The 105,475-nt window shown below is 76.0% G+C and carries 94 protein-coding genes and 1 pseudogene; 41 read left to right on the top strand and 54 right to left on the bottom strand.

Translation table 11 applies throughout. The features are described 5' to 3' along the window. Nucleotides 1-70: 70 nt before the first annotated feature. Both PH190_RS24010 and PH190_RS24015 read right to left on the bottom strand, forming a co-directional pair. A complete protein-coding gene (locus PH190_RS24010) occupies nucleotides 71-694 on the bottom strand; it encodes an alpha/beta hydrolase family protein (RefSeq protein ID WP_274234059.1) in 624 nt (207 codons plus the stop codon). Nucleotides 695-701: 7 nt separating this feature from the next. Continuing rightward, nucleotides 702-1,499, bottom strand: a complete 798-nt coding sequence (locus PH190_RS24015) for an SOS response-associated peptidase (protein WP_274234060.1) — start codon at nucleotides 1,497-1,499, stop codon at nucleotides 702-704. A gap of 60 nt (nucleotides 1,500-1,559) precedes the next feature. On the opposite strand from PH190_RS24015, the gene aroA reads away from it, so the two are divergent. Continuing rightward, nucleotides 1,560-2,876, top strand: a complete 1,317-nt coding sequence (aroA, locus tag PH190_RS24020; RefSeq protein WP_274234061.1) for a 3-phosphoshikimate 1-carboxyvinyltransferase — start codon at nucleotides 1,560-1,562, stop codon at nucleotides 2,874-2,876. A gap of 4 nt (nucleotides 2,877-2,880) precedes the next feature. After that, on the top strand, nucleotides 2,881-3,903 hold the full coding sequence (gene rsgA / locus PH190_RS24025; protein ID WP_274234062.1) for a ribosome small subunit-dependent GTPase A: 1,023 nt from the start codon (nucleotides 2,881-2,883) through the stop codon (nucleotides 3,901-3,903). Nucleotides 3,904-3,973: 70 nt separating this feature from the next. Here the strand turns inward: rsgA and PH190_RS24030 are convergent, their stop codons facing one another. Continuing rightward, nucleotides 3,974-4,585, bottom strand: a complete 612-nt coding sequence (locus tag PH190_RS24030; protein ID WP_274234063.1) for a nucleoside/nucleotide kinase family protein — start codon at nucleotides 4,583-4,585, stop codon at nucleotides 3,974-3,976. Nucleotides 4,586-4,623: 38 nt separating this feature from the next. On the opposite strand from PH190_RS24030, the gene PH190_RS24035 reads away from it, so the two are divergent. The 3 genes from PH190_RS24035 (at nucleotide 4,624) to PH190_RS24045 (ending at nucleotide 7,213) form a co-directional block, all read left to right on the top strand. Beyond that, complete coding sequence (locus PH190_RS24035) at nucleotides 4,624-5,883, top strand: FAD-binding domain-containing protein (RefSeq protein WP_274234064.1); 1,260 nt, start codon at nucleotides 4,624-4,626, stop codon at nucleotides 5,881-5,883. 79 nt (nucleotides 5,884-5,962) lie between these two features. Next, complete coding sequence (locus tag PH190_RS24040; protein WP_274234065.1) at nucleotides 5,963-6,325, top strand: hypothetical protein; 363 nt, start codon at nucleotides 5,963-5,965, stop codon at nucleotides 6,323-6,325. Between the two features lie 69 nt (nucleotides 6,326-6,394). Further along, on the top strand, nucleotides 6,395-7,213 hold the full coding sequence (locus tag PH190_RS24045) for a DUF5710 domain-containing protein (RefSeq protein WP_274234066.1): 819 nt from the start codon (nucleotides 6,395-6,397) through the stop codon (nucleotides 7,211-7,213). Nucleotides 7,214-7,256: 43 nt separating this feature from the next. On the opposite strand, the gene PH190_RS24050 is transcribed toward PH190_RS24045, so the two are convergent. The 8 genes from PH190_RS24050 to PH190_RS24085 all read right to left on the bottom strand — a co-directional run bounded on the left by PH190_RS24050 (nucleotide 7,257) and on the right by PH190_RS24085 (nucleotide 15,496). After that, nucleotides 7,257-8,420, bottom strand: coding sequence for an RNA polymerase sigma factor (locus PH190_RS24050; RefSeq protein ID WP_274234067.1), 1,164 nt, complete (start codon nucleotides 8,418-8,420; stop codon nucleotides 7,257-7,259). A 37-nt stretch (nucleotides 8,421-8,457) separates the two neighbouring features. Beyond that, nucleotides 8,458-8,865, bottom strand: a complete 408-nt coding sequence (locus PH190_RS24055; protein ID WP_274234068.1) for a YciI family protein — start codon at nucleotides 8,863-8,865, stop codon at nucleotides 8,458-8,460. A gap of 115 nt (nucleotides 8,866-8,980) precedes the next feature. After that, nucleotides 8,981-9,418, bottom strand: coding sequence for a VOC family protein (locus tag PH190_RS24060; RefSeq protein WP_274234069.1), 438 nt, complete (start codon nucleotides 9,416-9,418; stop codon nucleotides 8,981-8,983). Nucleotides 9,419-9,549: 131 nt separating this feature from the next. Then, the gene (locus PH190_RS24065; RefSeq protein ID WP_274234070.1) at nucleotides 9,550-11,697 is read right to left on the bottom strand and encodes an HNH endonuclease signature motif containing protein; all 2,148 of its coding nucleotides are present in this window, start codon (nucleotides 11,695-11,697) and stop codon (nucleotides 9,550-9,552) included. Nucleotides 11,698-11,742: 45 nt separating this feature from the next. Then, on the bottom strand, nucleotides 11,743-12,405 hold the full coding sequence (locus PH190_RS24070) for a hypothetical protein (RefSeq protein ID WP_274234071.1): 663 nt from the start codon (nucleotides 12,403-12,405) through the stop codon (nucleotides 11,743-11,745). Between the two features lie 205 nt (nucleotides 12,406-12,610). After that, complete coding sequence (locus PH190_RS24075) at nucleotides 12,611-13,114, bottom strand: DUF6912 family protein (RefSeq protein WP_274234072.1); 504 nt, start codon at nucleotides 13,112-13,114, stop codon at nucleotides 12,611-12,613. Continuing rightward, nucleotides 13,111-14,070 (bottom strand): patatin-like phospholipase family protein, encoded by a 960-nt coding sequence (locus PH190_RS24080; protein ID WP_274234073.1) that lies wholly within the window; start codon nucleotides 14,068-14,070, stop codon nucleotides 13,111-13,113. Before PH190_RS24080 ends, PH190_RS24075 begins: the two co-directional genes overlap by 4 nt. Before the next feature lie 10 nt (nucleotides 14,071-14,080). Then, nucleotides 14,081-15,496: a WS/DGAT/MGAT family O-acyltransferase gene (locus tag PH190_RS24085; RefSeq protein WP_274234074.1), complete on the bottom strand. Its 1,416-nt coding sequence runs from the start codon at nucleotides 15,494-15,496 to the stop codon at nucleotides 14,081-14,083. A gap of 66 nt (nucleotides 15,497-15,562) precedes the next feature. Between PH190_RS24085 and PH190_RS24090 the strand changes: the two genes are divergently transcribed. Then, nucleotides 15,563-16,369, top strand: coding sequence for a TrmH family RNA methyltransferase (locus tag PH190_RS24090; protein ID WP_274234075.1), 807 nt, complete (start codon nucleotides 15,563-15,565; stop codon nucleotides 16,367-16,369). Between the two features lie 124 nt (nucleotides 16,370-16,493). Beyond that, entirely contained in the window at nucleotides 16,494-17,072 is a 579-nt protein-coding gene (locus tag PH190_RS24095; RefSeq protein ID WP_274234141.1) for an Rv3235 family protein, read from the top strand. Between the two features lie 9 nt (nucleotides 17,073-17,081). Here the strand turns inward: PH190_RS24095 and secA are convergent, their stop codons facing one another. The 8 genes from secA to ahcY form a co-directional block, all read right to left on the bottom strand. After that, complete coding sequence (secA, locus tag PH190_RS24100) at nucleotides 17,082-20,261, bottom strand: preprotein translocase subunit SecA (RefSeq protein ID WP_274234076.1); 3,180 nt, start codon at nucleotides 20,259-20,261, stop codon at nucleotides 17,082-17,084. A 145-nt stretch (nucleotides 20,262-20,406) separates the two neighbouring features. Next, on the bottom strand, nucleotides 20,407-21,114 hold the full coding sequence (gene hpf, locus PH190_RS24105) for a ribosome hibernation-promoting factor, HPF/YfiA family (protein WP_274234077.1): 708 nt from the start codon (nucleotides 21,112-21,114) through the stop codon (nucleotides 20,407-20,409). Between the two features lie 216 nt (nucleotides 21,115-21,330). Beyond that, nucleotides 21,331-22,083: a ComF family protein gene (locus tag PH190_RS24110; RefSeq protein ID WP_274234078.1), complete on the bottom strand. Its 753-nt coding sequence runs from the start codon at nucleotides 22,081-22,083 to the stop codon at nucleotides 21,331-21,333. A gap of 168 nt (nucleotides 22,084-22,251) precedes the next feature. After that, nucleotides 22,252-24,081: an LpqB family beta-propeller domain-containing protein gene (locus tag PH190_RS24115; protein ID WP_274234079.1), complete on the bottom strand. Its 1,830-nt coding sequence runs from the start codon at nucleotides 24,079-24,081 to the stop codon at nucleotides 22,252-22,254. Next, nucleotides 24,078-25,889, bottom strand: a complete 1,812-nt coding sequence (gene mtrB / locus PH190_RS24120) for an MtrAB system histidine kinase MtrB (RefSeq protein WP_274234142.1) — start codon at nucleotides 25,887-25,889, stop codon at nucleotides 24,078-24,080. The genes PH190_RS24115 and mtrB overlap by 4 nt, the downstream gene beginning before the upstream one ends. 19 nt (nucleotides 25,890-25,908) lie before the next feature. Next, nucleotides 25,909-26,586, bottom strand: coding sequence for an MtrAB system response regulator MtrA (gene mtrA, locus PH190_RS24125; RefSeq protein WP_274198333.1), 678 nt, complete (start codon nucleotides 26,584-26,586; stop codon nucleotides 25,909-25,911). Continuing rightward, on the bottom strand, nucleotides 26,583-27,299 hold the full coding sequence (locus PH190_RS24130; protein WP_274234080.1) for a dTMP kinase: 717 nt from the start codon (nucleotides 27,297-27,299) through the stop codon (nucleotides 26,583-26,585). Before PH190_RS24130 ends, mtrA begins: the two co-directional genes overlap by 4 nt. Nucleotides 27,300-27,529: 230 nt before the next feature. Continuing rightward, nucleotides 27,530-29,014, bottom strand: a complete 1,485-nt coding sequence (gene ahcY / locus PH190_RS24135; protein ID WP_274234081.1) for an adenosylhomocysteinase — start codon at nucleotides 29,012-29,014, stop codon at nucleotides 27,530-27,532. Nucleotides 29,015-29,591: 577 nt separating this feature from the next. On the opposite strand from ahcY, the gene PH190_RS24140 reads away from it, so the two are divergent. Continuing rightward, nucleotides 29,592-31,202, top strand: a complete 1,611-nt coding sequence (locus PH190_RS24140; protein WP_274234082.1) for a long-chain fatty acid--CoA ligase — start codon at nucleotides 29,592-29,594, stop codon at nucleotides 31,200-31,202. Nucleotides 31,203-31,263: 61 nt separating this feature from the next. Here PH190_RS24140 and PH190_RS24145 read toward each other — a convergent pair whose 3' ends face one another. The 7 genes from PH190_RS24145 to PH190_RS24175 all read right to left on the bottom strand — a co-directional run bounded on the left by PH190_RS24145 (nucleotide 31,264) and on the right by PH190_RS24175 (nucleotide 38,674). Then, entirely contained in the window at nucleotides 31,264-32,820 is a 1,557-nt protein-coding gene (locus PH190_RS24145; RefSeq protein WP_274234083.1) for an amino acid permease, read from the bottom strand. Nucleotides 32,821-32,970: 150 nt separating this feature from the next. Next, nucleotides 32,971-33,927: a cation diffusion facilitator family transporter gene (locus tag PH190_RS24150; RefSeq protein ID WP_274234084.1), complete on the bottom strand. Its 957-nt coding sequence runs from the start codon at nucleotides 33,925-33,927 to the stop codon at nucleotides 32,971-32,973. 76 nt (nucleotides 33,928-34,003) lie between these two features. Then, on the bottom strand, nucleotides 34,004-35,254 hold the full coding sequence (gene manA / locus PH190_RS24155; RefSeq protein WP_274234085.1) for a mannose-6-phosphate isomerase, class I: 1,251 nt from the start codon (nucleotides 35,252-35,254) through the stop codon (nucleotides 34,004-34,006). Nucleotides 35,255-35,274: 20 nt separating this feature from the next. Continuing rightward, the gene (locus tag PH190_RS24160) at nucleotides 35,275-36,402 is read right to left on the bottom strand and encodes an SIS domain-containing protein (protein WP_337993852.1); all 1,128 of its coding nucleotides are present in this window, start codon (nucleotides 36,400-36,402) and stop codon (nucleotides 35,275-35,277) included. 3 nt (nucleotides 36,403-36,405) lie between these two features. Next, on the bottom strand, nucleotides 36,406-36,615 hold the full coding sequence (locus tag PH190_RS24165; RefSeq protein ID WP_274234086.1) for a Trm112 family protein: 210 nt from the start codon (nucleotides 36,613-36,615) through the stop codon (nucleotides 36,406-36,408). 23 nt (nucleotides 36,616-36,638) lie between these two features. After that, entirely contained in the window at nucleotides 36,639-38,078 is a 1,440-nt protein-coding gene (locus PH190_RS24170) for a phosphomannomutase/phosphoglucomutase (protein ID WP_274234087.1), read from the bottom strand. Between the two features lie 137 nt (nucleotides 38,079-38,215). Continuing rightward, on the bottom strand, nucleotides 38,216-38,674 hold the full coding sequence (locus PH190_RS24175) for a DUF3499 domain-containing protein (protein WP_274234088.1): 459 nt from the start codon (nucleotides 38,672-38,674) through the stop codon (nucleotides 38,216-38,218). 216 nt (nucleotides 38,675-38,890) lie between these two features. Here PH190_RS24175 and PH190_RS24180 point away from each other — a divergent pair, with 216 nt between their 5' ends. Next, nucleotides 38,891-39,298 carry a metallopeptidase family protein gene (locus PH190_RS24180; RefSeq protein ID WP_274234144.1) on the top strand — a complete coding sequence of 136 codons (408 nt, stop codon included), beginning with the start codon at nucleotides 38,891-38,893 and terminating at the stop codon, nucleotides 39,296-39,298. 17 nt (nucleotides 39,299-39,315) lie between these two features. On the opposite strand, the gene PH190_RS24185 is transcribed toward PH190_RS24180, so the two are convergent. The 3 genes from PH190_RS24185 to PH190_RS24195 all read right to left on the bottom strand — a co-directional run bounded on the left by PH190_RS24185 (nucleotide 39,316) and on the right by PH190_RS24195 (nucleotide 43,716). After that, complete coding sequence (locus PH190_RS24185) at nucleotides 39,316-39,699, bottom strand: VOC family protein (RefSeq protein WP_274234089.1); 384 nt, start codon at nucleotides 39,697-39,699, stop codon at nucleotides 39,316-39,318. A gap of 50 nt (nucleotides 39,700-39,749) precedes the next feature. Then, nucleotides 39,750-43,358, bottom strand: a complete 3,609-nt coding sequence (locus tag PH190_RS24190) for a glycosyltransferase family 2 protein (protein WP_274234090.1) — start codon at nucleotides 43,356-43,358, stop codon at nucleotides 39,750-39,752. Nucleotides 43,359-43,482: 124 nt separating this feature from the next. Further along, nucleotides 43,483-43,716 carry a WhiB family transcriptional regulator gene (locus PH190_RS24195; protein WP_274198973.1) on the bottom strand — a complete coding sequence of 78 codons (234 nt, stop codon included), beginning with the start codon at nucleotides 43,714-43,716 and terminating at the stop codon, nucleotides 43,483-43,485. Between the two features lie 361 nt (nucleotides 43,717-44,077). Between PH190_RS24195 and PH190_RS24200 the strand changes: the two genes are divergently transcribed. The 4 genes from PH190_RS24200 (at nucleotide 44,078) to PH190_RS24215 (ending at nucleotide 47,903) form a co-directional block, all read left to right on the top strand. Further along, nucleotides 44,078-44,839, top strand: a complete 762-nt coding sequence (locus PH190_RS24200; RefSeq protein WP_274234091.1) for a site-2 protease family protein — start codon at nucleotides 44,078-44,080, stop codon at nucleotides 44,837-44,839. Between the two features lie 82 nt (nucleotides 44,840-44,921). Continuing rightward, on the top strand, nucleotides 44,922-45,875 hold the full coding sequence (gene cofD, locus PH190_RS24205; protein ID WP_274234092.1) for a 2-phospho-L-lactate transferase: 954 nt from the start codon (nucleotides 44,922-44,924) through the stop codon (nucleotides 45,873-45,875). Nucleotide 45,876: 1 nt separating this feature from the next. Continuing rightward, nucleotides 45,877-47,304, top strand: a complete 1,428-nt coding sequence (locus PH190_RS24210; protein ID WP_337993853.1) for a coenzyme F420-0:L-glutamate ligase — start codon at nucleotides 45,877-45,879, stop codon at nucleotides 47,302-47,304. Between the two features lie 71 nt (nucleotides 47,305-47,375). Continuing rightward, entirely contained in the window at nucleotides 47,376-47,903 is a 528-nt protein-coding gene (locus tag PH190_RS24215) for an NUDIX hydrolase (protein WP_420791707.1), read from the top strand. Nucleotides 47,904-47,914: 11 nt separating this feature from the next. Here PH190_RS24215 and PH190_RS24220 read toward each other — a convergent pair whose 3' ends face one another. After that, a complete protein-coding gene (locus PH190_RS24220; RefSeq protein WP_274234094.1) occupies nucleotides 47,915-48,859 on the bottom strand; it encodes a DNA-3-methyladenine glycosylase family protein in 945 nt (314 codons plus the stop codon). Next, on the bottom strand, nucleotides 48,852-49,973 hold the full coding sequence (gene manB, locus PH190_RS24225) for a mannose-1-phosphate guanylyltransferase (RefSeq protein WP_476291069.1): 1,122 nt from the start codon (nucleotides 49,971-49,973) through the stop codon (nucleotides 48,852-48,854). Before manB ends, PH190_RS24220 begins: the two co-directional genes overlap by 8 nt. Nucleotides 49,974-50,098: 125 nt before the next feature. Here manB and PH190_RS24230 point away from each other — a divergent pair, with 125 nt between their 5' ends. Beyond that, nucleotides 50,099-50,569: a hypothetical protein gene (locus PH190_RS24230; protein ID WP_274234095.1), complete on the top strand. Its 471-nt coding sequence runs from the start codon at nucleotides 50,099-50,101 to the stop codon at nucleotides 50,567-50,569. A 3-nt stretch (nucleotides 50,570-50,572) separates the two neighbouring features. Here the strand turns inward: PH190_RS24230 and PH190_RS24235 are convergent, their stop codons facing one another. Continuing rightward, complete coding sequence (locus PH190_RS24235) at nucleotides 50,573-51,796, bottom strand: oxygenase MpaB family protein (RefSeq protein WP_274234096.1); 1,224 nt, start codon at nucleotides 51,794-51,796, stop codon at nucleotides 50,573-50,575. A gap of 114 nt (nucleotides 51,797-51,910) precedes the next feature. Here PH190_RS24235 and PH190_RS24240 point away from each other — a divergent pair, with 114 nt between their 5' ends. Further along, nucleotides 51,911-52,489, top strand: coding sequence for a TetR/AcrR family transcriptional regulator (locus tag PH190_RS24240; RefSeq protein ID WP_274234097.1), 579 nt, complete (start codon nucleotides 51,911-51,913; stop codon nucleotides 52,487-52,489). On the opposite strand, the gene PH190_RS24245 is transcribed toward PH190_RS24240, so the two are convergent. From PH190_RS24245 to rfbD, 4 genes are all read right to left on the bottom strand, one after another. Continuing rightward, nucleotides 52,486-53,370 (bottom strand): glycosyltransferase family 2 protein, encoded by an 885-nt coding sequence (locus PH190_RS24245; RefSeq protein WP_274234098.1) that lies wholly within the window; start codon nucleotides 53,368-53,370, stop codon nucleotides 52,486-52,488. The two genes, PH190_RS24240 and PH190_RS24245, sit on opposite strands and share 4 nt — an antisense overlap. A gap of 10 nt (nucleotides 53,371-53,380) precedes the next feature. Beyond that, the gene (locus PH190_RS24250; RefSeq protein WP_274234099.1) at nucleotides 53,381-54,301 is read right to left on the bottom strand and encodes a tetratricopeptide repeat protein; all 921 of its coding nucleotides are present in this window, start codon (nucleotides 54,299-54,301) and stop codon (nucleotides 53,381-53,383) included. Nucleotides 54,302-54,380: 79 nt separating this feature from the next. Continuing rightward, the gene (locus PH190_RS24255; RefSeq protein ID WP_274234100.1) at nucleotides 54,381-54,617 is read right to left on the bottom strand and encodes a hypothetical protein; all 237 of its coding nucleotides are present in this window, start codon (nucleotides 54,615-54,617) and stop codon (nucleotides 54,381-54,383) included. A 70-nt stretch (nucleotides 54,618-54,687) separates the two neighbouring features. Further along, on the bottom strand, nucleotides 54,688-55,605 hold the full coding sequence (rfbD, locus tag PH190_RS24260; protein ID WP_274234101.1) for a dTDP-4-dehydrorhamnose reductase: 918 nt from the start codon (nucleotides 55,603-55,605) through the stop codon (nucleotides 54,688-54,690). A 383-nt stretch (nucleotides 55,606-55,988) separates the two neighbouring features. On the opposite strand from rfbD, the gene PH190_RS24265 reads away from it, so the two are divergent. The 3 genes from PH190_RS24265 to PH190_RS24275 all read left to right on the top strand — a co-directional run bounded on the left by PH190_RS24265 (nucleotide 55,989) and on the right by PH190_RS24275 (nucleotide 60,005). After that, nucleotides 55,989-58,001, top strand: coding sequence for an LCP family protein (locus tag PH190_RS24265; RefSeq protein WP_274234102.1), 2,013 nt, complete (start codon nucleotides 55,989-55,991; stop codon nucleotides 57,999-58,001). Between the two features lie 121 nt (nucleotides 58,002-58,122). Beyond that, nucleotides 58,123-58,836 carry a TIGR03089 family protein gene (locus PH190_RS24270; protein WP_274234103.1) on the top strand — a complete coding sequence of 238 codons (714 nt, stop codon included), beginning with the start codon at nucleotides 58,123-58,125 and terminating at the stop codon, nucleotides 58,834-58,836. After that, nucleotides 58,833-60,005 (top strand): SGNH/GDSL hydrolase family protein, encoded by a 1,173-nt coding sequence (locus PH190_RS24275; RefSeq protein WP_274234104.1) that lies wholly within the window; start codon nucleotides 58,833-58,835, stop codon nucleotides 60,003-60,005. Before PH190_RS24270 ends, PH190_RS24275 begins: the two co-directional genes overlap by 4 nt. Nucleotides 60,006-60,116: 111 nt before the next feature. Here PH190_RS24275 and PH190_RS24280 read toward each other — a convergent pair whose 3' ends face one another. From PH190_RS24280 to PH190_RS24290, 3 genes are all read right to left on the bottom strand, one after another. After that, the gene (locus PH190_RS24280) at nucleotides 60,117-60,713 is read right to left on the bottom strand and encodes a DUF805 domain-containing protein (RefSeq protein WP_274234105.1); all 597 of its coding nucleotides are present in this window, start codon (nucleotides 60,711-60,713) and stop codon (nucleotides 60,117-60,119) included. Nucleotides 60,714-60,819: 106 nt separating this feature from the next. Next, nucleotides 60,820-61,974, bottom strand: a complete 1,155-nt coding sequence (locus PH190_RS24285; protein ID WP_274234106.1) for an acyl-CoA dehydrogenase — start codon at nucleotides 61,972-61,974, stop codon at nucleotides 60,820-60,822. A 111-nt stretch (nucleotides 61,975-62,085) separates the two neighbouring features. Next, nucleotides 62,086-63,366 carry an FAD-dependent oxidoreductase gene (locus PH190_RS24290; RefSeq protein WP_274234107.1) on the bottom strand — a complete coding sequence of 427 codons (1,281 nt, stop codon included), beginning with the start codon at nucleotides 63,364-63,366 and terminating at the stop codon, nucleotides 62,086-62,088. A 92-nt stretch (nucleotides 63,367-63,458) separates the two neighbouring features. Between PH190_RS24290 and PH190_RS24295 the strand changes: the two genes are divergently transcribed. Beyond that, nucleotides 63,459-64,073 carry a TetR/AcrR family transcriptional regulator gene (locus PH190_RS24295; protein WP_274234108.1) on the top strand — a complete coding sequence of 205 codons (615 nt, stop codon included), beginning with the start codon at nucleotides 63,459-63,461 and terminating at the stop codon, nucleotides 64,071-64,073. Here PH190_RS24295 and purE read toward each other — a convergent pair. Genes purE through PH190_RS24310 form a run of 3 tightly spaced genes read right to left on the bottom strand, consistent with a single transcriptional unit; the run spans nucleotide 64,046 to nucleotide 66,794 of the window. After that, a complete protein-coding gene (gene purE / locus PH190_RS24300; protein WP_274234109.1) occupies nucleotides 64,046-64,591 on the bottom strand; it encodes a 5-(carboxyamino)imidazole ribonucleotide mutase in 546 nt (181 codons plus the stop codon). The genes PH190_RS24295 and purE overlap by 28 nt on opposite strands. After that, nucleotides 64,588-65,775: a 5-(carboxyamino)imidazole ribonucleotide synthase gene (locus PH190_RS24305; protein ID WP_274234110.1), complete on the bottom strand. Its 1,188-nt coding sequence runs from the start codon at nucleotides 65,773-65,775 to the stop codon at nucleotides 64,588-64,590. Before PH190_RS24305 ends, purE begins: the two co-directional genes overlap by 4 nt. Nucleotides 65,776-65,798: 23 nt before the next feature. Then, on the bottom strand, nucleotides 65,799-66,794 hold the full coding sequence (locus PH190_RS24310) for a GGDEF domain-containing protein (RefSeq protein WP_274234111.1): 996 nt from the start codon (nucleotides 66,792-66,794) through the stop codon (nucleotides 65,799-65,801). 162 nt (nucleotides 66,795-66,956) lie between these two features. Here PH190_RS24310 and PH190_RS24315 point away from each other — a divergent pair, with 162 nt between their 5' ends. The 3 genes from PH190_RS24315 to PH190_RS24325 all read left to right on the top strand — a co-directional run bounded on the left by PH190_RS24315 (nucleotide 66,957) and on the right by PH190_RS24325 (nucleotide 69,513). Beyond that, nucleotides 66,957-68,540, top strand: coding sequence for a sigma-70 family RNA polymerase sigma factor (locus PH190_RS24315; RefSeq protein WP_274234112.1), 1,584 nt, complete (start codon nucleotides 66,957-66,959; stop codon nucleotides 68,538-68,540). After that, nucleotides 68,537-69,022, top strand: coding sequence for a GtrA family protein (locus tag PH190_RS24320; protein ID WP_274234113.1), 486 nt, complete (start codon nucleotides 68,537-68,539; stop codon nucleotides 69,020-69,022). The genes PH190_RS24315 and PH190_RS24320 overlap by 4 nt, the downstream gene beginning before the upstream one ends. Nucleotides 69,023-69,255: 233 nt before the next feature. After that, nucleotides 69,256-69,513: a hypothetical protein gene (locus tag PH190_RS24325; protein ID WP_274198367.1), complete on the top strand. Its 258-nt coding sequence runs from the start codon at nucleotides 69,256-69,258 to the stop codon at nucleotides 69,511-69,513. A 51-nt stretch (nucleotides 69,514-69,564) separates the two neighbouring features. On the opposite strand, the gene PH190_RS24330 is transcribed toward PH190_RS24325, so the two are convergent. After that, on the bottom strand, nucleotides 69,565-70,413 hold the full coding sequence (locus PH190_RS24330) for an SDR family NAD(P)-dependent oxidoreductase (protein WP_274234114.1): 849 nt from the start codon (nucleotides 70,411-70,413) through the stop codon (nucleotides 69,565-69,567). Between the two features lie 61 nt (nucleotides 70,414-70,474). On the opposite strand from PH190_RS24330, the gene PH190_RS24335 reads away from it, so the two are divergent. Further along, a complete protein-coding gene (locus PH190_RS24335; protein WP_274234115.1) occupies nucleotides 70,475-71,353 on the top strand; it encodes a LysR family transcriptional regulator in 879 nt (292 codons plus the stop codon). A 13-nt stretch (nucleotides 71,354-71,366) separates the two neighbouring features. Here the strand turns inward: PH190_RS24335 and PH190_RS24340 are convergent, their stop codons facing one another. After that, on the bottom strand, nucleotides 71,367-72,647 hold the full coding sequence (locus PH190_RS24340; protein ID WP_274234116.1) for an ATP-binding protein: 1,281 nt from the start codon (nucleotides 72,645-72,647) through the stop codon (nucleotides 71,367-71,369). A 9-nt stretch (nucleotides 72,648-72,656) separates the two neighbouring features. Continuing rightward, nucleotides 72,657-73,328, bottom strand: a complete 672-nt coding sequence (locus PH190_RS24345; RefSeq protein ID WP_274198369.1) for a response regulator transcription factor — start codon at nucleotides 73,326-73,328, stop codon at nucleotides 72,657-72,659. Between the two features lie 49 nt (nucleotides 73,329-73,377). Here PH190_RS24345 and hisN point away from each other — a divergent pair, with 49 nt between their 5' ends. Further along, nucleotides 73,378-74,235, top strand: coding sequence for a histidinol-phosphatase (gene hisN, locus PH190_RS24350; RefSeq protein ID WP_274234117.1), 858 nt, complete (start codon nucleotides 73,378-73,380; stop codon nucleotides 74,233-74,235). Here the strand turns inward: hisN and PH190_RS24355 are convergent. Next, nucleotides 74,232-74,492: a hypothetical protein gene (locus tag PH190_RS24355; RefSeq protein WP_274234118.1), complete on the bottom strand. Its 261-nt coding sequence runs from the start codon at nucleotides 74,490-74,492 to the stop codon at nucleotides 74,232-74,234. The genes hisN and PH190_RS24355 overlap by 4 nt on opposite strands. A 60-nt stretch (nucleotides 74,493-74,552) precedes the next feature. On the opposite strand from PH190_RS24355, the gene PH190_RS24360 reads away from it, so the two are divergent. After that, nucleotides 74,553-75,044, top strand: a complete 492-nt coding sequence (locus PH190_RS24360) for a MaoC/PaaZ C-terminal domain-containing protein (RefSeq protein WP_274234119.1) — start codon at nucleotides 74,553-74,555, stop codon at nucleotides 75,042-75,044. Here PH190_RS24360 and PH190_RS24365 read toward each other — a convergent pair. Next, on the bottom strand, nucleotides 74,977-75,693 hold the full coding sequence (locus tag PH190_RS24365) for a PH domain-containing protein (protein WP_274234120.1): 717 nt from the start codon (nucleotides 75,691-75,693) through the stop codon (nucleotides 74,977-74,979). The genes PH190_RS24360 and PH190_RS24365 overlap by 68 nt on opposite strands. A 34-nt stretch (nucleotides 75,694-75,727) precedes the next feature. Then, the gene (locus PH190_RS24370) at nucleotides 75,728-76,552 is read right to left on the bottom strand and encodes a biotin--[acetyl-CoA-carboxylase] ligase (protein ID WP_274234121.1); all 825 of its coding nucleotides are present in this window, start codon (nucleotides 76,550-76,552) and stop codon (nucleotides 75,728-75,730) included. Between the two features lie 82 nt (nucleotides 76,553-76,634). On the opposite strand from PH190_RS24370, the gene PH190_RS24375 reads away from it, so the two are divergent. From PH190_RS24375 to PH190_RS24395, 5 genes are all read left to right on the top strand, one after another. Further along, a complete protein-coding gene (locus PH190_RS24375; protein WP_274234122.1) occupies nucleotides 76,635-78,290 on the top strand; it encodes an acyl-CoA carboxylase subunit beta in 1,656 nt (551 codons plus the stop codon). A 54-nt stretch (nucleotides 78,291-78,344) separates the two neighbouring features. Then, nucleotides 78,345-78,584: an acyl-CoA carboxylase subunit epsilon gene (locus PH190_RS24380; protein WP_274234123.1), complete on the top strand. Its 240-nt coding sequence runs from the start codon at nucleotides 78,345-78,347 to the stop codon at nucleotides 78,582-78,584. Nucleotides 78,585-78,611: 27 nt separating this feature from the next. Then, nucleotides 78,612-79,502 (top strand): YceI family protein, encoded by an 891-nt coding sequence (locus tag PH190_RS24385; protein ID WP_274234124.1) that lies wholly within the window; start codon nucleotides 78,612-78,614, stop codon nucleotides 79,500-79,502. Nucleotides 79,503-79,580: 78 nt separating this feature from the next. After that, nucleotides 79,581-80,324 (top strand): DUF899 domain-containing protein, encoded by a 744-nt coding sequence (locus PH190_RS24390; RefSeq protein WP_274234125.1) that lies wholly within the window; start codon nucleotides 79,581-79,583, stop codon nucleotides 80,322-80,324. 181 nt (nucleotides 80,325-80,505) lie between these two features. Next, nucleotides 80,506-81,141 (top strand): Maf family protein, encoded by a 636-nt coding sequence (locus tag PH190_RS24395; protein ID WP_274234126.1) that lies wholly within the window; start codon nucleotides 80,506-80,508, stop codon nucleotides 81,139-81,141. Nucleotides 81,142-81,160: 19 nt separating this feature from the next. On the opposite strand, the gene PH190_RS24400 is transcribed toward PH190_RS24395, so the two are convergent. Next, nucleotides 81,161-81,937 (bottom strand): hypothetical protein, encoded by a 777-nt coding sequence (locus PH190_RS24400; protein WP_274234127.1) that lies wholly within the window; start codon nucleotides 81,935-81,937, stop codon nucleotides 81,161-81,163. A gap of 220 nt (nucleotides 81,938-82,157) precedes the next feature. Between PH190_RS24400 and PH190_RS24405 the strand changes: the two genes are divergently transcribed. The 3 genes from PH190_RS24405 (at nucleotide 82,158) to PH190_RS24415 (ending at nucleotide 86,091) form a co-directional block, all read left to right on the top strand. Next, nucleotides 82,158-83,966 (top strand): acetyl/propionyl/methylcrotonyl-CoA carboxylase subunit alpha, encoded by a 1,809-nt coding sequence (locus PH190_RS24405; protein ID WP_274234128.1) that lies wholly within the window; start codon nucleotides 82,158-82,160, stop codon nucleotides 83,964-83,966. 19 nt (nucleotides 83,967-83,985) lie between these two features. Further along, nucleotides 83,986-84,414, top strand: a complete 429-nt coding sequence (locus PH190_RS24410) for a DUF1707 SHOCT-like domain-containing protein (protein ID WP_274234129.1) — start codon at nucleotides 83,986-83,988, stop codon at nucleotides 84,412-84,414. 198 nt (nucleotides 84,415-84,612) lie between these two features. Beyond that, entirely contained in the window at nucleotides 84,613-86,091 is a 1,479-nt protein-coding gene (locus tag PH190_RS24415; protein WP_274234130.1) for an MDR family MFS transporter, read from the top strand. Nucleotides 86,092-86,094: 3 nt separating this feature from the next. Here the strand turns inward: PH190_RS24415 and PH190_RS24420 are convergent, their stop codons facing one another. Continuing rightward, nucleotides 86,095-86,574: an anthrone oxygenase family protein gene (locus PH190_RS24420; RefSeq protein WP_274234131.1), complete on the bottom strand. Its 480-nt coding sequence runs from the start codon at nucleotides 86,572-86,574 to the stop codon at nucleotides 86,095-86,097. Nucleotides 86,575-86,745: 171 nt separating this feature from the next. Next, complete coding sequence (locus PH190_RS24425) at nucleotides 86,746-88,473, bottom strand: glycerol-3-phosphate dehydrogenase/oxidase (RefSeq protein WP_274234147.1); 1,728 nt, start codon at nucleotides 88,471-88,473, stop codon at nucleotides 86,746-86,748. A 418-nt stretch (nucleotides 88,474-88,891) separates the two neighbouring features. Between PH190_RS24425 and PH190_RS24430 the strand changes: the two genes are divergently transcribed. The 4 genes from PH190_RS24430 (at nucleotide 88,892) to PH190_RS24445 (ending at nucleotide 94,284) form a co-directional block, all read left to right on the top strand. Further along, complete coding sequence (locus PH190_RS24430; protein ID WP_274234132.1) at nucleotides 88,892-89,614, top strand: MIP/aquaporin family protein; 723 nt, start codon at nucleotides 88,892-88,894, stop codon at nucleotides 89,612-89,614. A 90-nt stretch (nucleotides 89,615-89,704) separates the two neighbouring features. Continuing rightward, on the top strand, nucleotides 89,705-91,207 hold the full coding sequence (gene glpK, locus PH190_RS24435; protein ID WP_274234133.1) for a glycerol kinase GlpK: 1,503 nt from the start codon (nucleotides 89,705-89,707) through the stop codon (nucleotides 91,205-91,207). A gap of 287 nt (nucleotides 91,208-91,494) precedes the next feature. Then, the gene (locus PH190_RS24440; protein ID WP_274234134.1) at nucleotides 91,495-93,447 is read left to right on the top strand and encodes an AAA family ATPase; all 1,953 of its coding nucleotides are present in this window, start codon (nucleotides 91,495-91,497) and stop codon (nucleotides 93,445-93,447) included. Between the two features lie 69 nt (nucleotides 93,448-93,516). Further along, nucleotides 93,517-94,284 (top strand): helix-turn-helix transcriptional regulator, encoded by a 768-nt coding sequence (locus tag PH190_RS24445; protein ID WP_274234135.1) that lies wholly within the window; start codon nucleotides 93,517-93,519, stop codon nucleotides 94,282-94,284. 2 nt (nucleotides 94,285-94,286) lie between these two features. Here PH190_RS24445 and PH190_RS24450 read toward each other — a convergent pair whose 3' ends face one another. Then, a complete protein-coding gene (locus PH190_RS24450; protein ID WP_274234136.1) occupies nucleotides 94,287-95,684 on the bottom strand; it encodes an NAD(P)H-quinone dehydrogenase in 1,398 nt (465 codons plus the stop codon). Between the two features lie 137 nt (nucleotides 95,685-95,821). On the opposite strand from PH190_RS24450, the gene PH190_RS24455 reads away from it, so the two are divergent. Continuing rightward, on the top strand, nucleotides 95,822-96,292 hold the full coding sequence (locus tag PH190_RS24455) for a gamma-glutamylcyclotransferase family protein (protein WP_274234137.1): 471 nt from the start codon (nucleotides 95,822-95,824) through the stop codon (nucleotides 96,290-96,292). A 575-nt stretch (nucleotides 96,293-96,867) separates the two neighbouring features. Here PH190_RS24455 and PH190_RS24460 read toward each other — a convergent pair. Both PH190_RS24460 and PH190_RS24465 read right to left on the bottom strand, forming a co-directional pair. After that, nucleotides 96,868-99,300: pseudogene (locus PH190_RS24460) on the bottom strand (Tex family protein); the annotation flags it as partial. A gap of 34 nt (nucleotides 99,301-99,334) precedes the next feature. Continuing rightward, complete coding sequence (locus tag PH190_RS24465; RefSeq protein WP_274234138.1) at nucleotides 99,335-100,555, bottom strand: amidohydrolase; 1,221 nt, start codon at nucleotides 100,553-100,555, stop codon at nucleotides 99,335-99,337. 288 nt (nucleotides 100,556-100,843) lie between these two features. On the opposite strand from PH190_RS24465, the gene PH190_RS30885 reads away from it, so the two are divergent. The 3 genes from PH190_RS30885 to PH190_RS24480 are packed head-to-tail and all read left to right on the top strand — an operon-like array spanning nucleotide 100,844 to nucleotide 105,419. After that, the gene (locus tag PH190_RS30885) at nucleotides 100,844-104,110 is read left to right on the top strand and encodes a serine/threonine-protein kinase (protein WP_420791706.1); all 3,267 of its coding nucleotides are present in this window, start codon (nucleotides 100,844-100,846) and stop codon (nucleotides 104,108-104,110) included. Further along, nucleotides 104,107-104,946 (top strand): purine-nucleoside phosphorylase, encoded by an 840-nt coding sequence (locus tag PH190_RS24475; protein ID WP_274234139.1) that lies wholly within the window; start codon nucleotides 104,107-104,109, stop codon nucleotides 104,944-104,946. The genes PH190_RS30885 and PH190_RS24475 overlap by 4 nt, the downstream gene beginning before the upstream one ends. Then, complete coding sequence (locus PH190_RS24480) at nucleotides 104,943-105,419, top strand: flavodoxin family protein (protein WP_274234140.1); 477 nt, start codon at nucleotides 104,943-104,945, stop codon at nucleotides 105,417-105,419. Before PH190_RS24475 ends, PH190_RS24480 begins: the two co-directional genes overlap by 4 nt. The last annotated feature ends 56 nt before the right edge of the window (nucleotides 105,420-105,475 follow it).

Below are 105,475 nucleotides of genomic sequence, written 5' to 3' on the forward strand. Positions count from 1 at the left end.
CACCATCACCTTCAAGATCAACCACTTGAAGTTCAACGCTGGCTGACGCTACCGACGCGTCACACCGACCTCAGACAGCGGCGCGCGCCAGCACCCGCTCCAGCCACGGACCGACGGCCGCGGCGACGGGCCCGCGCGCCCGCAGCGAGTGGTCGCCGGCGAGCACGACGACCTCGCGGGTGGCGGTGTCCGCGGGGATGCCGAACCGGTCGTTCGCCCCGGACACCGCGAGCACGGGCACCCTCACGGCGTCGATCTCGGGGCCGCGGTCGGGGCGCGTGCCGTCCTTGCGGGCGGGGGCGAGCAGGGGGAACGCGAGGGCGAGGACCGCCACCGGGTCGAGGGTGGGCGCGCCCCGGCAGGCCACGCGCGCACCGGAGGAGCGCCCGCCGTGGACCTGGGGGACGCCGGGCAGCCGCTCGCCGAGGTGGGCGACCACCGCCGCCCACGCCACGTCGAGCTGCGCGGCCGGGGCCGGCGCCTTCCGGCCGGCGACGCGGTAGGGCTGGAGCACCCGGGCCACGGCGAGCCCGGCCTCGCGGGCCGCCGACCGGGCACCCAGGAGGTCCGGGGCCTCGACGCCCCCACCCGCGCCGTGGCCGAGAACGAGCAGCCCGCGCGGTGCGTCGGCCTCGTCCAGGTGCACCTCGGCGGGACCGTGCGGGGTCTCGACGGTGATCGCCGGCGGTGTCACGGGGTCGTCACTGGGTCGCCGGGACGTCCGCGTCGAGGTCGAGGTCGAGCCCCACCTGCTCGGGCTCGTCGTGGCGTTCCTCGATGAGCTCCGGCCCGTGGTTCGCCACGTTGTTGACCATGGTGGACACCTGGCGCAGCTCGAACGACGTCAGCAGCTCGGGCGGGGGCGGCTCGAGGAGGTCGGTCGGGTCGTCGTTGTCCGGGTCGAGCCACGCCCGCCACCGCTCCGCGGGCAGCACGAGCGGCATGCGGTGGTGGATCTCCGTGAGCGGCCCGGCCGCGTCGATGGTGACGACCGTGGTGCTGATCAGCGGCGGCGTACCCTTCGCCGCGTCCTTCGGCCGCCAGGTCTCCCACAGCCCGGCGAAGGCGATCGACTTCCCGCCCGGCAGGGTGATGAAGTAGGGCACCTTGCGACCGCTCGTGCCGGCGCCGCCGTCGCGCTGCCACTCGTACCAGCCGTCGGCCGGGAGCAGGCAGCGCCGTCCCCTCACCGCGCGGCGGAAGGCGGGCTTGCTGGTCAGCGAGTCGGACCGCGCGTTGATCATGCGGTTGCCGATCTTCGGGTCGTCGGCCCACCCGGGTACGAGACCCCACCGCATGGCCCGCAGGCTGCGCTCGAGGCGCTGCGGGTCGGCCCGGCCCTGCTCGTCGCGCGGGTGCCGGTCGACCACGCCGATCACCGTCGTCGTCGGCGCGACGTTGTACTCGGGGCCGGGCCACGCGCCGTCGGTGGCGTCGACGGCGTCGAACTCCTCGGCGAGGGTGGCCGGGTCCTTCGACTGGCTGTAGCGGCCGCACATGCCGTCCATCCTGGCACCGGGGTCCGACGACGTCCCCGGCGAACGCGAGAGGATGGCCCCATGAGCGATCAGCCCTGGGCAGCACCGACCGCGGACGGGCCGGTGCACGGCACCGTGTCGGTGCCGGGGTCGAAGTCGGTGACCAACCGGGCCCTGGTCCTCGCGGCGCTGGGCACCGACGGCGTCACGCGGCGGGTGCGCGGGGCGGCGCGTTCGCGGGACACGACGCTCATGGCCGGGGCGCTCGCCGCGCTCGGGGCCACCGTGACCACCAGCGACGGCCGCGCCGGCACCCTCGACCTGGAGATCACCGCCCCCGCGACCTTCCACGGCGGGCATGTCGACTGCGGGCTCGCCGGCACCGTCATGCGCTTCGTGCCGCCGCTCGCCGCGCTGGCCGACGGCCCGGTGGTGCTCGACGGCGACCCGCGGGCCCGCGAGCGACCGATGGGCGGGATCGTGGCGGGCCTGCGCGGGCTCGGGGTCGAGGTCACCGGCGAGGCGCTCCCGCTGACCGTCGCCGGCGGGCCGTACCCGGCGGGCGGCGAGGTGACGGTCGACGCGTCGGCGTCGAGCCAGTTCGTCTCGGGCCTGCTGCTCTCCGGTGCGCGCTACGCCCGCGGCGTCACCGTCACCCATGCCGGCGAGCAGGGCGTTCCCTCGCTGCCGCACGTCGCGATGAGCGTGGCGATGCTGCGGGACGCGGGGGTGGTCGTGGAGGAGTCCGGGAGCCGCTGGCACGTCGCCCCCGGCCCCGTCGCCGCCCCGGCGGTGCTCGACGTCGAGCCCGACCTCTCCGGCGCGGCGGTGTACCTGGCGGCGGCGCTGGCGACCGGCGGCGCGGTGACCATCGCCGGCTGGCCGGACACCGACCTGCAGCCCGGCGCCGCGGTGCGCCGGGTGCTCGAGGCGTTCGGGGCGCGCGTGTCGCTCGACGCCGAGGGCCTCACCGTCCGCGGGCCCGAGCGCCTGGCGGGTGTGGACGTCGACCTGCACGAGGTCAGCGAGCTCACCCCGACCGTCGCGGCGCTCGCCGCCCTCGCCGCGCGGGACGGGGCGTCGTCGCGGCTGCGGGGCGTCGCGCACATCCGCGGGCACGAGACCGACCGCCTCGCGGCGCTGGCCGCCGAGCTCGGGACGGTCGGGGCGCGGGTGACCGAGACCGACGACGGGCTCGCGATCGCCCCGGGCCCCTTGTCGTCGCCGACCCGGCCGTGGCGGGCGTACGCCGACCACCGCATGGCCACCGCCGGCGCGATCGTCGGGCTCCTCGTCCCCGGCGTCACCATCGACGACGTCGCCGCCACCACGAAGACCCTGCCCGACTTCGCCGACGACTGGCCGACGCTCGTCGCGGGCGCCGGGGTCGGGGTCTGAGCCGGTGACGCGGGGCGGGCGGGGCGAGACGTCGCGGCTCGACGAGTCCGACGTCCGCGTCCGCCCGGGCCGGGGCACGCGGCCGCGCAGCAAGCGCCGTCCGGAGCACGCCGACGCGGCGCCCGCCATGGTCGTCGGCGTCGACCGGGGCCGCTGGACCTGTGCGCCCGACGAGGACCCCGAACGCCGCGTCGTCGCCATGCGGGCCCGCGAGCTGGGGCGCACGCCCGTCGTCGTCGGGGACCGGGTGGGGCTCGTCGGCGACGTCTCGGGCGGCGAGGACGCGCTCGCGCGCATCGTCCGGGTCGCCGACCGGACCTCCGTGCTGCGCCGCACCGCCGACGACACCGACCCCTACGAGCGGGTCGTCGTCGCCAACGCCTCGCACCTGGTGATCGTCACGTCACTGGCCGACCCGCCGCCGCGGACCGGGTTCGTCGACCGCGCGCTCGTCGCCGCCTACGCCGGCGGCCTGGAGCCGGTGCTGTGCCTGACGAAGGCCGACCTCGCCGACCCCGAACCGTTCGCCGCGCAGTACGCCGAGCTCGACCTCCCGCGCGTCGTCACCCGGGCCGGCGAGGACCCGGCGGGTCTGCGGGAGGTCGTCGCCGACCGCGTGACCGCGCTCGTCGGGCACTCCGGGGTGGGCAAGTCGACGCTGGTCAACCAGCTCGTGCCCGACGCGGACCGGGCCGTCGGCGAGGTGTCGGGCGTCGGCAAGGGGCGGCACACGTCGACGTCGGCGGTCGCCCTCGCCCTGCCCGACCAGCGCGGGTGGGTGGTCGACACCCCGGGCGTGCGGTCGTTCGGTCTCGCCCATATCGCCCCCGACGACGTGGTGGCCGCGTTCGGGGACCTGGCCGCGGCCATCGAGGAGTGCCCGCGGGGCTGCGGCCACCTCGGTCCCCCGGCCGACCCCGAGTGCGCGCTGGACGGCGAGGTCGCCGCCGGGCGCCTGTCCCCGGCCCGGCTGGAGGCGCTGCGGCGCGTGCTGGAGGCGCTGCGGACCCCCGCGTGGGAGACGTGACGTCGCAGCCCGCGACCGCGGCCGGCGCACCCGGCGGTGCGAGCACGACGCGGCGCCGCCGGGGGCAGGGTCACGCCCCGCGCAGCACCAGGTCGGCACGCTCCGCGGTCGCGGCGATCATGCGCGCGTTGGCGGCGTCGCTGCCGTCGGCGCGGGCGACCGCCTCGGCGTGGCTGCGGCCGTGGCGCTCGTGGCGCGCGACGAGCCGGGCGCGGCGCACCTCCTCGTCGGGCTCCAGGAACCACGCCTCGTCGAGCAGGGGCCGGATGCCGTCCCACGGCGGTTCGTCGAGCAGCAGGTAGTTGCCCTCGGTGACGACGACGAGCGCGTCGGGCGGGACCTCCAGGGCCCCGGCGATCGGCTCCTCGATCTCGCGGCGGAACTCCGGCGCCCACACCGTCCCCGTGCCCGCGCGCACCCGCTCCAGGAACGCGACGTAGCCGGGGGCGTCGAAGGTGTCCGGGGCACCCTTGCGCTCGCGACGGCCCAGGCGGTCGAGCACGGCGTTGGCGAGGTGCCAGCCGTCCATCCCCACCACGGCCACCCCGGGCCCGGCGAGGGAGGCGGCGACCGTCGACTTCCCCGCCCCCGGTCCCCCGGCGATGCCGAGGACGCGGCGGCGCCCGTCGGCGCGGGCGGCGTCGAGGAGGTGGGCGATGCCCGGGGTGGGACGCGGCGTCACACACGCATGATCGCGCATCGGGCGGGTACGGCTGACTGGTGCAGCTGCCCGTGCCCGAACCCGGTCCCGACGCCGCGGTCGACTTCGTGCGCGAGCACCTCGCCGACCTCGCCTGCGACACCCCCGCCGCCTCCGGCTCGATCCGCGGCGGGCAGACCGCGGCCGACGCCGCGCTGGCGGCGTTCGACGTCACCGGCTACGCCGGCAGCCGCAATCAGGTGTGGCCGCCGGAGCGTCGCGGCGCCTCGAAGATGTCGCCCTACATCCGCTACAACCTCGTCGCGCTGCCCACGCTGTGGGACCACGTCGCCGACGCCCCGTCGAACGACCGGCGCAAGTACCGCGACGAGCTCGCCTGGCAGGAGTACACCCGCCACCTCTACGCGCGCTTCGGCCGCGACGGCGGCCCGGCGCTGGCCACCGAGCTGCGCGCGCACCCGCCGCGCCCCGCCGAGCCGTGGGACGAGCCGTGGCCGCGGGACATGGAGTGCATGGACACGACCGTCGGGGAGCTGCACGCCGACGGCTGGCTGGTCAACCAGACGCGGATGTGGCTCGCGAGCCAGTGGACGGTGCGAGCGGGCGCGCGGTGGCGCGACGGCGAGGAGGAGTTCTTCACCCACCTGCTCGACGGCTCGCGGGCGGCCAACCGCCTGAACTGGCAGTGGACCACCGGCGCCGGCAACGGGAAGGCGTACGCGTTCGCGCGGTGGCAGGTGCAGAAGCGGGCGCCGGCGCTGTGCCGGCGCTGCGTGCTGCGCGACGCGTGCCCCGTGCAGGAGTGGCCCGACCAGCGCACGACCCGCGCGCCGATGTCGGAGCTGCTGCGCGACGACCCGGACCCGGCCGTCACCTCCGGCCCGCTGTCGCCCACCGGTGAGGGCTCCGGTGAGCACGCGGTGGAGGCGGTGTGGCTGACCGCCGAGTCGCTCGGCGACGCCGACCCGGCCCTGGCCGCGCACCCCGACGTCCCGGCCGTGTTCTGCTTCGACGAGCCGCTGCTGCGCCGGCTCATGCTCTCGGGCAAGCGCCTGGTGTTCCTCACCGAGACCCTCGCCGACCTCGCGACGCGCCGGCCGGTGGAGATCCACCGCGGCCGGGTGACCGACGAGCTGGCGGGACGGCGCCTGGCCGTCACCTTCGCGCCGGTGCCCGGCTTCCGGCGGCGCGCGGCAGCCCTGGAGCCAGCCGTCGTGCACCCGTACCCGTGGCTGTTCCGGCCGCGGGCGGGGCGGATGCAGTCGTACACCGCGTGGCGCAAGGGCATGCCCGCGCAGCCCGACCGGGCGGCGGCGTGACCGCACCGCCCGCCTCGCGGGGCGTGCCGCTCGTGCGCGCCTCCCTGCAGCACGGCCCGTTCGCCGCGGACCTCGCGCGGTGGCTGGACGGCTGGTTCGCCCGCCGGCCGCGGCGGCGCACCGTGCCGACGTCGAGGGCGACGAGGCGGCGGTCGTGGCGTCGCTGGTGGGGCTGCTCGCCCGGATGCGCGAGGACGTCGAGATCGCGGTCGAGGTGGCGCCGAACCGGCTCGCCGCCCACGGCCACGGTCCCGACGACGTGCTGGGCCCGCTGCGCGCGGCAGGGTTCCACGTCTACCGCGTCCCCGACGACTACCGCGCCGCGAGCTACCCGGCGCAGATGCGGCGGGGCGTCACGGCGCGGCCGCCGGTGCGGTTCGACGAGCCGGTGACGGTGCAGCACGACCTCGTGCTCTCGCGGGTGGACGCCGCGCACCTGTAGGAGCCGCCGACCTTGTCGGGGCGGCGTGCCAGGGTGGGCCCCGGCGCCGGCGGGCGTGAGGGGGTCGTCGTGGTGCGCGAGCAGCAGCCCTGGCTGGACGTGCCGTTCGGGGAGAAGGACGAGGCCAAGGCCGCCGGCGCGCTCTGGGACTGGCGCGCCAAGCGTTGGTACGCGCCCCGGCCCGGGATGGCGGAGCTCGCCCCCTGGCTCCCGGGGTCCCGTGACGCGGGGGTCCCGGCGGAGTCGCCGGGGTCCACGGAGCCGCCGGAGACGTCGGGGGCGTCGTCGGACGGGAAGCCGGCGGTCCGGCCGTCCGTCGGGGCGCCGTGGCGGCGCGACGACGGGGCCGCGCGGACGGGGGCGTCGGTCGAGGCGCGGCTCGCGGCGGCGCTGAACGGGCTGACCGAGTCGGGCCCGCTCGCGCGGCTGACCCGGCGCCGGCCCCCGTGGCGGGTGCTGCACGGCGTCCCGGTCGGGCCCGGATCCGGGGAGGTCGACCACGTGCTGGTGGGCCCGCCGGGCGTCGTCACCGTGCGGACCGCGCACCACCCGGGCGCGGCGGTGCGGGTCGACGGCGACCACCTGACTGTCGACGACGAGGTCGTCGACCACGTCTCCCCGGCCCGCGCCGAGGCCGAACGGGCGAGCCGTCTGCTGGCGGCTGCCCGGGGCGATGCCGAGGCTCCGCCGGCGACGGCCGCGCTGGCGGTCGTCGCGGCGTCGGTGGCCACGGCTCCGGGCGGCACCTGGCCGCGCGGGGTGTTGCTGGCCGTGCCCGCGAACCTGCCGCGGCGGATCACGTCGCTGCCGACGGCGCTGGCCGACGACGAGATCGACGAGCTCTACGCCGTCGCGCGGCGCCTGGGCACCTGGACGCGGGAGCTGTGAGCGATCGCGGCGGGCCGCCGGTGGCGCGCCGCGACCGCGCCGCTCAGGTCCCCAGCAGCTGGCGGACCCGCGCGGCCTCGCGGGTGAGGTGGTCGCGCTCGGGCACGCTGGTCGCGAGACGGGCGGCCTCGGCGTAGAGGTCCGCGGCGCGGGCGAGATCGCCGGCGCGTTCGTGCAGGTAGGCCGCGGCGGCGGTGTGGCGGGGCAGGCCGGCGTCCACGGCGGCGAGCGCCGAGAGCCCGGCCTGCGGGCCGTCGGCCTCGCCGACCGCCACCGCGCGGTTGAGCCGCACCACCGGGCTGTCGGTGATCGCCAGCAGTTCGTCGTACCACTCGACGATCTGCACCCAGTCCGTCTCCTCGGCGCTCGGGGCGTCGGCGTGCAGGGCGGCGATGGCGGCCTGGGCCTGGTACTCGCCCAGCTGGTCGCGGGCCAGGGCGGTCTGGAGGATCGCGACGCCCTCGGCGATCAGGGCGGTGTCCCAGCGCGAGCGGTCCTGCTGGGCGAGCGGGACGAGCCGCCCGCCCGGTCCGGTGCGGGAGGCGCGCCGGGCCTGGTGGAGCAGCATGAGCGCGAGCAGCCCCGCGACCTCGGGCTCGTCGGTCAGGGCGGCGAGCTGGCGGGCGAGACGGATGGCCTCGCCCGCCACGTCGACGTCACCGCCGTACCCCTCGTTGAAGACGAGGTAGAGCACCCGGAGCACGGTGGCGAGGTCGCCGGGCTGGTCGAGGGGCAGGTCGGCGATCCGCCGCTTCGCCCGGCTGATCCGCTGGACCATGGTCGCCTCGGGAACGAGGTGGGCGGCCGCGATCTGCCGCGTGGTCAGGCCGCCGACCGCCCGCAGGGTGAGCGCGACGGCCGCGGCCGGCGGCAGGACGGGGTGGGCGCAGAGGAAGTAGAGGCGCAGCGTGTCGTCGGTGGCGGGCGCCGGGCCGGCGGGGGGCTCGGCGTCGACCGCGAGCTCCCGCCCCTGCCGGGACGACTCGGCGCGCGCGGCGTCGAGGAACTTCCGCCACGCGACGGCGACCAGCCACCCCTTGGGGTCGCGGGGCGGGTTGTCGGGCCAGGTGTCGAGCGCGCGGATCAGCGCCTCCTGCACCGCGTCCTCGGCCGACGCGAAGTCCGCGCCGCGCCGGCCGAGGACCCCGATGACCGCGGGCACCAGCTCGCGCAGCAGCGACTCGTCGACGCCCGCGCTGCTCCCCACGCCGCTCACCTCTCCGGTCTCCGGTCGTCGGGCTCGTTCAGTCCGTCCCGCCGGGCACGCCAGTGAGGAAGGGCCGGACCTCGAGCCACTCGTGGATCGGCTCCCCGCCCGCGCCGGGCGCCGCGGACAGCTCGCCGGCGAGCTCGACGGCACGGTCCCAGGACTCGACGTCGATGATCATCCAGCCCGCGATGAGGTCCTTGGTCTCGGCGAAGGGTCCGTCGGTCACCGGGGGCCGACCCTCGCCGTCGGAGCGCACGAAGGCGCCCTCGGACGACAGCGCCTGGCTGTCGACGAACTCGCCGGTCTCCTGCAGGCGGGAGGCGAAGTCGCTCATGTACTGCATGTGGGCGTCGACCTCCTCCGGCGTCCACTTCTCCATGGGCGTGAACTCGACGGCCGGGGTCGGGCCGCCGCGGTAGTGCTTGAGGATCAGGTACTTCATGGTCGGTCTCCTCCGTGGTCGTGCGGCCCGGGCCGGTCGCTCGGGCCGCTCGCACTCCTGGGACGGTGCCGGTGCAGCGTTCTCGACAGCTCCGGCGAGATTCTTCTCCTCGTCCTCAGCGGAGCTCCTCGGCGAGCGCGACGATGATCCCCTCCGGGCCGCGGACGTAGCAGAGCCGATAGACGTCCTCGAACCGCGCGATCTCGCCGACGAGGTCGTGGCCGATCGCCCGCACCCGCGCCACGGTGGCATCGATGTCGTCGACGGCGAACATGAGGCGCCGCAGCCCGATGGTGTTGGCCGGGGCGTGCGGCTCGGCGGTGGTGGCCATCGGCGTGTCGAACCTCGTGAGCTCCAGCCGGTCCCGGCCGTCGGGGGTCTGCACGAACGCGATCTCGACGCGGACGCCGTCGAGCCCGACGACGCGGTCCACCCACTCACCCTCGACCGGTCCCCGGTCGCCCGGCTCCAGGCCGAGCTCGAGGAAGAACGCGATCGCGCCGTCGAGGTCGTCGACGACGACGCCGACGTGGTCCAGGCGCTGCACGGTCATGGTCGTCCTCCGTCTCCGGCGGCCCCGGCGGCCGCTCCTGACCGGGGACGGAGCGGGCGCGACGATCTCGACAGCGACCGCCGAGTGGACGGCTCCGGCGGTTCCGCAGTCGACGGGACCGCCGGCGCCTCCTAGAAGGGCGGCGGGTCGGGGTCGTCCAGCCGCCCCGGCCCCGGGACTCCCGGCGGGGAGGTCGCGGGCAGCTCGGTGTCGGGCGCGGTGGGTCCCCGGGGACGCGGGTCGTTGTCCCACGCCGGGCCGTCGTCGGCGTAGTGGTGGGGCTCGGTGCTCGACGACGCGGTGGGTGGGCGAGGCTCGGGCAGGTCGTCGACCACCGGGCGGGGTGGGCGCTCGTAGGCGTGCCCGGTGGGACTGGTCCAGCGGAACCACCCGGGTCGCGGCTGGGTGAGGGTCCAGCCGCGGTCCTTGAGGTCGTGGTCGTGGCCGCACGCGGGGCCGAGGTTGTCGGCGAGTGTGAGACCGCGCTCGAGTACCGACCGGGTGTGGTCGATCTCCGCCTCGAGCGCCGAGGCGCCACAGGGCGGGAAGACGCACGACCGGTCGCGCACCGTGATCCACCGTCGCAGCGCGGCGGACGGGAAGCGGGCGAGGGCCTCGCGGGCGCGCCGTCGTCGGCGTGCGGCGACCCGAGCCCAGGTGTCGGCGTCCGGTCCGCGGGCGAGCGGTTCCCGATCCTCGGGACGATCGTGACCGCCCTGAGCAGCGGGGTCGTCGGCCCGCCGCTCGGCCTCCTGCTCGGCCCGCTGCTCGGCCTCCTGTTCGGCCGCCCACGCGGCCTCGTCCTCGGCGCAGGCCGTGCGCCACTGGCGGAGCTGGTGCTGGAGGTCGGCGAGGAGCCGCGCCCAGCCGGGATGGTCGCCGGGGTGGAGGCGCTCGAGGAGGGCCTCGTCGACGTTTAGCTCGACCACCGGGCGGGGAGCGCCCGGCATCGGCGGCTCCTGGGGCGTCGTGGTGGTCTCGGCGGGGCGGTGACGCGTGATGAGCGCGGCCACCAGGGCGCCCGCGGCGTCGGTGACCGCCACCCGCCACTCGGCGTCCGCGTGGGCCGCGGCGAGCTCGCGCGCCACCCCGGCAGCCACCACGCCCCAGCCCGGAAGTCGTGCGGGTCGGTCGTCGAGTCGGAGCAGTGTGCCCAGCCCCACCCGCAGCTCGAACCGCGACTGCCGCGTGGGCCGCCGCATACCGGCACCCTCACCTGCCGGGACGTCGTCGTCGCCCGCACGGTCGGCCGGAGCAGCTGTCGCGGCATCAGCACGGTCGGCTCCGCCACCCGGAGCGTCGCCACCCCGAGCGTCGCCACCCCGAGCGTCGCCACCCAGAGCGTCGCCACCCAGAGCGTCGTCACCAGGAGCGCCGCCACCAGGAGCGTCGCCATCGGGAGCGTCGCCACCGGGCCCCGCCGGTGGCGCCTCGGCGGGGTCGGGCGCGCGGCGGGGGCGGGGGTCGTCGGGCCGGGCTGCGGCGAGCACGGCCGCGACGAGCTCGGCGTCGGAGGCGCCGGCGTTGTCGGGGTGGAAGACGGCGAGGAAGACGTCGGCGCGGATGGTCTCGATGAGCCCCGGGTGGCCCGCCGCCTGGGCCCGGGCGGCGAGCACGTTGATGCGCCGGACCGTGCGCACCCCGCCCTCGAGGGGCAGGTCCATGGCGGAGAGGTTGACGGTGCCCGCCTCGGTGCAGCGCGCCCGGACACGACGCTGGCGGCGGTGCTGGCGGTACAGCTCCTCCGCCCACGCGGGGTCGAGGGCCTTGGCGAGCGCCTGCACGCGGTCGATCAACCGCGAGGGCGTCATCGTCGCCGCCTGGTCCACCAGCTCGCCGATCACGGTCGCCGCGTGCTCCTCGGCCAGCGCCGTCGTCCAGCGCACGAGGATGGCGACCCGCTGCTCGTCGATCCGGCCCTCGCGCCACGCGGCGCCGAGGCGGGGGTGGCGTTCGGCGGCCTCGGCGAGGTCGAGCACCCGGCCCACGGCCGTGCGGGAGGCGGCGAGCACGATGCGCAGCTCGTCGCCCGCCTCGGGCACGTCCATCTCGGCCCGGCCGCCCGGCGCCGTCGGATCGGCCAGGGCGGCCTCGCGGGCACAGGCGTGGAAGCAGGCCTGCTGGTGCGCGAGCTGGCGGCGCTGGGCGGCCACCAGGCGCACCGTGTCGTACGGCGACACCCGCTGCGGATCGATCCGTTCGAGGACGGCGCCCAGTGCGGCGCCGGCGGGGGTCTCCTCGAGCCCCGCCGGCACCTCCTGCCAGCCACCATCGAACACGTGTTCGATCGTAGCGACCACCCCCGACACCGCGGGGCCGTTCGGTCAGATCCGCTGCACCCACGCGACCACGAGCAGCACCGCACCCAGCGCCACCAGCCCCGACACGGGCACGACCCACGCCCGCCGCACCCGCCCCAGCAGGTGCTCGGACAGCGCGACGTGCAGCGTCCCGAGCCCCCACCACACCAGCGCCACCACGAGCAGGACCCCGACCCACGCCCACGCGTGCGCCGCCCACGCCCCGACGAGGCCCGGACCGCCCCACGCGTCGTCGTAAGGGCCCTCCACGAGGAACCCGTAGAACGGGCCGCGCGCCGTGGCCACCAGCGCCGTCCAGGTCAGCCACCAGAACACCAGCCCGTGCAGCAACCCCAGCAGCCCGTGGAGCGACACCCGCCGGCCGGGGACGCGGTCGGCGCCGACGGTCGTGGTCCGCGCGCCGCCGCTCGCGAGGTGGCGGCGGGCGGTGTCCACCCCGCCCTCCGGGCCGCTGACCGCGATCGCCATCAGCTCGCCCGCCGACGCCGGCACCAGCCCGAGCCCGTACGCGAGCGCCCGCCCGCCCCGACGCCACGGCCCCGCATCCCCGGCGCCGGCCCGACGGCCGCCCGCGACCAGAGAATGGCCGCCCGCCCCGGCCGCAGGACGGCCGCCGTCCCTGCCCGCCACGGCCACACGGCGACCGCCGCGGCTCTCGTCGTCCATGCCTGCCACGTCCACGGGACGATCGCCGCGACCGTCACCGTGACACTCAGCGCCACCCCGCCCGACCGGCACCCCCACCCCGGAGCCACGGGACGACGTCACGGCCGGGACGGAGAGCGAGGCGTGGCCCATGCCCCGGGACGCTAGGGATCCACGGAGCCCCGCGAATCAGCCCGAGGGACCGGATCCGCCTCCCCCTGAGGTACTACATCAGCTCCAGCACGAAGGGGAGCTCCTGCACCCCGTACCAGGCCAGCTCGTGGCCCTCGGCCTCGCCGAGGGTGAACTCGGCGTCCGGGTCCCCCAGGTCGGCGGCGTCCACGACCGCCGCGGCGGCCCGCACCGCGTCGCCGGCCTCCTCGAGGTCGAGGTGCACGGCCGCCAGGCGCGCCATCGGGATCGCCCCGTCCACGCGCACCACGGCGTCGTCGAGGTCGGGCCGCAGGGTGACGTCGTCGACGTCCGCGCTCACGACCGCCCGGCGCGGCGGCGCCGACGGGTCGTCCGCCAGCTCGGTGGCCAGCAGGCGCAGCGACGCCCGGGCGGCCTCGCTCATGGCGACGTACTCGAGCTCCTCGTCGTCCCCCACCGCGTACGCCTCGCGCAACCGCGGCGTCAGCGCGAACGCGGTGCCCGAGAGCGGCTGCAGCTGCTCGGTGTCGAGCAGGCGCCGCAGACCGGCCACCGTCGCCGGGACGTAGATCCTCACCGTTCCCCCGTCCTGTCCTCGCCGACCCACCGCGCCGCCGTCGTCCGCAGCGCCACCTGCGCGACCTCGGCCTGCTTGCGCGGGTCCATGACGTTCCACCCGGTGACGGCACGGTCCTCGGCGTCCGGGGCGTGCTCGGTCACCACGATCCCGGCGGCCCGCAGCCGCGCCACCTCCCGGTCGGAGCGCCCGCCGATCAGCCCGCGCAGCCAGCCGTCGGTGGCGCCGACCGGATCCGACCACACCGTCGGCGCCGCCCCCGTCCGGGCCAGGGGTGCGAGCACGAGGGCCTCGTCGACGCGGGGGAGGTCGGCGTCGAGCAGGAGGTCCGCGGACGTCGCCGAGCACACACCGCCGTCCACGTAGCGACGCCCACCGATCCGCACCGGCGAGAACCAGCCGGGCACCGCGCACGACGCCGTCGCCGCCTCCGCCATCGTCGCGGGCGGCGCGCCGCGACGCCCGAACGGGACGCGGGCGCCGCTGTCGTAGTCCATGGCGACGATCCGGACCTGCGGGTGCTCCGGCCACTGCTCGTGGGCCCACTTGGTGGCCCAGCGGTGCAGCCCGGTGGTGTCGCCGCGCCCGGTCGGCAGCAGTGCCGCCCCGAACGCCAGCGGCGGGAACCGTCGCGGCCGCCGCGCGATCTCCCCCAGCAGCCGCAGCGACCCCGGCCCGATCCGCGGCATGGGCGGCAGACCCCGGCGTGCGGTCGACCGCGGCGCACCCCGGGGCCGCGACGGCGCGGGCGGCGGGTCGAGGAGCGACGCGAGCATGTCGGACACCGGCACCCCGCTCGCCAGCGCCGCGGCGACGACCGAGCCCGCCGAGGTCCCGACCATCACGTCGGCGTCCCGCGCGTCGCGCCCGGTGGCCCGCTCCCAGGTGGTCAGGGCGGCGACCATCCACGCGTAGCCCAGCTGGCCGCCCGTCCCGAGGACCAGGCCGAAGCTCACCGCGGACCCGTCATCGGGGAACCGTCGCCCGCAGCTCGGCCAGCGACTCGGTGACGAGCTCGCCCAGCTCGTCGACGTCGGCCATCGAGTCGCGGTCGGCGTTGAACCCGTAGAACACCCCGCCGTCGTACGACGTCAGCCCCACCGCCAGCGACTGCCCCTTGGCCAGCGGCACCACGGGGTACATCTCGAGCATCTTCGCCCCGGCCGCGTACAGCGCGTGCTGCGGACCGGGGACGTTGGAGACGACGAGGTTGAACAGCCGCCGCGCGACGCCGTTGGCCGCCCGCGCTCCGAGGGCGTGCAGCGTCGGCGGCGCGAACCCACCCACGCGGACCAGCGCGTTCGCCCCCACCGACTGCCCCGACTCCCGGTGCTCGCGCATCGCGTGCGCCACGTGGTGCATCCGCAGCACGGCGTTGGGCTCCCCGACGGGCAGGTCGACGAGGAACGACGCGATCTGGTTGCCCAGCAGCCCCGCGCCCGCGATCGACCCCGTCGTCTCCGCGTCCCCGCGCACCGACAGCGGCACCATCGCCCGCATCGTCGTCGTCGGCGACACCGTCGCGCCCCGCGAGAGCAGCCAGTTGCGCAGCGCCCCCGAGATGACCGCCAGCACGACGTCGTTGATCGTCCCCCCGTGGGCGCGGCGGACGGCGCGGTAGTCCTCGAGGTCGGTGCGGGTCATCGCGAAACGGCGCTGGGTCGAGATCGGCACGTTGAGCGGGCTCACCGGCGCCGGGCGCACCGCCGTCCGCACCGCCGAGAACAGGCCGCCGGCCACGCCCGCGACCTTGGTGACGGTGTCCGCCGCGTCCCGCACCGCGTCCCGGGCGGCCTCGACGGCGTTGCCGGGGCGGGAGACGTTCTCGCTGACGGCGTCGTAGATCAGCCGCCACGACGACGGCTCCCGGCGCGCGACCCACTCGTCGTCGGGCGTCGCACGACCCCCCGCGGTGTCGTCGAGCACGACCTGCCCGATGTCGATCGACGCGACCCCGTCGACCATCGCCTGGTGGGTCTTCGTCACCAGCGCGACCCGGCCCCCGGACAGCCCGTCGACCAGGTACATCTCCCACAGCGGACGGGTGTGGTCCAGCGGCCGCGACATGAGGCGGGCGACGAGGTCGCACAGCGCCCGCTCGGTCCCCGGTGGGGGCAGCGCGGAGCGGCGCACGTGGTAGGTGACGTCGAAGTCGACGTCGTCGATCCACACCGGCCGGGCCATCCGCCCGGGCACCTCGCGGATCTTCTGCCGGTAGCGCGGGACCAGCCCGATCCGGCTCGAGATCAGCTCGACGAGGCCGTCGTAGTCGAACCCGGACCGGGGCTTGCGGAAGATGGACACGCTCCCGACGTGCATCGGCGTCGTCGGTTGATCCATGTAGAGGAACGAGGCATCCAAGGCCGACAGGCGGTCCGGCATGGCCGCGATCGTCGCACAGTGCCCGACCTCGGGCCGGGGGTCGGGCGGTCTGCCAGGCTGGTCGTGATGTCGCCCTCACCCAGCTCACGGTCCGATCGCCCCGTCTCGCCCAAGGACGCGTTCGTGACGGTGTACGGGCGCAAGCCGGTGCTCGAGGCCCTGGGGGATCCGGCGCTGGAGGTGGACAAGGTCGTGCTGGCCGAGGGCGCCGACCGCGACGCCGTCCGCACCTTCACCGAGGCCGCCCGTGCCCGCGGCCTGGTGCTGCAGCGGGCGTCCGCGCAGCGGGTGAAGGTCCTCGCCGGCAACGGGCGCCAGGACCAGGGCGTGCTCGCCGACGTCGTCGCCCCGCGGATGCGGCCGATCGAGCACTTCCTCGCCGACCTGCCCGACCACGCCGACGCCCGCGTCCTCGTGCTCGACGGCCTGACGAACCCCGCCAACGTCGGCATGATCCTGCGCTCGGCCACCGGTGCGGGCCTCGAGGGCGTGCTCCTGCCGCGGCGGGGCGCGCCGGCGATCGACCCGCTGGTCATCAAGGCGTCGGCGGGCGTCGCCTTCCACGCCCCGGTCCTGCGGGCCCGCTCCGCCGCCGACGGCCTCGCGGCGCTGGCCGAGGCGGGGTTCGTGCTGCTGGGGCTGGACGGACCGGGAGCAGCGGGTCCGGGGACCGCGCCGCCGTCGCTGTTCGAGGCCGAGCTGCCGGGCCGGGTGGCGCTGGTGGTCGGCGGGGAGACCGACGGGATCACCGACGACGTGCGCGGCGAGCTGCACGGCACGGTGACGATCCCGCTCGCGCCCGGCGTGGAGTCGCTCAACGCCGCCGTCGCCGCCTCGGTCGCCTGCTTCGAGCTGGCGCGCCGGCGGGGCTGACTTCCCCGGATCGGCCTCCGCCGGCCCGACCGCCTGCCTAGGCTCCACGGCGTTCCCCTGCGGACCGGCCTCCTCCCCCGGCGCCGCCGAGCCCCGCGCGCCCGGGAGGACCCGCGTGACCGCGATGCGCAGCCCCGACACCGTCTGCACCGCCCCGAGACGGGCCCGGCGGGTGGGCGAGGTGCCCACCCCGCAGGTCCGGCCGCTGGCCGAGGTGCTCGCCGGCGCTCCCCCGGCGCCCCGCGTCGCGCCGGACCCCGACGCCCGCACGCGCCGCGCCCAGGACGAGCTCGACCGCCTCGCCGCCGCCCTGCGGCCCGTCGCGGCGCGCCTGCTCACGGCGGTGGGCGACGTGCTGGCCGGGCGAAGGCCGGCGACGCACCTGGAGGCCCTGCTCGCGCCCGAGGCCCTGGCCGCCCTGGCCCGGGCGGCGCCGGGCGCGGGTGGTCCGGGGGTGGGTGGTCCGGGCGCGCGTGGTCCGGCCGGTACCGCCGCCCCGCGCGGCACGACCGGCGCCCGTGGCGGCATCGGCCCCACGCTGCGCGGCCTGCGGGTGTGCGCCGTGGGCCCCCGGGCCGTGGAGGTCGCCGCCGTGGTGCCCGGCCCCGACCGCGTGCGCGCCGTGGCCGCCCGCCTCGAGCGCACCGACGACGGCGCCGCCCACCCCGGGCGCTGGCGCGTGGTGGCGCTGTGCCCGGGATGAGGCGCGCGATCAGCCCGGCGTGCGGGGCGGCGCCCCGTGGCACTGCTTGTACTTGCGCCCCGAGCCGCACGGGCAGGGCGCGTTGCGCGACGGCGTGTCCGCGCGCCGGGCCTGCTGCGGGTTGGCCCGGGCGGCGCGCCCGCCGGCCGCCGCCCCGTCGCCCGCGGCGTGGCGCGCGACCTGGCCGTCCTCGTCCGGGCCGCTGTAGTTCAGCTCCTGCGGGCGCCGCCCGCCGAGCCCCGCGCCGCGGAACGCCTCCGGCATCGCGCCCTGGCCCAGCTGCGAGAGCGCCGGGCCGGCAGCCGTCGCCGACCCGCCGTCCTGGGTCTCGGGGACGGGCGCCCCCCGCTGGCCGTCACGCTGCGCGCGCCGTCCGCCCCGCGGGCCGCCGGGGCGCTGCGAGCCCGGGTCGGGGCCGCGGGCCGGACGCCCGGGACCACCGTTCGCGCCCTGCCCACCGCGGGCGGCGGCGGGCTGCTGCGGCTGGGCTTGCGGAGCCGCCGGGGCGCGCTGGGGCACCGGGATCGCGCTGGTCGGGGCGCCGGCCAGGCGCGGGTCGACCGGCAGCGGGGCCGCGCCCGACGTCGAGGGCGTCTGGCTGGTGCGCGGGTCGGGGGTGTCCGGCGTGATCGCCGCCTGCACGCTGGTGTCCGTGCTCGGGTTGGCCCCGGGCACGGCGTCGACGGGCGCCTGCTCCTCGACCTGGATGGTCAGGTTGAACAGGAACGCGACGGACTCCTCGCGGATGCCCTCCATCATGGAGGTGAACATCTCGTAGCCCTCGCGCTTGTACTCGATCTTCGGGTCGCGCTGGGCCATCGCGCGCAGACCGATGCCCTGCTTGAGGTAGTCCATCTCGTACAGGTGCTCGCGCCACTTGCGGTCGAGCACCGACAGGACGACCTGCCGCTCGAGCTCGCGCATCCCGCCCTGCGGCGCGATGCGGTCGATCTCCTCCTCGCGGCGGGCGTACGCCGCGAGCGCGTCCTCGCTGAGCACCTCGACCAGCAGGTCGCGGTCGATGTCGTCGTGCTCCTCGACGAGGTCCTCCCACGCGACCCCGACCGGGTAGAGCTGGCCCAGCCCGGTCCAGAGCTTCTCGAGGTCCCAGTCCTCGCTGTAGCCCTCGGACGTCGCGCCGTCGACGTACGCGGTGACCACGTCGACGATCATGTTCTGGACCTGCTCGGAGAGGTTCTCGCCCTCCAGCACGCGGTGGCGCTCGGCGTAGATCACCGTGCGCTGCTGGTTCATGACCTCGTCGTACTCGAGGATGTCCTTGCGGGCCTCGAAGTTCTGCTGCTCGACCTGCGTCTGCGCGCTGCGGATCGCCCGCGAGACCATCTTGGCCTCGATCGGCATGTCCTCGGGCAGGTTGAACCGATTCATGATCGACTCGACCATCGCCCCGTTGAACCGGCGCATGAGCTCGTCACCGAGCGACAGGTAGAACCGGGACTCGCCCGGGTCGCCCTGACGGCCCGAGCGGCCACGCAGCTGGTTGTCGATGCGCCGCGACTCGTGGCGCTCGGTGCCCAGGACGTAGAGACCGCCGGCCTCCTTGACCTCCTCGGCCTCCCGCTCGACCTCGTCCTTGACCTCGGCGAGCGTCCCGTCCCACGCCGCCTCGTACTCCTCGCGGGTGTCGACCGGGTCGAGGCCCTTCGCGCGCAGGCGCTGGTCGGCGATGAAGTCGGGGTTGCCGCCGAGCACGATGTCGGTGCCGCGGCCGGCCATGTTGGTGGCGACCGTGACCGCCCCGCGCCGCCCGGCCTGGGCGATGATCGACGCCTCCTGCTCGTGGAACTTCGCGTTGAGCACCGAGTGCTCCACGCCCCGCTCCGTGAGCAGCTTCGCGAGGTACTCCGAGCGCTCGACGCTCGTCGTGCCGATGAGCACCGGCTGGCCGCGCTCGTAGTGCTCGGCGACGTCGTCGGCCACGGCCTCGAACTTGGCCGGCTCGGTCTTGTAGACCAGGTCGGGCTGGTCGATGCGCTGCGGCGTGCGGTTGGTCGGGATGGTGACCACGCCGAGCTTGTAGGTCTTCGAGAGCTCCGCCGCCTCGGTCTGGGCGGTACCGGTCATCCCGCAGAGCTTCTCGTAGAGGCGGAAGTAGTTCTGCAGCGTGATCGTGGCCAGCGTCTGGTTCTCGGCCTTGATCTCGACGCCTTCCTTGGCCTCGATCGCCTGGTGCAGGCCCTCGTTGTAGCGCCGGCCGACGAGCACGCGGCCGGTGAACTCGTCGACGATCAGGACCTCGCCGTCGCGGACGATGTAGTCCTTGTCGCGGAGGAAGAGCTCCTTGACCTTGATCGCGTTGTTCAGGTACCCGACGAGCGGGGTGTTCGCGGCCTCGTAGAGGTTGTCGATGCCGAGCTGGTCCTCGATGAAGGACACGCCCTCCTCGGTGACACCGATCGTCTTCTTGCGCTCGTCGACCTCGTAGTGCACGTCCTTGGTCATCTTCGGCGCGAGGCGCGCGAACTCGGTGTACCAGCGCGCGCTCTGCTCGGCGGGACCCGAGATGATCAGCGGGGTGCGGGCCTCGTCGATGAGGATCGAGTCGACCTCGTCGACGATCGCGTACGTGTGGCCGCGCTGCACGCACTCCGCCTTGGACCAGGCCATGTTGTCGCGCAGGAAGTCGAAGCCGAACTCGTTGTTCGTGCCGTAGGTGATGTCGGCCTGGTACGCGCGGCGGCGCTCGTCGGACGGCATGCCGGAGTAGATGGCGCCGACCTCGAGGCCGAGGAAGCGGTGCACGCGGCCCATCCACTGCGAGTCGCGCTGCGCCAGGTAGTCGTTGACGGTGACGACGTGGACGCCCTCGCCGGCGATGGCGTTGAGGTACGCCGGCAGCGTCGAGACCAGCGTCTTGCCCTCGCCGGTACGCATCTCGGCGACGTTGCCCTCGTGCAGGGCCGCCCCGCCCATGATCTGCACGGGGTAGTGGAACTGGCCCAGCGTGCGGGACGCGGCCTCGCGCACGACGGCGAAGGCCTCGGGCAGCAGGTCGTCGAGCGACTCGCCGTCGGCGTAGCGCTCGCGGAACTCCTCGGTCTTCGCCCGCAGCTCGGTGTCGGTCAGCTCGGCGGTCTCGTCGGCGAACGTGTCGACGTAGTCCGCGATCTTGCCGAGGCGCTTGACCGTACGCGCCTCACCGGCACGCAGCAGTCGGTTCAGGACCACGGTGACCTCGCTCGTCCTCGTCGGCGCCACGGATGCAGGGCCCACGACACGCGCACGGCCACGGGCCCGTCCCCATCGTAGGTGCTCCGGGGACGGGCCCTGTGGCCGCGTGCGGTCCCGACGGTCCTCGACGACCGCCGAGGGACTACTCGACGAGCGCGATGACGCCGTACGCGTAGCCGTGGCGGCGGTACACGACGCTCGGCCGGCCGGTCGCCTTGTCGGCGAACAGGAAGAAGTCGTGCCCGACGAGCTCCATCTGCGAGAGGGCGTCGTCCACCGTCATCGGGATCGCGTGGTGCTCCTTGTGCCGCACCACCTGGCCCGGCGCGTACTCCTCCTCCGGGATGTCGTCGCCGAGGTCCTCGGGCCGGTCGTCGGGCCGGTCGTCGGCCGGGACCCGCGCCGCCGGCACGTCGACCGACCAGTCGTCGGGCGCCTCGCGCTCGAGCAGCTCGGTGGCGGTCGCCGCGGACGAGGCGATCGGGCTCTCCGGGGCGCTGAGGGCACCGGTGGCCCGCGCGACGGAGACCGGCACGCGACGGCCGTGGCTCACGCGACGGCGGTCGTGCGCACGGCGCAGGCGGGCCTCGAGGCGCGCCACGGCCTGGTCGAGGGCGCAGTAGAAGTCAGCTGAGCATCCTTCGCCGCGGACCACGGGGCCGCGTCCGCGGCCGGTGATCTCGACGCGCTGACAGTTCTTGGACCGGCGGGGGTTCGGCTCGTGGGAGAGCTGGACCTCCATCCGCACGATCTTGTGGTCGTAGCGCTCGAGTCGCGACAGCTTGTCTGCCGTGTGCTCGCGGAAGTGTTGCGGGACCTCGACGTTGCGTCCGCAGACGACGATCTCCAAGACGACCTCCCGGTCTGGGGATGGCTGCGCGGCCCACTCGACCGGGGAGGGATCAGCACGCCTCGCCGGGACCCGGACCGCGTCCAACTGCGACGTTCGCGCCTCCTGTCGTTCACGGATCAGGATGTGAGGCGTCACCGTAGTGTCGACCGCCGTTCCTGCGGAAGGTCCGATCCGCCCGTTCCCGGCCGCTCGGACGACACCCGACCGGGGGGTTCACCCCGGGTGGAGGAGTCCGGGCGGGTGAGCACCCCCACCGCGCGACGACCTCACCCGGACAGACGATCGCCGGGCACGACGGTCCGCCACGGTGAGCACCACGACCACGTCGACCGGGCGTCCCGCTGCCGCGAGCACCCGCGTCGCCGCCCGCGCCGTGGCCCCGGTGGTCAGCACGTCGTCGAGCAGGGCGACCGCGCAGCCCGGCGGTGGGAGGCCGCGGGGCCGCAGCCGCAGGTGGCGGGCGAGGTTGTCGGCGCGGGCCGCGGCGTCGAGGCCGACCGAGTCCGCGGCGCCGCGACCGAGCGACAGCGCGCGGGACACGCAGGGCACGTCTCCCCCGCCGGCCCGGGACCCGCGCACCACCGCCCGCGCCAGCCGCAGCACGTGGTCGCCACCGCGGGCCCGGGCGGCGGACGGTCGGGACGGCGCGGGCACGAGGGCCGCGGGCGGCACCGCGCCGGCGCGCAGCGCCTCGGCGACCAGGCCCGCGAGCGGACGGGCCAGCTCGCGGCGGCCCCGCTCCTTGTAGGACAGCAGCACCTCGCGCGGGCTGCCCGCGTACGGCGCCAGCGCGAGCACCGGCGGCAGCCCCGGCACCTCGAGCAGGGCGGGCGCGCGCCAGCGGTCGCGGCACGCCGCGCACCACCGGGTGCCCTCCCGGCCGCACCCGGCGCACGGCGCGGGCAGCAGCAGGTCGGCCAGGGCGAGGAACGCCTCGCCCAGCCGTCGACCGTCTCGTCGGGGCACGGCCGCCAGCCTCGGACCGGGCGCCGGCGGGGCGCCAGCACGGCGCCGGACGGCCGTGGACGCGTCCGGCCGATGGGGACGCGCACCCGGCCGAGGGGGACAGCGGGCAGGTCGGGGTCGTCAGCGGTCGGGGTCCTCAGCGGTCGGGGTCGTCAGCGGTGCGGGTCGTCAGCCCGGGTACGCCGGCACCGTCGAGGCCTCGAAGCCGGGCACGGCCTGCCAGACGTCGCCGCCGCTGGCGCTGCCGCCGTCGAGGGGCAGGGTCCAGGTGCCGCTCTGGTCGGCCACGACGAGCGGGCGGCCCGGGCGGGCGGCGACGGCCGTGACCGGCGGCGTCAGGTTCGTCGTCGACAGGGACTCGAGGTCCAGGCCGTCGACCGAGACCAGGGTGACGGGCCGGTCGGCGCGGTTGCCGACGGCGACGAGCTGGTCGGTGCGGGTCCAGCCGATGTCGAGGACCTGGTCGAGCGCCTCCGGCCGCAGGGCCGTCACCGACCCGAGGCGGGCCCCGCCCGTGGTGTCCCGCGCGATCGCCGCCACGAGCACCCGCCCGCCGGCCACGAGCGCGAGGCGCGCCCCGTCCGGCGAGATGCGCAGCGCCGACAGCGGCCCGGGCGCCCCGGGCGTCGGGGCGACCCCCGCCCCGGCCAGCGCGGACGCGTCGACGCCCACCGGGCGCACCGCCCCGCCCGGTCCCTGCTTGACGGCGCGCACGACGGTGGTGCCGTCGAGCACCGACCAGACCTCGGCGCCGTCGGGGGTCCAGGTGGGACGGGCCAGCGAGCGGCCCTCGACGCCGCTGGCCGTCAGCTCGGACCCGCCCGTGCCGGTGAGCAGGCGCGTGCGGGTCGCCGCGGGGTCGCCGCCCGGGCCGTCCTCGGCGACCAGCGCGACGTCGCCCTCGAAGCTCGCCGACGCCGACACCGCGCGGTAGGTGCCGCGCCCGGCCGGCCCGCCCGCGGGCTCCCCGGAGAGCAGGCGCAGCCGCCCGGCGTCGGCGACGAGCACGGGGACCTCGGTGTCGCCGGGCCCGCCGACGACCGGGTCCGCGGGCAGGTCGGGGCGCCGCGCGACCGGGAGGGGCAGGCCCCGGAGGGTCTCGGTGACGTCGACCTCCGGCGTCGCGGGCAGCAGCGGCTCGCCGTCGACGAGCAGCCGCGTGCGCGTCACCCCGATCCCGGCGAGCGTCAGCGACACCTGCTGGGCGATCTCGCGGCGCCGCGGGTCGTCGAGCGGGCCGGTGCGGGCGAGGTCGACCACCGCCGCGCCCTCCGCGGTGGTCGAGACGTCCGAGCGCAGCGTCGTGCCCACCGGCAGCGAGCTCACCGCCGCGCCCGCGAGCGACTCCGAGGGCCCGCTGAGCAGGTACTGCACCGTGCGCGTCGGCACCGAGCGCGCCGGCGTCGTGGCGAGGTAGCGGGGGTCGGACACGGGGCCCGCGCGCTGCGGGTCCAGGAACCACGTGCGCACCGGGCGGGTGTTCGCGCGCAGGTCCGAGCGCCGCACGATCGTGCCCGTCGGCAGCGTGGCGATGCGCCACTGGCCGTTCTGCTCGACGAGGCCGACGTCCACCTCGAGCGGGCGCACCCCGGCGACGAACACGCCCTCGGGGGTGAGGACGCCGAGCGCGGTGGCCCGGATGCGGACCGCGGCCTCGCCGACGGGGACGGGGCGGTCGGTGAACACCGTGTCGACCTGGTCGTTGACGACGACCGGGGCGGCGCCGTCGTCCCAGGTCCCCGCCGCGCCGGGCGTGAGGAAGGCGCGCGCGGCCCGGTGCCGCTCGGCGGTGGCCCCGGAGGCCAGCACCCAGCCGCGCACCGTCTCCAGCGGCCCGGCGTCGCGCATGGGCCCGGGCGGGGCGCTCGGCTCCGCCGCGTCGCCGACCCGGCGCAGCACGGTGACCTCGGACGACCCGGGCACCGAGGCGCACCCGGCGGTGAGCGCCAGCGCGAGGAGGAGCACGCCGAGCAGGCGCCGCGGGCGGGATCGGCTCACCGGACCACCGAGGAGGTGCCGGGGTCCGCGGGCGGGGCGGGCTCGGGGAGGTCGGGAGGGACCAGCTCGCCGTCCGCGCCCGCCTCGTCGTCGTCGGGCGGGGGCAGGGCGGTGCCGGCGGTGGGCGCGGCGTCGTGGATGCCGGGCTCGGCGGCCGCGGGCGCGGCGGCCACGGGCAGCAGGGGCAGGGGGCTGGTGCGCAGGCGCTCGCCGTGGCGCAGCGGCAGGGTCAGGCGGAACACCGCGCCGCGGTCGACCTCGCCCCACGCCTGCAGCCAGCCGCCGTGCAGGCGCGCGTCCTCGAGGCTGATCGCGAGCCCGAGACCGGTGCCGCCGCTGCGCCGCTGGCGCGACGGGTCGGCGCGCCAGAACCGGTTGAACACCAGGCCCGCCTCGCCGGGCTTGAGCCCGATGCCGTGGTCGCGCACGACCACCGCGAGCGCGCCCTCGTCGGCCGCCAGCCGGACCTCGATGGGCCGGCTCTCGCCGTGGTCGATGGCGTTGGCGAGCAGGTTGCGCAGGATGCGCTCGACGCGCCGCGGGTCGATCTCGGCGAGGACCTGGTCGGGGAGGTCGAGCAGCAGCGGCGTGTGGGTCTCGTCGACGAGGTGCCGGACGGTCTCCGCCGCGCGGCGCACCACCGCGCCGACGTCGACGGTCTCGAGGCCCAGCTCGGCCATGCCGGCGTCGAGGCGGCTGATCTCCAGCAGGTCGGACAGCAGGGTCTCGAAGCGGTCGAGCTCGTCGACCAGCAGCTGCGCCGACCGCGCGGCCGTGATCTCGGCGGGGTCGACCTGGGCGTGCAGCACCTCGGCGGCCATCCGCACGGTGGTCAGCGGCGTGCGCAGCTCGTGGCTGACGTCGGAGGTGAACCGGCGCTGCAGCGCCCCGAACTCCTCGAGCTGGCGGATCTGCGACTGGATGCTCGCCGCCATCTCGTTGTACGACTCCGCGAGCCGCGCGACCTCGTCGTCGCCGTGCACCGGCATCCGTTCGTCGAGGTGGCCGTCGGCGAAGCGCTCGGCGACGTCGGCGGCCTGGCGGACCGGGCGCACGACCTGCCGCGTCACCACCGACGAGATGCCCGCGAGCAGCACGAGCAGGACGCCCGCGGCGAGCGCCAGCGTGCTCTGGACGAGCGCGAGCGTGCGCTGCTCGGCCGAGAGCGGGAAGAGCAGGTAGAGCTGCAGGTTGCGCCCGGCGGTGCGCACGGGCTGGCCGACCACCAGCGTCGGCACCGGCGCGGCCTGGCCCGACGAGGCGACCGTGAGGTACTTCGTCGCGAGGAAGCCCTGCAGGACCGGCGCGCGCAGCTGCGGCGGGATGATCTGCGCCGGCCCGGCGCTGACCTCGCCCCTCCCGCCGGGCACCGTCGGCAGCGTGCCGGGCACCGCGCCCACGGTGTCCGAGCCCGCGATGAGCACCGCGTCGAACGCGCCGGCGTCGCTGACGGGGTCGGTGCCGCGGGCCAGCCCGCCCTGCTCGGCGTCCTGGCCGCTGGTGGACAGCCGGTCGAGGACGTCGTCGAGCACCGCCTGGGCGCCGTCGCGGTCGGGGTCGATGCGGGCGAGGTCGCGCTCGAGGGCCTGGCGCGAGATGTCGGCCTGGATGAGGGCGGCCTGCTCCTTGCCCTGCACCAGCCGGTCGGCGATCTGGGTCTGCAGCACCAGCCCCAGCACCGCCACGACGACCACCGACATGGCGAGCGTCGAGAGCACCACCCGCAGCTGCATCGAGCGCCGCCACAGCACGCGGACCTGGCCGACGCGCTCCGCGGCGAAGCGGTCGAGCCGGCGGCGGACGCCCATCAGCACGGTGGGGCTCCGATCAGGGCGGGCCGGCCTTGTACCCCACGCCGCGGACCGTCAGCACGACCTCGGGGTGCTCCGGGTCGACCTCGACCTTCGAGCGCAGCCGCTGCACGTGCACGTTGACCAGCCGCGTGTCGGCGGCGTGCCGGTAGCCCCAGACCTGCTCGAGCAGGACCTCGCGGGTGAACACCTGGCGCGGCTTGCGCGCGAGCGCCACCAGCAGGTCGAACTCCAGGGGCGTCAGCGGGATGGTGCGCCCGTCGCGGCGCACCTGGTGGGCCGGGACGTCGATGGTGACGTCGCCGATCTGCATCTGCTCGGCCGGCTCGGCCGGGAACTGCCGCAGGCGCGCCCGGATGCGCGCGACGAGCTCCTTCGGCTTGAAGGGCTTGACCACGTAGTCGTCCGCCCCGGACTCCAGCCCGAGCACGACGTCCACCGTGTCGGTCTTCGCCGTCAGCATGACCACCGGCACCCCGGACTCCGCCCGGATCGCCCGGCACACGTCGATGCCGTTCATCCCCGGGAGCATGAGGTCGAGCAGCACCAGGTCGGGCGAGCTCTCGCGCAGCGCCGGCAGCGCGGCCGTGCCGTCGCCGACCACCGTCGTCTCGAAGCCCTCGCCCTCGAGGACGATCGTCAGCATCTCCGCCAGCGAGGCGTCGTCGTCCACCACGAGGATCCGAGAGCTCATGTCTCAATGGTGTCACTTCTCACCGACGATCCGGAGCCGATGTCGCCCGACGATCGCCCGACGAGCCGTTCTGCGACCACGGACTCCGCCGTTCGGGTGACCGCCGCGTGCCCGTCCTCGGCCCCGACCACCGACCAGGGGGCCAGCCAGGCGCGCTCGACGAGCTGGTCGTACACCGCCGCGCAGCGCGCCTGCAGCGCCGCGTCGGACTCGTAGCCGTCCGGGGTGCGGGTCGGGTCGGCCGCGGCGCGCTCGCGGACCCGGCGCGCGGCGACCTCGCCGGGGACGCGGACGAGCACCTGCGCGTCCGGGGCGGGCACCCCGAGCCGGTCGATCTCCAGCGCGTGCACCCACGCCACGAACGCCCCGTCGACGTCCTCCTCGCGGCGCGCGGCGCCGTAGGCGGCGTTCGAGGCGACGTAGCGGTCGACGAGGACGAGGTCGTGCGCGTCCCGGGCGGCGCGGAGCTCCGCGGCCGCGTCCGCCCGGTCGAGGGCGAACAGCACGGCCATCGCGTGCACCGAGCCGCGCAGGTCACCGTGCTCGCCGTGCAGCGCCTCGCCGGCCAGCCCGGCGTGGACGTCGGCGTCGTAGCGGGGGAACGCGAGCGTGGCGACGCTCGCGCCCCGCCGGCCGGCGGCGTCGGCGAGGGCCGCGACCAGCGTCGCCTTGCCCGCCCCGTCGAGACCCTCGACGGCCACCATCACGCCCACGTCGGAACCCTATGCGGCGGGCCCGTGGGTCCTGAGCGAAGGGCCCCGTCGGGCGGACGGCCCCGGAGATCAGGAGGACGTCGGGCACCGCGGGCGAGCCGGCGAGGTGCCTGCCGTCCTGCTGATCTCCGGCGGGCTCGCCGGCCGCGGGTCCCGGAACGAGCGAAGGGCCCCGTCGCTCGATCTGCTCGAGCGACGGGGCCCTTCGGTCGGTTCAGGCGCGCGCTACCTCAGTAGCGGTAGTGGTCCGGCTTGTACGGACCCTCGACGTCGACGCCGATGTACTCGGCCTGGTCCTTGGTGAGCTTGGTGAGCTCGCCGCCCAGGGCCTCGACGTGCACCTTGGCGACCTTCTCGTCGAGGTGCTTCGGCAGCCGGTAGACCCCGAGCGGGTACTCGTCGTTCTTCGTGAACAGCTCGATCTGGGCGATCGTCTGGTTCGAGAACGAGTTCGACATGACGAAGCTCGGGTGCCCGGTGGCGTTGCCGAGGTTCAGCAGCCGGCCCTCGGACAGGATGATGATCGAGTGGCCGTCGTCGAACTTCCACTCGTCGACCTGCGGCTTGATGTTGATCCGCGTGGTGCCCGACTTCTCGAGCTTCTCCATCTGGATCTCGTTGTCGAAGTGGCCGATGTTGCCCAGGATCGCCTGGTGCTTCATCCGCTTCATGTGGTCGAGGGTGACGATGTCCTTGTTGCCGGTCGTCGTGATGACGATGTCGGCCTCCTCGATCACGTTGTCGAGGGTGTCGACGTCGTAGCCCTCCATGAGCGCCTGGAGCGCGCAGATCGGGTCCGCCTCGGTGACGGTCACGCGGGCGCCCTGGCCGCGCAGCGACTCGGCCGAGCCCTTGCCGACGTCACCGAAGCCGCAGATGACGGCCTTCTTGCCGGAGATCAGCACGTCGACGGCGCGGTTGATGCCGTCGATGAGCGAGTGACGGCAGCCGTACTTGTTGTCGAACTTCGACTTGGTGACCGAGTCGTTGACGTTGATCGCCGGGAAGAGGAGCTTGTCCTCGTTGAAGAACTCGTAGAGCCGGTGGACGCCGGTCGTGGTCTCCTCGGTGACGCCGCGGATGCCGGACGCGACCTTGGTCCAGTACTGCGGGTCCTGCTCCAGCGAGCGTCGCAGCGTGGCCAGCACGACCTGGTACTCGGCCGGGTCGTCGTCGGTGACCGACGGGACGACGCCCGCCTTCTCGAACTCGACGCCCTTGTGCACGAGCATCGTGGCGTCGCCGCCGTCGTCGAGGATCATGTTCGGACCGCGGGTGTCCGAGTCCTTCCACGACATCATCTGCTCGGCGCACCACCAGTACTCCTCGAGCGTCTCGCCCTTCCAGGCGAAGCAGGCGATGCCCTGGGGCTGCTCGGGGGTGCCGTGCGGACCGACGACGACCGCGGCGGCCGCGTGGTCCTGGGTGGAGAAGATGTTGCAGGAGGCCCAGCGGACCTCGGCGCCGAGCTCGACCAGCGTCTCGATGAGCACGGCGGTCTGCACCGTCATGTGCAGGGAGCCGGAGATGCGCGCGCCGTGCAGCGGCTTGGCCTCCGCGTACTCCCGGCGCAGCGCCATCAGACCGGGCATCTCGTGCTCGGCCAGCCGGATCTCCCGGCGCCCGAAGTCGGCCTGACCGAGGTCGGCGACCGCGAAATCGATGCCGTTCCGCTCGGTGTACTTCTCGTTGGCGGTGCCCACTGCGTTCGTCATGACTCCTGCTTCTCTCGAGGGGTCTCGGGTCGTCGGACGGCGGTGGACCGTGGGGCCTCACCCCGTGGCGTTGCGCGGCGCGTCGCGACCTGCTGTGTCGGTGTCGACCAGCGGAGGGAGACACGCCGGGACGTCACAGGGCTCGGAGCACGGTTCACCACCATCCACAGGCGCCCTTGCGATGGTGCGGACCACTGCCGAGCGTGGCGGACGATCGTCGCGACCGGCCGTTGCAGCGCCACTCGACAGCTTCCGTTCGCACGAGGTGTGCGATCGATGCCGTGTACACGAGTCCAGCACAGGCCCCATACCCGGTCAACCGCGACGCGGCCGTCCCGGGGGCACCCGGCCGGGCGGTGCGCCGCGTCCGCGCAGGTGACCGCCGGGGGCGCGGCGGCACCGTCAGCCGGGTCACAACGTCCGCCCGCCGGCCGTCACGGCCCGTCGACCGTCCGTGACCGATCGCTCGCGAGCCGGTCATCCCGGGCACCGGGTCCGTAGGATGCGTGACCGGAACCACAGGACGCCTGGACACACCAGGTCGAGGTCTCAGGAGGCCACGGACGTGCTCGGACAGATGCAGGACTACCCACTCGCCCTGCCGCACGTGTTCCACCGCGCCGAGCAGCTCTTCGCGCACAAGCCGATCGTCGGCGTGGGCGCCGGCGGCACGGTGCACCGCACCGACTACGCGTCGTGGGCCCGGCGCGTCCGGCAGGCCGCGGCCGCGCTCGACACGCTCGGCGTCTCCCCCGAGGGTCGCGTGGGCACGTTCTGCTGGAACAGCCCGGCGCACCTCGAGCTGTACTTCGCGGTGCCGTGCAGCGGGCGGGTGCTCCACACGCTGAACATCCGCCTCTTCACCGAGCAGCTGATCTACATCGCGAACCACGCCGAGGACGAGGTCGTCTTCGTCGACCGGTCGCTGTTCGGCCAGTTCTGGCCGCACGTCGACGAGATGACGACGGTCCGCAAGGTGATCGTCATCGACGACGGCGCGGACACCGCGATCCCCGACGACGAGCGCATCGTGGGCTACGAGGAGCTGCTCTCCTCGGTCGAGCCGTTCGCGGGCCGATTCGAGGTCGCGGACGAGAACCAGGCCGCCGCGATGTGCTACACGTCGGGCACCACGGGCAACCCCAAGGGAGTCGTCTACTCGCACCGCAGCTCGGTGCTGCACTCGATCGCCGTGCTCATGGCCGACGTCGCCGGGCTCGTCGAGCGGGACACCCTGCTGCCGATCGTGCCGATGTTCCACGCCAACGCCTGGGGCACGCCGTACGCGGCGGTGTTCGCCGGATCGTCGATCGTCATGCCCGGCCCGAACATGACCCCGAAGGCGATCGCGGGCATCCTCCGCGACCACAAGATCACGGTCACGGCCGGCGTCCCGACGATCTGGATGGGTGTGCTGCCCGAGCTCGCCGAGGGCGATCTTCCCGACCTGCGCCTGCTGCTCTGCGGCGGGTCGGCGGTGCCGAAGGCGCTGTCCGAGGCGTGGCGCCAGAAGATCGGCCTGCCGATCACCCAGGCCTGGGGCATGACCGAGACCAGCCCCATCGCCACCACGGGCGTCCTCAAGAGCGTCCACGACGGCCTGTCCGACGACGAGCTCGCCGACGTGCGGGCCACCGCGGGCACCCCGTCGCCGCTGGTCGACCTGCGCATCTGCGACCCGGACTCCGGCGAGGTGCTCCCGTGGGACGGCGAGACCTCGGGCGAGCTGCAGGCCGCCGGGCCGTGGATCGCGGCGTCGTACTACCGCAACGAGGACGGCGGCAAGCAGTTCACCGAGGACGGCTGGCTCAAGACCGGCGACGTCGCGGTGATCGACCGGTACGGCTACGTCAAGCTCGTCGACCGCACCAAGGACCTCGTCAAGTCCGGCGGTGAGTGGATCTCCTCGGTCGACCTCGAGAACGAGATCATGTCGATGGAGGGCGTCGCCGAGGCCGCGGTCATCGCGATCCCCGACGAGAAGTGGTCGGAGCGCCCGCTGGCCTGCGTCGTGCCGAAGCAGGGCGTCGAGCTCACCCGCGAGGCGGTGCTCGAGCACATCGCCACCCGTGTGGCGAAGTGGCAGGTGCCCGACGACGTCGTGTTCATCGACGAGGTGCCCAAGACCTCCACGGGCAAGTTCTCGAAGAAGACCCTGCGCGAGAAGTTCGCGGGCCACCAGGCCTGACCCCGGACGCGACGGCGCCCCCGGAGCCCTGGGCTCCGGGGGCGCCGTCGTCCGTACGGGACTACTGCGGCTGGGTCGGCGGGGCCGACGGGCCGCCACCTGGGTTGGCCACCGAGGCCTCCTCGCCGCGCTCGCGCTTGCCGAGCACGGAGTTCCGGCGCGAGTAGGCGAAGTAGATGACCACGCCGAGGACCATCCAGACGATGAACCGGATCCAGGTCTCGACGGTCAGGTTGATCATCAACCAGAGGCAGCTGATGACCGCGAGGGTGGCCACGAGCGGCAGGGCCTTGACGGTGAAGCTCCGGTGGAGGTCGGGCCGGCGACGCCGCAGGTAGACCGTCCCCACCGCGACCAGGACGAAGGCGAACAGCGTGCCGATGTTGACCATCGACTCGAGCTCGTCGATCGGGAAGAAGCCGGCCAGCACGGCGCAGAGCGTGCCGATGACGATCGTGATCGTCACCGGGGTGCCCCGGGAGCCCGTCTGGGCGAGCCGGCGCGGGAGCAGCCCGTCCCGGCTCATCGCGTAGAACACCCGGCTCTGTCCGAGCATCAGCACCAGGACGACGGTGGTCAGGCCGGCGAGGGCGCCGATGGAGATCACGATCGAGGCCCAGTCGGCCCCGACGATCGAGAACGCCGTGGCCAGCGTGGCGCTCTCCTCGCTGCCGGGCGGGGTCGCGAGCTGGGTGTAGCTGACCATGCCGACCAGCACCAGCGAGGTCGCCACGTAGAGGACGGTGACCACGCCGAGCGAGCCGAGGATGCCGCGGGGCAGGTCCTTCTGCGGGTTCCTGGTCTCCTCGGCGGTGGTCGACACGGCGTCGAAGCCGATGAAGGCGAAGAAGACCAGCGACGCCCCGGCGAGCAGCCCGTAGATGCCGAAGGTCGAGCCCTCGCTGCCCGCGATCAGCGACAGCAGCGACGCGTCGGCCCCGCCACCGCTCTCCTGCTCGCCCCCCGGCGGCGGGATGAACGGGGTGTAGTTCTGCGCCCGCACGTAGAACAGCCCGACCACGATGACGAGCAGCACGACGGCCACCTTGATCGAGGTGATGATCGCGCTGACCCGGCTCGAGAGCTTGATGCCGAGCACGAGGACGACCGTCAGGGCGCCGATGACCAGCACGGCCCCCCAGTCGAACGTCACCGGCCCCAGCTCGAGGGAGGCGGCGGTACTGCTGCCACCGAACAGCTCTCCCAGGTACTGCGCCCAGCTCTTCGAGACCACGGCCGCGCCGAGCGCGTACTCGAGGATGAGGTCCCAGCCGATGATCCAGGCGATGAACTCGCCGAACGTGGCGTAGGAGAACGTGTAGGCGCTGCCGGCCACCGGCACCGTCGAGGCGAACTCGGCGTAGCACAGGCCGGCGAACCCGCAGGCGATCGCGGCGATGACGAACGAGATCGCGATGGCCGGGCCGGTGATGTCACCGGCGACGCGCGCGGTGATGGTGAAGATGCCGGCGCCGATGAGGACCGCGACGCCGAAGATGGTCAGGTCGAGGGCACCGAGCTCGCGGCGGAGCTTGCTCCCGGGCTCGTCGGTGTCCGCGATGGACTGTTCGACCGATTTGGTCCGGAAGAGCCCGCCCTGCGGCTGGGTCGACGTCATGCGCGTTCCTCCCGGGGATCCAGCGAACGGGTGCGGCGGGACCCTACGCCCGCGCCGGGCCCGTCGAGCACGGACACGACAGGATCGCTGACACGGAGTTCACCGCGCTGCACCCGACCGGCAGAACTCTCTGGTCCGTTCGACCCCGCGTCAGCGCGTCGGGGGCGTGGGGTCCAACGCCTCGCCGACCGGACCGGCGTCGGACCGGTCGAGGTCGGGCTCGAGGTAGACCAGCCGCGCCTCGGGCACCTCGGCGCGCAGCCGGGCCTCGGCGTGGTCGATGGCCTCGGCGATCGCCTCCGCCGGCAGCCGCGCAGACACCGCGATCTTGGCGGCGACCAGCAGCTCCTCGGGGCCGAGGTACTGGGTGCGCAGGTGGATGACCCGTTCCACGGGCCCGCCGACCAGGGCGTCGGTGATGGTGCGCCGCTGCGGGGCGCTGGCTCCCTCGCCCATGAGGAGGCTCTTGGTCTCGACGATGAGGATGACCGCGATGATCCCGAGCAGGACACCGATGCAGATCGTGCCGATCGCGTCCCACACCGGGTCACCGGTGAGGACGCTGAGCCCGACCCCGCCGAGGGCGAGGATCAGCCCGACCAACGCGCCGAGGTCCTCGAGCAGCACGACCGGCAACTCGGGGTTGACCGACGTCCTGATGAACCCCCACCACGAGGCGTCGCCCTTGAGCTCCCGCGACTCCTTGACCGCGGTCCGGAAGCTGAACGTCTCCAGCCCGATGGCCACCAGCAGGATGATCACCGCGACCAGCGGCGAGGTCAGCTCCTCGTGCGCGGAGAGCTTGTGGATGCCCTCGTAGAGGGCGAACACCGAACCCAGCGTGAACAGCATCAGGGCGACGACGAAGGAGTAGAAGAAGCGGTCGCGCCCGTAGCCGAAGGGGTGCTGCTCGGTCGCCTCGCGCTTCGCGCGCCGGCGCCCGAGCAGCAGCAGCCCCTGGTTGCTCGTGTCGGCGACCGAGTGCACGCTCTCGGCGAGCATCGACGACGAGCCGGTGACGAGGAAGCCGACGAACTTGGCCACGGCGATGCCGGCGTTCGCCGCCAGCGCGGCGACGATCGCCTTGCCGCCTCCGGATGCGGACACGGGGGGCCTCCAGGGATGGACCGGGAGTGAGTTCCTGGTGAAGGTAGCGCGTCCGGGTGCCCCGCGACCCGTCCGGCTACCCGCCCAGACCGTCGGCGGCCACGAACGCCAGGGCCGGCCCGTCGACCGGCGCGACCGTGACCGGGCCGTCGCACGCCGGCAACCAGGCGGCCGTCCCCCGCGGCACCTCGCGGTCCTGCCCGCGCGACGTGCGCAGCCGGACGCGGCCCTCGACGGTCACGACGATCCGTGGCCCCTCGACACCGAGGGCGACGCCGTCGTCGGGCAGATCGGCCTCGTCGCCGGTGAACGCGCAGCGGGCCAGGCTGAAGTACTCGGACGGCGTGAACCGCGTGACCGGTCCGCGCCCCTCGCCCGGCAGCAGCGTCGGCGGGCCCGGGGCGAAGTCGAGCACCCGCAGCAGCTCGGGCACGTCGACGTGCTTCGGGGTCAGCCCGCAGCGCAGGACGTTGTCGGAGTTCGCCATGAGCTCGACCCCGGCGCCCGCGAGGTAGGCGTGCGGCGAGCCCGCGGGCTGGTAGAGGCACTGGCCCGGCGCGAGCGCGAGCCGGTTGAGCAGCAGGGCCGCGAGCACGCCGGCGTCGCCCGGGTAGCGCTCGCCGAGGTCGAGCAGCGTGCGGGCCTCGGTGGTGAACGCGCCACGGGCGCGCGCGTGGGCGACGCAGCCGTCGAGCAGGGCGGGCACGATGTCGTCGACGGCGCGCTGCGGCAGCGTGATCCAGGTGGTGAACAGCGCGCGCAGGCCGTCGGCGTCGGGCTGGGCGGCGAGCAGCTCGGTGTGGTGGTCGAGGGCGCGCACGTCGAGGGCGCGCAGGAGGGCGACCGTCTCGGCCGGGTCGCGGAACCCGGCCAGGGCGTGGAACTCGGTGAGCGCGCAGAGCAGCTCGGGCTTCGGCAGCGGGTCCGGGTAGTTGCGCTCCGCGGCCGTGCGCGGGACGCCGGCCGCCTCCTCGCGGGCGTAGCCGGCGGCCGCCTGCTCCGCCGACGGGTGCGCCTGCAGGCTCAGCGGCTCCTCGGCGGCCAGCACCTTGAGCAGGTAGGGCAGGCGGTCCGACCAGCGCTCACGGCGCGTCGGGCCGAGCGTGCCCGCCGGGTCCTCGCGCAGGACGTCGGCGAGCGAGCGGGTGTCTGCCCCGTCGTTCCCGGGCGCGTGCCCGGTCACGAGCCGCGAGGGCTCGTCGCGGTGCGCGCCGAGCCACAGCTCGGCCTGCGGGTGCGGCGACGGGACCTCCTCCCCGAGCAGCTCGGCGAGGTGCGTCCGGGAGCCCCACGCGTACGTGCGCACGCTGCCCCTGAGGACCTCCACTGTTCTGGTGCCCCTCGCGCTCAGGCGGTCCGGACCCCGGGCGTCCGCGCCCCGAGGGCGAGGCCGAGGTAGACCGCGGTGAAGTCGAGACGGGTGGCGAGCACGGCCGCGCGCAGCGCGTCCGGCGCCGGCCCCTCCCCGGCCAGGTCGACGTCGTCGATCTCCACGACGTCGGCGCCCGGGTGACGGGCCCCGACGTCGGCGACGAGCCGACGCACCGCGAGGTCCTCGCGCGCGGCCAGCAGCACCAGCCGGGGCGGCGGGGCCGCCGGGGACGGATCGTCGAAGGGGTCGGCGAAGATCGACGCCTCCCCCGCGCTCTCCTGCAGCCGGGCGCGCAGCGCCGGCTGGGCGCTCGCCGCGGCGACGGTGGTGGCCTGGGCGACGACGCCGGCGTGGGTGGCCAGCACCGTCGCGCCGTAGCCCGCGAGCAGGCCCGCGATCGGGTCCGCGCCCCACAGCAGCGGGGTGCGCTCGGCCAGGCGCAGGGCCAGGCTCTTCGCCGGGTTGACGAACGCCTCGCCCCGCGGGCCGTCGCGCTCGGCCTCGGCGTCGAGGCGGTCGGCGAGGGCGTCGAGGTCGAGGGCGAGCAGGTCGAGGGCGCGGGCGACGCCCAGCCCGGTCGCGAGGACCGTCGCCGTGTCGAGCCCGTCGAGGTCCTCGCCCGGCACACCGAACGTCATCCGCGGCGCGACCGCGAGCACCCGTCCCGCGCCGGCGGCGGCGACCGGACCCTCGACCGGGCCGCCGAGCACCACGTGCGCGCCCCGGCGCACCGCGCGGTGCACCGACTCGGCGAGGTCGGCCTCCACCGGGTCGCCCTCGCGGCCGCGGTGGGTGGCGACGACGACGTCGAGCGGGCCCAGCCACGGCGGCGCGACCCCGCTGACGATCACCGGCAGCGGCGCGGTGGGCGTGAGCAGGGCCGCGAGCAGGCGGCACGCGGACTCGGTGGTGCCGGGCCGCGTCAGCAGCACCAGCGCGCGGGGGCGCAGGCCCGCGAGCTCGCGGTCCACGCCGGCCTCGCGGGCGGCCTCCGCGGTCGCCCGGACCTGGGCGCCCGCGGTCGCCACCGCGCGCAGCACGCCGTCACGGTCGGCGGCGAGCAGGCGCGTCTCGTCGGAGAGCAGGGCGTCGTCGAGCACCACGGCTCACCCCTGCGCCGACTGCTCGGGGCCCCCGGTCGCCTCGGACAACAGGAGCACCGGGATCCCGTCGGTGACGGGGTAGCGACGACCGCAGACCGTGCAGGTGAGGGCCGCCGCGTCGGCGTCCTCGGGCGTGCCGGGGCGCAGCGCCCCGTGGTCCGGCGCGGGGCACGCCAGGATCTCCAGCAGGTCGGCGTCCAGACCGAGCGGCATCCGGGGTCTCCTCCTCGGTCGGGTCAGCCGCGGACGAGGCCCAGGACCTCGTCGCGCAGCGCGGCCACGGCGTCGTCGTCGGCGGCCTCGACGTTGAGCCGCAGCAGCGGCTCCGTGTTGGACGGGCGCAGGTTGAACCAGGAGCCGTCGGCGAAGCTGACGGTCAGCCCGTCGAGGTCGTCGGTGGTGACGCCCTCGCGCGCGCCGAACGTCTGCTCGACCTCGGCCATCACGGCACGCGGGTCGTCGACCGTGGAGTTCACCTCGCCCGACGCGGCGTACCGCGAGTACTGCGCCATGAGCTCCGAGAGCGGCCCGTCCTGCTCGCCGAGGGCGGCCAGGACGTGCAGGGCCGCGAGCATGCCGGAGTCGGCGTTCCAGAAGTCGCGGAAGTAGTAGTGCGCCGAGTGCTCGCCGCCGAAGATCGCGCCCGTCTCGGCCATGGTGGCCTTGATGAACGAGTGGCCCACGCGGCTGCGCTCCGGCGTCCCGCCGGCCTCGGTGATGATCTCCGGGACGGCGCGCGAGGTGATCAGGTTGTGGATCACCGTCGAGCCCGGGTGCTTGCCCAGCTCGCGGGTGGCGACCAGGGCGGTGATCGCGCTCGGGCTGACCGCGTCGCCCTTCTCGTCGACGAGGAACACCCGGTCGGCGTCGCCGTCGAAGGCGAGCCCGGCGTCGACGCGCCCGAGGGTGATGACCTCGCGCTGCAGGTCGCGCAGGTTGTCCGGGTCGAGCGGGTTGGCCTCGTGGTTCGGGAAGCTGCCGTCGAGCTCGAAGTAGAGCGGGTAGACCTCGATCGGGAGCGGGTCGAGCACCGCGGGCACGGTGTGGCCGGCCATGCCGTTGCCGGCGTCGATGACCAGCGACAGCGAGCGGATGCCCGAGAGGTCGACCAGCGAGCGCAGGAAGGCCGCGTAGTCGGCGAGCATGTCGCGGTGGGTGACGCTGCCGCGCTCGGCGGCGGACACGTCGGGGGTCGCCTCGCCGGGCCCGCGGTCGAGCAGCGCGGCGATCTCGTCGAGCCCGGAGTCCTGCCCCACGGGCGAGGCGCCGGCGCGGCAGAGCTTGATGCCGTTGTAGGTCGCCGGGTTGTGGCTCGCGGTGAACATCGCGCCGGGCATCGCGAGGGCGCCCGAGGCGTAGTAGAGCATGTCGGTGCTGGCCAGGCCGATGTGCACGACGTCGACGCCGAGCGCCGTCACGCCCTCGGCGAAGGCGCCGGCGAGCTCGGGCGAGGACTCGCGCATGTCGTGGGCGACGACGAGGCCCTTGCCGCCGCCGAGACCGGTGCCGGAGCCGTCCGCCTGCTCGTCGAGGAGCACCCGCGCGAACGCGGCACCGACGTCGCGGACGAACGTGGCGTCGAGCTGGCTGCCCACGAGACCGCGGATGTCGTACGCCTTGACGACCTGGTCGATCACCTGGGCACGGTCGGGTGCCGAGGACTGCGCGCTGGCCACCCCGTCAGCCTATCGGCGCGGACGGGCCGCCGCGCCCGCCGGGCGGGCACGTCCGCCGATGGGTGAACGATCGTGGACGACCGGATCGCTCCTGGTGGCAGCAGGGGTACCGGGGCCGGATCCGGCCCGGTGGGCGGTCAGGACGAGGCGGGATCCGGCAGGACCCGGAGGTGGCCGCGACGGCCGGTGGGCGTGCTCGCGGGACCGCCCGCGAGGCCTCCCGCGACCCCGGTGGCGAGCCCCGGCAGCGGGGCGGGCGGCAGCCCGGGGCCGCCCCCCGATCCCGCGGTGATCCGGGGGCGGCCGTCGGTCTCGAGCGGGCGATCGGCCCGCCCGGCCTCGCGGACCGCCTCGGCCAGGGCCGTCAGGTCGTCGACGGAGGGCTCGGTGGGGAACTCGCCCTCGTAGCGCACGACCTCCCAGCCGCGCGGCGCGGTGAGGCGCACGGCGTGGCGTTCGCAGAGGTCGTATGAGTGCGGCTCGGCGCTCGTCGCCAGGGGCCCGACCACGGCGGTCGAGTCCGAGTAGACATAGGTCAGGGTGGCCACGGCCGCATGACCACACCCGGTCCGTGAGCACTTCCGCACTCCTCGCACGCCGGGGACGATAGCCCGGACGGACGCCTCCGCCCGGGAGGCGCGCGGCGGCGCGTCGGGGCACGTGCCCGCGTCGTGAGGGCGCCGCGCGTAGGCTCACCGCTCGTGACCAGGAGCGCGAGCCGCCGGGGCAGCACGCCGGCGTCCGGGCCCGGGGCCGGCTCGACGTCCGGCCCGCGCCGTCGCCGCCGCGACCGCCGGGGCCGCGGCCTGCGGATGCCGCTGTACCCGTCGGGCTCCCCCGCCGCGCGCACACGCGCCGAGCGCTTCGACGCCCTCGTGCTCGAGGCGCTCGAGCCCATCGAGGAGCGCTGGAGCGCCGAGCTCGCCGACCTCGACGTCGCGGTCGACGACGTGCCCGAGGTGCCCGCCGGCCCCCAGGGCTCGCCGGTGGACGACGACGCCGTGCTCGGCGACGGCGAGGTGCCCCTGGCGCGGCTGGTGCCCGCGGGCATGGACCGCCGTGGCGCGGTGACCCGGGCGCGCATCGTGCTCTACCGCCGCCCGCTCGAGGCCCGCGCGCTCGACGGCGAGGACCTCGCCGACCTGCTGCACGACGTGCTCGTCGAGCAGGTGGCGGGCTACCTCGGCGTCGAGCCGGACACCATCTCCGGAGACGAATAGGTGACCACTCGGCGCGACTAACCGTGGTGGACGGCTTCGACGTTGTGGCCGTCGGGGTCGCGCAGGAAGACCGCGTAGTAGCCCGGGTGGTACTCGGGGAAGACGCGCGGGGCGTGCAGGACCTCCGCCCCGTGGGCGAGCGCGGCCTCGTGCACGGCGTCGACCGCGGCCCGGTCGGGCGCGGCGAACGCGACGTGCAGCTCCTGGGCCACGGCGTCGCCGGGCGCGAGCCAGAAGTCCGGGTGGGACCCGCCGGTGGTCATGCCCACGACCTCGGGCGCACCCGGCGGGCCGGTGGGGATGCGCAGGCCCACGGCCATGCGCAGCGGTGCGAACACCGCGCTGTAGAAGGCGACGGAGGTCTCGACGTCACCGCAGGGGAATCCGACGTGGTCGAACATGCCGCGGAGACTAGGGCCGACCCCCGACAGCGCCGGTCGGACCGACGGTCCTAGTCCAGCCGGCGACGGGACGGCAGCGCCGAGAGCGCGGTGAACAGCACCAGCGCGAGCTGGAGCAGCAGGAGCAGCAGGCGCCCGTCCTCGTCGCGGTCGACGACGACGGCCCCGCCGCCCGGCGGCACGGCGACGCCGACGAGGTGGCCCCACGCGGGCACCACCGGGGCCGCGACGCCGCCGACGGTCGCCGACCAGCCCGACTCGAGCTCGGCGGCGACGACGAGGAGCCGGCGGTCGGCACCCGGCGACACGCGCACGGCCACGGTGGGCAGGTCCGAGGGCACGGTGGTCAGCCCGGCGGGGCGGCGCGGGGCGGCCCGGGCCTCGGTCGCGTCGTCGGACACCGGCGGCTCGAGCAGCACGGCCCCGGCCACCGGCAGGGCGACGCGCGCGGTGGGCCGCCCGTCCGAGACCGGCGGCGCGTCGGCGAGCAACGGTCCCGCGGCCGCGCGCACGGCACGGGCGGTCCGGTCGTCGGGCAGGACGACGAGCCCGGTGCCACCGGTCGCGAGCTCGGCGACGCCCGCCTGCGCGGTGGCCGGGTCGCCGGAGAGCAGGGCGCGCACGTCGCGCTGCAGGCGGGCGGGCGAGGCGCCGACCGGGGCGAGGTCGTCGTCGCCGTAGCGCGGCAGCTCGGGGCCGGCGCGGCGGGTGGTGTCCTCCTCGCGGGTCACGACGACCACGCGGGCCCCCGACCGTTCGAGCTCCGCCGCCACGGTCCGGTCGAGCGCCGGCGCGGCGGTGCCGGCGAGCGGGCCGGCCCCGCCGCGCAGCACGGTGGCGACGGCGAGCACCACGACCGCGGTCGCCACCACCGGCACGGCGATGCCCCGCGCCCGGGCGCTGCGGTCGCCGGCGCCCGGGGCGCGCGAGCGCAGGCGTCCGGCCAGGACCGAGGCGCCCGCCCCGGCCCGCTCGACCGCGCCGGCGAGGCGCCCGCCGAGGCCGGCGCCCCCGAGGTCGAGCTCGGACTCGCCGCGCCGGGCCGGGCCCCGGTCGACCGGGTCGCGGCGGCCCAGCAGGCGCCCGAGCGGCTCGGTCCGCGACGCCGCGACCTGCGCGAGGAGGCTCCACACCGCCCCGCACGCGGCGACGGCGAGCGCGGGACCCGTCCAGCCCGGGCGCGGGTCGCCGCCGGCGAGCGGTACCAGCGCGAACGACCCGACGACGCCCGCGGCGACGATGCCGAGCAGCAGCAGCGCGAGCCCGGGCACCGCGGCCTTCCGGGGCGCCACCAGCGCGCCGCCGACCGCCGCCACCACGAGCACGAGGCCCGTCCAGGGCAGCGTCGCGGGGCCGCCGGGGTCGAGCGAGAGCACGTCGAGCGCGGACACGAAACGCTCGGGCACGGTCGACCCGGTGCCGTGCAGCAGCACCTCGGGCGCCGCGAGGAGCACCGTCGGCCACGGCAGCAGCAGGAGGACCGGCAGCACGACGACGACCGCGAGCGACATCGCCCGGCGCCCGGCCGCGCGGGGCGGCGCCGGCACGAGGACGAAGCCGATCACCACGACGACCAGCACCAGCACGTGCACCAGCGGCGCGAAGGCGCTGACGATGCCGAGGGCGAGCGCCGTGCCCGCCGCGGTGCTCCACCACGAGCCGCGCCGGCCCGTCGTGCGCACCCCGCGCAGCACCGCGACCACCCCGGCCAGCACCAGCGGCAGCAGCACCGCGGCCACGACGCCGTCGAGGCGCCCCTGGGCGACCGCGCCCGTGGTGATGCCGAGCAGGGCGTAGACCGCGGCCGCGAGGGCCCGCAGCACCCGGCCGACCCGCAGCTCGCGCGTCGCGAGGTACGCCGACAGGCCCGCCAGCGGCAGCGCGGCGACGAGCAGGAGCGACACCGCGGCCGGCGGGCCGCCGACCGGCCACGCGGGGCCGCCCAGCACGCCGACCACCGCGAGCGCCGCCGGGACGGGTGCGCCGGTGCCGCCGGCGATCGGGTGCCAGCCGGCGAGGTAGGTCGACCAGAGCTCGCGCAGGCCCGGGACCTCGGCGATCCGCCCGCCGGCGAGGTCGAGCCCGAGGCGCGCGCGCTGCGTCACCAGCGAGACGAGCGTCAGCCCGACGACGAGCAGCAGCGGCGGGGCGAGGAGCAGCTCGCGTGCCACCCGGCCCGGCGTGACCGGGACGTAGACGACCCGTTCCCCGTCGGGTGCGGGCCGGGGGTCGCTCGGCCGGATCGGTGCGACGGCCTCGGTGGGGGGCTCCGACCAGGACGAGGCGTCCGCCGGCGCCCGGGGGCCGGGCAGCGCGACCGCCAGGGACTCCCCCGGGCGGCGCAGGCCCGCGGTCCGACGCCGGCGCAGCGCCGCGCCCGCCGGGAGCGCCTCGGGGCCGACCGCACGGCGGCGTCCGGCGTCGTCGGCGGCCTCGTCCTCGCGGGACCCGGCCCGTCCGGTGCGCTCCGCCCACTCGGGCAGGCGGCCGAGCTCGAGCTCCTCGCGCAGCCGCCCGCGCACGAGCGAGGTCATCCCGCCACGCACGGCGTTGCGCAGGCGCGTGGTGCGGCTGGTCAGCAGGCCGCGCAGCTCGCGGGGCAGCGCCGTCGCCCCGGTGCTGCGCCGGCGGCGCGCGTCGGCGAGGTCGGCGATGCCCGGGCCGGACCCGAGCACCCGCGCCAGGCCCGCGAGCTCCGCGCCCGCCGCCCGCGCCCGGCGCACGAGCAGCAGCCCGAGCGCGCGCATCACCGCGAGCACCGGCAGGCGCACGAGGCCCAGCACGAAGGCAGGGCTCGAGCAGTTGGCGAGGAAGGTCCGCACGCCGTGGGCGCGGTCGGTGGCCCGGTAGCGGGGGTCGACGCCGGCGGTGTCGAGCGGGCGCACCCGGGTGGTGAGCGCCCGGGCGTGGCGCAACCGCGCCGACGGCGCGCACAGGACGAGCCCGCCGGCGCGGTTGACGCGCCAGCCGTAGTCGACGTCCTCGCGCAGCAGGCCGAGCGCGGTGTCGTAGCCGCCGAGGGAGTCCCACTCGCGGCGACGCACCAGCGAACCCGCCGACCCGACCGCGAGGACCTCGGAGTTGGTCGCGAACTGGCCGAGGTCGAGCTCGTCGGCGCCGATGCCGGTCTGCCGCGAGCCGGAGGCGTCGATGGAGACACCGGCCTCGACGACGAGGCGGGGGTCGTCCCAGTCGAGGCACAGCGGGCCGAGGACGGCGGCCGACGGGGAGGCGGCGGCGACCGAGAGCAGGACCTCGAGGCAGTCCGGGGCGGGGGCGGCGTCGTCGTGGAGGACCCAGAGCCAGTCCCCGCTCCCCCTGTCGGCGTGCTCCCCTCGCTGCCCGACCGAGGCATTGCGGCCCCAGCGCCGGTCGGCGTCGTCGACCGCGGTGTGGACGGCCTCGGCGAAGCCGGTGTCGCGGGGCATGCGCAGGACGACGTCGACCTGGTTGCTCGCCGCGAGGACGCCCGCCGTGCCGTCGGTGGACCCGGTGTCGACCGCGACCACCCAGCGCGGCCGCCGCGTCAGGCGCGCCAGCGCGTCGAGCGTGCCCCGGAGCCAGGTCTCGCCGTCGTGGCAGACGAGGACGGCCAGGACCGGCGTCGATGCCCGTGCCGATGCCCGTGTCGATACCGCCGTCGGGGAGGGTCGAGCCACGCGCGCCGTCCTTCCCCTCGGGCCACCACCCGAGGGCGCCCACGCTGCGGTCCGGCGTCCGAGACTAGGACCCGCCCCGGACGGGGGACGGCCGGGGTGTCAGACGGCCCCGCGCGCTGCCCCGCTAGACCGCGCGACGCTTGAGGCGCCGGCGCTCGCGCTCGGACAGCCCGCCCCAGATCCCGAACCGCTCGTCGTGGCCCAGCGCGTACTCGAGGCACTCGCTGCGGACCTCGCAGCTGTTGCAGATCTGCTTGGCCTCCCGGGTGCTGCCGCCCTTCTCGGGGAAGAACGCCTCCGGGTCGGTCTGCGCGCAGAGGGCGCGCTCCTGCCACTCCTGCTCGTCCTCGGTCACCATGGCGAGCTCGGACAGGACGTCCCGCAGCCCCGCCCTCGGTGCCTGTGCCGGACCCGCCGGGCTCACCGCCCAGCCGTGCTCCGCTCCGTGCCCCTGGCTGCCCAGCACCACCGACCCGCTCTCCGCAGCGTTCACGACGCCCTCCTCGCCTCGACTCCCCCGGCCCCCCGCCTGAGCGGACGAGGCGTCGGCCCCGCACCGACGTGTCATCGCGTAGGAATTACACCGGTGTCGTTCCATCCGGGTCAAGCCGGGGGCCTCGTCCGGCCGCATGTCGCGACGACCGGTCGTCACGTGCGGTGAGCGTCATGCTCTGTCCGTAGCAACGAACGCTCAAACCTCATCGGGGAGACTGGTCCGTGTGGCCCCACGCTCACGCCTGCGCTCCCCGGTCAGCCCCATCTTCCTGGTCCTCGTGGCCCTCACGGCCGCCGGGGGCGCCCTGACCCTCGTGCCCGCGGAGGGCGCGGTCATCGGCGGCACGGTGCTGCTGGTGCTCGCCGGGTGGGCGGTCTCGCTGTGCCTGCACGAGTTCTCCCACGCCCTGACCGCCGACCGCTGCGGCGACCACTCGGTCCGCGCGCTGGGCTACCTGACCCTCGACATCCGCCGTTACGCCAACATCGGGCTCACGCTCGTGCTGCCGCTGCTGTTCCTGCTGCTCGGCGGCATCCCGCTGCCCGGCGGGGCGGTGTGGATCCAGCGCGCCGCCCTGCGCTCGCGGCCCGCGATCAGCGCGGTGTCGCTGGCCGGGCCGCTGGCGAACCTCGTGCTCGCGGCCCTCATCGCGATCGCCGTGGTGCTCACGGCGCCGCCGCTGCCGCTCGCCGCCGCCCTGATGTTCCTGGGCCTGATCCAGGTCCTGACGTTCGTGCTCAACCTGCTGCCGGTGCCGGGGCTGGACGGCTGGGGCGTCATCGACCCCTACCTGCCCTACCGCACGCGCGCCGCCGCGGCCCGGATCGCGCCCTACGCGCCGATCGCCTTCATCCTGATCATCTTCTTCGTCCCGTACGCCTCGGCGCTGCTGTTCACCGTGGCCGACGCCGTCTTCGGCCTCGTCGGCGGCGACTCCGCCCTCTCCGGGCTCGGCGGTGCGCAGTTCACCGAGCTGCTGCGCTGATCCCACCCGGCACCCACCCGACGCGGCGCGGGGGTGCCCCGCAGGAGGACGATCGGGGCCGAGCCGTCGAGAGGAGCACCCGGTGCAGGTCACCGTTCTGGTCGGGGGCGTCGGGGGCGCCCGCTTCCTGCAGGGCGTCAAGGCCGCCGCCGGTCCCGGCGACACCATCCGCGCCGTCGTCAACGTCGGCGACGACATCTGGATGCACGGGCTGCGCGTCTGCCCCGACCTCGACACGTGCATGTACACCCTCGGGGCGGGCATCGACACCGAGAAGGGCTGGGGCCGCGCCAAGGAGACGTGGTCGGTGCGCGAGGAGCTCGAGGCCTACGGCGCCGACCCGACGTGGTTCGGGCTGGGCGACCGCGACGTCGCGACCCACCTCGTGCGGACCCGGATGCTGCGCGCCGGCTACCCGCTCTCGCAGGTCACGACGGCGCTGTGCCACCGCTGGGCGCCGGGGGTCGACCTGATCCCCGCCAGCGACGACCGCATCGAGACCCACGTCGTGGTGGACGACCCGGCCGACGGCCGCCGCAAGGCGATCCACTTCCAGGAGTGGTGGGTGCGCCACCGCGCGGCGCTGCCCGCGCACTCGTTCGCCTCGGTGGGGCGCGACGAGGCCACCGCCTGCCCCGACGCGCTCGCCGCGGTCGCCGACGCCGACGTGGTGCTCGTGGCGCCGTCGAACCCGGTGGTCAGCGTCAACACCATCGTCGACGTGCCGGGGATGCGCCCGGCGCTCACCGCAGCCCCCGCCAAGGTCGTCGGGGTGTCGCCGATCGTCGGCGGGCACGCGGTGCGCGGGATGGCGGAGGCGTGCCTCGCAGCGGTCGACGTGCCGGTGACCGCCGAGGGCGTCGGGCGCTGGTACGGATCGCGGGCCACCGGCGGGCTGCTCGACGGCTGGCTCGTCGCGCCCGGCGACGGCGCCGAGGTGCCCGGCGTCGCGGTGCGCGAGGTGCCGCTGATGATGACCGACCCGGACACCACCGCCGCGATGGTGCGGGCGGCGTACGAGGTGGCGGGTGTCTGAGGTGCCACCCGGCGCAGCGGAGGTCACCGCCGATGCGTCGGACGCCGCGGGGGCGTCCCTCGCTCCCCCGCGGGGCGACCACGCCGCGGACGGGCTGACGCTCTGGGGCGTCCGCGGGCTCCCCGAGTTCCGGCCCGGCGACGACCTCGCCGCGGCGCTCGCCACGGCGCTCGACGGCACGCTCGCCGACGGCGACGTGCTCGTCGTGACCTCGAAGGTGCTCTCGAAGGTCGAGGGCCGGCTGGTCACCGTGCCGTCCGACCCCGACGCGCGCGACGCCGCCCGCCGCGCGCTGATCGACCGCGAGACCGTGCGCCTGCTCGCGACGAAGGGCCGCACCAAGATCGTCGCCAACCCGCTCGGCATCGTGCAGGCCGCCGCCGGGATCGACGCCTCGAACGTCGCCGGCGACGAGGTCGCGCTGCTGCCCGAGGACCCCGACGCCTCGGCCGCCGCCCTGCGCGCCGCGCTGCGCGAGCGGCTCGGGGTCGACGTCGCGGTGGTCGTCACCGACACCATGGGCCGCACCTGGCGGACCGGCCAGACCGACGCCGCGATCGGCGCGGCGGGCCTCGAGGTGGTGCACGCCTACGGCGGAGCGGTCGACGCGCAGGGCAACGAGCTGGTCGTCACCGAGGTGGCGGTGGCCGACGAGGTCGCGGCGGCCGCGGATCTCGTCAAGGGCAAGCTCGGCGGGGTGCCCGTCGCGGTGGTGCGCGGGCTGCCCGCGGCGCTGCGCTCGGAGACCGCGCGGGGCGCGGACCTCGTGCGCCCGGTCGAGGAGGACCTGTTCTGGCTGGGCACGGACGAGGCGCTGGCGCGGGGCCGTGAACAGGGACGGCGCGAGGCGGTCCCGGCCCGGCGGTCGGTGCGCGCCTTCGCGCCCGACCCCGTCGACCCCGCGGCCCTGCGCCGGGCGGGCGCCGCGGCGCTGACCGCGCCCGCCCCGCACCACACCCGTCCGGTGCGGTTCGTGCACCTGGCCGCGCCCGACGTCCGCACCCGGCTGCTCGACGCGATGGCCGAGGCCTGGCGCGCCGACCTGCGCGGCGACGGGTTCGCCGAGGACGCCGTCGCCCGCCGCGTCGCCCGCGGTGACCTGTTGCGCGCCGCACCGGAGGTCGTGCTGCCGTTCCTCGTCCTCGAGGGCGCCCACGCCTACCCCGACGCCCGGCGCGCCGCGGCCGAGCACACGATGTTCACCGTCGCCGGCGGCGCGGCGGTCCAGGGGCTGCTCGTGGCGCTGGCCGCCGAGGGGCTCGGCTCGTGCTGGGTGTCGTCCACGATCTTCGCGCCGGACGTCGTCCGCGCCGAGCTGGACCTGCCCGCCGACTGGGAGCCCCTCGGCGCGGTCGCCGTCGGGCACCCCGCCTCCGCGCCGCCCCCGCGCGGCGCACTCGCCGTCGACGACCGGTGGGTGGAGCGGTGAGCGACCCCGAGCTCGACCCGGCCCTCGAGCCCGCCGGCGACCGGACCCTGGCCGCGACCACCCGGGCCGCGGTGTCGACCGCCGCGGTGCACGCCGACGCGCGCGCCGTGCTCGACCGCTGGCGCCCGGCGCTCCGCGATGTCGACTCCGTGCGCCAGGCGCTGCTGTCCTACCTCGACGCCCGCCCCGACGCCTGCTCGCGCTCCTGCGCGCCCGGGCACCTGACGGCGTCGACGCTCGTGCTCGACGCCGCCGGCGAGCACGCCCTGCTGACCCTGCACCCGCGCATCGGGGCGTGGATCCAGCTCGGCGGGCACATCGAGCCCGACGACACCACCCTCGCCGGGGCCGCACTGCGCGAGGCGACCGAGGAGTCCGGCATCCCGGGCCTCGTGCTCGATCCCGAGCCCGTGCACGCCGAGGTCCACGCGCTGACCTGCTCGCTCGGCGTGCCCACCCGCCACCTCGACGTCCGCTTCGTCGCCCACGCCCCGCCCGGCGCGGTGGAGTCGATCAGCGAGGAGTCGCTGGACCTGCGCTGGTGGCGGCTCGCCGAGCTGCCCGACGACGTCGCGTTCGGGCGTGCGCTCTCGCCCTGATCCTGGAGGGGTCAGTACGTCCGGTAGTCCTTGGGCGAGAAGCGGGGCCCGAAGCGCGGGCGCCGGAACCCCGAGGCCTCGATGTACCGCACGGCCCGCTGGCGCTGCGGCTTGTAGCAGGCCAGCACCTCGAGCATCCCGGCGTCGTCGAGCTTGCGGCCCACCAGGGCCCAGCCGACGGTCGACGGGATGTGGAAGTCGCCGACGCTGACGGCGTCGGGGTCGCCCCAGGAGCGCTGGGCCACCTCGGCGGCGGTCCACACCCCGATCCCCGGCACCTTGCGCAGCAGCGCCCGCCCGGCCTCGCCGCGCAGCTCGGCGGCCTTCTCCAGGCGGTGCGCGACGGTGGCGGCGGCGAGGATCGCGCGGCGGCGGGCCTGGTCGACGCCGGCGCGGTGCCACTCCCAGTCCGGGATCTCGCGGGTCCGACGCGGGGTCGGCGGCAGCTTCATCCGCCGCGGGGTCGGGCCCGGCGCGTCCTCGCCGAAGCGCCAGCACAGCTCGCGGAACGACCGGCGCGCCTCGGTGCCCGTCACCTTCTGCTCGAGGATCGCGGGCAGCAGCTGGTCCCACACCGTGCGCGTGGCCCCGAGGCGCAGGCCCGGCATGCGCCGGCGGGCCTCGGCGACCAGCGGGTGGTGGCCGACGAAGCCGGCGTCGTCGTCCTCGGCGCCCAGCAGCGCCGGCACCCCGTCGACGATCCACGCCGCGCCCGGCCCCCACGCCCGCGCCCGCACCTCGCCGTCCCGCCGCGACAGCGCGAGCGTCGCGGGGCCCTCGGGCGTCGGGGTGGCGCGCCACAGCTCGCCGCCGTGCGACCCCTCGAGGTCGGTGTGGAACGTCGGGTCGCCCTTGCCGCGACGCAGCGGGGCGATCAGCGCCCGCAGGTCGAGCACGAAGTCGGGCCGCCAGACCCGCTCCGCCTCCGGCGCCGCGACAGGGGGAGCCTCAGGCACCACCCGAGAATCGCAGACCGCCGTCGGGGACGACGAGACCGGGCCAGATCCGCACGCCGGCCAGCAGCTCGCACGAGGCCCCGATCGACGCGCCGTCGCCGACCACCGCGTCGCTGACCACGGTCTCGTCGCCGATCGTCGCGCCCGGGCCGATCACCGAGCGCTCGACGACCGCGCCGTCGCCGATCCGCGCCCCGTCCATCACCACCGACCCCGAGACGCGGCTGCCCTCGCCGACCTGGACGTCGGCGCCGAGCGTGGTGCCGTCGGTCAGCGACGCCGAGGACGCCACCTTCGCCCCGGGCAGCAGCAGCGCCGTGCCGACCGGACCCGGCAGCGCGGCGGTCGGCGCGGCGCCCTGGACGAGGTCGGCGCTGCCGCGCACGAACGAGGCGGGGGTGCCGAGGTCGAGCCAGTACGACGACTCGACGTGGCCCTGCAGCCGCGAGCCGCCCGCGAGCAGGCCCGGGAACGTCTCGCGCTCCACCGACACGGGCCGGCCGGCGGGGATCGCGTCGATGACCTCGCGCCGGAAGACGTAGCAGCCGGCGTTGACCTGATCGGTCGGCGGCGTGAGCGTCTTCTCCAGGAACGCGGTGACGCGGCCCGTCGCGTCGGTGGGCACGCAGCCGAACGCGGTGGGGTCGGGGACCCGCACGAGGTGCAGGGTCGCGTCCGCGCCCGCCGCCCGGTGCTCGCCGACCACCGCGCGGACGTCGACGCCGGAGAGGATGTCGCCGTTGAACACGACGACCTCGTCGAACCCGGGCGCGAGCGCGTCCGCCGCGTAGCGGATGCCGCCGCCGGTGCCGAGCGGCTCGGGCTCCGGGCAGCAGGTGAGGTCCAGGCCCAGCGCCGCGCCGTCGGACAGGAAGCCCTCGAACACCTCGGCGCGGTACGCGGTGCCCAACACGACGGTGCGGATGCCGGCCGCCGCGATCCGCGAGAGCAGGTGCGCCAGGAACGGCACCCCGGCCGTCGGCAGCATCGGTTTCGGCGTGCTCAGCGTCAGCGGCCGCAACCGGCTGCCCTGCCCCCCGACGAGCACCACCGCGGCCGTGCGCGCCGGGTCGATGATCGTCCCGTCGAGCTCCGTGTCCCCTGTCTGCACCACCCGAAGACCCCCCTCGTCGATGACGAATCGTGACCGCGGGCGATAGTGTGGACCCTCCCGGGGCCGTGTCGGCCGACGACCCGGCCGAGACCCGCCCGTCGGGGAAACGAGCAGGAGGGTCGCAGGTGGCCTCGAATGCGTGGGAGCGCGCTCAGGACGCCATCGCGCATGCCTCCCAGCGGGCCACGGAGCGTGACGAGGACGTCATCACGCCCGACTCCGCGGTCTCGCCGTTCGACGCGGCGAGCACCACGATCCTGCCGCACGCGCTGAGCTCGCGCGGGGGCCGGGGCCACGACCCGGACCTCACCCAGCGGCTGCGCCACGACGGTCTCCGGCCGACCGGGCAGGTCGACGGGCCGCCCGGTCAGGACCGGCCCCGCAACGGCCACCACCGCCGCCCGGACGACGACGAGGACGGCGACCCGACCACCGTCCGCTTCGACACGCGCCCGTCGCCGGCCCACCCCGGTACCTCGCCGTTCCCCGCCAACCCCTTCCCCGGCGGGCCCGGCCCCGCGCCCGAGCCGGAGCACGACGAGACGCCCGCCGAGGAGCCCCGCCGCTCGTGGTGGCGGCGGCTGTTCGGTCGCTGACGCTCAGTCCGGCAGCGCCGCCACCCCGGACCGGGCGCCGGCGAAGCGGCGGCCGAGCTCGTCGCGGGTCCAGGCGTCCCCGGCCCGCTCGAGGGCCCGGCGTCCCCGCCGGGTCCGGGCGACCAGGCCGGACAGGACGAGGTTGCGCAGCACGGTCGGCGGCACGGTCCAGGGCAGGGACCGGAGCGGGCCGTCGGGGAGACCCAGATCCCGCAGCGCCTCCCGCCCCAGGAACCAGCGCAGCAGGCCGAGCACGTGGCGACGGCGCAGCTCGCCGCGCCAGGGGCTCGACGCCATCGCCCGCTGGCCGTCGACGAGCGCGCCGGCGAGCGCCGGGCCGGCCGGGGTGACGTCGTCCTGGACGAGCAGGACGTGGTGCAGGAAGTGGTTCTGCTCGCGTTCGGTGGTGAAGAGCCAGTCCTCGTCGACGCCCATGAGCCAGCCCGTGTAGCGCCACAGGTGCATGACCGCGTGCGACTCGGCGGGCGTCACCAGCCACCCCAGCGCGCGGGCGCCGAGCAGGCCGGTGCTGCTGAAGAGCCCGAGCGTCGCGGCCTGGTCGGCCTGGTTGACCGGCAGGCCCCAGTGCCCGACGTCCCAGCGCCCGTTGGTCTCGAAGCGCCGGTCGACCAGGGCGTGCATCGCGCGGACGTGCACCGTGAGCCGCCAGCCCTCGCCGTCGCGGCGCAGCCCGCCCGGCGCGATCACCGCGCGCGCCCACTCCGTCGTCTCCCCGAGGCGGCGCATCGCTGTCCCGCCGGTGAGCCCGCCGGTGGCGACGAGCAGGTCGGCGGGCCCGCCGAACCGGTAGCCGCCGATGAGCGAGAGCGTGAGCAGGACGTCGTCGAGCGTGCGCCCCATCCGCCGCAGCGCGCGGCCGCCGCGCTCGAGGAGCACGGGATCGACCCAGTCCGGGGTGTCCTCGACGACCGCGAAGAAGTCGGCGAGCGGCCCGGACGCGGGGACGGCGGCCGGGTCGGCGAGCGCGCGGTGGAACGCGACCATCGTGACCCGATCCCCGTCGCCGCGCGGGCGGCTCATCGCCGCGGCGAGGTCGGCTCCCACCTCGTCGCGGGCGAACATGCGCCGCCCGATGCGGTCGAGCAGCTCCTCGTCGGTCGACCGCACCCGCGCGACCAGGCACAGCGGCCGCGCGATGCGCCGCGAGCGCTCGGGCGCGGCGCGGAAGCGACCGGGATGGGGGTCGAGCTGCTCGCGTGCCACCATGCGCACCATGCTGAGACGAGTTCCTGCTCGCGTTCAAGTCGCGTCCGCGACGGCCCACCGGCCGTGACTGCGCCGCGGCGTCGTCGCGAGCCCCGCCAGGAGCGCTCGCGGGCGATGGTCGAGCGGATCGTCACCGCCGGGCGGGCCGTCCTGCTCGAGCGCGGCACCGACGGCCTGACCACGAACCACGTCGCCGCCGCGGCCGGCATCAGCCCGGGCTCGCTCTACCAGTACTTCCCCGACAAGGAGGCCGTCCTCGACGAGGTGGTGCGCCGCTACGCCGACGACCTCGAGGAGCGGGTGACGCGGGCCTTCGTCGACACCGCGGCCGAGCGCGACGCGACGGTGGCGGTGCGCCGTGTCGTGCTCGCGCTCGTCGACGCGCTCGCCGAGCACCCGGCGCTGCTGCGGGCGGTCGCCCAGCGGCTGCCCCGGGCCGGCGACGACCGGCGCGCCGCCTTCGCCCGCCGGGTCGACGCCCTGCTCACGAGCACCCTGCTCGCGCGCCACGGCGGCGAGCTGCGGCACCCGGCGGGCACCGTCGCCTGGATGCTCGTGCGGACCGTCGAGAGCCTCGCGGTCGGCTACGTGCTCGAGGAGCCGCCCATCGCGCAGGAGGTGTTCGCCGAGGAGGTCACGGCGCTCGTGCTGGGCTACCTGGGGCGGGCGCTGGCGGGTGAGGAGGCCGGCTAGAAGGCGCTGCGGGCGCCCGTCCGGGCCCGCAGACGCAGCCCGACCCGCAGCCCGAGGCGCAGCGGCGCCCAGCGTCGGCCGCGGTAGCGGTCGGCGAGGAACCGGTAGGCGCTGCGGTGGTGCTCGGCGAGCATCCGGGTCGAGGTCGGGGCGTCGCGCTCGGTGGCGTGCCCGCCGGTGTGGGTGACCTCGGCGTCGGGCACGTAGACGTTGAGCCACCCGGCGCGCCCGAGGCGGTCGCCGAGGTCGACGTCCTCGAAGTACATGAAGTAGCGCGGGTCGAAACCGTCCACCGAGTCCCACGCCTCGCGGCGCAGCAGCACGCAGGACCCCGAGAGCCAGCCCGCGGTGCGCTCGGCGACCGCGCCGTCCTGGCGGTAGGCGCGCGTCCAGGGGTTCGCGGGCCACACGGCGGCGAACAGCGCGTGCCCGACGCCGCGGCCCAGGCTCGGCTGCCGGCGCGCCGACGGGTAGACCTCGCCACCGGTGCGGATCAGCGGGCCCAGCGACCCGGCCCGCGGCCACCGCTCGCCCGCCTCGAGCAGCGCGTCGAGGCTGCCCGGGCCGAACGCGATGTCCGGGTTGGCGACGAGCACCCAGCCCACCTCGGCCGGCAGGCCCGCCACCGCGCGGTTCGCCGCGGCGCCGTAACCCACGTTCTCGCCGATCCGCAGCAGGTCGACGCGGTCGTCGGCGGCCGCCGCGGCCTCCGGGACGCCGTCGACCGAGCCGTTGTCGGCCAGCACCACGCGGTACGGCCGGGACGTGGCCTTCTCCAGCGAGGTGAGGAACTCGCCGAGCGACTCGCCCGGCGAGTAGGTCACGGCGACGACGGCGAGGGCGGGGCCGTAGGCGGGGACGGGGTCGGGCACGCCGGGCATTCTGGCCGACTCAGTCGTCCCACTCGTCGACCAGCCCGCGGTACTCCGCCTCGAGGAGGGCCTCGGCGTCCGGGTCGCCGCGCCAGGACGCCTCCTCGAGGAAGGGCTGCGCCTCCTCGCGGCGGCCGAGGTCGTGCAGGAAGCGGCCCAGGTGGAACGCCGCCCCCGGCTCGCCGACCTCGTGGGCCAGCCGCAGCTGCTCCTCGGCGCCGGCGAGGTCCTCGTGGCGGTCGCGCAGGAACCAGCCGTAGTAGATGTGCGCGCACGGCGCCCCGAGCTCGGCCGCGCGGCGGTAGAGCTCCGCGGCCTCCGGCACGCGCCCCTCGGCGAGGCGACAGTCGGCGAGCGCGACGAGGGTCGCCGGCCGCCCCTCGTCGTGGAGGTCCTCGGCGATCTCGGCGGCCGTCAGCGGGTCGTCGAGCTCCTCCAGGTGCAGCGCGACGAGGTTGAGCCCCGCGAGCTCGTCGCCGAGGCGCACCGCGCGGTCGAGCACGTAGAGCGCCTCCTGGGTGCGCCCGCGCTCGCGCAGGAAGACGCCGTAGTCGTTGGTGGCCTCCGGGTCGCCGGCGTCCAGGCCGACGAGGAAGGCGGCCTCGGCGCGCTCGTGGTCGCCGACCGCGGCGAGGGTCTCGCCCAGGAGGCCCGCGAGGTCGGTGCGCCCGCGGCTCATGACCACGGGCATGAGGACCTCGGCGGCCTCGCGGCGGTTGCCGTGGTCGAGGTGGGCGTTCGCCAGCAGGCCGTGCGCCGACGGCTCCCCGCACGCCAGGGCCCGGCGCAGGACGGCGACGAGCTCCTCGTGGTGCACGGCCGGGTCGGGGTGCGGGACGGCGAGGAGCGCCCGCGCCTCGGCGCAGAGGGGTTCGTCGTCCTCGTGGACGGGCGTGCCGTCCGCCGGCTCGTCCACCCCCGTCGCGGCCTGCTCCGTCACCGGATCAGTGTGCGCTGCGCGCAGGTGAGCAGAAAGAAGTGCTGGAGCACTTATTTTCGCTCACCTGCGCGGAGCGCACCTACAGGCGCGGGCCGCGCGTGGCGTCGTCCGGGGAGGGCAGCGTCAGCGGCCAGTAGCGCCAGGCGTCGGGCGCGTTCGCCGCCAGGTCGCGGCGCGCGCTGCGCCGTCGCTCGGCCTGCCACCGCTCGTCGCGGGCCACGCGGGCCCGCAACCGGTGGCGCTCGCGCCCGGCGTCGATCACCAACCACACGGCGACCAGGCCGAGCAGCGCGAGGAGGACCGTCTCCACAGCCATGACCGCTCAACGCACGAGAGGGCCCCGAGGACACGCAAATGACATCGATGTGATGACGACATTGGTCCGTTCAGCCCAGTAGGAGCTCCGGGTGGTGCGCGACCGCGGTGCCCAGGGCCTCGCGCCACGGTGGTAGGGGCTCGAGGCCCGCAGCCCGCCACGACACGTCGGAGAGCACCGACCACGCCGGTCGCGGGGCCGGGCGGGGGAAGGACGCGGTGTCGCAGGGGCGCACGCGGGCGGGGTCGGCGCCCAGCTCCTCGAACACCGCCCGCGCCAGCCCGCACCACGTCGTCGCCCCGCCGCCCGCCGCGTGCCGCGTGCCCGCCGGCGCCGACGAGCGCGCGAGCGCGACCAGGCCCGCGGCGAGGTCCGCCGACCACGTGGGCGAGCCGTGCTGGTCGTCGACGACGTCGACGGTGTCGCGCTCGCGGGCGAGCCGGGCCATCGTGCGCACGAAGTTCGCCCCGGTGGCGCCGTAGACCCACGCGGTGCGCACGACGTGGTGGGCGTCGGGCAGCGCGGCGCGCACGGCCTGCTCCCCCGCGAGCTTGCTGCGCGCGTAGACACCAGCGGGCGCGACGGGGTCGTCCGGTTCGAGGGGGCGGCGCGCCCCGCCGGGCAGTGGGCCGAGCACGTAGTCGGTGGAGACGTGGACCATCGTCGCGCCGACCTCCGCGCACGCCGCCGCGAGCAGCCCGGGAGCCTCGGCGTTCGCCGCCCACGCCGCCGCGCCGGCCTCGGGGTCGGTCTCGGCGCGGTCCACCGCGGTGTAGGCGGCGGCGTTGACGAGCACCGGCCGTCCGGCCCCGGCCGTCTCGCCGACCCACCCGTGCACCGCGGCGCGGACGGCCGCGGCGTCGGTGACGTCGAGCTCGGCGCGGGTCACGGCGACCAGGGAGTCGCCCGGCGGGGCTCCCTCGTCGCCGGGCGCGGTGAGCCGGGCGACGAGGTCCGTCCCCAGGGCACCCCCCGCCCCGGTCACCATCCACCGCACCGGACCCCGCCCCCCGTCGATCACGCACGGCAGTCTCCCAGCCCGCCGGGGTGACCCCTGTCCGTGCCCGGTCACCGTCCTCGCACGGCCCCGGCGCCTTCACCCCCAGCTCGAGCCACGGGAACGGGCCCGCTCTCACCGCGCGTCGCCGCGACGCGCCGACGAGCCGTCCAACGGGTGAGAGGCACCGAACGGGACGGAGGCCGTCTAGCCTCTGGCCAGGCCCCTCGTCGACCGCGGGAGCCCCACCGGGCCCGGCACCGGAGGGGAGCCGACCAGCGCCGCGCCGGGGGCACCGCGGACCCGCGGCGACGACGGACCATGATCGACCGACGGCCCCCGCCGGGGCCAGGACCGGGGAGGGAGGCGGGGCGATGGACCGTGACGACCCCGGTCCGTCCCGCCGCGACCCGGCCCGCCGCTTCGGGCCCTCCGCGGCCCGCCGCAGCCCCGGCCGCGCCGGTGGCCCGCCCCTCGACGACGACGGGTGGGGCCCCGCCCCCGACGACAGCGCCACCCACCCCGACCGCCGGCCCTCCGCCCGCGGCAACGGCAGCGCCCGCACCAACGGCAACGGCAAGGGTGACGGCGCCGGTGCCCGCCTGCGCCGCCGCGACCTCGCCGAGCTCTCCGCCGTCCCCGCCGGGTCCCGCAAGGGCGCCAAGCGCGTGGCGGGCCCCGACGACCTCCTCGGGCCGCCGCCCGAACGCCCCCGGCGCCCGGGGCCGCCCCGCGACCGCGACCCCCGCGACCGCGACCCCCGCGACCGCGACCCCCGCGACCGCGATCCCCGCGACCGCGACCCCCGCGACCGCGATCGCCGCCCGTCCCGGGACCGACCCGACCGCGAGCGGGGCCGACCCGGCCCGCCCCCGCCCCGTCCCCCCGGCCGGCCGCGCCCGGTGCGCGAGCTGCCCGAGGGCGACGGGCGCCGGCCGATCGGCCGCTGGGTCCGCGTGGGCCTCGTCGTGCTCTCGGTGCTGGTCTTCGCGCTGTCGGGCACGGCGTGGGCGGCGCTGTCGGGCAGCGTCGGCGGCACGAGCGCGCTGGGCGACGGTCCGGTCGGCGACGCCGCGGACGGCGCCACCGACATCCTCCTCGTCGGCGTCGACAGCCGCACCGACGCGCAGGGCCAGCCGCTGCCCGAGGAGGCGCTGCGCGAGCTGGGCGCCGGCGCCGCGGACGGCGTCGTCAACACCGACACGATGATCCTGGTCCGGGTGCCCAACGACGGCAGCCGCGCGGTCGCGTTCTCGGTCCCCCGCGACAGCTACGTCTCGATCCCCGGCGCGTTCCGCCGCGACAAGATCAACTCGGCGTACCCCGGCGCGAAGGCCGCCGAGGCGAACCGGCTGGTCCAGTCCGGCGTCACCGACCCGCGCGAGGTCGACGTCCGCTCGTCCGAGGCCGGCCGCCAGGAGCTGGTGCGCGCCGTGGCCGACCTCACCGGGCTGACCGTCGACCACTACGCCGAGGTCAACCTCATGGGCTTCTACACGCTGACCAACGCCATCGGCGGCGTCGACGTGTGCCTCAAGAACCCCGTGGACGACGAGCTCTCCGGCGCCCGCTTCCCCGCCGGCCCGCGCACGGTCGCCGGCCACGACGCCCTCGCCTTCGTCCGCCAGCGCCACGGGCTGCCCAACGGCGACCTCGACCGCATCCGCCGCCAGCAGGCGTTCCTCGCGTCGATGTCGCGCAAGGTGCTCTCCAGCGGCACGCTCGCCGACCCGCTCACCCTCGGTCGCCTGCTCGAGGCCGTGCAGCAGTCGGTGGTGCTCGACGGCGGGTGGGACCTGCTGCGCTTCGGCCAGCAGATGCAGGACGTCAGCGCCGGCGCCGTCGCGTTCCTCACCATCCCCACCAACGGCACGCGCAACGTCGACGGGCGCGGCGAGGTCCTCGACGTCGACCCGACCGCCGTGCAGCGCTTCGTCGCCGACGCCATCGGGCCCGAGGACTCCGCGGACGCCAACGAGGACGGCCCCGCGCCCGCGACCATCCCGGTCGACGTCCGGAACGCCTCCGACGCCGAGGGGGCCGCTGCGCGGGTCGTCGCCGTGCTCTCCGCGCAGGGCTACGCCCGGGCCGTCGCCGGCAACGCCGAGGCCCCGGCCCCGCGCTCCGAGGTGCTGTTCGGGCCGGCGGGCGACGGGGCCGGCGCGCGCGTCGCCCGCAGCCTCGACGACCTGCCCGCCCGCTTCGACCCCACCGTCCCGCCGAACACCGTGCGCGTCCTGCTCGGCGCCGACTACGACGGACCCGGCGCCGCGCGCACCCCGCCCCCGGCCACGGGCGCGACGGGCGGGCTGATCGGGACCGAGGTCGTGCCCGTCGCACCGCCCCAGCCGGCGATCACCGCCCAGGGCGTCCCCTGCATCGACTAGCCGGCCGCGCCGCGGAGATGCCGCCGGTACTCCCCCTCGGGGCGCCGAGCTCGACGTCGCGCGGGGTCGACCGATCTGCGGCGCGTTCCGGTGATCGGCGCCCGTGGGAGAGTCGGCGCCGATGACCGTCACCGACGCGCTGCTCGCCCCGTGGCTCGCGGGCGACCCGGCCCGCCCGCTGATCACCTTCTACGACGACGCCACCGGCGAGCGGATCGAGCTCTCCGGCGCCACCTTCGGCAACTGGGTCGCGAAGACCGCGAACCTCCTGCGCGACGAGTGCGACGTCGAGCCCGGCACCCCGGTCGCCGTGCTGCTGCCGGCGCACTGGCAGACGGCGGCGGCCCTGTGCGCGGTGTGGGCCTGCGGGGCCGAGGTGGTCGCCGAGGCCACGGGCGCCGAGGTCGCCCTCGCCGACGCCGAGCACCTCGAGGCCGCGGGCGCCGCGGGGCTCGTCGTCGGCTTCAGCCTCGACGCGTTCGGCCAGGGGCTCGGGGACGCGCTGCCCCGGGGCGCGGTCGACTACGCCACCGAGGTGCGCGTGCACGGCGACCACTTCGACCCGCTCACCCCGATCGGCGACGACGCCCCCGCGCTGGCGGGGGCCGACGTCGCGACGGTGGTCGCCGCCGCGCGCGAGCGCGCCGCCGAGCTCGGGCTCGGTGCGGGCGACCGGGTGCTCTCCACCGCGTCGTGGCCGCTCGCGACCACCGGCGGCCTCGTCGACGGCTTCCTCGCCGTGCTCGCCGCGGGCGCCTCGCTGGTGCAGGTGCGCCACCCCGCCGGCGACCAGGAGCGGCGCGCCGGCACGGAGAAGGTCACACGCATCCTGTGACCACCCCGCACCGCACCGCCGCGATCACCACCGGGATCACCGCCGACCTGGTCCGCGGCGCCGTCGAGCTGGAGCGCACCGAGCACGGCGTCCTCCCCCACCGCCTGCCCGCCCGGGCCCGCGCGCAGGGCGACACCCAGATCGCCATGGCCGAGGCCCAGCCGTCGGGCGTGCGGATCGTCGTGCACACCCGGGCGACGGTGCTGGAGCTGGACACGCTGCGCACGCGCGTCGGCTACGTCGGCATGCCGCTGCGCCCGGACGGCGTCTACGACCTGCGCGTCGACGGCGAGCTCGTCGCGCAGAGCGGCACCTCGGGCGGGAAGGTGCTGCGCCTCGACCCGGCCACCGGCGGCGCGCAGACCGAGCCCGGACCGGTCGGCACCGTGCGCTTCGACGGCCTCGCCGACCGCGACAAGCTCGTCGAGGTCTGGCTCCCGCACACCGAGATCACCGAGCTGGTCGCCCTGCGCTCCGACGCCCCGCTCACCGCCGCACCGACCGGTGGCCGCCGGGTCTGGCTGCACCACGGCAGCTCGATCAGCCACGGCTCGAACGCGGCGAGCCCGTCGACGACCTGGCCCGCCCTGGCCGCGGCGGAGGCCGGCGTCGAGCTGGTCAACCTCGGCTTCGGCGGCAGCGCGCTGCTCGACCCGTTCACCGCCCGCGCGATCCGCGACACCCCGGCCGACGTGATCAGCCTCAAGATCGGCATCAACCTCGTCAACGCCGACCTCCTGCGCCGCCGCGCGCTCGGGCCCGCGGTGCACGGGTTCCTCGACACGATCCGTGAGGGCCGCCCGACGACGCCGCTGCTGGTCGTCTCGGCGATCCTCTGCCCGATCCACGAGGAGACCCCGGGCCCCGGCGCCGTGGACGTCACCGACGAGGGCACGCTGCGCTTCCGCGCCACCGGCGACCCCGCCGACGTCGCCGCCGGGCGGCTGACGCTGCAGGTCGTCCGCGAGGAGCTCGCGCGCGTCGTCGCGCAGCGGGCTCCCGACGACCCGCACCTGCACCACCTCGACGGCCGGGAGCTCTACGGCGAGGCCGACGCCGCCGAGCTGCCCCTGCCCGACCGGCTGCACCCCGACCCCGAAACCCACCGGCTCGTCGCCGGGCGCTTCGCCGCCCACGCCTTCGCCCCGGGCGGGCCGCTCGCCGGCTGAGCCGGAACAGACGTCGCACCCCGGAACGAGCGAACGACGCCCTCGCTGCGTCGGGGGCAGCGAGGGCGTCGTTCGCTCGGTCAGGGGCTCAGGAACTCAGGGGCCCTCCCGTCACGCCTGCGGCGCGCCCGGGTACTGCTGCTGCGGCGGGTACTGCTGCTGCTGCTGCGGGTAGCCGCCCTGCTGGTAGCCACCCTGCTGCGGGTAGCCGCCCTGCTGGTAGCCCTGCTGGGGGTAGCCGCCCTGGTCGTAGCCCTGCTGGGGGTAGCCGCCCTGCTGGTAGCCCTGCTGGGGGTAGCCGCCCTGCGGGTAGCCGGCCATCGCATCCTGCTTCGGGTTCATGCCGTGCTCGTTGGCGCCGGGCTGCCCGTCGGTGGCCCACCAGACGATGAGGATGATCGCGCCGACGATCGGGATCAGGGCGAGCAGCTGCCACCAGCCCGAGCGGCCCGTGTCGTGCAGGCGCCGGGCGCCGACCGCGAGCGACGGGATGAGCACGGCGAGCTGGTAGATCGTGGTCAGCAGCCCGCCGCTCATGGCGAAGCCCGTGCCGGTGCTCGAGAAGCTCGCCGTGCCGATCAGCACGTCGATGATGCTGAGCACGATCGCCGCGAGGATGTTGAACAGCACGAACATCCAGAACTCGGTGCGCCGCGCACGCCCGTTGAAGTCGGCGTACTGCTTGAGCACCTTCAGGTACCACTGCATGGGAAGGACCTCTCACGGAGCGTGGGGCGGGGCCGCGTCCGCCGCGGTCCCTGTCGCCCGGGTAGGCTAGCGATCCACACGCTCCGTAAGCAGTACCCCGAACGGGTTACTTCTTCAGCAGGGCCCGCGCCATGACCATCCGCTGGATCTGGTTGGTGCCCTCGTAGATCTGCGTGATCTTGGCGTCGCGCATCATCCGCTCGGCCGGGAAGTCGACCGTGTAGCCGGCACCGCCGAAGATCTGCACCGCGTCCGTGGTCACCGACATCGCCGTGTCGGAGGCGAAGCACTTCGACGCCGAGGCGATGAGGCCCATCTCCTCGCCGCGCTCGGCCCGCGCCGCGGCCGCGTAGACGAGGTGGCGGGCGGCCTCGGTGTTCATGGCCATGTCGGCGAGCATGAACTGCAGGCCCTGGAAGTCGGCGATCGCCTTGCCGAACTGGTGGCGCTCGCGCGCGTAGTCGACGGCCGCGTCCAGGGCGCCCTGCGCGATGCCGACGGCCTGCGCGCCGATGGTCGGGCGGGTGTGGTCGAGGGTCGCGAACGCCGTCTTCAGCCCGGTACCGGGCTCGCCGATGATGCGGTCGCCCGGGATGCGGCAGTTCTCGAAGTAGATCTCGGTGGTCGGCGAGCCCTTGATGCCGAGCTTGTGCTCCTTCGGCCCGACCGAGAAACCCGGGTCGTCGGAGTGCACCACGAACGCCGAGATCCCGTTGGCGCCCTTGTCCGGGTCGGTCTTCGCCATGACCGTGTACCAGTCGGAGATGCCGCCGTTGGTGATCCAGCACTTGGTGCCGTTGAGCACCCAGTCGTCCCCGTCCCGGTGGGCCCGGGTGCGCATCGAGACGGTGTCCGACCCGGCCTCGCGCTCCGAGAGCGCGTAGCTGATCATCGACTGCCCCGACGCGATCGTCGGCAGCACCTGCTGCTTCAGCTCCTCGGAGCCGGACAGGATGATCGGCATCGAGCCCAGCTTGTTCACGGCCGGGATCAGCGAGGCCGACGCGTCGACCCGCGCGACCTCCTCGATGACCATGCAGGCCACGATCGAGTCGGCGCCCTCACCCCCGTACTGCTCGGGGATGTGGATGGCGTGGAAGCCGTTCTGCGTCAGCGCGGTGCGGGCCTCGGTGGGGAACCGCGCCTGCTGGTCGACCTCCGCGGCGTACGGGGCGATCTCCTTCTCCGCGAGGGCTCGGATCGACTCCCGCAGCGCGTCGCGCTCCTCGCCGAGGCTGTACAGGTCGAAATCCGGATCCACGACGTCCCTCCACACCACTGGCCCACGCCCCTGACGGCACTGCGCCATCACGGTACTCGGACGTCCTACCGTCGCGGGACCTCGCGGCCCCGCCGCCGGGTGTGGGCCTGGCTACCCCCGGTCGCCCGTCAGCGGGCTCGACGTGGGTGACCGGCGCGCGAACGCCGGCGCGCGCTCGGGCCGCAGCCCCACCCCGATCAGGTAGGCCGGCACCACCGTCAGACGGGGGAACCGCGCGAGCAGGCGACGGATCGGCGCGGGCGGGCCGCCGCGGCGCCCGGCCAGGACCGGCACCACGAGCCCGCGATGCATGAGCCGCTGGACCGTCTGCACCGCGATCGTCGGCAGCAGGCGCCGGCGCCGCACGGCGTCGAGCTCGTCGGGCGTCACCCGGGGGCCGCCCTCCTGGTCGCGGAGCAGCGGTGCGGCGAGCAGGGTCGCCGCCGCGACGGCGTCCTGGACCGCGAGGTTGATGCCGACCCCGCCGACCGGCGACATCGCGTGCGCGGCGTCGCCGAGGCAGAGCAGCCCGTCGACGTGCCAGCGCTGCAGCCGGTCCAGACGGACGTCGAGGTGCTTGACGTCGTCCATGCTCGCCAGGGCGTCGACGCGGTCGGCGAAGTCGGGGGCGAGCTCGGCGATGTCGGCGCGGAACGCCTCGATGCCGCGGGCGCGCAGCTCGGCGTCCCGGCCCTTGGGCCCGAGGTAGGCGATCTGGAAGTACCCCTCCCGCGGGATGACGACGGCCAGGCGCCCCTGGCTCATGCGCGGGGTGAGGCCCGGCGACCCGTCCTCGGGACGGCGCGGGAGGCGGAACCACCAGGCGTCCATGGGCACCGGGAACTCGACGACCCGCAGCCCCGCCTGCGCCCGCGCGGTGGAGCCGCGCCCGTCGCAGGCGACGGTGAGGTCCGCGGCGATCTCGCCCTCGGCCCCGTCGGCGGTCCGGTACGCGACCCCGGTGACCCGGCCGTCCGCGTCGCGGCGCAGCTCGGTGACCTCGGTGTCCATCCGCAGCGTGAACGCCGGCTCCGCCGCACCCGCGTCGGCGAGCAGGTCGAGCAGATCCCACTGCGGGACCATCGCGATGTAGGGGTGCTTGACGCGCCCGGCGAGGCGGCGCAGGTCGCCGACGACCAGCGTCTCGTCGCGGTCGACCGGGAACGCGACCCGGTCGAGGCGGCTCTGCGGCAGCGCGGCGAACCGCTCGCCGAGACCCAGCTCGTCGAGCAGGTCGAGCGTCGTCGGGTGGACCGTGTCGCCGCGGAAGTCGCGCAGGAAGTCCGCGTGCTTCTCCAGCACCGTGACCTCGACCCCGGCCCGGGCGAGCAGCAGGCCCAGCACCATCCCGGCCGGCCCGCCCCCGACCACACAGCACGTCGTCCGCTCCATCGTCCCCACCTCCAGCGATCTCAACGCCTGTTGAATACGAGTGTGGACCCGTCGCCCGCAGAAATCAACGGTTGTTGAACTAGGATCGCGGCGTGGCCACCGACCCGACCCCGCGCGGACGCCGACCCGGCGACTCCGGCACGCGGGACGCGATCCTCGACGCGGCGCGGGCGCGCTTCGCGGGCGAGGGCTTCCGGGCGGCGACGGTGCGGGCGATCGCCGGGGACGCGGGCGTCGACCCCGCGCTGGTCATGCACTACTTCGGCACCAAGCAGGCGCTGTTCGTCGCGGCGATGGAGTTCCCGCTCGACCCCGCCCAGGTCGTGCCGCGGCTGCTCGGGCCGGGGGTCGACGGGCTCGGCGAGCGGCTCGTCCGCTTCCTGCTCACGGTCATCGACGACCTGGGCGACGCCAACCCCATGCTCGGGCTCGTGCGCTCGGCCGTCGGGCACCCGGACGCCGCGCGGATGATGCGCGAGTTCCTCGGCGAGGCGATCCTCGACCGGCTCGCCGCCGCGGTCAGCGAGCACACGGGGGCCGACCGCCCCCGCCTGCGCGCCGACCTGTGCGCCTCGCAGGTGGTCGGGGTCCTCGTCGCCCGCCAGATCCTGGCGCTGCCCGAGCTCGCGGCCGCCGACCGGGAGACCCTCGTCGCCGCCTACGGCCCGACCATCCAGCGCTACCTCACGGGGTCGCTGGCGCCCTGAGCCCCGCCGTGCTCCTGCCCGCGCGCCCCGGCGGCGAGCGCCGCGTCCTTGGCCGCGACGGTCTCGGCCAGCCCGGCCTGGAAGCGCTCCATGGCCCGCGCGAGGGCCGGGTCGGAGGCGCCGAGCATCCGCACCGCGAGCAGGCCCGCGTTGCGCGCCCCGCCGATCGACACCGTCGCCACCGGGACGCCGGCGGGCATCTGCACGATCGAGAGCAGCGAGTCCATGCCGTCGAGGTGCTGCAGCGGCACCGGGACGCCGATCACCGGCAGCGTCGTCGCCGAGGCGACCATGCCGGGCAGGTGCGCCGCCCCGCCCGCGCCCGCGATGACGGCCCGCAGCCCGCGCCCCGCGGCCGCGGCGGCCCAGTCGAGCATGACGCGCGGGGTGCGGTGCGCCGAGAGCACCCGCGCCTCCCACGGCACGTCGAACTCGTCGAGCGCCTCGGCGGCCGCGCGCATGGTCGGCCAGTCGGAGTCGCTGCCCATGACGATGCCGACGGCGGGCTCGCTGCTCATGCGTGGGGGTCCCATCCGTCGCTCCACACGCCGGTGGAGAGGTGGTCGGCGGCCAGCCGGGCGCGGGTCCGCACGTCGTCGAGGTGGTCCCCGCGCACGGTCACGTGCCCGACCTTGCGGCCCGGGCGCTCGGCCTTGCCGTAGAGGTGCACGCGCGCGTCGGGGAAGCGGGCGAGGGTGTGGTGCAGGCGCTCGTCGACACCGGTGGCCGGGACGGAATCGCCGCCGAGCACGTTGGCCATGACGGTGACGGGCGCGGTCGTCGCGGTGGCGCCGAGGGGGTAGTCGAGCACCGCGCGCAGGTGCTGCTCGAACTGCGAGGTCACCGAGCCCTCGATCGTCCAGTGCGCCGAGTTGTGGGGGCGCATCGCGAGCTCGTTGACCACCAGCCCCTGGTCGGTCTCGAACAGCTCCACCGCGAGCAGCCCGACGACACCGAGCGCGTGGGCGATCCGCAGCGCGAGCTGCTCGGCCTCCTCGGCGCGCCCGGGGTCGAGGCCGGGCGCGGGGGCGAGGACCTCGGTGCAGATGCCCTGCTCCTGCACGGTCTCGACCACCGGCCACACGGCCGCCTGCCCGAACGGCGAGCGGGCGAGGACCGCGGCGAGCTCGCGGCGCAGCGCCACCCTCTGCTCGACCATCAGCGGCGTGCCGGCCGCGAGGAGCTCGGTGACGGTGGCCCGCGCCGCCTCGGCGTCGTCGAGGACCCACACGCCGCGCCCGTCGTAGCCGCCCCGCACGGCCTTGAGCACCACCGGCCAGCCGTGCTCCTCCGCGAACGCCGTGACGTCCTCGACGCCCGCCACGGCGGCGAACGGGGGCACGGGCTCGCCGAGCTCGCGCAGGCGGGTGCGCATGACGAGCTTGTCCTGGGCGTGCCGCAGGGCGTCCGGTCCGGGGTGGACGGCGACGCCGTCGGCGACCAGGGCGCGCAGGTGCTCGCTCGGCACGTGCTCGTGGTCGAAGGTCAGGGCCTCGGCGCCGGCGGCCGCGCGGCGCAGCGCCTCGAGGTCGGTGTGCTCGCCCAGCACGACGTCGGGCGTCACCAGCGCCGCCGGCTCGCCCGGCCCCGTCGCGAGGACCCGCAGCGACTGGCCGAGGGCGACCGCGGCCTGGTGGGTCATCCGCGCCAGCTGGCCGCCGCCGATCATCGTCACCACGGGCAGGCCGGTGCGCTCGTCCACGATCGGAGCACGGTACGCGCTGGTCAGGTGTGATCCGGCTCCGGCTCGTGGTGGGGCTCCGGCTCGTGCTGTGGCTCTGGCTCGGCGTCGCGGAGCCGGGCGAGCAGCGCGCAGGCGCCGTCGTGGGTGGCGGGCAGGCGGACGATCCGCGCCGTCGGCGACCCGACGAGGCCCTCGGCGGCCGCGAGGCGTCGCGTCAGCAGGCGGCGCAGCACGGCGGTGCGCTCGGCGAGGCCCTCGCGCGGGGCGAGGACGACGACGGTCCCGCGACCGACGACGGCGATCGACTCGCCGGCGTCGAACACCACGCCCGCGGCCTCGCCGGCGATCGACAGCGGCGCGACCCGGCGCCAGTCGCGGACGTCGAGCGTGAGCACGACCAGGGCGTGCTCGTCGCCGGCGGCACGACCGTGGGCGCGGGCGGCGCGGTAGACCTCGGCGAGGCGGGTGCGCAGGTAGCGGACGCTCGCGAGGCCGGACAACGGGTCGACGGCGGCGGTCTCGGCGATGTCGCCGCAGGCCACGTCCGTCCACGCGATCGAGACCGCGCGCAGCAGGTGCACCCCGTCGGGACCCCGGACCGGGGCGTGGTGCCCGGGCACGACGGCCCCGGCCCCGTCGTCGGGCTCCTCCGCCCCGGCGCCGGACACGGCGGTGCTCAGGGCGGCGAGGTCGGTGAGGGTCTCGGCGAGGCCGATGCCCGCCCCGGCCCGGGCGCCCGCCCAGTGCGCGAGGACCCGCTCGACCGCCCGGTCGCGCGCGTCCCGGCCCTCGTGGCGGGCGGTGACCACGGCGCACACGGCCTCGACCGCCGGGTCCGGCCACTCCGCCGCCGCGGCCCAGCCCAGGGCACTGCTGCACGCGAACCACCGCTCGCGCAGCAGGGCGGCCCGACCGGGGCGGGGAGCGGCGCCCGCGAGCGCGGCCTCGACGACGTCGGTGGCGTCGGTCGCACCGCCCGCCCTCGAGCCCGCCGTCGAGCCCGTCGAGCCCGCGCGTGACCCCTCGATGCTGCTCACGTCCATCCCGTGGCCGACCTCCACCGTGCTCGCGTGGCCGGTCCCGTCGTCCCGACCCGGACAGGAGACGCGCGGGACCGTCGCCCATGACGGTGACGGTCACCGCTTCGGCCGTACGGAGCCCCACACACTCGACCGGACGGGTGAGGGGGGAGGTGGGCCGTGTCCGTCGACGACGGGGGCCCGGCCGGCGCGAGCGACGTGGGCGACGACGCCCGCAGCGACGCCGAGCTGATCGCGCTGCTGCGGGGGCGCGGCGCGGACCGCGACTCCACGGCCGCCTTCGGGACCCTCTACGCGCGCCACCAGCACGCCGCCCGGGCCCTGGCCCGCCAGCTCGCCCGCTCTCCCGTGGACGCCGACGACCTCGTCGCCGGCGCCTTCACGCGCATGCTCGAGGTGCTGCGCGCCGGGCGCGGCCCCACCGAGGCGTTCCGTGCGTACCTGCTGACCTCGGTGCGCCACCTCGCCTACGACCGCAGCCGCGCCGAGCGCCGCGTGGACCTCACCGACGACCTCACCGACGTCCACGGCGTCGACCCCGGCGGCACGATCGTCCCCTTCACCGACCCCGCACTCGCCGGCCTCGAGCGGACGATGGCCGCGCGGGCCTTCGCGACGCTGCCCGAGCGCTGGCAGGCGGTCCTCTGGCACCTCGAGGTCGAGGGCGACACCCCGGCGGACATCGCGCCGCTGTTCGGGCTGTCGGCCAACGCCGTGTCCGCGCTCGGCTACCGGGCGCGGGAGGGCCTGCGCCAGGCCTACCTGCAGCAGCACCTCGACAGCGGCTCCGGACGCTGGGACCGCCGGCACCGCGAGACCGGCGAGAAGCTCGGCGCCTACACCCGCGGCGGCCTCGCGCGCCGGGAGGCCGAGCGGGTCGAGGCGCACCTCGCCGAGTGCCCCGAGTGCCGGGCCCTCGCCGACGAGCTGCGCGACGTCAACGCCGGGATGCTGCGCGCGGTGGTGGCGCCGCTGGTGCTCGGCGCGGGGGTGCTGGGCTACCTGGCCTCGCGCGGCTCGACCGGCGCGCTCGACGTGGCCAGCACCGGTGAGCTCGCCGTCGCCGGGGGCGGCGCGATCGGTCTGCTCGGCGCGCTGACCGGGATCTCCGGCGCCGTCCGCCCGGTCCCGCCCGCACGCCTGCGCACGGTCGGCGTGATCGGCCTCGCCGGCGCGGTCGGCCTCGCGGCCGTCGTGCTGGGCGACGCCCTCGGGCCCCCGACCCCACCGGTGCAGGCCGTTCCCGCGCCGGTCCTGGTGCCGCCGGGGGTGCCGGGCGTGCCGGGCGTGCCGGCAGGGGCGCCGGGTGTGCCGGCGGCCCCGGGTCCGGGGGGCGCCTCGCCGGGTGCCGGGGCGTCGGTCGCCGACTCCGGGCCGAGGCCCGGGACCGCTCGGGCCCCGAGCGGTGCGCCGGCGCCGGAGGCCGTGCTCGCGATCCCGGGCCTCACCGACGAGGCCACCGACCCCGACCGCTCCGCCGGGACGCGCCGGACGACCCGACCCGTCGGCGCGGTGCGTGCCAGTGCCTCGGACCCGGCGACCACCGACCATGCACGCGCCACGCCCGCGGCACGCGCCACGCCCGCGGCCCGCGGCACGACTGCCCGCACCGCCGCGGCCCGCCCCCGGCCCGCTGACCAGGGCTGCCTCGTCACCGCCCGGCTGCCCGTCGTCGGCGGGGCGGGCGTGATCTGCCGGACCGGCACCGCGGCCCGGGAGGCCTCACTAGACTCCGCCCGGTGACGGTGCTGCGCGACGTGTCGGGCCGGGCCGCGCGCCTCGTCGACCGGCACGGCGAGCTGGTCAAGTTCGCCACCGTCGGCGCGATCACCTTCGTGGTCGACACGGCCGTGTTCGTCACCGCCAAATCCACGGTGCTCGAGCCCAAGCCCGTCACGGCGAAGGTCGTGGCGGTGCTGGTCGCGACCATCGTGGGCTACGTCCTCAACCGCGAGTGGTCCTTCCGCGCGCGCGGCGGGCTCGGGCGGCCCCACGAGGCGCTGCTGTACTTCGCCGTGTCCGGCGTCGCGCTGGCGATCAACGCCGCGCCGCTCGGGATCTCGCGCTACGTGCTCGACCTCGCCACGCCCGCGGTGTCGACGCTGACCGAGCACGTCGCCGACCTGGTCAGCGCCCAGGTCGTCGGGACCCTCCTCGCGATGGTGTTCCGCTGGTGGGCGTTCCGGCGGTGGGTGTTCCCCGACGATCTCGTCCCGCTGCGGTAGCCAGGCGAACGCTCGTCGTGACCGCCCCGACCCCCGATCGGAGGACGGCTCTCCGCCGACCGATGTCGGGTCGGCCACCGCATGCCGAGATCGACGACCGCCGGTCTCCGAGGTGGAGCCGGTCGTCGCCCGAACGCGGAGGGGATTCCAAGGTTCTTGATACCGTCGGTACCGCTCGGCCGGGGAGGGCTCAGGCGGGCCGGGCCTGGACAGGACGCGGAGGAGGACCAGCTGTGCCGAAGCTCCCGTGCCCGCATCGCACCGCCGGCCGGGACGTCACCGCCGATCCCCTGCTCGACGCCGACGGGCTCGAGCAGTGCGACGGGCTGATGGTCCTGGTCCTCGACCCCGTGACCGGTGCCGCCGACACCTACGGCCCGTACCCCGCCCCCCGCGCCCGCGAGGAGGCCCACGGACGCCGCCGGGAGCTCGACGCCGAGGACCTCACCGAGGTCACCGTGGCGCTGGTCCGCCACCACCGCCCCCGCTGACGCGCCTCACCCGACGTCTCCTCACCCGACGTCTCCTCACCCGACGTCTCCTCACCCGACGTCGTCCCGGTCGGTCGACGTCGACACGGGCTCCCAGCGCTCGAGGTCGTCGGCGATCCGGGTGAGCCGCGCCCGGATCCCGCTCACCGCGTCCTGCCCGAGCGGGAGCCGCAGCGGCGCGTCGTCGGCGTCGAGCACGCGGAGGATGGCGGCTGCGGCCTTGTCCGGGTCGCCGGGCTGGCGGCCGTCGTTGCCGGCGACGAACGCCCGTGTCGGGCCGACCGTGTCCTCGTACTCCGGCATCGGCGTCGAGAGCACCGCCGCGCCGGGGCGGAAGAGCTCGGTGCGGAACGCGCCCGGCTCGACGATGAGGAACCGGACGTGGGGGCACTCGTCGACGAGGGTCTCGACCAGGCCTTCGATCGCGAACTTCGTCGCGCAGTAGACCCCGAAGCCGGGCAGGGTGACCTGCCCGCCGACCGACGACATCAGCACGACCGCGCCCTGGCCCTGCGCGCGGAAGTGCGGCAGCGCGGCCCGGGTGAGCAGTGCCGGGCCCATCGTGTGCAGGTCGAACAGCGCGCGCAGCTCGTCCTCGGTGGTCTCCTCGAGCGCGCCGACCTGCGTGCGCCCGGCGTTGTTGACCAGCACGTCGAGACGCCCGTGGCGGGCGACGACGTCGTCGACGGCCGCGGTGAGGTCGGCGGCCGGTCCGGTGACGTCGAGGGCGAGGGGCTCGACGCGGTCGGGGTGGGCGGCGGCGAGCTCGGCGAGGGCCTCGGTGCGGCGCGCGGCCGCGACCACGGTGTCGCCGGCCGCGACCGCGGCGTCGGTGATCGCGCGGCCAAACCCGCTCGAGGCGCCGGTGACGAGCCAGACGCGGTGTCGTGGGGAGGTCACGGCGCCGACCCTCCCCGCGGGCCGACTGGACGTCCAAGACCAGGTGCGATCACCTTCGGCTATGGACGTCCACTCCCGCGACCTGCGCTACTTCGTCGCTGTCGCCGAGGAACGCCACGTCACGCGCGCGGCCGCCCGGCTGCACGTCTCGCAGCCCGCGCTGAGCAAGCAGCTGCGCGCGCTCGAGCGCCAGGTCGGCGCCGAGCTGCTGCACCGACTCCCGCACGGCGTCGAGCTGACGGCGGCCGGCGAGGCGCTGCTGCCGCACGCGCGGGCGGTGCTCGCGCGCACCGACGACGCCGCCCGCGACGTGGCCGCCGCCGCGCGACGCCTCGTGGTGGGCGTGAGCACGGGGGTCGGGCGGGGCCTGCTGCCGGCCGTGCGCTCGCGGCTCGCGGTCGCCGAGGCGCCGGTGGAGCCGCAGGTGCGCGCGGTGGCCTGGGACGACGCGAGCGCGGGTCTCGCCGACGGCGGCAGCGACGTCGCCGTGGCGTGGGCGCCGGTGCCGGGGCGGGTGCGCACGCTCGAGCTCGCGCGCGAGCCGATCGGGGTGGCGCTCCCCCCGGGCCACCCGCTCGCGGGGCGGGACGCGGTGCCGTTCGCGGCCCTGCTCGACGAGCCCTTCCTCGCGCTGCCCCCGGAAGCCGGGCCGCTGCGGGCGTCGTGGCTCGCCGAGGCCCACCGCCGCGGGCGCCCGGCGCGGGTCGGCGGGGAGGTGCGCTCGATGGAGGAGACCCACGAGGCGCTGCTCGACGGGCGCGGCGTGGTGCTCCTCGCGATCGGCAACGCCCCGGCGCTCGCCCGCGACGGCGTCACCGTGGTGCGGGTCGACGACCTGCCGCCGTGCGTGCTCGTCCTCGCCTGGCGCGCCGACGACCGCCGGCCCGCGGTCCGCGCCTACGTCGAGGCGTGCCGGGAGGTGCTGGCGGCCCGGGCGTGAGCGGTTGCCCCGCTCAGCGCGGCCCCGTCGTGGGCAGCGGGCGCGGGGCGGCGACGGTCCGGTCGGTGCGGGGCACGGGCAGGAACACCGCGAAGGTCGCGGGCCGGGTGCGGGCGAGCTCGAGGCGCCCGCCGTCGGCCTCGACCAGCGCGCGGGCCAGGGCCAGCCCGAAGCCGGTCGACGCCGCCCCGGACACCCCGCGGTCGAACACGTGCGGCGCGAGCTCGGGCGGGACGCCCTCGCCGTGGTCGGCGACCTCGACGACGATCGTGTCGTTGTCCGACAGGCGCGCCGAGAGCGTGATCGTCCCCCGACCGTGGCGCAGGGCGTTGTCGACGAGCACCCCGAGCGCCTCCCGCAGCCGCCCCGACGTGGCGCGCGCGACAAGCCCCTCCGGCGTGCGCACGCGGATCGCGCGGCTCTCGGCGCGCAGCGGGTCACGCCACTCGTCGGCGACGGCCTCCAGCTCGCCCGCCACCTCCAGCGGCGCCGCCCCGGCCGCGCGGGCCTCGCGGGCCGAGGCGAGGAGCTCGTCGAGCACCTCGGCGAGCCGCTCGGCCTGCTCCAGGGCCGCCGCGCCCTCCGCGGAGACCTGGTCGTCGGGGTGGGCCGCGAGCTCGTCGAGGCGCAGCTGCAGGGCGGTCAGGCGGCTGCGCAGCTGGTGGGACACGTCGCCGACCAGCTCGCGCTCGCGCTGGAGCAGCTCGGCGAGCGCCGCGGCCGAGGAGTCGAGGACGTCGGACACCCGGTCGAGCTCGGGAATGCCGTGGCGGTGGGGCGCGGGCCGGAAGTCGCCGGCGCCGAGGCGGGCGGCGCGCCCGGCCACCTGCTGGAGCGGGTCGGCCAGCCGCCGGGCGGTCAGCGTCGCCACCACCGCCCCCACGGCCACCGACAGCAGCACCGCCGCGAGCACCAGCGCCGTCGCCTGCAGCTGGCGCGCCCGCATCTCGGTGATCGGCTCCGAGAGCACCGCCGACCCCGAGAGCCCGAACGGCAGGGTCTCGCTGACGGTCGGCCCCGGGGCCAGCTCGCCCAGCGTGCTCGTGCCCCGCGGCGTGCGGACCACCAACGACCCGCCCGGCGGGACCGCGATCCCGACGGCGCTGAGGTCCACCGGCCGCTCGCCCGACACCTGCGAGTCGAGCGTCGCGACGACCTGCCGCAGCCGTGAGTTGATGTCGGCGCGCGTGAAGTCCTCGACCAGCCGCCACGTCGTGAGTGCCAGCGGACCGCCCAGCACCGCCACCGTGATGGTGACGACGATGAGCGTCGAGACGAGGATCCGGCGTCGCACGGGCGGGCCCTAGGTGTTGAAGCGGAACCCGACCCCGCGCACCGTGCTGATGCGCTTCCCGCCGACCCCGCCGCCCTCGTCGGCGAGCTTGCGGCGCAGCCACGACATGTGCATGTCCAGGGTCTTGGAGGTCTTCATCTCGGGGTCGTTCCAGACCTCGCGGAGGATCTCCTCCCGGGACACCACCTGCCCGGCGTGGGCCATGAGCACCCGGAGCAGCTCGAACTCCTTGTTGGCCAGGCCGACCTCGACCCCGTCGACCGTGACCCGCCGCGCCGACGGCTCCAGGCGCACCCCGCCCGCGTCGAGCACCTCGGGAGCGCGGCGGCGCAGCAGCGCCCGCACCCGAGCCAGGAGCTCGGCGAGCCGGAAGGGCTTGCCCACGTAGTCGTCCGCGCCCGCGTCCAGGCCGACGACGAAGTCGACCTCGTCGGTGCGCGCGGTGAGCATGAGCACCGGCAGGTCCGGCTGGTCGGCGCGCACCCGCCGGCACACCTCGAGCCCGTCCATCCCCGGCAGGCCGAGGTCCAGCACCATGAGGTCCGGCCCGGCGGCGCCCGCTCGGTGGAGCGCGGCCTGACCGTCGCCGACGACGTCGACCTCGTAGCCCTCGCGCTGCAGCGCGCGGGAGAGGGGTCCGGCGATCGCCGCGTCGTCCTCGACGAGCAGCACGGTGGTCACGGCGCCACAGTAGCCCCGGGGGTGCGGAGTCCTGGCACGATCGCCCGCCATGAGCTCCGCCGGGCCCGCCGACCTCGATCCCGCCGCCGACCTCCCCGCCGACCTCCCCGCCGACCTCCCCGCCGACCTCGACAGCGACCTCGCGCTCGCCCTCTCGCTCGCGGACGCCGCCGACGCGGTGACCCTGCCCCGCTTCCGCGCCGTGGACCTGCACGTGGAGCGCAAGCCCGACCGCACCCCGGTGACCGACGCCGACACCGCCTGCGAGGACCGCCTGCGCGCCGTGCTCGCCGCCCACCGACCCGACGACGACGTCCTCGGCGAGGAGCGCGGCGGCAGCCTCGGCGCCGGGCGGGTGTGGGTGATCGACCCGATCGACGGCACCAAGAACTTCTCCCGCGGCATCCCGGTGTGGGCGACCCTCGTCGCGCTCGTGGCGGACGGCCGCCCCGTCGTCGGCGTCGTCAGTGCCCCCGCCCTGCAGCGGCGCTGGTGGGCCGCGGCGGGCCGGGGCGCCCACACCAGCGATCCCGCCCGCGGCGTGGACGCGGCGCCGCTCGCGGTGTCCGGCGTCGGGGCCCTCGAGGACGCCTACGCGTCCACCACCGACCTCGAGTACTGGCGCACGATCGACCGCCAGGACCAGTGGCTCGCCCTGACCCGCGCGTGCTGGGAGAGCCGCGCGTTCGGCGACTTCTGGCACCACTGCCTCGTCGCCGAGGGCGTCCTCGACCTCGCCGTCGAGCCCGCCGCCAACACCTGGGACCTCGCGGCCGCACAGGTCCTCGTCGAGGAGGCGGGCGGTCGGCTCACGGACCTCACCGGCGCCGCGCGCCCCGACGGGGGCGACTCGCTGACCACCAACGGCCTCCTGCACGACGCCGCCCTGGAGATCGTCCGCCGCTAGCCGGACGACCCCGCGAGCCGCGCCCACACCAGCCGCCCGAACAGCGAGAAGCACGCGGCCGACTCGTCGTCGAACCGCGTCCACTCGAACCGCCCACCACGCTCGCACCAGAACACCTCCCAGCTCCCGTCCTCGGTCTCGTCCACCCCGGGCACGGGCCGCACGCACCACGCCCGCTCGACCTCGGCGCCCACGCTGACCGCGGCCCCGGCCACCCCGGCCGCGGCCAGCCAGCCCGCCAGCTCACCGGCTCGCACACCGGGTTCGACGCAGCCGACCGCCGAGCGGTTCCGCCGAGGACTGGCACGATCACCGTCGTGACCGCCCCCGAGGTCTGCTTCGAGGACCTGCCCGCCGGTCGGCGCATCGCGCTCGGCTCGGTGGTCGTCGACCGCGACGAGATGCTCGCCTTCAACCGCCGCTTCGACCCCCAGCCCTTCCACGTCGACGAGGACGCCGCCCGCGCGTCGCTCTTCGGCGGGCTGTGCGCGTCGGGGTGGTTCACCGCGTCGCTGTGGATGCGCTGCTACGTCGACGGGCTGCTCAGCCGTGCGGCAGCACTCGGCTCACCCGGCGGCGACGAGATCTCCTGGCCGGCGCCGGTGTTCCCCGGCGACCGGCTCGACGCGTCGCTGGAGATCCTGGCGGCGCGGGTGTCGGCGAGCCGCCCGCAGCTGGGCCTCGTCACGCTGCTGGGCACGCTGACGCGCGAGGACGGCACCCAGGTCTACCGGGGCCGCTTCACCGGGATGTTCGGGCGGCGCGACGGCGCTCCCGCCGCCGCGCCCGGCGGCCCCGCCAGCCCCTGACCGGCTCGTCCTGCTCGTCCGGCTCGCCGGGATCGCCCGCGTCGAGCGCGTCGGGGTCCTCGTCGTCGAGCTCGTCGTCGAGCTCGTCGGCCGCGGGCAGCTCGTCCCACGCGCCCCCGGCCCCGGCCCGCGGGACGGCGACCTGGTCGAGCCCGCCCCGGTCCTCGGCCATCGTCTCCACCAGCGACGCCAGGCGCTCGACGTCGCCCAGCCCCGCGAACTCCCACGGCTCCTCCGTGCCCGCGGTGGCGACGACGAGCGTGCCCGCGCCGAGCACCCGCTCCGACCCGGTGCTGCGCGTGCGCACCTCCGTGATCGTCGCCCCGGCGACCTCGACGCTCTCCCGGGCGAGCACGCCCTCGCGCACGAGCAGGCGCCGGTCGGTGACGACGAGGTGGGTGCAGCGCCAGCGCACCAGCGGCAGCACCGCGAGCCAGCCGATCGCGACCGCCGCGAGCAGCACCAGCGCCAGGCGCACCGCGGTGCGCGTGGAGGAGGACGGGATGCCGTCGGCCAACCCGGCGAGCAGGGCCGCGAGGAACACCGCGGCCGGCGGGACCAGCGCGGGCACGACGAGCATGCGCCAGTGCGGGCGCCGGTGGGCGAGCACGTGCTCGCCGCGGCGCAACACGCCGTCGGGGTAGGCCACGCGCCGCACCCCCTCCCGGGACCTCCCGGTGAGGCTAACCAGCGGCGGGCCGGACGTGGACGACGTCGCCCGCCGACACGACGGTGGTGTCCCCGTCCGGGGCACGCACCGCGAGCCGCCCGTCGCGGTCGACGTCGACCGCGCGCCCGGTGAGGACCCGGTCGCCGGGGAGGGTCACGCTCACCTCGCGGCCCAGCGTCGCGCAGCGCGCGCGGTAGTCGTCGACGAGGCCGGACGCGACGGCGTCGCCCCGCGCGTCGCGCCACCGCCCGTCGAGGTCGGCCAGCGCGCGCAGCACCGCGACCAGCACGTCGCCCCGCGCGAGCTCGGCACCCTCGGCGGCCAGGGACGTCCCGCCCGCGGGCAGGTCGGCCACCGGCGTCGCGACGTTCAGCCCGATCCCGACGACGAGCGCACGGTCGTCGCCGGTGACCGCGCCGACCTCGGCCAGCACCCCGGCCCCCTTGGCGCCGTCGCCGAGCAGCAGGTCGTTCGGCCACTTCAGCGCCGCGGGGACCGCGCCGCCGGTCAGCGTGCCGACCGCCTCGACCAGGGCCAGTCCGGCCAGGAGCGGCGCCCACCCCCAGCGCTCGGGGGCCACCTCGCGCGGGCGCAGGAGCACCGAGAAGGTCAGGCCCTCCCCCGCCCGGTCCTCCCAGACCCGCTCGCGGCGCCCGCGGCCGGCGTCCTGGTGCTCGGCGACGAGGACGGTCCGGTCGGGCGCGGCGCCGGGGCCGGCGACGCGGGCGAGGAGGTCGGCGTTGGTGGACCCGGTGCTGGGGACCACCTCCAGCGTCCACGGCCCCGACGGCGGGCCCAGCGCGCGGCGCAGCGTGTCTTCGTCGAGGGGAGCGGCCACGACCGCGCACCGTAGTGCCGCTGATCACCCTCTCGCCCGCGTCCCCCGGCCGTGTCGGGGTCGGTCGCTACAGTGCCGCTCCATGACCGCCGCGACGGAGCCGTTGCCGCAGCCGGACAGCCAGGGTGACGGGGCTGCTGGGGAGCCCGACATCCACACGTCGGCGGGCAAGCTCGCCGACTGGTACCGGCGCCAGGAGGACGTGGTCCACGCCGGCAGCGAGCGCGCGGTCGAGCGCCAGCACGCCAAGGGCCGCAAGACCGCCCGCGAGCGGATCGACCTGCTGCTCGACGAGGGCAGCTTCCTCGAGTTCGACGCGATGGCGCGCCACCGCTCCACCAACTTCGGCCTCGAGGCCAACCGGCCCTACGGCGACGGGGTCGTCACCGGGCAGGGCACGGTCGACGGCCGCCCGGTGTGCGTGTTCTCCCAGGACGCCACCGTGTTCGGCGGCGCGCTGGGCGAGGTCTACGGCGAGAAGATCGTCAAGGTCATGGACGTGGCCATGAAGATCGGCTGCCCGGTGATCGGCATCAACGACGGCGGCGGCGCGCGCATCCAGGAGGGCGTGGTCGCCCTCGGGCTCTACGGCGAGATCTTCCGCCGCAACGTGCACGCCTCGGGCGTCGTCCCGCAGATCTCGCTGGTCATGGGCCCGGCGGCCGGCGGCGCGGTGTACTCCCCCGCGCTCACCGATTTCACCGTCATGGTCGACGAGACGTCGTTCATGTTCATCACCGGCCCGGACGTGATCAAGACGGTCACGGGCGAGGACGTCGGCTTCGAGGAGCTCGGCGGCGCCCGCACCCACAACGCCACCTCCGGCAACGCCCACTACCTGGCCTCCGACGAGGACGACGCGATCTCGTTCGTCCAGGAGCTGCTGGGCTACCTGCCGTCGAACAACCTCACCGACCCGCCGCGCATCCCGGGCGAGGAGGAGAGCGGGTCGGTGCCCGACGGCATCGGGGAGACCGACCTCGAGCTCGACACCCTCGTGCCCGACTCGCCCAACCAGCCCTACGACATCCGCGAGGCCGTCACGCGGGTGGTCGACGACGGCGACTTCCTGGAGATCCAGGCGCTCTACGCGGCCAACATCGTCACCGGCTACGGGCGCGTGGAGGGCCGGCCGGTCGGCATCGTCGCCAACCAGCCGACCCAGCTCGCCGGCTGCCTCGACATCGGGGCCAGCGAGAAGGCCGCCCGGTTCGTGCGCACGTGCGACACGTTCAACATCCCGGTGCTGACCTTCGTCGACGTGCCGGGATTCCTGCCCGGCACCGACCAGGAGTACAACGGCATCATCCGGCGCGGCGCGAAGCTGATCTACGCGTACGCCGAGGCGACGGTGCCGCTCGTAACGGTCATCTGCCGCAAGGCCTACGGCGGCGCCTACGACGTCATGGGCTCCAAGCACCTCGGGGCCGACGTCAACATCGCCTGGCCCACCGCGCAGATCGCCGTCACCGGGGCCTCGGGCGCCGTGAGCATCCTCTACCGCAAGGAGCTCAAGAAGGTCGAGGACGACGGCGGGGACGTCGAGGCCCGGCGCGCGGAGCTGCAGCAGGAGTACGAGGACACCCTCGCCAACCCCTACGTGGCCGCCGAGCGGGGCTACGTCGACGCCGTCGTCCCGCCGTCGCACACCCGCGGCTACGTCGCCCGGGCGCTGCGGATGCTCGAGACGAAGCGCGAGACGCTGCCGCCGCGCAAGCACGGGAACGTGCCCCTGTGAGCGCAGCGAACGCGGAGGTGTGGCTGTGAGCGCAGCGAACGCGGAGGTGTGGCCGTGAGCGAGGACGACCGGGAGACCCCGGCCCGCCCCGTCCTGCGCATCGTGCGCGGGGAGCCGGACGCGGCCGAGATCGCCGCGCTGACCGTCGTTCTCGCCGCCGCCGGCGGCGGCGGCGCTCCCGACGAGGCGCCCGACCCGACACCGGCGTCGGGCTGGGCACGCCGCACCGACCTCGTGCGCGGCCCGGTCCATCCCGGGCCGGGCGGCTGGCGGGCGTCCGCCCGACCACGATGACCACCCCCCGATCCCCCCGGTGACCTGATGGCCCTGCTGCGCCGACGCCGTCGCACGCCGATCGGTGGCGAGAGCTACCGCGACGCCGACCACGCCCTCATGCCCATCCCGCCCACGGGCGGGCTGGTCAGCGCCCAGTTGCGCAACGTCGAGGGCCGCCCGCTGCCCGGGGTCACGGTCGCGGTGATCGAGACCGAGGGCCTGCGGCGGGTGGTCACCGAGACGGTGACCGATCCCTTCGGCTTCTACACCGCCGCGGTGCCCAGCGGCGCGTACACGCTGCGCGCGACCCTGGGCGGCTACACCACCCTGACCCGCGACCTCGTCGTCGGCCGGGGCGAGCACGCCGCCCTGGGCGCGCTGACGATGTCGGCCGACCAGGGCAGCACGCGCCCCTCGCCCGGCGAGTGGGTGATCGACGACGCCCACAGCCGGCTGGGGTTCGTCGCGCGGCACATCGCGCTGTCGCGGGTCTACGGGCAGTTCACGCGGTTCCGCGGCTCGATCCACATCGCGGAGGACCTCGAGGACTCCAGCGTCGACGTCGTCATCGACGCGGCCAGCATCGAGACCCACAACGCCCAGCGCGACGCCCACCTGCGCTCGCAGGACTTCCTGGCCGTCGACGACTACCCGCAGCTCCAGTTCTCGAGCACGCGGTTCGGCGTGCGCGCGGGCAACGCCTGGACCATCGACGGCGAGCTGTCGATCCGCGGGCGCACCAACGACGTCCGGCTCGACACGACGTACCTCGGCACCCAGTCGTGGAACGGCACGCGCGTCGGCGCCACGGCCACGACGTCGCTGCACCGGGAGCACTTCACGCTCAACTGGCAGCAGATGGTCGCCCGCGGCATCCCGGTCGTCGGCTCGACCATCCAGATCCACCTCGACGTCCAGGCGGTCCTGCAGCTCTGAGCCCGACCTGCTTGCGTGATGCAACTCTCACCCCTACCGTCGTTGCATCACGCAAGTCGGACGGGAAGGGTGAGGGCCATGGCGCTGCCGCAGGTGGCCACGCACGACGAGTGGCTGGGCGCGCGGAAGAAGCTGCTGGAGCGCGAGAAGGAGCTCGTGCGGGCCCAGGACGCGGTCGCCGCCGAGCGCCGGCGGCTCCCGATGGTGCGCATCGCGGAGGACTACCGCTTCACCGGCCCCGACGGCGAGGTCGGGCTGCTCGACCTCTTCGCCGGGCACCGGCAGCTGCTCGTCCAGCACCTCATGTTCGACCCGGAGTGGGACGTCCCCTGCCCCAGCTGCAGCGGGATGGCGGACGACCTGGGCGCGGCCACGCCCGGGCGCCTGGCCCGGCGGGACACGTCGTTCGTCGCGGTGTCGCGGGCGCCGTGGGAGAAGCTCCGCGGGGTCGCGGCGGCGCGCGGCTGGACCTTCCCGTGGTTCTCGTCGCTGGGCAGCCGCTTCAACCACGACTTCCACGTCACGCTCGACCCGGCCGTGGTGCCGGCGAGCTACAACTTCCTCGACACCGCCGAGCTCGCGGCCGACCCGGAGCTGGCCTGGATGGTCTCCTACGTCGGCGAGCAGCCCGGGATCAGCGCGTTCCTGCGCGACGGCGACGACGTGTACCTGACGTACTCGACCTACGGCCGCGGCGTCGAGGTGATGATGCACGCCTACCACCTGCTCGACCTCACGGCGCTGGGCCGCCAGGAGACCTGGGAGGAGCCCGCGGGCCGCGCTCCGGTCGCGCACGACGCCTCCGCCGGTGCCATGCCCTGAGCCCCGGTCCCGGCGCCACCGTCCGGCGCCCCGCGACCGTGACGCGGTGCACGGGGGGCGGTCGCGGTGACCGGCGGGTTCGACAGCGACGTCCCCTCGCCCGCTGTACGACTATTGACGACACGCGTGACGGCACCGGCGACGACGCGGCCCCGGAGCCGCCGACGTAGGGTGCCGCTCCGTGCGTCTGGTGCTCGCGTCCGCGTCCCCGGCCCGACGGGCCGTTCTCCGTGCCGCCGGGGTGGAACCCCTCGTCGAGGTCTCCGATGTCGACGAGGACGCCGTGGTCGCCGAGCTCGGCGAGGGCGCGACGCCCGAGGACACGGTCTCCGCGCTGGCGCTCGCGAAGGCTCGCACGGTGGCCGCGCGGATCGCGACCGTCGAGCCCGACTGCGTCATCGTCGGCGCGGACTCCATGCTGTGGCTCGAGGGCGAGCTCGTGGGCAAGCCGGCCTCCGTCGACGCCGCGCGCGGCCGGTGGGACCAGATGGCCGGGCGCGCCGCGGACCTGTTCACCGGGCACGCGCTGGTCCGCGTCGTCGGCGGCGCCGTGGAGCGCGAGGTCACCGGCCACGCGCGCACCGCCGTCGCGTTCTCCGAGCCGACCACCGCCGAGCTCGAGGCCTACCTCGGGAGCGGGGAGCCGATGGCCGTCGCCGGCGCGTTCACGCTCGACGGCCTGGGCGGCTGGTTCGTCGAGGGCATCGAGGGCGACCCGTCGAACGTCGTGGGGCTGAGCCTGCCGCTGACCCGCCGCCTGCTCGCCGAGATCGGCGTGGGCGTCGACGCGCTGTGGGCGGCGGCCGCCCGGACCTGAGGGCGCTGGTCGGGGCGGATCAGGCGGGGTCCAGGCGCAGCGAGCGCACCACCGCGTCCGCGGCCTCGCCGTCGGCCCCGACGGTCGGCGAGGGCCGGGCGACGGCCAGCACCGCGAGCGTGCGGCCCGGCGCGGCGATCGTGCTGACGCGCACCAGCGCGCCGTCGAGCTCGCCGCCCTCGACGCGGCGCACCGAGGTGCGGGTCGGCAGGTCCGCGACGGACACGTCGTTGTCGGTGAGGTCCGCGGTCTCGGCGCCGGGGGCGAGCAGGTCGGCGTAGGCGTCCGCCAGCCGCCGTGCCTCGGCGTCGAGGGCGGTGGTCCGGGCGGGGTCGGCGACGGGAGGCTCGACGGGGACGCGCTGCGGGTCAGCCAGACCCACCAGCACGACCGTGCCCGCGCCGCGCTGCAGGATCGTGGCGCCCTCGAAGCGGCCCGGCGGCACCTCGACGACGTCCTGCGCCGGGGCGACCCGCCACCCCGCCGGCAGCGCCAGCGTCGTGGCGGTCACCGCGTCGGGTACGCGCGGGCCGTCCGGGGCGGGTCCGGACGGTGCCGGGTCCTCGGGCTCCGGCGGGTCCGCCGGCTCCGGCGGGTCCGCGGCCTCCGGCGGGTCTGCGGGCTCCGGCGGCGCCGTCGGCGCCGCGGGCTCCTGCGCCACGGCGACGTCCTCGGCCGCGAGGCGCAGGGAGGTCGCCCGGTCGGCGCCGACCGCACCGGCGACCACGGCGACGAGGCCGGCGAGGGCCAGCACGGACGCGCACACGGCCACCGACCGCCACCACCAAGGCTGCATCGGTCGCCGACCGTAGCCGCGCCGGACGGGGTGACCCGCACCGGGGCGCGGGGTGTGCGGCGCGTGAGCGGGCATTCCCGGCGTGTGGTCATGACCACGCCCGCGTCCGCGACGCGGCCGCATCGAGTACGAGAGAGTGACCCGACCGGGCACCCGTCCGGCCGCCCCTACACTGCCCCGACCGACCCCGGTTCAGCGACGATCACCAGGAGGTCCCTCGATGGCCGCGTCCGCCCCGACGGGGTTCGACCCGCTGCACACCGTCCTGGTGGCGAACCGCGGCGAGATCGCTGTGCGCGTGGTGCGCGCCTGCGCCGACGCCGGCCTCACGAGCGTCGCCGTGTACGCCGACCCGGACCGGGACGCCCCGCACGTGCGCCTCGCCGACCAGGCGTTCGGGCTGGGCGGGGAGACCGCGGCCGAGTCGTACCTCGACATCGAGAAGCTCCTCAAGGCTGCGCAGGACTCCGGCGCGAACGCGATCCACCCCGGCTACGGGTTCCTCTCGGAGAACGCCGACTTCGCCCAGGCCGTCATCGACGCCGGGCTGATCTGGATCGGGCCGAGCCCGCAGGCGATCCGCGACCTGGGCGACAAGGTCACCGCCCGCAAGATCGCCGAGCGCTCCGGCGCCCCGCTGGTCCCCGGCACGAAGGACCCGGTGGCCGACGCCGACGAGGTCATCGCCTTCGCCGACGAGCACGGGCTGCCGGTCGCGATCAAGGCGGCGTTCGGCGGCGGCGGGCGCGGCATGCGCGTCGCCCGCGAGCGCGACGAGATCGCCGAGATGTTCGACGCCGCGGTGCGCGAGGCCGTCTCGGCGTTCGGGCGCGGCGAGTCGTTCGTCGAGCGCTACCTCGACCGGCCGCGCCACGTCGAGGCGCAGGTCCTGGCCGACCAGCACGGCAACTGCATCGTCGTCGGCACCCGCGACTGCTCGCTGCAGCGCCGCCACCAGAAGCTGGTCGAGGAGGCGCCCGCGCCGTTCCTGTCCGACGAGCAGCGCAAGCGCATCCACACCTCCGCCCGCGACATCTGCGTCGAGGCCGGCTACTCCGGCGCCGGCACCGTGGAGTTCCTCGTCGGCGAGGACGGCACGATCTCGTTCCTCGAGGTCAACACCCGCCTGCAGGTCGAGCACCCGGTCTCCGAGGAGACCAGCGGGATCGACCTCGTCATCGAGCAGTTCCGCATCGCCGCCGGTCAGGTGCTGCGGTTCAGCGAGGACCCGACCCCGCGCGGGCACGCCATCGAATACCGCATCAACGGCGAGGACGCCGGCCGCGGCTTCCTGCCCGCCCCCGGCACGGTGACCCGCTTCGTCGCCCCCGACGGCCCCGGCGTGCGCGTCGACTCGGGTGTCGAGACGGGCACGGTGATCGGCGGGCAGTTCGACTCGATGGTCGGCAAGCTGATCGTCACCGGTGAGGACCGCGAGCAGGCGATGGCCCGCTCGCGGCGCGCGCTCGCCGAGCTCGTCGTCGAGGGCCTGCCGACGGTCATCCCGTTCCACCGGGCGGTGCTCGACGACCCGGCGTTCACGGCCCCGGACGGCGCCGAGTCGTTCACGGTGCACACGCGCTGGATCGAGACCGAGTTCGACAACCGGATCCCGCCCTACGAGGCCACGCCGGCCGAGGAGGCGGAGGACACGCCGCCGCGCCAGACCGTGGTCGTCGAGGTCGGCGGCAAGCGCCTCGAGGTGTCGCTGCCCGGTGACCTCGCGATCGGTGGCGGCGGGGGCGGCGCGCGGGCCGCGACGCCGAAGAAGAAGCGCGCCCGCTCCGGCGGCGGCGCCAAGGTCTCCGGCGACGCCGTCACCGCGCCGATGCAGGGCACCGTGGTCAAGGTCGCGGTGTCCGAGGGCGACACGGTGTCGGCGGGCGACCTCGTCGTGGTCGTCGAGGCCATGAAGATGGAGAACCCGGTCACCGCCCACAAGGACGGCGTCGTCACCGGACTCACCCTCGAGGCGGGCGCGAGCGTCAACCAGGGCACCGTGATCTGCGAGATCCCCGACGCGTCCTAGTCGGCGCATACTGAGGGGCGTGGCGGACGTCGGGGCGCACGAGCGGGAGCTCGCGATGGAGGCGCTCGACGCGCACCGTCGCGCCGGCCGTCTCGAGCGCGCCGAGCACGCCGACCGCTGCGTGACCGCGTCCCGGGCGACGTCCCGGGCCCAGCTCGAGGCGCTGTTCTGCGACCTCCCCGAGCCCCACCCGGTCTACCCGACGGCCACCGCGGCGTCCGCGCCGCGACCGGCGGTGGCCGGTCCGCCGGCCGCGCCGGAGCTCCCGGAGCTCGTGGCCCCCAGCGGCGCGGCGATCGCGCGGCACGCCGGGCTGATCTCGCTGCTGACGCCGGCGGCGGCCGCGGTGCTCTTCGCCGTCAGCGGCGGGCGCTTCCCCTGGATCTTCATCCTCGTGCCGATCGTGCTCGCGGCCGTGGCGTACGTCTCCCACCGCCACGGCGGTTGAGGCGTTCGCCGTCGGCGCAATCCCGGCCCCGGCGGGAACACCACGCCGGTGACCTGGCGTTGACCACGTCGTCCGACCGGACACCCGTCGTCTGCGTGTGCGGTCCCCCCGGACGGAAACCGATCGCCTGTCGGGGGTGGGTGTGATGCTCTGGGAACCGGCCCGTGACCGCCACGGCCGCCGCCACGAGGGAGAACGATGACCGGCCCGTCCGGAACCGGCCAGCGCGCCGCCGCGCGACCGATGGTGATCATCATGACGCTGGTCGTCTCGGCCTTCGTCATGATCCTCAACGAGACCATCCTCAGCGTGGCGCTGCCGCACCTCACCGGCGACCTCGGGGTCTCGGCGACGACGGTGCAGTGGCTGACCAGCGGTTTCCTGCTGACGATGGGCGTGGTCATCCCGACCACGGGCTTCATCCTCAACCGCTTCACGCCGCGCCAGGTGTTCCTCGCGGCGATGACGCTGTTCAGCACGGGCACGCTGGTCTGCGCGCTGTCGCCGGGCTTCGAGCTGCTGCTCGTCGGTCGCGTCGTGCAGGCCACGGGCACCGCCGTGATGATCCCGCTGCTCATGACCTCGGTCATGCGCCTCATCCCGGCCGAGCGCCGCGGCGCCACCATGGGCACGATCTCGATCGTCATCGCCGTGGCCCCCGCGATCGGCCCGACCATCGGCGGGCTGATCCTCTCGACGCTCGACTGGCGCTGGATGTTCTGGAGCGTGCTGCCGCTGTCGGTGGCCGCGCTCGTCGTCGGGCTGGTGCTCTTCCGGCTGGACAGCGAGACGCGCCGGACGCCGCTCGACCTGCTGTCGGTGGTCCTGTCGTTCTTCGCCTTCGGCGGCATCGTCTACGGGCTCTCGACGCTGGGTCACGGCGGCAGCGGCGGGATCCCGCCGTGGGCCGCGCTGGTCGTCGGCGCCCTCGGGCTGCTGACGTTCGTGCTGCGCCAGGTGCAGCTCCAGCGCAGCGAGTCGGCGCTGCTCGACCTCCGGCCATTCAGCCACCGGCAGTTCGTCGTCGCCATCGTGCTCTCGGCCTTGCTGTTCATGTCCCTGCTGGGCGCCGGGGCGATCCTGCTGCCGATCTACCTGCAGAACGTGCTCGGCGTGAGCGCCGCGACCACGGGTCTCGCGGTGCTGCCCGGCGGCCTCGTGCTGGGGTTCATGGGCCGCCCGGTGGGCCGGCTGTTCGACCGCGTCGGCGCCCGGCCGCTCGTCATCCCCGGCGCGATCGGGCTGGCGACGTCGATGTGGCTGCTCGCGGCGCTCGGCGCGGGGGCGGCGCTGTGGATGGTCATCGGGGCGCACATCCTGCTCATGGTGTCGCTGGGCCTGATGATGACGCCGCTGCTCACCGAGGGCCTCGCGGTGCTGCCCGAGAACCTGTACTCGCACGGCAGCGCGATCCTCACCACGCTGCAGCAGGTCGCGGGTGCGGCCGGCACGGCGGGGTTCGTGACGATCGCGGCCATCGGGTCGGCGACCGCCGGGGGCACGCCCGACGCGGCCGGCCTGCGGCTCGCGTTCATGGCCGCCGGCGTCATCGGGCTGATCGCCGTCGCGGTGTCGTTCATGGTGCGGCGCAAGCCGGCCCCCGACGCCACCGCGAGCGGGAGCGGGGACGAGGCGCCGGCCGACACCGCCCCGTCCACGCCGGTCGCGGGCGGCTGACCGTCACACCAGCGGCGCCGCCAGGAGGGCCACGGCCCCCAGGGTGGTGACGGCGGTGCGCACGCCGTGCGCGCGCACCCAGGGTCGCTCGAACGCCTCGCGGACCCGGACGACCTCACCGGCGTCGGAGCCGTCCGGGTCCGCGCGGTCGAGTGCCGTGTTCAGCGGGATGTTCACCGCGATCGTGATCGCGAGCGACGCGACCTGCAGCACCGCCCCGACGAGCACGAGCACCAGCGGCGTGCCCGCCACCAGCGCCGGCACGAGCGCCGCGACGCCCACCAGCGGGGCGCCGAGGAACAGCACGACGAACCCGGGGCGCACGATCACCCGGTTCACGGTCGCCATGACCGACACCAGCACCGCGTCGGGCAGCAGCGCCAGCGACGGCATGATCGCCAGCGAGAACGCCAGGTAGAGCCCGGCGAGCATGGCCGAGAGCAGGCCGGCGAGCAGCGTCGCCGCGGGGACCAGGGTCGTCACGGCGATCAGTCCACCGATCGCCCGATCCCCCGACCAGTGCCGCCCGTCCGGGGTCCCTGCCCGCCCGTCCGGGAGCGCGCCCGTCGGGGGCGCCCACGCCTCCGGGAGCGAGGGCGTCCCCCGCTGCGTCCCACGCAGCGGGGGCGTCCCTCGCTCCTCGGTGGGCGCGCCTCAGCCGGTCCCGAGTGCCGCGAGCCGGGGCGCGCGGGGGTCGGGCGCGGCGACGCGGAGCTTGTCGGCCTCGACGTCGGTGTCGACCGTCTGCGAGTCCCGCTCGGCCTGGACGCGCTCGATGTAGGAGCGGACCTCGAGGTCGCGCTGCTCGTCGGTCCAGCCCAGGAGCTCGGCCATCTGCGCGCCCACGGCCTCGGCCGAGTCGATGCCGCGGTGGGCGTACTCGATCGAGATGCGGGTGCGCCGGGTGAGTACGTCGTCGAGGTGCACCGCGCCCTCGTAGGCCACCGCGTACGCGATCTCCACGCGCAGGTAGTCCGGCGACGCGGGCACGGGCTCGAGCAGCGAGGGGTCCTCGTCACCCATGGCCAGCAGGCCGTGCAGGAGCGAGCCGTAGCGGTCGAGCAGGTGCCGGACGCGGTGCGGGTGCAGGCCGTGGCGTGTGCCCAGCTGCTCGGCCTGGTTGACCAGCGCGAAGTACCCGTCGGCGCCGACGAGCGGCACGCGGTCGGTCACCGACGGCGCCACCCGGGTCGGGATGTCCTCGGCCGCCGCGTCGATCGCGTCGGCGGCCATGACCCGGTAGGTCGTGTACTTGCCGCCCGCGATCGCCACGAGGCCCGGCATGACCCGCGAGACGGCGTGCTCACGCGAGAGCTTCGAGGTCTGCTCGGACTCGCCGGCCAGCAGCGGGCGCAGGCCGGCGTAGACGCCCTCGATGTCGTCGTGGCTCAGCGGCGTGACCAGCACCGAGTTGATGTGCTCGAGCAGGTAGTCGAGGTCCTTGCGCGTCGCCGCGGGGTGGGCGAGGTCGAGGTTCCACTCGGTGTCGGTGGTGCCGACGATCCAGTGGTTGCGCCACGGGATGACGAACAGCACCGACTTCTCGGTGCGCAGGATCATCCCGGTGTCCGACGGGATCTTGTCGCGCGCCACGAGGAAGTGGACGCCCTTCGACGCCTTGACGCGGAAGCGGCCGCGGGTGCCGGCGGCGTGCTGCATCTGGTCGGTCCAGACCCCGGTGCAGTTGACGACCACCGACGCGCGGACGTCGGTCTCGCGGCCGGACTCGACGTCGCGGATGCGGACGCCGGCGACCCGGTCGACCTCGTGCAGGAAGTCGACGACCTGGGTCGACGTGCGCACCACCGCGCCGTACTGCGCGGCCGTGCGCCCGACCATCATCGTGTGGCGGGCGTCGTCGGCCTGGGCGTCGTAGTAGCGGATCGCGCCGACGAGGGCGCTGCGCTTGAGCGCCGGCGCCATCCGCAGCGCGCCCGAGCGCGTCAGCTGCTTCTGGTGGGGCAGCGAGCTCTTGCCGCCCATCGTGTCGTAGAGCGTGACGCCGGCCGTGACGTACGGGCGCTCCCAGTGCTTGGTCAGCGGGTAGAGGAAGCTGACCGGCTTGATCAGGTGCGGGGCGAGGCGGGTCATGTTGAGCTCGCGCTCGCGCAGGGCCTCGCGCACCAGCCCGAAGTCGAGCTGCTCGAGGTAGCGCAGCCCGCCGTGGAAGAGCTTCGACGACCGGCTCGACGTCCCCGACGCGAGGTCGCGCGCCTCGACCAGCGCCACCTTCAGGCCCCGGGTGGCCGCGTCCAGCGCCGCGCCGGTGCCGACGACCCCGCCGCCGACCACCACGACGTCGAACTGCTCCGAGGCCAGCCGGTCCCAGGCGCACTCGCGGGCCGCCGGTCCCAGGCGGGACGGCTCGGCGGCGGCGTCCAGCGCCTCCGCCTCCGCGGCGGCACCCGCGTCGGGCACCACCCCCACGTCGCCCGCCCCGCGGTCCGCGGCGCCCCCTGCACTCCGTCCAGCGCCCACGTCCGATCCCCTCTCGTCTGTCCCTGTGCGTCGCGTCGTACCGGGGCTGCCGTTCCGCACCGTCCGCGGGCGACCCCAGGGCGCTCCCCGCCACTCACGCTAACGCGGCAGCGCCACCGCGGGCACCGAGCACGCGGCGCGATCACCTGGTCCGTCCCGGTAACCGGATTCCCGTGGACCGGACCGGTCACCCGCGAGATCCCCGCGGATCATGGACACACGGTGAAGCGCGCCACTACCGTCGCCGATCACGCACGCCCTGGGCCGACCCAGGACCCCGGACGGCGTCGCAGGGGCTGGGTCGGCGCAGACAGGAGTCCTCGTGAGCGCAGGAAGCATCATCCTCTCGGAGTTCCTCGGCACCATGGTGCTGCTCCTCTTCGGCTGTGGGGTCGTGGCCAACGTGCTGCTGACCCGCACGAACGCCGACGGAGACACCGCGTCGTGGGTGCTCATCACCTTCGGTTGGGGGTTCGGCGTGTTCGCCGGCGCCAGCATCGCCGACGCCTCCGGCGGCGCGATCAACCCGGCCGTCACCCTGGCCAGCGCGATCGCCGGCGGCACGCCGTGGTCGCAGGTGCCGTGGTACTTCATCGGCCAGTTCCTGGGCGCCTTCGTCGGCGCGGTCCTGGCCTGGCTGGTCTACAAGTTGCAGTTCGACGCCGGCGAGGACAACTCGGGAACGCTGAACATCTTCTCGACCAACCCGCCGATCAAGAAGCCGGTGTGGAACCTGGTCACGGAGGCCATCGGGACGTTCGCGCTGGTGCTGTTCCTGCTGGTCGCCCCCTACGGCGACAGCCCGGCGATCTACGCGGCCGCCGCCGCGGTCGTCATGGGCATCGGGCAGACGCTGGGTGGCCCCACGGGCTACGCGATCAACCCGGCCCGTGACCTCGGGCCGCGCATCGCCTACGCGGTCCTGCCGATCCGCGGCAAGGGCCGCCCCGACTGGGGCTACTCGTGGGTGCCCGTCGTGGGCCCGCTCATCGGCGCCGCGCTCGCGGCGCTCGTCGCCGCCGTCGCGCCCGTCGCGGCGGGCTGATCCGCCCGGCCGGCGCCCGCTCCCGTGCACCGGGGGCGGGCGCCCGGCCATGATCCCCACGTCTCCACGATCTCGCCAGGGAGCCCCCGCATGACCCAGTACGTCGCCGCGATCGACCAGGGCACGACGTCGACCCGGTGCATGATCTTCGACCACTCGGGACGGGTCGTCGCGGTCGACCAGCTCGAGCACCAGCAGATCTTCCCGAGGGCGGGGTGGGTCGAGCACGACGCCTCGGAGATCTGGGGCAACACCCGCCAGGTGTGCGGCGGGGCGCTCGCCCGCGCCGACCTCAACGCCGACCAGATCGCGGCCGTCGGCATCACCAACCAGCGCGAGACCACGGTCATCTGGGACAAGGCCACCGGCGAGCCCATCCACAACGCGATCGTCTGGCAGGACACCCGCACGCAGGCCATCTGCGACGAGCTCGGCGCGCTCGGTGGCGGCGCGGAGCGCTACCGCGCGAAGACCGGCCTCCCGCTGGCCACGTACTTCGCGGGCCCGAAGGCGCGCTGGATCCTCGACAACGTCGAGGGCGCCCGCGAGCGGGCCGAGCGCGGCGAGCTGGCGTTCGGGACCATGGACACCTGGGTGCTGTGGAACGCGACCGGCGGCAACGAGGGCGGGCTGCACGTCACCGACCCGACGAACGCGTCGCGCACGCTGCTCATGAACATCGACACGCTCGAGTGGGACCCGCAGCTCTGCGAGGAGATCGGCGTCCCGATGGCGATGCTGCCGGAGATCCGGTCGTCGTCGGAGAACTACGCCCCCATCCGCGCCCGCGGCACGTTCCGCGACGTCCCGGTGGCCGGCATCCTCGGCGACCAGCAGGCCGCGACGTTCGGCCAGGCGTGCCTGGACGTCGGCGAGGCCAAGAACACCTACGGCACCGGCAACTTCGTGCTGCTCAACACGGGCACGGAGAAGGTCGAGTCGAAGAACGGCCTGCTCACGACGGTCTGCTACAAGATCGGCGACGCCCCGCAGGTCTACGCGCTCGAGGGCTCGATCGCGGTCACGGGCTCGCTGGTGCAGTGGATGCGCGACAACCTCGGGATCATCTCGTCGGCGCCCGAGATCGAGGACCTCGCCAAGACGGTCGACGACAACGGCGGCGCCTACTTCGTGCCGGCCTTCTCCGGGCTCTTCGCGCCCTACTGGCGCTCCGACGCCCGCGGCGCGATCGTCGGGCTGACCCGCTACGTCAACAAGGGGCACCTCGCCCGCGCCGTCCTCGAGGCCACCGCGTTCCAGACCCGCGAGGTCATCGACGCGATGAACGCCGACTCCGGGGTGCCGCTGACGACCCTCAAGGTCGACGGCGGCATGGTCGGCAACGAGGTGCTCATGCAGTTCCAGGCCGACCTGCTCGGCGTCGACGTCATCCGGCCGGTGGTCGCCGAGACGACGGCCCTGGGCGCGGCCTACGCCGCCGGCCTCGCGGTCGGGTTCTGGGAGTCCGAGCAGGACATCCGCGACAACTGGGCCCAGGACAAGGTCTGGTCGCCGTCGATGGACCCGAGCCTGCGCGACGAGACCTACGCGCAGTGGAAGAAGGCGGTCACCCGCACGTTCGACTGGGCCTGATCCGGGAGCCGGCGGCGCCGGGACCGCGGGTCACCCGAGCGGCCGGTCCCGGCACGTCGCCGCCGGCACGGGCACACCGCGCCGGCGCCCGTCCGGTCCGACCTCCGCGTCCCACCCTCGGGGGGGTCGGGGTGGGCTGCGCTGTCGTCGGCGGCCGCTCGGGCGACGTGCTCCAGCATCGGCGCGCGCCGCGAACCCCGCCCCAGGGTGAATCCCTAGTCCACGCCGGGCGTCCGGCTGGTCACGTCCCGGGGTCGCGCGGCACGATCGCCGAGGGGGTGCGGCGCGTGACGGGGACGATCACCAGGGCGGGCTCCGAGGGCTCCGACGGCGTGGGACGCTCGGCCGAGCTCGCCGCGCTGCTCGACCTCGCCCGCCGGGCGCGGGAGGGCTCGCCGGTGCCGGTGCTCGTCACCGGGCCGGCCGGCATCGGCAAGTCCGAGCTCGTCGACCGGCTCCGCCAGCGGGTCGAGCCGACCACGACCGTCGTGCGGGCCGTGGCGCCCGACGTCGGGCTGAGCCGTCCCGGCGAGCTGCTCGAGCGCTGCCTCGCGGCGGTCCACGCCGCGGGGGCGACCGACGCGTCCGTGCCGCCCGGCCCGTCGCGTCCGGGCGCGTCCGCGCTGCTCGCCGCCCTCGAGGACCTCGCGGACCGGCGCCCGGTGCTGTTCGTCGCGGACGACCTGCACCGCGCCGACCCCGAATCGCTCGCCACCCTGCGCCGCCTGCTGCGCCGGCTCCCGCCGCTGCGGGTGCTGCCCGTCCTCGCCGGGCACGACCGCCCGGGCGACTGGCTCGAGCCCCCGCCCGGCGACGCGTGGCCCGAGGACACGGTCCGGATGACGCTGCGGGGGCTCACGGTCGAGGAGGTCGGCGAGCTGGCCCGGGAGGTCGACCCCGACGTCGGCGCCTGGACCGTGGAGCGCCTGCGCGCCGAGACCGACGGCAACCCGATGTACGTGCGGGCCGTCCTCGCCGAGGAGGACCTCGCCGGGCGCTACCGCCTGGGGCGCCCGCGCCCGCCGGGCTCGCTCGCCGCGAGCCTGCGCCGCCGCCTGGTGCGGCTGGCCGACGGCCCGCGGGCGACGCTCGAGGCGCTCGCGGTGGTGGGCGAGCCCGCGTCGGTCCGGGTGCTGCGCGCCCTCACCGGGCGCGCGGGCGTCGCCGAGGACGCCGCCCCGCTCGTGCGGGAGGGGCTGCTGGAGACCCAGGTCGACGAGACCGACGAGATCCTCGCCTACCGCTCCGCGCTCGTCCGCGACGCCGTGTACGGCAGCGTGCCCGCCGCCCGGCGGCGCGCGCTGCACCGGCAGGCCGCGGAGGTCACGAGCGGCGCCACCCGCCGTCGCCACCTCGTCGGGGCGTCCGAGGGTCCCGACGCCGCGCTCGCCGACGAGCTGGAGCGCGCCGCCACCGCGGAGTTCGAGCGCGGTGCGCTGGTCGCGGCCGCGGAGAACCTGCTGTGGGCGTCGTCGCGCAGCCCCGACGAGCGCTCCCGCGCCGCGCGGCTGACCGAGGGCGTGCGCCTGCTCGTGCACGCCGCCCGCGAGGGGCACGCGCTGGAGCACGCGGCGCAGATCGAGGCGCTGCCCGAGGGCCCGGCGCGCTCGGAGCTGCTCGGGCTGCTGGCGTTCGCGCGTGACGAGGTGATCGCGGCCCGCGACCTGCTCGAGACCGCGCGGGCCGGCATGGACGACGCCACCTCCCCGCCCGAGGCCGTCGCGCGCCTCGACCTCGAGCTGGCCTACGTCCACTGCCAGCTCGGCGCGGGTGGCCCGGCCGTCGCGGCGGCGAGCGACGCCCGGCGCCTGGTGCCCGCGGACCACCGGCTCGTGCCGCTCGCGCGCGCCTTCACCGCCGCGGGCACGGCGCTGACCGACGGCCCGGTCCGCGGCCTCGAGGAGCTGGCGTTCCTGCCCGACCACCCGGCCCGGGCCACCCCGTACGAGCTGCCCGCGCTCACCCACCGCGGCGTGCTCCGGGGGCTGCTCGGGCGGCTCGCCCCGGCGTGCGCGGACCTCACCGTCGTCGCGCGGCGCCGGAACACGCCGCTGGCGCACCTGCTGGGGGTGTCGGCGCAGGTACACCTGGTGTGGGTCGACTACCTGCTCGGCGAGTGGGACGCCGCCCGCCGCGAGGTCGAGGCCGCCGTCGAGGCCGTCGTGCGCCACGGCCGCAGCGTCGACCACGCCACCCTCTGGTCGCTGTCGGCGATCCTCCACGCCGGCCGCGGCGAGTAGGACGCCGCGCGGGCCGACCTCCACCGCGCCGCGGACCTCGCCGGCGCGGCGGACTTCCTCGGCCCGCGGGTGCACCTCACGCTCGCCGAGGCGGCCATCGCGCAGGCCGAGGGCCGCGCCGCCGACGTCGCCGGCACGCTCGCCGCCCTGACGCCCGAGCTGCTCGAGCCCGACCGCATCCGCCTGTACTCGGGGTGGTGGCTGCCCGCCCTCGTCGACAGCCACCTCGACACCGGGCGCCTCGACGACGCCGCGACGGCGCTCGCGGCGCTCGAGCGGGTCCCCGCGGCGGGCAGCTGCCTGCCGGTGGCGTGCGCCTGGCTGGGCGGTCGGCTCGCCGCCGCCCGGGGCGACCTCGCCGCCGCCCGCCGGACCTTCGAGGCCGGGCTGGCGCTGCCCGCCGACGGCGGCGAGCCCGCCTGGTACCGCACCCGCCTGCGCCACGCCCACGGCCGCGCCCTGGTGCTCGCCGGCCACCGCGCCGACGGCCGGGCCGCGCTGGACGCCGCCGCCGACGCCTACAGCCGCCTGGGGGCGCGACCGTTCCTCGACCGCTGCCTCGCCGACCTCGCCGACGCGACCGAGCCCGCCGACCTGGCTGCTGCTCCGGCCGGCGGTGGTCCGCCGGAGATCCTGCGGCGCGACCGCTGGGCCGAGGAGCTCACCGACCGCGAGCGCGAGGTGACGACCCTCGTCGGGCGCGGGTGGACCAACCCCGAGATCGCCGCCGAGCTGTTCGTCTCGACGAAGACCGTCGAGTACCACCTGCGCAACGTGTACGGGAAGCTCGGCCTGGCCGGTCGCCGCGCGCTGCGGGACCGGGTCCAGAGCCGCTGAGATCAGTCCAGGTCGTCGTGCTGCATCAGCCGGCGGCCCGCCTCGGTGACCGATCCCGACAGGGAGGGGTAGATCGAGAACGTGTGGGCGAGGTCGTCGACCGTGAGGTTGTTCTGCACCGCCATCGCCAGCGGGAGGATGAGCTCGCTGGCCACCGGCGCGACGATCACCCCGCCGATGACGACGCCCGTCGCCGGCCGACAGAAGATCTTGACGAAGCCCTCGCGGAGCCCCGACATCTTCGCCCGCGGGTTGGTGCCGAGCGGCATGATCACCTCGCGGGCGGAGAACTCGCCGCTCTCCACCTGGGCGTGGCTGATCCCGACCGTCGCCACCTCGGGACGCGTGAACACCGCCGAGGCGACCGTCTTGAGCCGCAGCGGGGAGACGCCCTCGCCGAGCGCGTGCCACATCGCGATACGGCCCTGCATCGCCGCGACCGAGGCCAGCGGCAGCAGGCCGGTGCAGTCGCCGGCGGCGTAGACGCCCGGGATGTCGGTGCGCGAGACCCGGTCGACGGTGATGTGGCCGCTGTCGGTGAGCGCGAGGCCGATGTTGGCCGCCCCGATGTCGTCGGTGTTGGGCACCGAGCCGACGGTCATCAGGGCGTGCGAGCCCTCGACCTCGCGGCCGTCGTTCAGCGTCACCCGCACGCCGTCGGCGGTGGCGACGACCTTCTCCGCCCGGGACCGCGGCTCGATGTGCACGCCGCGGGCGGTGAAGACCTCCTCCAGCGTCGCCGCGGCGTCGGGGTCCTCGTGCGGGAGCACCCGGTCGCGGCTGGAGATCAGGGTCACCGGCACGCCCAGCTCGGCGTACGCGGAGACGAACTCGGCGCCGGTGACGCCGGACCCGACGACGACGAGGTGCTCGGGCAGCGCGTCGAGGTCGTAGAGCTGGCGCCACGTCAGGATGCGCCGGCCGTCGGGCTGGGCGTCGGGCAGGACGCGCGGCGAGGCGCCGGTGGCGACGAGCGCGACGTCGGCGGTGACCGTCTCGGTGCTGCCGTCGGGGTGCGCGATGCAGACGTCGTGGGTGGCGCTGGAGCGGTCGCTCTCCTCGAACCACGCGCGGCCCTGGACGACGCGCACGCCCGCGGCCTGCAGCGTCCCGCGCACGTCCGCGGACTGGGCGAGCGCCAGGCCGTGCACCCGGGCGTTGACCCGCGGCAGGTCGACGCGCGGGTCGTCGACGTCGACGCCCATCTCGTGGGTGCTGCGGAAGCCGGCGCGCACCCCGGCCGAGGCGATGAAGGTCTTGGACGGCACGCAGTCGTAGGCGACGCAGTTGCCGCCCAGGCTGTCCTGCTCGACGACCGTGACGTCGGCCTCGTGCTGGGCGGCGACGAGCGCCGCCTCGTACCCCGCGGGCCCTCCGCCGAGGATGACGATGCGGGTCATGTGGTGGTTCCCTCCTGTTCGTCACCCTCCATGGTCCACGACGAACCGATGACGCGGATGACGCACGCGCACCGATCGTGTTCCGGCCACCGACGGGTCGGGACCCGAGGGCGTCCCTCCTGGCTACCCTGTCCGCCGTGCCGCTCTACGCCGCGTACGGATCCAACATGGACCCCGCGCAGATGATGCAACGGGCGCCCCACTCGCCCATGTCGGGCACGGGCTGGCTCGAGGGCTGGCGCCTGACCTTCGGCGGCGAGGACTACGGGTGGGAGGGCGCCCTGTCCACCGTCGTCGAGGACCCCGGGTCGCGGGTCTTCGTGGTGCTCTACGACGTCAGCCCCCTCGACGTCGACGGGCTCGACCGCTGGGAGGGCGGTGAGCTCGGCATGCACAAGAAGCTGCGCCTGCGCATCCAGACCATGGACGGGCCGCAGCTCGCCTGGGTCTACGTCCTCGACGCCTACGAGGGCGGCCTGCCCTCCGCGCGCTACATCGGGGTGCTCTCCGACGCCGCCGAGAGCGCCGGCGCGCCGGACGACTACGTCCGCGCGCTGCGCGAGCGCCCCTGCCGGTCGGTGGGGCCGGGGCCGGGGTCGGAGCTGTAGGAGCGCGCGGGCACCTGGGTCGCGCGCGTCTCGGGTGATCACGGGCACGTGGTGCACGCGCGGGCGTCCCCCGCGGTGCACCCCGTGCTCCTGACCAGCCGCGGCCGCCCTGATCAGCCGCTGTAGCCCGCGCGGCGCAGCGCCTCGGCCATGGCGTCGTTCGTCGGCGCGGGGCGGCGGTCGCGGCCCTGTCCGCCACGGCCCTGGCCCTGGCCACCGCGCTGGTCGCGACCGCCCTGGCCCCCGCGACCGCCCTGGCCGCCGCGGCCCTGGCCCCCGCCCTGCGGCCCGCCCTGGCCCCGGTCGGGACGCCCGCCACGACCACCACGTCCGTCGGGGCGGCCCTCGGGGCGGCCCTCCGGCCGGCCCTCCTGATCGCGGCCGCCCTGGCCCTCGCCCCGGGAGCCGCGCGCCTCGTCGGGACGCCCGCGACCGCGCTGACCCTGGCCCTCGCCGGGCCGGCCGCCGCGACCGCGCCCGCCACGCCGACCGCCCTGGCGCTCGCCCGTCCCGGCGGGCGCCTCGGCGGCAGCCGCCTCCGGGGAGCCCCCGGCCGGTGCCTCCCCGGGCGCCGTCGCCGGGGCCGTCGACGCCGCGGCCGGAGCACCCTGACCGCCCGGGCCGCCCTGACCGCCCTGGCCGGCCTGGCCCCGGCCGCCGCCGCGGCCCCGTCCGCCACGCCCCCGGCCGCCGCGCCCGGCACGCGTGCCCTGCGGGGCGTCGTCGCCCTCGCCCGGGCTCGCCTCCTCGTCGACGCGCAGCGTCAGCGAGATGCGCTTGCGCTCCACGTCGACGTCGAGGACCCGCACGCGCACGACGTCGCCCGGCCCCACGACCGCGCGGGGGTCGGACACGAAGTCCTTCGACATCGCCGAGATGTGCACGAGGCCGTCCTGGTGCACGCCGACGTCGACGAACGCGCCGAACGCGGCCACGTTGGTGACCTGGCCCTCGAGCACCATGCCCGGCGTCAGGTCGGTGATCTGCTCGACGCCCTCGGCGAACTCGGCGGTGGTGAACTCGGGGCGCGGGTCGCGGCCCGGCTTGTCGAGCTCGCGGATGATGTCGATCACCGTCGGGCGACCGACCCGCTCGTCGGTGAAGTCGTCGGGGTTCAGCGCCCCGAGCAGCGCGCTGTTGCCGACGAGGCCGTCGACGTCGGTGCCCGTCGCCGCGGCGATGCGGTGCACCACCGGGTACGACTCGGGGTGCACGGCCGAGCGGTCGAGCGGGTCGGCGGCGCCGGGGATGCGCAGGAAGCCCGCGCTCTGCTCGAACGCCTTGGCCCCGAGCCGCGGCACGGCGTGCAGGGCGTCGCGGGAGGGGAACGGGCCGTGCTCGTCGCGGTAGCCGACGATCGTCGTCGCCAGCCCCGAGCTGATGCCCGACACGCGGCGCAGCAGCGGCGCCGAGGCGGTGTTGACGTCCACCCCGACCGCGTTCACGCAGTCCTCGACGACGGCGTCCAGCGACCGGGACAGGGCGGTGCCGGCGATGTCGTGCTGGTACTGGCCGACGCCGATCGACTTCGGGTCGATCTTCACGAGCTCGGCCAGCGGGTCCTGCAGCCGCCGGGCGATCGACACCGCGCCGCGCAGCGACACGTCGAGGTCGGGCAGCTCGGCCGACGCCTGCTCGGACGCGGAGTACACCGAGGCGCCCGCCTCGGACACCACCGCGGCGGTGAGCCCCAGCTCGGGCTCGCGGGCGATGAGGTCGCGGACCAGGGCGTGGGTCTCGCGCGAGGCCGTGCCGTTGCCGATGGCGACGAGCTCGACGTCGTGCTCGCGCGCCAGCTCGCCGAGGCGGGTGCGCGAGGCCTCCCACTGCCGGCGCGGGACGTGCGGGTGGATCGTGTCGGTGGCGACGACCTTGCCGGTGCCGTCGACCACCGCGACCTTGACGCCGGTGCGCAGCCCCGGGTCGAGGCCCATGGTCGGGCGGGCGCCGGCCGGGGCGGCGAGCAGGAGGTCGCGCAGGTTGCCGGCGAACACCAGCACCGCGCCCTCCTCGGCGACCTCGCGCAGGCGCACCCGCAGGTCGACGATCAGCCGCGACAGGATGCGGGTGCGCCAGGCCCAGCGGACGGCCTCGCCCAGCCACCGGTCGGCGGGACGGCCGCGGTCGGCCACGCCCACCGCGCTCGCGATGCGCGCCAGGTAGACGTCGGTGATCGCGGACTCGTCGTCGTCGGCGGCCAGCGGGTCGAGCGTGAGGGCCAGGACCTCCTCGGTCTCGCCGCGCAGGACCGCGAGGATCCGGTGGGAGGGCAGGCGCGTGAACTTCTCGTCGAACGCCGCGTAGTCGGAGAACTTGGCCGCCGCGGTGTCGCCCTCGCCGCCGCGCCCCTCGCGGTAGACGGCGGTGAGGCGCCCGCGGCGCCACATCTGCTCGCGCAGCTCGCCGACGAGGTCCGCGTCCTCGGCCCAGCGCTCGACGAGGATCGCCCGGGCGCCCTCGAGGGCGGCGTCGCGATCGGGCACGCCGCGGTCCGGGTCGACGTAGGCGCCGGCCGCGGTGCGCGGGATGTGCGTCGGGTCGCCCACCAGCGCGTCGGCCAGCGGCTCGAGGCCCGCCTCGCGGGCGATGGCCGCCTTGGTGCGCCGCTTGGGCTTGAAGGGCAGGTAGACGTCCTCGAGGCGGCTCTTGGTCTCCGCGCCGAGGATCCGCGCCTCGAGCTCCCCGTCGAGCTTGCCCTGGGCGCGCACCGACTCGAGGACCGCCGCCCGGCGCTCCTCGAGCTCGCGCAGGTAGGTCAGGCGCTCCTCGAGCGTGCGCAGCTGGGCGTCGTCGAGACCGCCCGTCGCCTCCTTGCGGTAGCGCGCGACGAACGGGACCGTCGCCCCGCCGTCGAGCAGCTCCACCGCCGCCGTGACCCGCCCCTCGCCGACCGCGAGCTCGTCGGCGATGCGGCGCGTGACCGGGGGCAGGACAGGGGCGGACACCCCGCCGTCGGCCGGGGTGGGGACGTCCGTGGCGGTCACCGTCGCATCGCTCACGGCCGCCATCGTGCCCGACGGGTCCGACGACGTGCGATCCGGTTCAGCCGCCGAGCGACTCGAGGGCCGCGTGGACGAGCGTCCGCACACCGACGGGCAGGGCACGCTCGTCGAGGTCGAACGTGGGCTGGTGGATGTCGGACTTCTCCCCGACGCCCGACCACACCCCGAGCCGACCCATCGCGCCGGGCACGTGCTCGAGGTACCAGCCGAAGTCCTCGCCGCCGCTGGACTGCTCGGTGCCGACCGCGGCGTCCAGCCCGTTGGCGCGCTGGGCCGCGCGGGCGAGCAGGTCGGCCGAGACGGCGTCGTTGACCACCGGCGGCACCCCGCGGCGGTGCTCGAGCACGTAGCCGACGCCGGTCGGCGCGAGCAGCGCGGTGATCAGCGAGCGCACCAGCGGCTCGAGCTCGTTCCACGTCGCGTGCTGGGCGGTGCGCAGCGTGCCGGCGAGCATCCCCTGCTGGGGCACGGCGTTCGCGGCGTGACCGGCCTGCACCGCGCCCCACACGAGCACCGTGCCCGAGCGCGGGTCGACGCGGCGGGACAGCAGGTCGGGCAGGCCGGTGATCACGGTGCCGAGCGCGTGCACCAGGTCCGCGGTCAGGTGCGGGCGCGAGGTGTGCCCGCCCGGGGAGGTCAGGCGCAGCTCGAGCATGTCGCACGCCGAGGTGATGGCGCCGGTGCGCGTGCCGACCTTGCCGACCTCGAGCCGCGGGTCGCAGTGCAGGGCGAAGATGCGGTCGACGCCGTCGAGGCCGTCGGCGGCGATGACGTCGAGCGCGCCGCCGGGCTGGACCTCCTCGGCCGGCTGGAAGATCAGCCGCACGCGGCCGGGCAGCGACGGCGCCGAGGCGAGCGCGAGGCCCGCGCCGAGCAGCATCGCGGTGTGGGCGTCGTGCCCGCACATGTGGGCGACACCGGGCACGCGCGACGAGTACGGCGCGTCGGTCTGCTCGGTGAGCGGGAGGGCGTCGAGGTCCGCGCGCAGGGCCACGGTGCGCGGACCCTCGCCGATGTCGCAGACCAGGCCGGTGCCGGGCAGCAGCCGCGGGCGCAGGCCGGCCGCCGCGAGCGTCTCGGCGCAGAGCCGGGTGGTCTCGAACTCGCGCCGGGCCAGCTCGGGGCGCGCATGGAGCGAGCGGCGCCAGCCGACGACGTCGTCGGCGTGCGCGGCGAGCCACCGGTCGATCCACTCCGGGCCGTTGCCGGCGCCGAGATCGGTCACGGGGACCGATGCGGCACGCGGCTCCGCCAGAGTCATCGAACACACCTCCTGGTGGCGGACCCGTCGCGGGTCCGACTGTCCGGCCCAGCATGCCTGCGCCGGACGGCGGTTGTGGGCGATCGAGCCGCTCCCGCGCCGAGGGGTCGCGATCGCGCTGTGTGCGGCGACCCAGCTCACGACCCGTACCGACGAACGGCCGGTCCGTGCAGGTCACCGGCGTACGGTGCCGCTACTCGGCAGTCGCCCCCCGTCCGTCGCAGGCAGTGACAACGGGGGTACCCCGGGGGCGGCCCGCCCAACGGTCGACGTTGCCATGATGGTCGGGTGAGCCCCGCACCCACCGACGCGCCCGGTCCCCGCCGGATCGTCGGGCGCTACCGCCTCGAGCACGAGCTCGGCCGCGGCGCCATGGGCACGGTGTGGTCGGCCTACGACGAGGTCCTGCACCGTCCCGTCGCGGTGAAGGAGGTGCGCCTGTCGTCGGTGCCCGTCAACGAGCGGGCCATCGTGCGCGAGCGCACCCTGCGCGAGGCGCGGGCGACGGCGATGCTCAGCCACCCCAACGTCGTCACCCTCTACGACGTCGTCGAGGTCGCCTCCGAGCCCTACGTCGTCATGGAGCTGCTGCCCTCGCGCAGCCTCGCGAGCTACATCGGCGACCGCGGGCGGCTCACCCAGCCCGAGGCCGCGGAGATCGGGTCGGCGGTCGCCTCGGCGCTCATCACCGCCCACCGCGCGGGCATCACCCACCGCGACGTCAAGCCCGGCAACGTCCTCATCGGCGAGAACGGGCAGATCAAGCTCACCGACTTCGGCATCGCCAGGAACGCGGCCGAGCAGTCGATGACGCAGACCGGCACGGTCCTCGGCTCCCCGCCCTACATCGCGCCCGAGGTGGCGATGGGCCGGGCCGTCGGGCCCGCCGCCGACCTCTGGGGCCTCGGCGCCACCCTCTTCGCCTGCCTCGAGGGGCGCCCGCCGTACGACGCGGGCGACCCGGTCGGCACGGTCACCGAGGTCGTGCACGGCGAGGTCCCGGTACCGGCCGGGCGGGGTCCGGTGATCGACGTGATCCGCGGGCTCATGGTCAAGGACCCGGCGCTGCGCATGCCGCTCGCCGCCGTGCGCCGGCGGCTGCGCCCGCTGCTGTCCGACCCCGAGGGCCCGGTGCTCGCGACGTCGTCCGCCCCGCGCACCACGGCGATCCGCGTCCCGCGCCCCGGCTCCGCGAGCGACCAGGCGGGCCTCATCCCCGTCTCCGGCACACGGGGACCCGCCGGGACGCTGGTCGAGGGCTCCCCCGACGCCCCCGAGCCGCCCCGCCCGCGCCCCTCGCCCAGCCCCCGGACGGGACCCGAGACCCCGGTCGCCACCAGCGGCGAGACCCCCGCCGCCACGGGCGCACCCGCGACGGAGGCGCCGGCGCCGACCGGCGCGGAGGACGAGGCGAAGGTCGCGGAGGCCCCCGCCGCGCCCGCCGTGCCGGCGACCGAGCAGCCCGCGGACGAGGACGCGGCCGGCGGGTCGGCCGGGCCGGCCGCGTCCGTCGAGGGCGCCGCGGTCGCCGCGGGTGTGGCGACCGGTGCCGCCGCGGCGGCGGGTGCCGACGACCAGACAGCAGACGCGCAGACCGCCGACGAGCAGGACGCCGACGCTCCCGTCGCGGGCGGCACCACGGCACCCTCGACCGACGCCGCCGACGCCGCCGACGCCGCCGACGCCGCCGGAGCCGCCGGAGCCGCCGAGGAGCAGGCCACCGCGTCGCCCGCCGCGCCGGCCGGCGGCGAGCCCGAGGAGACGGCGCCCGAGGCCGGCAGCCTGACGGGGGACGCGGAGCCCGCCGCCGCGGAGCCCGCCGCCGCGGCGTCCGCCGACGGCCCCGCCGAGTCCCGGGACGAGGAGCCGGCGAAGGGCACGTCGGTTGCGGCGGTCGGTGGCGCCGTCGCTGCCGGTGCGGCCGTCGGGGCCGCTGCCGCGGCGCGTGCCGCGACGACCGACGACGCCGCCGAGGAGCCCGCGGCGGCGACCGACGCGGCCGCCGCGGCGGCCGCCGAGCCCGACGCGACGCCGGCCGCGGAGCCCGACACGACGCCGGCCGCCGAGCCCACCGCGACGTCCGACGCGCCGTCCGGCGCCGAGTCCCCGGCCGGGTCCGGTGCCGAGCCCGCCGCCGCGGCCGCATCCACGGCCGGGTCCGACGCGACGCCGGCGGGCGGGGCCGAGGCCGAGCCCGCGGCCGGGTCCGACGCGAAGCCGGCGGCCGAGGCCGAGCCCGCGGCCGGGACCGGCGCGGCGCCGGCGGGAGGCGCGGCCGTCAGTTCCGCGGCGACCACGGACACCGAGGCCGAGGCGTCCACCAGCACCGACGGGCCCGACGCGGCGGCCGGCGGCGCGAAGCCCGCGGAGCCGGCGGGGGCCGAGGACGGCTCCGACACCGCCTCGCCCGACACGAGCACCCCCGAGAAGGGCGCCCGCGACCAGGACAGCCCGGACGAGGACACGCCCGACACCGGTTCGTCCGGCACCGCGACCACCGGCACCGAGACCACCGGCGACGACGGCGCCAGCACCGGTACGAAGGCCCCGAGCACCAAGGCCCCGGACACCAACGGCAGCGGCAACGGGCGCAGCCCGCGGCCGTCGACGGGACGCGTGCCGTCGCCGTCGTCGGACGCGCAGACGACCATGGTCGGGCCGCGGGTCTCGGCGTCCGACGACGTGACGCGCACCGTCCGCCGCCCGCCCCCGCCGCCGCGCAGCGCCGGCCCGCCCGGTGCCCGCTGGACGCCCCCGGGCGGCGCGCCGGCGCCCGCCTGGCGGCCGGCGCCGCCCCGGCCGGCCGCGCCCGGGATGAGCACGTCGGGGCAGGTCGCGCAGCCGCTGGCGTCGGACCCCGGCCCCCTGCCCTTCGCGCCGACCCAGCGACCCGCACCGCCGCAGCGGTCGCCGTGGGCGGTCGCCGCCGTGGTGGCGCTGCTGGTGCTGATGGCGGCGCTCGGCGCGGTCGGGGCCTACGCGCTCACCCGCTCGCTCGCCGGTCAGGGCGCGCTGACGACGTCGCTGACCCCGGCGGGCCCGGAGGTGGCGGGCACGGTGCTCATCGCGCACGCCGACACCGACGAGCGCTACAGCGGCACCGGCCTGGGCTTCAGCGCGCTCGTCCCGGCCGGCTGGCAGCAGTTCCGCCTCGAGCAGGCGGGCGGCGACATCGCCGTGCGCTTCGTCTCGCCGGACGCGAGCCGGGAGCTGCGGGTCGACCGGGTCGCGGGCTTCTACCCGGCCCAGCGCTCCGCGGACTACCTCGCGCTGCTCGCCCGCCCGGCGAGCCTCGGCGTCGACGGCAGCTCGGTGGGCCCGGTGGAGACGGTCGGCGCGGGCGCGCCCGGCGCGGAGCCACCGCAGCAGACCGTCTACCGCACCACCTCCGGCGCCGACGACCGCACGACCTGGACGCGGCTGGTGCCGTCGGGCACCGACCTGTGGGTGGTGCGCCTGACCGCCCCCAGCGCCGACCCCGTCGGCGCCCCGGAGCAGTTCCGGGCCGTCGCCGACAGCTTCGCCGTCCCGCCGCCCGAGACGGCCCCGCGGTGACCGTCGTCGGACCGCCCTTCGTCCCGTCGCCGTCCCCCGAGGACGCGGCCGCGGAGCTCGCCAAGCGCACCGGCGCGCTCACCCACGACGTCGCCGTCGTGCTGGGCTCGGGCTGGCGCCCGGCGGCCGACGCGTTCGGGGAGCCGGTGGCCGAGGTGCCCGTCGCGGACCTGCCCGGCTTCACCCCGCCCGGCGCGCCGGACCACGCGGGGGTGGCGCGGTCGGTGGAGGTGGCGGGCCACCGGGTCCTCGTCCTGCTCGGACGTGTCCACCTCTACGAGGGGTACGGGCCGGCGCAGGTCGTGCACCCCGTGCGCGCCGCCCGCGCGGCCGGGGCCCGCACGATCGTGCTGACGAACGCGGCGGGCGGGATCGACCCGGCGTACGAGGTCGGCCAGCCGGTGCTGGTCAGCGACCACCTGAACCTCACCGCCACCTCCCCGCTCGCCGGCCCCGACTTCGTCGACCTCACCGACGCCTACGACCCCGGCCTGCGCGCCCTCGCCCGCGAGATCGACCCCGACCTGCCCGAGGGCGTCTACGCCGGCCTGCGCGGCCCGCAGTTCGAGACGCCCGCGGAGATCCGGATGCTGCGCGCGATGGGCGCGGACCTCGTGGGCATGTCGACCGTGCTCGAGACCATCGCCGCGCGAGCGCTGGGGGCGCGGGTGGCGGGGGTGGCGCTGGTCAGCAACCCGGCCGCGGGCACCACGGACGCCCCGATCGACCACCTGTCGGTCATCGAGGCCGTGCACGCGTCGGCGGCGCGCACCGGCGCGCTGCTGCGCCGCCTCGTCGAGGCCGCGCTGGCGACCCAGGAGGCGCCGGGGTCGTGACGCGCCTGCTGGTGGTGCACCACACCCCGTCGCCGGCCCTGCACGAGCTGCTGACGGCCGTGCTCGAGGGCGCGGGCACCGACGAGATCGAGGGCGACGTCGAGGTGCTCAGCCGGCCGGCGCTCACCGCCGGGGCGGCCGACGCGCTGGCCTGCGACGGGATCGTGCTCGGTACGCCGGCGAACATCGGGACGATGTCGGGCGCGCTCAAGCACTTCTTCGACCAGGTCTACTACCCCTGCCTCGACCAGACCGCCGGACGCCCGTTCGGCCTCTACGTGCACGGCGGCTCGGACACCGCGGGCGCGGTGCGCGACATCCTGAGGATCACGGGCGCGCTGGGGTGGGAGCAGGCGGCGGAGGTCGTGATTTCGACCGGTGCGATCGGCGCCGCCGAGCGCGAGGCGGCGTGGGAGCTCGGGGCCACGATCGCGCTGCAGGCGGTGGAGCGAACGGGGAGTTCGTCCTCCTAGATGTACTCGGCCAGGACGTTGGTGACGGTGGCTGACGGCGTGGCGAGTTGAGGCAG

The organism is Actinomycetospora straminea (assembly GCF_028737255.1).
Taxonomy (GTDB): Bacteria; Actinomycetota; Actinomycetes; order Mycobacteriales; family Pseudonocardiaceae; genus Actinomycetospora; species Actinomycetospora straminea.

What these genes read in the sequence shown, in the direction of transcription:
- PH190_RS24015 (WP_274234060.1), bottom strand. Translation starts at nt 1,499, where the DNA reads ATGTGCGGCCGCTACAGCCAGTCGAAGGACCCGGCCACCCTCGCCGAG.
- aroA (WP_274234061.1), top strand. Translation starts at nt 1,560, where the DNA reads ATGAGCGATCAGCCCTGGGCAGCACCGACCGCGGACGGGCCGGTGCAC.
- PH190_RS24055 (WP_274234068.1), bottom strand. Translation starts at nt 8,865, where the DNA reads ATGAAGTACCTGATCCTCAAGCACTACCGCGGCGGCCCGACCCCGGCC.
- PH190_RS24060 (WP_274234069.1), bottom strand. Translation starts at nt 9,418, where the DNA reads ATGACCGTGCAGCGCCTGGACCACGTCGGCGTCGTCGTCGACGACCTC.
- PH190_RS24070 (WP_274234071.1), bottom strand. Translation starts at nt 12,405, where the DNA reads ATGGACGACGAGAGCCGCGGCGGTCGCCGTGTGGCCGTGGCGGGCAGG.
- PH190_RS24085 (WP_274234074.1), bottom strand. Translation starts at nt 15,496, where the DNA reads ATGCCGGACCGCCTGTCGGCCTTGGATGCCTCGTTCCTCTACATGGAT.
- PH190_RS24090 (WP_274234075.1), top strand. Translation starts at nt 15,563, where the DNA reads ATGTCGCCCTCACCCAGCTCACGGTCCGATCGCCCCGTCTCGCCCAAG.
- PH190_RS24095 (WP_274234141.1), top strand. Translation starts at nt 16,494, where the DNA reads ATGCGCAGCCCCGACACCGTCTGCACCGCCCCGAGACGGGCCCGGCGG.
- mtrB (WP_274234142.1), bottom strand. Translation starts at nt 25,889, where the DNA reads ATGGGCGTCCGCCGCCGGCTCGACCGCTTCGCCGCGGAGCGCGTCGGC.
- mtrA (WP_274198333.1), bottom strand. Translation starts at nt 26,586, where the DNA reads ATGAGCTCTCGGATCCTCGTGGTGGACGACGACGCCTCGCTGGCGGAG.
- ahcY (WP_274234081.1), bottom strand. Translation starts at nt 29,014, where the DNA reads ATGACGAACGCAGTGGGCACCGCCAACGAGAAGTACACCGAGCGGAAC.
- PH190_RS24140 (WP_274234082.1), top strand. Translation starts at nt 29,592, where the DNA reads ATGCAGGACTACCCACTCGCCCTGCCGCACGTGTTCCACCGCGCCGAG.
- PH190_RS24145 (WP_274234083.1), bottom strand. Translation starts at nt 32,820, where the DNA reads ATGACGTCGACCCAGCCGCAGGGCGGGCTCTTCCGGACCAAATCGGTC.
- PH190_RS24165 (WP_274234086.1), bottom strand. Translation starts at nt 36,615, where the DNA reads ATGCCGCTCGGTCTGGACGCCGACCTGCTGGAGATCCTGGCGTGCCCC.
- PH190_RS24180 (WP_274234144.1), top strand. Translation starts at nt 38,891, where the DNA reads ATGCCGCTGTACCCGTCGGGCTCCCCCGCCGCGCGCACACGCGCCGAG.
- PH190_RS24185 (WP_274234089.1), bottom strand. Translation starts at nt 39,699, where the DNA reads ATGTTCGACCACGTCGGATTCCCCTGCGGTGACGTCGAGACCTCCGTC.
- PH190_RS24195 (WP_274198973.1), bottom strand. Translation starts at nt 43,716, where the DNA reads ATGGTGACCGAGGACGAGCAGGAGTGGCAGGAGCGCGCCCTCTGCGCG.
- PH190_RS24235 (WP_274234096.1), bottom strand. Translation starts at nt 51,796, where the DNA reads ATGGTGGCACGCGAGCAGCTCGACCCCCATCCCGGTCGCTTCCGCGCC.
- PH190_RS24240 (WP_274234097.1), top strand. Translation starts at nt 51,911, where the DNA reads ATGGTCGAGCGGATCGTCACCGCCGGGCGGGCCGTCCTGCTCGAGCGC.
- PH190_RS24245 (WP_274234098.1), bottom strand. Translation starts at nt 53,370, where the DNA reads ATGCCCGGCGTGCCCGACCCCGTCCCCGCCTACGGCCCCGCCCTCGCC.
- PH190_RS24255 (WP_274234100.1), bottom strand. Translation starts at nt 54,617, where the DNA reads ATGGCTGTGGAGACGGTCCTCCTCGCGCTGCTCGGCCTGGTCGCCGTG.
- rfbD (WP_274234101.1), bottom strand. Translation starts at nt 55,605, where the DNA reads ATGGTGACCGGGGCGGGGGGTGCCCTGGGGACGGACCTCGTCGCCCGG.
- PH190_RS24265 (WP_274234102.1), top strand. Translation starts at nt 55,989, where the DNA reads ATGGACCGTGACGACCCCGGTCCGTCCCGCCGCGACCCGGCCCGCCGC.
- PH190_RS24270 (WP_274234103.1), top strand. Translation starts at nt 58,123, where the DNA reads ATGACCGTCACCGACGCGCTGCTCGCCCCGTGGCTCGCGGGCGACCCG.
- PH190_RS24280 (WP_274234105.1), bottom strand. Translation starts at nt 60,713, where the DNA reads ATGCAGTGGTACCTGAAGGTGCTCAAGCAGTACGCCGACTTCAACGGG.
- PH190_RS24290 (WP_274234107.1), bottom strand. Translation starts at nt 63,366, where the DNA reads ATGGAGCGGACGACGTGCTGTGTGGTCGGGGGCGGGCCGGCCGGGATG.
- purE (WP_274234109.1), bottom strand. Translation starts at nt 64,591, where the DNA reads ATGAGCAGCGAGCCCGCCGTCGGCATCGTCATGGGCAGCGACTCCGAC.
- PH190_RS24335 (WP_274234115.1), top strand. Translation starts at nt 70,475, where the DNA reads ATGGACGTCCACTCCCGCGACCTGCGCTACTTCGTCGCTGTCGCCGAG.
- hisN (WP_274234117.1), top strand. Translation starts at nt 73,378, where the DNA reads ATGAGCTCCGCCGGGCCCGCCGACCTCGATCCCGCCGCCGACCTCCCC.
- PH190_RS24375 (WP_274234122.1), top strand. Translation starts at nt 76,635, where the DNA reads ATGACCGCCGCGACGGAGCCGTTGCCGCAGCCGGACAGCCAGGGTGAC.
- PH190_RS24385 (WP_274234124.1), top strand. Translation starts at nt 78,612, where the DNA reads ATGGCCCTGCTGCGCCGACGCCGTCGCACGCCGATCGGTGGCGAGAGC.
- PH190_RS24390 (WP_274234125.1), top strand. Translation starts at nt 79,581, where the DNA reads ATGGCGCTGCCGCAGGTGGCCACGCACGACGAGTGGCTGGGCGCGCGG.
- PH190_RS24400 (WP_274234127.1), bottom strand. Translation starts at nt 81,937, where the DNA reads ATGCAGCCTTGGTGGTGGCGGTCGGTGGCCGTGTGCGCGTCCGTGCTG.
- PH190_RS24405 (WP_274234128.1), top strand. Translation starts at nt 82,158, where the DNA reads ATGGCCGCGTCCGCCCCGACGGGGTTCGACCCGCTGCACACCGTCCTG.
- PH190_RS24415 (WP_274234130.1), top strand. Translation starts at nt 84,613, where the DNA reads ATGACCGGCCCGTCCGGAACCGGCCAGCGCGCCGCCGCGCGACCGATG.
- glpK (WP_274234133.1), top strand. Translation starts at nt 89,705, where the DNA reads ATGACCCAGTACGTCGCCGCGATCGACCAGGGCACGACGTCGACCCGG.
- PH190_RS24450 (WP_274234136.1), bottom strand. Translation starts at nt 95,684, where the DNA reads ATGACCCGCATCGTCATCCTCGGCGGAGGGCCCGCGGGGTACGAGGCG.
- PH190_RS24465 (WP_274234138.1), bottom strand. Translation starts at nt 100,555, where the DNA reads ATGACTCTGGCGGAGCCGCGTGCCGCATCGGTCCCCGTGACCGATCTC.